This is a genomic window from Bartonella sp. TT29SHDZB (assembly GCF_042193395.1).
Classification (GTDB): domain Bacteria; phylum Pseudomonadota; class Alphaproteobacteria; order Rhizobiales; family Rhizobiaceae; genus Bartonella.
Genome location: NZ_JBHILQ010000002.1, coordinates 173,015 through 277,540, shown reverse-complemented (window position 1 = coordinate 277,540; position 104,526 = coordinate 173,015). Strand labels below are relative to the sequence as shown.

The window sequence follows — 104,526 nt, the reverse complement described above, 5'->3', positions numbered from 1 at the left end:
TCTTCCCATGATCAACGTGACCAATCGTACCAATATTAACATGCGGTTTTGTTCGTTCAAACTTGCTCTTCGCCATTGCTATTAATCTCTTGTTTTATTCCCTATTTTTGTTAGCATCTAGGGACAGTTCTGCAAAAATAAGTCTGACCAGACTGTATATAGCCCAATCACCACAACTCTTAGACGGAAAATCCCACCCAATCTATAAATGGAATATTTTCCATCATACCTATTTGCCCAATCATCAACAACCATTTGGAGCGGGTAGCGGGAATCGAACCCGCATATTCAGCTTGGAAGGCTGCTGCTCTACCATTGAGCTATACCCGCATGACCCATGTACTAACTCTCCTTCGATGAATGGTGGAGGGGGTTGGATTCGAACCAACGTAGCATACGCAACGGATTTACAGTCCGCCCCCTTTAACCACTCGGGCACCCCTCCATTACACCGATAAAGTCGCGCAATGAGACATCACGACAACCATCTTGAACACCCATTCAATTCAATCTGATTGCGAAGTGGTTATGACGATTACTATTGTATCTGTCAACAGAATAAATACAATTCTGTACAAATTTCCTGCTCATAATTTTAAATTATAGATTTTTTCTCTCTATTTTTCTTATTAACACGCTATAAAGAAGCTATGAAAGAAAAAATATCACAAAATTCTCATTATGCTCGTTTACGTCGCCGATATCGCGACACAAAAGGCTCTCCTTCTCGATCTTTTACACACCCAAAGAAGAAAACTGCTTCTTTACAGCAAGGAATCATCCATCTTTATGGCATTCATTCTGTTCAGGCTGCTTTAGAAAACCCAAAAAGAATTTTAAAATGTCTTTATGTTACACAAAATGCCTTAAAACGATTAAATATATCCGAATCAGATTATCCTTGCTCTGTTACATTATGCACCCCCAAATATCTTGATTCGCTTGTTGGAAGTGAGGCTGTTCATCAAGGTATTGTTTTGGAAACTCTCCCCCTCAAACCATGCAAACTGTCGGAACTGACCAATACTGATCTGGTCATTGTCATGGATCAAATTACCGATCCACATAATGTTGGCGCTATTATGCGCTCTGCAGTTGCATTGAAAGCTAAAGCACTTATTACAACTTGCCGTCACTCTCCCCACGAAAGCGGTGTTCTTGCAAAAGCTGCATCAGGAGCTCTGGAGATGATTCATTATATTACCGTACGAAACCTCGCTGAAGCTCTTCAAGAACTTCATCAAACAGGTTTTACGAGCTTTGGTCTCGATTCAGAAGGTGACCAACCTCTAGAAACAGCATTAACAGGAAATAAAATTGCTCTTGTTTTAGGAGCAGAAGGTAAAGGCTTGCGTAAAAAAACACGTGAAACCGTTTGCGCTCTAGCACGCCTTGATATGCCAGGAAATATTAAATCATTAAATGTTTCAAACGCAGCAACAATAGCACTTTATGTAGCGCATAAATATCTTAGATTCTAATTTTTAATTTTTTTTGTGAAACATCAAAAAAACCAACCAACAAAAAACCCGCAAAAAAACCGCCAATATGAGCTTCCCATGCTATTGAGATACCGTTTTCTTCAAACAGAATGGAAGAAATACCTATGATAAAGTCAGCTATCAGCCACATACTCATATAAACAAGCACCCCCTTGGAACGTAGAGCTTTTTTGATGGACAATAAATGCCCCCCAAATTCTTTAACACCTAAATAGCGGCTGGGCAAACCGTAACGTACAATAGCACCCATCATTCCAGATACTGCACCTGATGCCCCAACAAGTGATATGGTACTTTCTTGATGAAATGTAAAATAAGTCAAAACAGAAATAACTGCCGTTAACACCCAAAAAATTAAAAAACGTAAAACACCAAAATGCCTTGCTAAAGGAGAGCCGAAAACCAAAAGCCAAACCATATTAAGAGCAACATGTTTAAAACTACTATGCATAAATGAATAACTCACCATGGTATAACAAAATGCTACAGGATCCCTCTTAAACAATGCTGGTATAAATGAAAAAAACTCAAGGCTTTCAACATAAACCTGATGAGAAAAAAAATACTGAGAAATGCAATAAAGACAAAAACAAAATGCTATTAACACAACTATAATAAATGGAACATTCAATAAAGGTTCTTTAGGTTGTTTCGGCAATCGGGAAACATCATTATGCTGGTGACTAGAAACTTTCATTGTATAAAATCTCGTATTTTTCAGAAAATGGGTTATTCTTTATACAAAATAAATACACCACTCCCAGTGATGCAGAATCCTTTTAACGCCTCTTCGAAGCCCCTTTTTAAATTTTCAATAGCTCTATATGAAAACACCTGTATTTTATACAAAAGATTAAAAAAAGCATGGATATCAAGAATATGATTTACAAACTTAGTGGTATCCTGCTTACTTAAATGCGAAGTTATTATACAATATACAATAACTTACGAATAGATAAACTCACTTATGAGTGTGGTATATAATAAAAATACATAAACATTGTTTTCTTACTAGAAATATATTGATCATTGCATTTTTTAATCAAGCTATACTTCGACTGATAAACTTTAAATAATCTTAAATCTCAATTTTTCCATTAATATGGCTTGCATTGCTTCTACTCTTTGAATGAAAAACAACATCTCTATGAGAAAAAAACGACCAACACAGCGTTCTCTAAATATACTAATTGATGTTTCATAATGAATTACTTACTTAATAGTCTGTTTTCCTCATAAATGCAAAAGCGTCAGTTCATCTCTTTAACAAATATAAACAAGCCTTTCATTTCAACCTTTAACAGATATAATGCAAGAACTGTCTCCTATGAAACACTGAAAAAATATGTTTATTCTAATGATGCATCTTTGAATTTAAACAATTCATGACAGAAATTTTTATTCCTTTCTTAGACGGTCTTATCTACGCATCCGCCACTTATAACGCGCAAGAGAATAGTTCGGATTAATTCAATATAAAAAAAATTTAAATGAGGCAATCATAGGAATTTTAACCTCCTATTAAGTTGCAAAATAACAAAAACCATTATAAATCAATGTATTATAAATAGATAACACACTAATCATTGAAGAGGAAGATCTTGAGAATTCTGCTTGCAATCCTTTAACCACACATCATAAATAGGATGCTCAACAGCATTCAACCCAGGACTATCTGCAAACATCCATCCTGTAAAAATACGTCGTATTTTTTTATCTAATGTCACTTCATTGACTTCGACAAAACCAGTTGTACGCGTTGGCTCATCTTTAGAGCTCGTATAACACGCACGTGGAGTTACCTGTAATGCGCCGTACTGATAAATTTTACCAAGAGTAACTTCAAAACGTGTGGTCCGTCCCGTGATTTTGTCAAGACCTGCAAAAACAGCAATTCCATTGCTAATACGCTCAGCCCGCACCCCATTATTTAAGGATAAAAACACTAAAATTCCCATAAAAAAAATATATATAAAATGCCTCACCCCTAACAATAAAAAAAATCTCATCATATCAAAATCAATCGCACCTTAAAAAATAATTCTTTTCATAACATAGAGTCAAATAAGACAAAAATACACACGTACATTAAAATATTTTATTTTTTAGGTGACCACGCATCATAATCTTCATGCACACAAGAACGCTCTCCACTGGAGGTGATAGCCCCCTTTGGTCGATAGCCCTCACTTGTTCCTGTCATATTTGCAACATGAGGCTTTTCCCATTCATAAGGATGATAATCCTCCTGTGTTGGTGGACACTCACAGCGATGATGAATCCAACCGTGCCAACCTGGTGGAATAGTAGAGGCCTCAGAATAGTCTTTATAGATAACCCAACGGTGCGGATAACCATCCTTATGAAGTCCTCCTTCATAATATATATTTCCAAATTGATCTTCCCCTATCCGCTTACCTTTGCGCCATGTAAAAAAACGCGTACCAATGGTATTGCCATTCCACCATGTGAAGATTTGCTTTAAAAAACGAGCCATCTGCTATTCCATTCATTTAGTGCGCTCATGAAATTAATCGTTGGAATAAAATTATTAACGATTGAAATTATCGAAAAAGTTACTCGTAAATTCAACTACAATTCCAATTGATAGGTTAACGTGCTATCCTTTAATTTCGAGAAGATATCATATGTATGGCTTCTGCTCCACCCCATAAAATTTAATCTATGCCAAGTTTAATCTTAACCAATTCATTAACAGCTTGGGGATTTGCCTTACCACCTGTTGCTTTCATTACCTGTCCAACAAACCAACCAGCTAAAGCAGGTTTGTGCTTTGCTTGCGCAACTTTATCAGAATTATTGGCAACGATCTCATCAACAGCTCTTTCAATAGCCTTTGTATCCGTCACCTGCTTCATATTTCGCTCTTCTACAATTTGGCGTGCATCTCCCCCTTCATTCCAAATAATCTCAAAAAGATCTTTGGCAATTTTTCCAGAAATAACTCCTTCTTTTATGAGATCAATAATGCTTCCCAATTGATTTGGCGATACTGGTGACTCTTCAATCTCACGATTATCTTTATTTAAAGCCCCTAAAAGGTCATTAATCACCCAATTGGCAACTATTTTTCCATCACGCCCACGTGCTACTTCTTCAAAATAATCAGCAATAGCCTTTTCTGTCACAAGAATGGAAGCATCATACACTGTCAATCCCATTTCCTTAACAAAACGTGCTTTTATAGCGTCAGGCAATTCTGGTAAGTCTGCTGCCAAAGCATCCACAAATGCTTGATCAAATTCTAATGGTAAAAGATCAGGATCAGGAAAATAACGATAGTCATGCGCTTCTTCCTTTGAGCGCATAGAGCGCGTTTCACCTTTAGCGGCATCAAAAAGTCGAGTCTCTTGATCTATAACGCCTCCATCTTCTAAAATTGCAATCTGACGACGCGCTTCATATTCAATTGCTTGACCAATAAAGCGAATAGAATTAACGTTTTTAATTTCACAGCGCGTTCCAAAATCTTCACCAGGACGACGAACAGATACATTGACATCTGCACGCATAGAACCTTCATCCATATTGCCATCGCAAGTGCCCAAATAACGAACAATCGTACGCAATTTTGTCATATAGGCTTTGGCTTCATCTGATGAGCGCATATCAGGTTTGGAAACAATTTCCATAAGAGCAACACCAGAACGATTAAGATCTACAAAAGACATCGTTGGATGTTGATCGTGCATCGATTTTCCAGCATCCTGTTCAAGATGCAACCTCTCAATTCCCACTTCAATATCCTCAAATTGGCCATTCGAATCTGGACCAACAGATATGATAATCTTTCCCTCTCCCACAATGGGATAGCGAAATTGAGAAATCTGATACCCTTGCGGTAAATCTGGATAAAAATAATTTTTGCGATCAAAAACAGATTTTAAATTAATATGCGCCTTTAATCCTAACCCCGTTCGAACCGCTTGACGAACACATTCTTGATTAAGAACAGGCAACATACCTGGCATGGCTGCATCAATAAGCGATACATGATTGTTCGGCTCTGCACCAAATTTGGTTGATGCTCCTGAAAAAAGTTTCGAATTTGATATGATTTGCGCATGAACTTCCATGCCAATGATGACTTCCCAATCACCTGTAACTCCAGAAATAAAACGCTTAGAATCAGGAGTACGCGTATCAATGATGCTCATTGCCAATCCACTACCAATATTTAAAATATACTCATGTATTTAAAATATACTCATGGCTTATTTAAAACCATTCTCTCTGGGCAACCCCAGGATATAAATCTTACAACAAGTCCGATTCTATCGGACTTGTTTTACTTGCGTGAATATTAAGCTTTTTTAGGAGCTTTTTTCTTAGCTGATGTTTTCTCTGCGGACTTTTCCTTCACTGCAGATTTTTTCTTTGCCGGCTTTTCTTCAATGTCCTCTGATTCGTCATATTCTTTCATCAATTCCTCAACTGTCACTTCTTTATCTGTCACTTTTATCTGTGCTAACAAATAATCAATGACCTTTTCTTCAAAAATCGGAGCACGCAGATTTTCAACAGCTTCTGGCGTCTTACGAAAAAAATCCATAATCTCTTTCTCTTGTCCAGGATACTGGCGAACCTGATCAAAAACAGCTGCCTTTAGCTCATCCTCACTAACTTTAACACCAACCTTTACTCCAATTTCAGAAAGCACTAAACCAAGACGAACACGACGTTGTGCAAGAACACGATATTCCTCCCGTGCCTTTTCTTCTGTAACACCTTCATCTTCAAAACTGCGCCCAGCCTTTTTCAAATCATCATTAACCTGAGCCCATATATTGTTAAACTCAACTTCTAAAAGTTCTTCAGGAATCTCAAAATTATAATCAGCATCTAAAGCATCAAGAATTTGACGCTTAACTTTTTGACGCGTCACTGAACCATATTGGTTTTCAATCTGACCACGAACGACCTCACGTAAGCGATCTATAGACTCTAAACCAACTTTTTGTGCCGCTTCATCATCAATTTTTAATTCATCTGGTTTAAAGACAGCTTTGACAGTAATGTCAAACTCTGCTTCCCGTCCCGCCAAATGTGCCGCACTGTAATTATCAGGAAATTTAACAAAAATCGTTTTTACATCCCCAGCTTTCACACCAACCAATTGCTCTTCAAAACCAGGAATAAATTGTTTTGACCCAAGAATCAGTTGTGCATCACTATCTTCCCCACCTTCAAATGGAACGCCTTCAAGCTTACCTTGATAATCTATGGTAATACGATCACCTTCTTCAGAACTCCCCTCTTTTAGGGAATAATTACGCGTAGAAGAAAGGACGCGATTGACTTGATCATCAATATCCTGTTCAGGGACAGTTGCAATTTCACGGATAACTTCAATATGTTCAAAATCCTTAATTTCAATTTTCGGTAAAACTTCATACTTTAAACTAAAAGTAAAATCGGCTTTGCCATCTAGAATTTTTTCATCTTCATCTATGTCAATTTTTGGCTGCATCGCTGCACGTTCATTGCGGTCCGCTAAAATAGAACGTGGCGCATCACTGAGTATCTCATTGAGAATCTCCGCCATAAAAGATTTACCATACATTTTTCGTAAATGCCCACTAGGCACTTTACCAGGACGAAAACCATTAAGCTTAATCTTACCCTTGGTATCATCTAACCGTTCATTCAACTTTTCTTCTAAATCTTTTGCTGGAACCACGATCTTAATTTCGCGCTTCAGTCCTTCATTAAGCGTCTCGGTAACCTGCATTAAACACCTTCATTTTTCTAAGGAGAGGGACGTGCCCACTCTAATAATCATTACATTCTAACACGTTGAGTGTTACATCACCATGAAGCGGAATTCCAGACACGTAGAAATCCGTAGCACTTAAAGGATTGCTTTGGTGCGGATGGAGGGACTCGAACCCCCACGGTCTCCCGCCAGAACCTAAATCTGGTGCGTCTACCAATTTCGCCACATCCGCCAAACTGACAAGCTAATAACCTTATACAAACGGCGCTTCTATACCATTAATTAGAGAAAAAAAGCAAACAAATATATTAAAAAAACGAATATACATTATTCTCATAAATAACAAAAACAAAATCTATGCTTTTCATATACGGCTGCTTACGCTAAAAATCGAGTATGCTAAAGACATTTGATACTCCAATCCATATCATCGGTGGCGGTCTTGCAGGATGTGAAGCAAGCTGGCAAATCGCTCAGTCAGGAATTCCTGTTATTTTGCATGAAATGCGACCCCAGAAAAAATCAGATGCCCATAAAACGGATAAATTGGCAGAACTGGTTTGTTCAAATTCATTTCGTTGCGATGATTCATCAACAAATGCCGTAGGACTTCTCCATGCTGAAATGCGATTAGCAAAATCGTTGATTATGAAAGCTGCTGATGCCAATAAAGTCCCCGCAGGGAGTGCCCTTGCTGTTGACCGTGATGGATTTTCAAAAACCGTTACAGCAGCACTCGAAAACCACCTTCTTATAACGATTAAACGTGAAGAAGTTCAAAAAATTCCTAAAGCTTGGAAACATGTTATCATCGCAACGGGTCCCCTTACCTCATCTGCACTTGCTCGAGAATTGCAAGCAATAACTGGAACAGAATCACTCTCTTTTTTTGATGCTATTGCACCTATTATCCATACCGATAGTATTGATACGAATATTTGTTGGTATCAGTCGCGCTATGATAAGATTGGCCCAGAGGGAACAGGAAAAGATTACCTTAATTGTCCCTTAAATAAAGAACAGTATGAAACATTCGTTCAAGCGTTAAAAAATGCAGATAAAACAGAGTTTCGTGACTTTGAAAAAACGCCCTATTTTGATGGATGCCTACCAATTGAAATTATGGCTGAGCGCGGACTTGAAACGTTAAGACATGGTCCTATGAAACCTATGGGCTTAACTAATGCCCATAATCCTACAGTTAAACCCTATGCTGTCGTTCAATTACGCCAAGACAATAAACTTGGAACGCTTTATAATATGGTCGGCTTTCAGACAAAACTGAAATATGGTGAACAAATTCGCATTTTTAGAATGATTCCCGGTCTTGAAAAAGCAGAGTTTGCGCGTCTTGGTGGTCTTCACCGCAATACCTACCTCAACTCGCCAATCATTCTTGATCAAACCCTTCGTTTAAAACAAACAAAACAACTACGCTTTGCAGGGCAAATTACCGGATGTGAAGGTTATGTAGAATCAGCGGCAATAGGGCTTCTTGCTGGACGTTTTGCTGCTGCCGAATATCATCATATTTCTCCTTGCCTACCCCCACAAACTACAGCATTCGGAGCCCTTTTGAATCATATTACGGGGGGACACATCATAGATGAAAAAGCAGAAACACAGTCTTTTCAGCCAATGAATATCAATTTCGGACTTTTTCCCCCTATTGCTTCTATTAAACATTCAGGGAAACGTTTACCAAGTAAAGAAAAAAAATTAGTAAAAAAACAAGCCATAACAGCGAGAGCCCTCAATGATTGTACTCAGTGGTTAGCAGATAAAGAATCAAAGAGCTCCTGTTTATAAAAAACATACGATTCGCCTCTCACCTACTGAATAGATCTTTATGACTCTCGTGAAAAAATCATCCTAAAGCCTTTTAAAGACAGCCTCCCCCAATCAATAAATACTACCCTACGTTTCATCATTTATTCAATTGTGTAGGTGCTGCGAAAATAACTATTCGCTATAAAAAAACTTTTACTGCTATCAACAATTTAATATGATTTAATGACTAAAAACAAAATAAGCATATAAATATATTATGAATAATCAAAAAAATAGATGAAAAATACACACATAATACTGTACTATCTTTATTAATAGTTTTTATATTACGTAATGTATATTATTTTATAAGAGTAATTTTTCTGTTTTTTAACTTCCTCCCTCAAAATTTGTGATATTCTCTTATTTTAACTCTTGTGTGATGAAGAAAAAACGCTCTCCTGCATATCACAAGTAAAATAAAGATATGGTACAAATATTTGCAGATAGAGCTGGAGCTATCTCTCCCCTCTCAAATGCCAAGAAAAATCACAATATTGAAAGCGAAATCTGAATATCATAAGATTCTTTCATTTCAGACTCTCTAATAAATCAATAAAAATTATCCTCTTGGTGCGTCACAAGAAAGGTTGGCGTATAAGTAAAAGAATAAAACTATCGCTTACGCACGCGTCTCAGATATCGGAGAGCTAGTCACAATATTATAGGAACTGAGAAAAATAGATAATATGGTGGCACCAACATGCGCTTTTGTTAAGCGTAAATGGTAGTATATAATAACTTTTATAAACTTTACAGAGTTTTTTGCCTCATACTATTTACGGATCTTGTTTTGAAATAAATACCGTAACATTTCAGCGTAATAAAAGTTAATATTACATTTTATAAGCCATACCCGCGCTCAATTAATATAGTGCAATATTTTATGAAAAGACTAAAAACAATATATTTCCAGCAATACATGAAAATAAAAAGTATCGCAAAGATCTCAAAGTGTTATGTGAAAACGAGCATAACACATGTGTTAAAAAAACCCGATTTATTTATAAGCGGGTTTTTTTAATGTAGCTTAAATTATTTTTTATTAACTGCTTCTTTAAGGCTTTTTCCTGCAGAAAATTTTGGTACAGAACGTGCTGGAATATCGATTTCAGCACCAGTTGAAGGATTACGCCCCTTTGTTGCAGCACGATGAGAAACTTCAAAAGAGCCAAAACCTGGAAGACGAACATCTCCCCCTGAAGCCAAAGCTTCAGTTATAGAAGCCATAAAAGCATCAACAACAGCACCAGCTTGCGCTTTTGAAACACCTGCCTTTTCAGCAACGGAGCTAACCAATTCACTTTTATTCATAAAATATTTCCTTTCCCTATATTACCTGACAACATGACTTAATCATGTTATTGGTCAGTTTATTGAAAAGTACAGCAAACAGAAGTCTTATTTTTATCCAAAACATTGTTTTTTTAGCAATAATCACAGTTATTCACGGAATTTTTCACTTTTCCCAACAAAAAACAGAATAATAACCTCAAAAACGCCTTCTGCCACCTAAAAAATGCCGTTATAAAGCCGTTATAAATGAGATAAGTGAATCAGTGTGCAATCTGTATTCCTTCACTATCACTGCTCTCTGACCGGATTGGAACAGCCCCTGTAGAGGGTTCTTCCCATTCAATAGTATCTGGAAAACGAACCAAAGCGTGTTTCAAAACTTCACTCACATGATTTACCGGAATAATTTCCATATTATTTTTGACATCATCAGGAATATCAACCAAATCTTTTGCGTTTTCTTCAGGAATAAGTACTTTTTTTATCCCTCCTCGAAGAGCTGCTAAGAGTTTTTCTTTTAATCCACCAATGGGTAAAACGCGTCCACGTAAAGTAATTTCACCAGTCATTGCAATATCTTTATGCACAGCTACTCCTGTAAGGACCGAAACAATTGCTGTCACCATTGCAATCCCAGCAGAGGGGCCATCTTTTGGTGTCGCCCCTTCTGGAACATGAACATGGATATCGCGTTTTTCAAAAAGTGGAGGTTCAATACCAAAATCAACAGCACGAGAACGTACATAAGATGCTGCCGCTGAAATGGACTCTTTCATAATATCACGTAAATTTCCAGTTACAGTCATCTTACCTTTGCCGGGCATCATAACTCCTTCAATGGTCAATAACTCTCCGCCAACTTCTGTCCACGCAAGGCCTGTTACAACACCAATTTGATTTTCGCCTTCAATCTGATTGTAATGATAACGTTTAACACCCAAGAAATCATGAATATTACTTTCTGTAACTTTTACAGATTTTTGATGCGTTTTGAGAATTTTTGTAACGGATTTGCGGGAAATTTTCATGAGTTCACGTTCAAGGTTACGAACGCCTGCCTCACGTGTGTAAAACTGAATAATTGACCTTAGTGCTCCATCAGAAATACTGAGTTCTTTTTTAGACAAACAGTGATCTTTTAGTGCTTTTGGTAAAAGATGCTGTTTAACAATTTCCATTTTCTCACATTCCGTATAACCAGCAATACGAATAATTTCCATACGATCCATTAACGGACCTGGAATATTAAGCGTATTGGCAGTTGTGATAAACATCACATCAGAAAGATCATATTCAACTTCCAAATAGTGATCAATGAATGTACTATTTTGTTCAGGATCAAGAACTTCTAATAAAGCGGATGAAGGATCGCCACGGAAATCTTGTCCCATTTTATCAATTTCATCAAGCAAGAAAAGCGGATTAGATTTTTTTGCTTTTTTCATAGACTGGATAATTTTTCCAGGCATCGAGCCAATATATGTTCGGCGATGTCCACGAATTTCTGCTTCATCTCGGACACCTCCCAATGAGATACGAACATACTCACGCCCCGTTGCCTTTGCAATAGAGCGCGCTAATGATGTTTTCCCTACACCAGGAGGACCTAACAAACAAATAATGGGACCTTTTATCTTTGACGCGCGACTTTGTACGGCCAAATATTCAATAATTCGCTCCTTAACTTTTTCAAGACCAAAATGTTCATTATTCATGACCTTTTCAGCAAAATCTAAGTTGTTTTTAATCTTAGATTTTTTACCCCAAGGCATTGCTAATAACCAATCAAGATAGTTACGTACAACTGTCGCTTCTGCAGACATAGGAGACATATTCCGCAATTTCCTCAATTCTGCTCCAGCTTTTTCCTGTGCTTCCTTGGATAGTTTTGTATTCTTGATACGTTCCTCTAATTCAGAGAGTTCATCTCGGCTATCATCACTTGCTCCTAACTCTTTTTGAATAGCCTTCATCTGCTCATTGAGATAATATTCTCGTTGGTTTTTTTCCATTTGCCGTTTAACATGCGAACGAATACGTTTTTCAACCTGCAAAACAGAAATTTCTCCTTCCATGAAGGACAGAACACGTTCAAGACGGGCCCGTACAGGTAAGAGCTCTAATATTTCCTGTTTTTCAGCAAGTTTAATCATCAAATGAGAAGCAATCGTATCGGCAAGCTTAGAAGGATTATCAAGCTGGCCAATCGCATTCACAACTTCAGGAGAGATTTTTTTATTAAGCTTTACATAGTTTTCAAAATAAGCAATCACTGACCTTGAAAGAGCTTCAATCTCAACATCACTCTCTCTAGGTTCTTCTGTAACAGTTGCAAAAGCCTGATGATAACCTTCACTTAAAGCAAATTGACTAATTTTTGCACGTGCAGTTCCTTCAACCAAAACCTTTACAGTACCATCAGGAAGCTTTAAAAGTTGAAGAATATTAGCAAATGTACCAATATGATAAATATCCTCTGATTTTGGATCATCATCAGAAGCATTTTTTTGTGTCACCAATAGTATTTGCTTGTCAACCGCCATCGTTTCTTCAAGAGCACGAATTGATTTTTCGCGGCCCACAAAAAGTGGAACAATCATATGGGGGAAGACAACAATATCACGAAGAGGTAAAACAGCATAAACCCCATCTCTTACTTCATCTGTCTTTTCATCAATATATTGCATAATTCTCCTTTCTGGAGCCTATGAGCTATCTACAACAACCAGCCCACCTTTAGAAAACCTCAGCTCTTCACTGTACATGAAGTGGTCATTACTCATACATAAATCAAGCATTATAATGATATTATTAGAAATACCCATCAAATACCCTTCATTACCACCTTTTACATTGTGCATCGCACAATGTCATGCTGATACATTTTCTTTATCTTCTGCACGTTCTGAGTAAATATAAAGAGGACGCGCTTTCCCATCAACGACATCACTCGAAATAACCACTTTTTGAACGCCTTCAAGAGCCGGTAATTCAAACATCGTCTCAAGAAGGATCTTCTCCATAATAGAACGTAAACCGCGTGCGCCAGTTTTACGTTCAATTGCTTTCTTCGCAATAACACGCAAAGCATCTTCATGAAATGCTAACTCAACATTTTCCATTTCAAAAAGACGCTGATATTGCTTTACTAACGCATTTTTAGGTTGTGATAAAATTTGCACGAGAGCGTTAACGTCTAAATCCTCTAAGGTAGCCACTATAGGAAGACGCCCAATAAATTCTGGTATTAAACCAAATTTTATAAGATCTTCAGGCTCTAAATCACGAAAAATTTCACCAACACAACGCTCATCAGGAGCCTTAACGGTCGCAGAAAAACCAATAGAAGTTTTTTCACCACGCCCTGAAATAATCCGTTCTAAACCTGCAAAAGCCCCCCCACAAATGAATAAGATGTTTGTGGTGTCAACCTGAAGAAACTCTTGTTGCGGGTGCTTACGTCCACCTTGAGGAGGAACAGAAGCAATCGTTCCTTCCATAATTTTTAATAACGCTTGCTGAACTCCTTCCCCAGAAACATCTCTTGTAATAGAAGGATTATCTGCTTTACGAGAAATCTTATCAACCTCATCAATATAAACAATACCACGCTGCGCACGTTCAACATTATAATCCGCGGCTTGAAGAAGCTTTAAAATAATGTTTTCAACATCTTCTCCCACATAGCCTGCTTCAGTCAAAGTGGTTGCATCCGCCATCGTAAAAGGTACATCAATAATACGTGCTAATGTTTGTGCAAGATATGTTTTACCACATCCCGTTGGACCAACAAGAAGAATATTTGATTTCGCCAACTCAACATCATTGCTTTTAGACTGATGCGCCAACCGTTTATAATGATTATGAACAGCAACAGAAAGAACACGTTTTGCATGCTGCTGACCAATAACATAATCATCAAGAACTGTTATAATTTCCTGTGGCGTAGGAACACCATCACGCACCTTGACCCCTGAAGACTTATTTTCTTCCCGAATAATATCCGTGCAAAGCTCTACACATTCATCACAGATAAATACAGTAGGCCCCGCAATGAGCTTACGCACCTCATGCTGACTCTTGCCGCAGAACGAGCAATAGAGAGTATTTTTCGATTCGTTCCCGCTATTGCTAATTTTGCTCATTTTTCTTTCCTTTCACCACGATATATGAATACTTTGCCTTTTCAAAGGAAGCTTTTCATCATGAAAATCAAAAGACATATAGAAAACCATGCATGTCTCAATATTTTTAGGTGTTTCTTTTATTTTGCAATATTTTTATAAAACTCTTTGATTTAAAGTAGCTGTTTTTTCTATAAAAATTCTTAATCTTTTTCTTCTTTTTCAGTTTCTGCACGATATTGTATAACATCATCAACTAAGCCAAACGCTCTGGCTTCTTCTGCTGTCATAAAATGATCGCGATCGAGAGTTCTCTCTATAACCTCATAATCCTGACCCGTATGTTGGACATAAATTTCATTTAAACGCCGTTTCATCTTTATAATATCTTGCGCATGTCGCTCAATATCTGAAGCTTGACCTTGAAAACCTCCAGATGGTTGATGCACCATAATACGTGCGTTTGGCAATGTAAAACGATGACCTTTTGCTCCAGCTGTTAACAATAAAGACCCCATAGATGCCGCTTGCCCCATGCAAAGCGTAGAAACAGGAGGACGAATAAACTGCATAGTATCATAAATAGCCATACCAGATGTTACAACACCACCTGGAGAATTAATATAAAGACTAATTTCTTTTTTAGGATTTTCCGCTTCCAAGAAAAGCAATTGTGCACAAACAAGCATTGCCATACCATCTTCAACAGGACCATTAATAAAAATAATCCGCTCTTTTAAAAGACGGGAAAAAATATCATAGGCCCGTTCACCACGATTGGTTTGTTCAATAACCATAGGAACAAGACTTAATGCTGTTTTCATTGGATCACTCATATTTTTACTTTCCGTTCATATAACAACCGCTCTTTACACATTCAATGTTTTTATCCATATGTTAACATTACTCTCTTGTGCAAGCTACAATCAAGAGCTGTTTAAGATAGATTAAAATCCTAATCATTAAAATAGCAATAATAACTCTACCTAAACAAATGATGAACATCCGGAATGCGAGATACCGCCCAATGGTAAAAACTTCCTTCCTGAGGTTTTTGCGTGGTCTTTGTCTTTCTGTGAATATAAAAGCCTATCAAGCGTGAATCTGTAAGCGGCTTGACGCCAAAAGCTGGTTCAAAAATACGTTCAGTCTTTCGCCCAGTCCAATAATAAAAAGTTTTCTTTTCCTTTGCTTCATGAAAAAAACCATATTGTTTTGCTAATCGTGAAATACCATCATTGCCAAATATTGTAACGCCAAGATTTCCCGGTAAAATCGGCATTTTTTCCTCTTTAACCAGAACGGTCTCCAAACACGACGCTTAAACCCAAGCCAATGAGGAATAATTTCTGTGCCTGCCCAATAATCCTCAAATATTTTTATAATAGGGTTATTGGGTGGAAAATAAAGTGCCGAAACGCCTACTCTGGTATTATTTTCTCTTGCCAACCAAACCTTATCCGCATCTGGATAAAATTGTTTAACAAGGTAAACATCTGTATCTAACCAAACACCTTGTTGATATTTCATCAGCATAACACGAAAAAAATCCGAGAACTGAATAATTGTACATCCTAGTTTATTGTCAGAAAAATCGGGATCAAGGCGATAAATTGCTGAGCGTGGTAAAATTGATTCGGCTTCATGCAACTCAACACCAACAGGGAGATTATCTATTTTTTTATCATAACTAAAAAGCTTAACGCGCTGTCCAGTTTTAACCATTGAGGACAAACAAAGCCTATCCACAATCTTAATTGCCCACTATACCAAAAAGTACAAATATCCATATATATAATATATCAAAAATATTCTAAACTTACGCGAAAAAGTTGTTCAACATCACGAACACACTCAGCAAGAGAAAAAATCACTATTCTATCACCAGACAAAATACGCGTATCTGCCGAAAGCTGTATTATTGTCTTATTGCGATAAATTGCACCAATTCTCAAACCATCTGATAAATTGAGCTCTGATAATGACTTACCAACTAATGAAGATGTTTGCATCACTTCAGCTTCAATAATTTCTGCTCGTCCATTAAAAACTGAATGAACAGAACGAATACGCCCACGGCGCATTTGTTGCAAAATTCTCGATATTGTAACGCTATGGGGATTAAGATATGCATCCACACCAACAGCACGACTAAATTCTTGATAGGCAACATTATTAATCAATACCATATTGGCTTTGCAGCCCAATCTTTTAGCAATAATAGCGCTTAAGAGATTAACCTGATCTTGATTGGTCAATGTAATCATTAAATCAGACTGATCAATTCCCGCATCTTGAAGAATCACTGGATCTAACACGTTACCGTATAAAACTGTCGTTTTTTCAAGCTGATCAGCAATTGTGAGAGCTCTTTCTCTATGCGATTCTATAATCTTCAATTTTAATTTATGGAAACGCTTTTCAATAGCCTGTGCAACATAAAGGCCAATATGACCACCCCCTGCAATAATCATGCGGTGTGCATCTTGTTCTTTATGACCAAAAAGCCCAACAGCACGACGCATCTGTTCACGAGCAACAACAAGATAGGTTATATCACCAACGCGTAATTGCGTTTCTGAATGTGCAACCAATAATTCCGCGCCACGTTTAATAGCGGTAACCGTCGTATGAAGATCTGGAAAAAGCTCTGTTAATTGACGCAAAGGTGTATTAATAACTGGACAATCTTCCATGCATTCCAAGGCTAGTGCAACAATATCATCATTACAAAAATAAAGAACATCTATTGCACCAGGTAAAGCAATACGGCGCAAAACCATTTCCCCAACTTCAACTTCTGGCGAAATAACCACATCAATGGGAATATTCTCTCTGGAAAAAAGCGTCTTATAACGTGGTTCTAAATAAGATTGTGAGCGAATACGAGCAATTTTTGTGGGCACATTAAATAATGAATGTGCCACTTGGCAAGCTACCATATTGACTTCATCAAACAAAGTGACAGCAATCAACATATCTGCTTTGTCTGCATCTGCTGCCAAAAGAACTTCTGGCCGTGAGCCGTGACCAACAAAACCTCTCACATCCAATGTATCGCGAATCTTTTCAATTAATCTCGTTTCAATATCAATAACAGTAACATCGTGATTTTCAGCAGAAAGACGCTCTGCTATCCCATAACCAACCTGTCCTGCTCCACAAATAATAACACGCATCGCTTAAGAAACTCCAAGCGCTTTAAGTTTACGGTGCAAAGCTGAACGCTCCATGCCTATAAATTCAGCAGTACGTGATATATTTCCACCAAAACGCCCAATCTGCGCCACTAAATATCTCTTTTCAAACAATTCTCGAGCTTCACGTAACGGCAAATCCATAATACTTTCATCTGAATCCATTTGAAGGCGTGGCAAAGAATCACTTACTTCACTGGGAAGAAAGTCTGCTGTTATAGGACCATCACCATCCCGCACAAGAATAAGAAGACGCTCAATATTATTACGTAATTGCCGTACATTACCCGGCCAAGCGTGTGTTTGCAAAATAGCAATCACATCATCACTGATTGCACGTGGTTTAATCCCAACCTGCTGTGATATTGTTTTTACAAAATGATGGACAAGTTCTGGAATATCTTCACGACGTGCTGAAAGCGGCGGAACAACAATAGGAACAACGGAAAGACGGTGAAAAAGATCCTCCCTAAAGCGCCCATCAGAAATGAGGTTTTCAAGATTTTGCGCTGTCGAAGAAATGATACGGACATCCACCTTAACACGTTTTGTGCCGCCAATTCTCTCAAATGTTTGCCCCGTTAAAACCCGAAGAATCTTTCCTTGAGTCTCACGTGGCATATCAGCAACTTCATCAAGATATAAGATACCGCCATGAGCTTCCTCTAAGGCACCGATTTTACGCTCTCTTCCCTCCATTTCGCTGCCAAACAGCTCTATTTCCATTCTTTCGGGAGTAATCGTTGCTGCATTTATTGTAACAAATGGCCCATTTGAACGCGTTGAGAGCGCATGAATAGTTCGTGCAACAGTCTCTTTTCCTGCCCCTGAAGGACCTGTTATCATAATGCGACTATTGGTTGGTGCTACTTTTTCTATAATTTGACGCAAATTTTTTATAACTGTCGATTTTCCGAGCAACTCTAATGGCTCGTTCGAACGCTTGCGCAATTCTAAAAGCTCACGTTTTAAACTTGAATTTTCAAGTGTTCTTTCTGCAACCAATACAAGCCGATCAGCTTTAAAAGGTTTTTCAATGAAATCATATGCCCCTCGCTTTATAGCGGAAACAGCCGTCTCAATATTACCATGACCAGAGATCATAACGACCGGAAGAGCCGGATATTGTGTTTTAATTTCATCAAGCAGTGCTAAACCATCGAGACGACTACCCTGTAGCCAAATATCCAAAAAAATGAGCTTTGGAATACGCTCACTAATTTGAGCCAATGCTTCATCAGAGTTACAAGCAACACGCGTTTCATAACCTTCATCATCTAAAATACCAGCAACAAGCTCACGAATATCTGCTTCATCATCAACAATCAAGATATCTGATACCATACTATTCCCCTATCTTATGATTTATGGCTTGTATAATATTACCTTGCTTACCCCCATCCGCCGGAAATATCAAACGGATCATCGCACCACGACCTTCATAAAAACTCTCCGGTGCATCATGAAGCTCCATGAAACCACCGTGATCTTCAATAACTTTGCGCACAATGGCTAACCCAAGCCCTGTTCCTTTTTCCCGCGTTGTTATATAGGGTTCTAATAACTTTTGTCTTTGCTCTTTAGGAAGTCCTTTCCCGTTATCAACAACATCCACAACTACCCATTCTTCCTGACGATAAGAACGGACAAGAATATGACCGTGAATATTTTCCTCTCGCATAACTGAATCTATGGATTCGCTCGCGTTTTTGATAACATTGCAAAAAGCCTGTACAATGAGACGGTTATCAAATGCCCCCATAAGTGGTAGAGTTCCTAAATCTTGCTCAAAATGAATATCATGTCGCGTCACTTCTATCAAGAAACATGCTTCTCGCAACAATTCTCGTATATCTAAAATATGCATTTTCGGTTTGGGCATACGTGCAAAAGAAGAAAACTCATCAACCATACGTCCAATATCTCCAACCTGCCGAATAATTGTGTCAATACACCGCTCAAAAACCTCTCTATCTTGTGTAATAGCTTTGTTATAACGTTTACGAATGCGTTCAGCGGATAACTGAATAGGTGTAAGAGGATTTTTAATTTCGTGCGCAATACGCCGCGCAATATCCGCCCACGCCGCTGTACGTTGCGCGGCAACAAGGTCTGTAATATCATCAATTGTTAGAACCCAAGATTGCCCCTGTCCATCATCCTCCTCCATCGTAACTTGGACATTACAGACACGCTCTTTTCCTGCAACGTTTAAAGTGACCTGTTCACGATGATTTTTACGATCTAATGAACGCACAAACTGAAAAACCTGCCAAATTTCAGCGCTTAAAGATAAAAGACTTTGTCCAACAACGTGCTCAGAGCGAATATCAAACATCGCTTCAATAGACCGATTGATAATGGTGATATCACCATTATCATCTATCCCCGCTACTCCCGCTGTTACACCCGATAACACTGCTTCAGAAAAACGCCGTCTTTCATCAATTTGATCACGCACTGCAATCAACTCATTACGCCGACTTTTCAATTCATTGACCATATAATTAAAAGTTTTGGATAATTGCCCAATATCTCCATCTTTTGCTCGTACTGGCACGAAAATTTCCATATTTCCAGAAGCAACATCATCGGCAGCACTAATAAGAAGACGAATAGGACGAACTAAGCGATCAGCAACAGCAATAGCAGCCCAAATAGCTGATAAGAATAAACTAAAAAAAAGACACAAATAAAGCATACCAAATGCAATCTGTGTCAGCAGGCGATTTTCATTTAAATCACGATAACGATCTGTATTAACTTCTGTCAAACGCAAAGCAGATAAAACACCTTTATCAACGTCACGCACCAAATATAAAAATGTGTTTGGAATGTTGGTAAATTTTAAAATAATACCAAAATAATCATGAACGCCTGGTTGAAAAGAAAAAGGTCTCGCACTGGTTGCACGTTCAATAAGATGAGAAGGAGGAATTGGCAGTTTATCTTCATCACCAAGAGCACTCGAGACAAAAATAGCGCCGCTAGAACTTAACAAAAATGCACCACGCAAATTGCGTCCTATAGCATGACGTGTCAATTGCATCTTATATTCAGCTGGATTACGTTCTAAGAGTTTTTTGTTATCAAGTGCAAGTGCCATCGCGTAGGATAAATTTTTTAAATTTTGCAGCATTTCATCTGCATAAGCATTTGCTAAATCAATAGAAGAGCCCACAATTTGGCGCGTTGTTGTATCAAACCATCGATCAAGTCCCAAATTTAGTGCTGGACCCGATACAAGAGCTACAGCAACAGCTGGCATTGTCGCAACAAGTGCAAACAATGAAATAAGGCGCACATGAAGACGCGATCCTGCACGCCTTGAACGCCAAGCACGAATGATCGGAATCATCTCATAAAAAACGATGACAATAAGCCCTAAAACCCAAAAACTATTAATCCCTATAAGAATAAGGGTTACTGTTCTACTGGGAACAACAGGAGTTAATCCAATAAGAATAATAAACGAAACAGAGGCCGTAAGTAAAGCCAATACAATAATTGTAATCCCTAAAAAAATATATACCTTACTTAAACGATACAACTCATCGTTATAAGTATTTTTATCTATGTCTTGAAGATTCGTCACAGATGTTATATTCGTCATGAGCTTACATACCCTTATCCCATTATTCTCATATAACCTTTTGTAGCAAAAATTGACAATACTAATACTACATTTAAAATAGGGCAAATACAGTCAATGAGAAAGAACTTCTACATTTTGCAAAATATCTTTAAAATAAACTGCGTTCGACGATACTTTACGAAGGAAATGAGATGCGATTAACAAAACAAACAAATTATGCTCTTCGAATGCTCATGTATTGTGCAGATAATCAGGGAACTCTCTGTCGTGTTCCAGAAATTGCTAAAGCATATGCCGTTTCAGAACTTTTTTTATTTAAAATACTTCAGCTGCTTGTTCAAGCAGGTTTCATACAAACAGTGCGTGGACGCAATGGTGGAGTTAAATTGGCTAAACCTGCAGCAGAGATTTCAGTCGCTGATGTTGTAAAAGTAACAGAGGATAACTTTTCCCTAGCAGAATGTTTCGATACAGCAGAACCGACTTGCCCATTGATAGATTTTTGTGGTTTAAATACCGCACTTCAAAAAGCATTAAATGCTTTTTTTGAGGTGTTATCAGTGATATCTTTGGCTGATCTACAACGCCCCCCCTTTCAAAATCATTTTAAAATTAATGATAAAAGAGTAAACTAGGATTATAATATAAGGAGATTAAGTATTTCTATTGCAGCAATAATATTAGCCGCTGGACGCGGAGAAAGAGCAGAATCTCCACAAAAAATTCCAAAACAATATCGGCTTCTAGGACAAAAGCCGATCATTTATCATACCGTGCATTGTTTTTTGCAGCATCCAGCCATCACAACGATCATCCTCGTTATTCATCCAGAAGATCGTCAAATCTGTGAACAAGCTATTGGCGATTTTAAAGAGCGCCTTATTATCGTTGAAGGAGGTAATACTCGTCAAATTTCTACTTTACATGGACTTCAAGCCCTCAGAAAATTTCATCCAAAATATGTGCATATTCATGATGGTGCACGCCCCTTTATCGATAACAAACTCTTGGATAACATTCATACTACCGTTACTCCTCAAGAAGGTGTTCTTCCTGTTCTGCCCATCTCTGATACCCTTAAACGTATAAATAATCAGCATGTTTTAGAAACAATTCCCCGTACCCATCTTTATAGTGCACAAACTCCACAGTGTTTTCCCTTTGAACATATCTTAGCGGCCCATCAACAAGCAAAGAAATCTTGCAAACAAGAATTCACTGACGATTCTGCAATTGCCGAATGGTTTGGAATTCCTATGCTTACTGTTCTAGGTGACCCTCATAATATAAAAATTACATGGCATGAAGATTTTAATACTGCACATTTATATCTCCAAAAGAAAATGCAAATATTTCCTGATATTCGCACCGGCAATGGTTATGATGTTCATTCTTTTGAGGATGGAGATTTTCTTATATTATGTGGTATAAAAATCCCTTTTCATAAAAAATTAAATGGACACTCCGATGCGGATGTTGCTCTTCATGCATTAACAGATGCCCTTCTTGCAACTCAAGGTGCTGGAGATATCGGTACACATTTTCCTCCTTCTGATCCTCGATGGAAAAATGTATCATCAGAAATTTTTCTTCGTCATGCTCTTGGTATTCTAAAAAAAGCAGGTGGTCGTATCGCCAATGTTGATATCACAATTATCGCTGAAAATCCTAAAATTGGTCCCTATCGTCATGCCATGACAGAAAATCTTATGACAATACTTGCAATGACACCTGATCGAATCTCTATTAAAGCAACAACAAATGAAAAGCTCGGATTTATTGGTCGTGGTGAAGGAATTGCTGCTCTTGCAACAGTAAGCGTTCTTTATCCAGGAGAAATTCCCCAATGACATATTTTTGTGAAAAACAAGCACATGAAGTCCTTAATACCTTTCGTCAAAAAGGTTTGCTGTTAACAACTGTAGAGTCTTGTACAGGAGGGCTCATTGCTGCAAGCCTCACAAATATTGCGGGATCGTCAGATGTTCTTGATTGTGGATTTGTTGTTTATTCAAATGAATCTAAAACACGCTTGGTGGGCGTGTGTGCTGAACTTATAAAAACCTATGGTGCCGTTTCAAAAGAAGTTGCTCTTGCAATGGCTGAAGGTGGATTAAAACATTCACAAGCTGACATTGCAGTTTCTGTAACAGGAATTGCTGGTCCAGGAGGCGCAAGTCTCAATAAACCTATAGGACTTGTGCATTGCGCGGTTGCTTACAAAAATCACTCTCCCCAGCACAAAGAAATGCACTTTGCTCATCTTGAGCGCAATGCTATCCGCTATGCAACTGTTGAAAATGCTTTTAAAATGATTCTGGAAGTGCTTCACTGAATTCCCTACACCAATTTCAAAACTCTCTATTCCAAATTGAGTCTATAATCGTCAATCTTTTGAAAAAAATATCTTATTGTATCATAACTTGGATATATTGAATTAATCAAATTTATTCACTTGCACGCCACAAGAGAAAAAAACTGTATAAATAAAATAATTAAAGAAAGGGACACTCGTACCTCTCTCAAGTGCTACGAGCTGGCGCAATATCTTGAGAGATGGCAAATAAATGGTGCAGGCTGACTTCTTCATAAGTGTACAGATGTGGATTTTATATACTTTTACGAAGGATCTATACTATTTATTATGAGCACTATTATGAAATGGGTATGACGCAAGCATGTTCTATTTGGGCGTTTTGTTTAACGAATGTGCATCCATTAAAAAAGAGAGAAACAAAAGCGTGAAGCTGTGCATCATCTTCATCATTAAAAATGATATTCCTTCAATACGATTTTGAAAGCTGAATTAAAAACAAATAGTAAAGATGGAAACCAGTTTTCACCTTCACGCTGTTATAAGCAATACGTATTGTTAAAAAACAACAGAATAGATTATGTTGCTTCCGAGCCGTAAATCTGATGCGCACGCTTCTCAAAAGCCTCGGTAAATTTACGAAACGCAATATCAAACATTGAGCCCATCACTAATCCAAGCGTTTTACTTTTAAATTCATAATCAATAAAAAACTCTACATTACATGCATTGGTATTTTCAATATCATGAAAGGCCCAACGATTTTCAAGATATTTGAATGGACCATCAATATATTTAACTTCTATCAGACTTTTTTCCCGCTGAAGAAATACTTGAGTCGTAAAAGTTTCACGAATAATCTTATAGCCAACGGTCATATCCGCAAGAAGCAATATTTTTTTCCCATATTCTTTTCGAGAACGTATTATTAAAGCCTCACACATTGGTAAAAATTCAGGATAACGCTCAATATCTGAAACCAGATCAAACATTTCACTGGCACTATGGGTGATCTGCCGATGTATTGTAAAAATCGGCATAATTATCTCTGTAAGGAAAATTTTTCATCACGCGCTTTTTGCAAAATGGCAAAATCATCTCCTGCATGATGAGATGAACGCGTCAGAGGATTGGAAGCCATATGTAAAAATCCTTTTACTTTACCAATCTTGGCAAAAGACTCAAATTCTTCAGGAGGCACAAAACGAACAACTGGATGATGTTTTCGTGTAGGCTGCAAATATTGTCCAATTGTCATAAAGTCAACATCAGCAGCGCGCAAATCATCCATCAATTGCAAAACTTCATTTCGCTCCTCCCCAAGGCCAACCATAATTCCCGATTTTGTAAAAATTGTTGGATCAAGTTCTTTAACACGTTGTAATAAACGAATTGAATGAAAATAACGTGCCCCTGGACGGACCTTCAAATATTTAGAAGGAACAGTTTCTAAGTTATGATTAAAAACATCAGGCTTAGCAGCAACAACAACTTCTAAAGCGCCATCCTTATGACGAAAATCAGGTGTAAGAACTTCAATTGTTGTTTTAGGAGTTTTTTGACGAATCGCATAAATAACTTTTGCAAAATGCTCAGCACCACCATCAACAAGATCATCACGATCAACAGATGTAATGACAACATGTTTTAATTCCATCCGTGCAACAGCATCAGCTACACGTTCTGGCTCATTATCATCAACAGCAAGCGGAATACCTGTTGCAACGTTACAAAAAGCACAAGCACGCGTACATATTTCACCTAAAATCATAAAGCTAGCATGCCTCTGGCTCCAACATTCGCCAATATTAGGACAACCAGCTTCTTCACATACAGTCACTAACTTATGCGTACGTACAATACCATGTGTTTCCTTATAAATTGGTGATGTTGGCGCTTTTACACGAATCCAATCTGGCTTTTTTTGAACGCTTGTATCAGGACGATGTGCCTTTTCAGGATGACGCAAACGTCTATTTGTAACTCTATCAACAACCGTAACCATTTAAGCCTTTGCCTTATAAATACGAAGTAACAATCAAAAATATAAAATTTTTCATACAATCCAATCATCAAGCGTTTAAAACTTGACCATAAGCATCCAATACACTTTCTTTCATCATTTCCGATAAGGTCGGATGTGGAAAGACAGTATGCATTAATTCTTCTTCTGTTGTTTCAAGATTCATAGCAATAACAAAACCCTGTATCAATTCTGTTACCTCAGCCCCTACCATATGGGCCCCGAGAAGCTGTCCTGTTTTTTTATCAAAAATCGTTTTTACTAACCCCTGATCTTCACCCAAAGCAATCGCCTTACCATTCGCAGCAAAAGAATAACGACCAATACGTATATCATAACCTGCTTCTTTTGCAGCCGCTTCTGAAAGCCCTACAGAGGCAACCTGTGGTGTACAATATGTACACCCTGGAATTTTTCTTTTATCAAGCGGATGAGCACTCTTCAAACCTGCAAGATGCTCAATACATATCACACCTTCTTCTTCTGCTTTATGGGCCAACATAGGAGGACCTGCTACATCACCGATAGCATAAATACCCGCAACACCTGTCCAACTCCACTCATCGGTTACAATACACCCACGATCGGTCTTTATTCCCAAAGATTCTAACCCAAGATTCTCAATATTACCCTGCACCCCAACAGCGGAAATCAACCGCTCAACAGTCATTGTCTCTATTTTACCTTGGACATCAATATGTACACTTACAGAATCGGAAGATTTTTCAACCTTTGTTACTTTTGCTTGGCGAAGAATACGTAAACCTTTTTTCTCTAATTGTTTACAAGCAAATGTTGAAATTTCAATATCTTCAGCAGGCATGATATGGGGCATCATCTCAACAACAGTTACTGTCGCCCCCATATCATGATAAAAAGAAGCAAATTCAATGCCTATAGCCCCTGATCCTATGACCAAAAGCGATTTTGGCATTGCGGGCGGTATCATAGCTTCAAAATAAGTCCAAATAAGTTTTCCATCTGGCTCAATACCAGGAAGGACACGAGGACGTGCACCCGTTGCAATAATAATATGCTTTGCTTGATAAGTTCCCTCCCCTAATGTCCCCTTAGGGATTGGATTTTGCGGTTGCATAGCCGGTTTGGAGGATGAAGAAACCATAATTTCTGCCGGCTGGCTTCCTTTCGCTTCTTTAGTAAGCTTTGCTTCACCCCAGATAATATCAATTTTATTTTTTTTCATTAAAAAACCAACACCAGCATTTAAACGTGCTGAAACGCCACGTGAACGTGCCACAACATCTTTGATATTTGCCTCAATTGAACCATTAATTTTTAATCCATAATCTTTTGCATGTTCAGCAAAATGTTTCATTTCCGCTGAACGTAAAAGAGCCTTTGTTGGAATACATCCCCAATTTAAACAAATCCCTCCCAAATGTTCACGTTCAACAATCGCAGTCTTAAAGCCACATTGTGCTGCACGAATTGCGGTCACATATCCTCCTGGACCTGATCCAATCACAATTACATCATAAAGATTTGCCACAGTAATTCCTCCATGGATATATATAAAATGGATATGCATTTTTTGAACTTAAGACTGCAAAACAACATGACAGAATTATCTTATGTCTTTTGCCTAAAGCTTCAGGTAAATGCTTTACCCAAACCAGAAATAGCAATAACATTGCTCTCCGAACTCTTTGAATTTGTTTTTACTCTCTTAACACACTCTCTCACAATTTACGTGAAGAACTGTATAAACAGTTCAAACCAACATTGCTAATGGATTTTCAATCATCTTCTTAAAAGTCTGTGCAAGCTCTGCTGCTAAAGCACCATCGACAGCACGATGATCAGCAGAAAGTGTAACTGACATAACTGTCGCAACCGCCAATGCACCATTTTTAACAACGGCGCGCTGCTCTCCTGCACCAATCGCAAAAATCGTCGCATGCGGTGGATTAAGGATAGCAGAAAAACTTTTCACACCATACATCCCCATATTGGATACAGCTGTTGTTCCGCCCTGATATTCTTCCATTTTTAACTTGCCCTCACGCGCACGCGTTGCAAAATCCTTCATTTCTTTGGAAATAAGCGATAACGGCTTTTCCTCTGCATGGCGAATAATCGGCGTAATCAATCCATTGGGAATAGAAACAGCAACCCCAACATCACAATGTTTATGATGAAGCATTCCGCCTTCAAGCCAAGAGACATTCGCTTCAGGAACCGCTTTCAAAGCAAGTGCGACAGCTTTGATCACCATATCATTAACAGAAAGCTTATAAGTAGGCTGAGTTTCTTCCTGACTTTTAACCATTGGTGCAGCAGTATTCAGTTGTGTACGCAGTGCTAATAGCGCATCAAGTTCACAATCTACCGTTACATAGAAATGTGGGACTTTCTGTTTTGATTCCACCAAACGTGTCGCGATTGTTTTACGCATATTATTATGGGGAGCGAAGCTATATTCATCCTCTTTGAAGAGTTTCAATATCTGTTTGTCCGAAGCACCTGTAGCTGTTAGCTCCCCTATCTGTAATGAATAAGACACTTTAGAAATATCGCTGCTCACAGCTTTTTCTACATCGCGCTTAATAATACGCCCATGCGGACCACTTCCAGAAATAAGGGATAAATCAAGACCTGCCTGAGATGCTAATCGCCGCGCTAAGGGAGAAGCAAAAAGACGAGCTTTCTTTTTATCTTGCTGTATTAATTGCCCAGTTGATGATTCATGAGACATTTTTATTCCCTTTGAGTCCGTCTGTTGCAAAGAATCTGTCTGTTTGATGCTCTCTGGTTCTTGTCTTGTAGAAGAAGAGATTTCTTCTGTAACTTTTGCAGCTTCAGCTAAATCTTCACCTTCTTCTGCTAAAACAACAATTAAAGCATTTACTTTAACGCCTTGCGTTCCAGCAGGAACAACAATTTTAGCAACCCTACCTTCATCAACAGCTTCGACTTCCATTGTCGCTTTATCCGTCTCAATTTCAGCAATAACATCACCAGAGGAAACCTTATCTCCCTCCTTAATATTCCATTTTGTTAAATTTCCCTCTTCCATCGTAGGGGAAAGCGCTGGCATTGTAATTTTAATGGGCATTATGCTTTCCTCCGTTATGCTCTGTATGTCACAGCCTTAACGGCCTCAATAATTTCAGCAGTATTAGGCAAAGCCAACTTTTCAAGATTAGCGGCATAAGGCATCGGAACATCTTTACCAGAAATCGTAGCAATTGGCGCATCAAGATAGTCAAAAGCCTGCTGCATAACACGCGTTGCTATTTCAGTTCCTACGGATGACTGAGGAAATCCCTCTTCAATTGTGACCAAACGACCTGTTTTTTTAACTGAAGAAAGAATTGTTGGAAGATCCATCGGGCGAATGGTTCGTAAATCAATCAATTCAACATCAATACCAAGTTTTTCAATTTCTGGTAACGCTTGAACAGCATAATGCATCCCAATTCCACATGCAACAATTGTCACATCTTGTCCAGACTTATGAATACGTGCCTTACCAATAGGCAAAAGAAAATCATCCAGTTGAGGAACATCAAATTGATGCCCGTACAAAATCTCATTTTCAAGAAAAATAACAGGATTATCATCACGAATAGCCGCTTTCAGCAAACCTTTTGCATCTGCAGCGCTATAAGGCATAACAACTTTCAGACCTGGTATATGACTATACCATGCAGCATAACATTGAGAATGTTGAGCACCAACACGGGCAGCCGCGCCATTGGGACCACGGAAAACCATAGGAGCGGTCATTTGTCCACCAGACATATAACGTGTTTTGGCTGCAGAGTTAATAATTTGATCCATCGCCTGCATCGCAAAATTAAATGTCATAAACTCAACAATGGGACGTAACCCACCAAAAGCAGCCCCGACAGCCAACCCAGCAAAGCCGTGCTCTGTAATGGGGGTATCAATAACTCGGCGTTCTCCGAATTCTTCCAACAAACCTTGACTAACCTTATAGGCGCCTTGATATTGCGCGACTTCTTCCCCCATAAGAAAAACTGTTTCATCACGTCGCATTTCTTCAGCCAAAGCCTGATTAAGCGCTTCACGAACTGTCATTGTAACCATTTGTGTTCCAGCTGGAATATCAAAATCAGGAGGCGTATCAAAAGATGGAGACTGCGGAACTGACGAAGGAAGAGAAAAAGGAGTTTCTTTAGTTTTTTGTGCTGTATCAATAGGTTGCGAAATATCCTCAGCACGCTCACCTTCTTCTAACAAAGTCGCAATAACAGTGTTAACCTTTACGCCTTCTGAACCTTCAGGAATAAAAATTTTACCAAGAGTACCTTCATCAACGGCCTCTACTTCCATTGTCGCCTTATCCGTTTCAATTTCAGCAATAACATCGCCAGAGCTAACCTTATCACCTTCTCTCTTAAGCCATTTAGACAGTTTACCTTCTTCCATGGTTGGCGAAAGCGCCGGCATCAAAATATCAATAGACATACTTGCTTCCCTCGCATCAAACTAAAATATCAGTATAGAGCTCAGAAGCATCTGGCTCTTGATCACTTTGTGCAAAATCTACCGCATCAGCAACAATTGCACGGACCTCTTTCTCAACAGATTTTAAATCGTCTTCGCTCGCCCAATTTTTTTTAAGAATCCGACTTTTTACTTGATCAATCGGATCGTGCTCCTCTTTTATTTTTTGGACTTCTTCCTTGGAACGATATTTTGCTGGATCAGACATGGAATGACCACGATAGCGATAGGTCTGCATATCAAGAATGATCGGTCCTTTACCTGAGCGTGCCCAAGAAATTGCTTCATCAGCAGCTCCTTTTACTGATCGAACATCCATACCGTCAACAACAATACCTGGAATTTCAAAAGAAAGACCACGTCGGGAAAAATCAGTTTCTGCAGATGCACGTGAAACTGATGTTCCCATAGCATACTGATTGTTTTCAATAATATAAACAACGGGAAGCTTCCAAAGTGAAGCCATATTAAAACTCTCGTAAACCTGCCCCTGATTTGCAGCACCATCACCAAAATAAACCAATGTCACATTATCTTTACCAAGATATTGATTCGAAAATGCCAAACCTGAACCAATGGGAACCTGCGCACCAACAATACCATGTCCTCCATAAAAGTTCTTTTCTTTAGAGAACATATGCATCGAGCCACCTTTCCCTTTGGAAAAGCCACCTTGGCGCCCCGTTAATTCTGCCATGACACCACGCGGACTCATCCCAACCGCTAACATATGTCCATGATCACGGTAAGACGTAATAACCTGATCACCTTCTTTTGCCGCTTTCAATGTTCCTATAACAACGGCTTCCTGACCAATATAAAGGTGACAAAATCCCCCAATAAGCCCCATACCATAAAGTTGTCCTGCTTTTTCTTCAAAACGGCGAATTAAAAGCATTTCACGATAAGCATCAATTTCTTCTTCTTTTGTAAAATCTGCTATTGGTGCTTTCTTTGTGGTGCTTGATAATGCAGTGCGCGCCGCCGACGCAGAATTTTTTTTAAGTCGTTCTGCCATATTAAACTCCCTTTTATGATTATTTAGGAATAACCTTTACGAACAAAAGTTACAAGCCTTATCAATCGGCTTAAACAATATCATTGCTGATTGTTGTTTAAATTAAGCGATTTGTCATTTACCTTTGGTATCATTTCAAGGTATTAAGATTGTCAATTCATTTGGCTTAGAAAAGTTCAAATTCTTTCGGACATACTCATCCAACATATCTTTTTCTATATGCCCATTGCGTAAAAGAGAAATACGCTTTTCCATGAATATCCGCTCAGCTTCTATTTTATGAAGCTCCTTTTCTAATTCGCTAATATGCTGATTAACTTCACTGCGTGAATACAATCCATACTCACCATGATAAATGTGGTAACTGAAATAGCTTAAGACTCCCACCGTCATAAGAGGTAGTACAAAGCGTACTTTGATTGATCGACGTTTCTGCTTTGTCCACATAAAATAGCACAGTCTTTACAGCACAAATTTCTTAATAATCAGCCCAACTATGCACGATTTTGATTAATACCTCATTACCAAATCTACACTAAATAATCTTATTATGTTCAATTCCCCCCTTAAGACAATCAAAGTAAGCTGTATGCCCCCTTTTTGTATTACAAATATTGGATATCCACTAATTTGTAGATTTTTTCCCAAAATTTCCTGTTAAAATAAAGATAAAATCAATCAATGCCCAAGGTATGGTTATAAAAAAGCCGAGTCCAAAAAATATCAACCCTATAAAAAATAACATTGCTATTAAACTTATAAAAAGCATTACGATACCCGTTCCAACTTTACCAACCATAAAGCGATGAATTCCAAATGCACCTAAACATAAGCAAACAATTGCTAGCAGCACTTTCGATTTTTGTGACCGACCTTTAGTCAAGATAGGAAAAACAGATTTAATGGCATCTCCTTCACAGACAAAATCAACCATATCACCAACCTTCGGCGGCTTTTTTCCTGACCAGCTCCTATTCGCAAATTGATAGCGCTTACCATCAGCACCTGAAACAAAATAATTTCCCTGATCCTGACTAATAATCTTACCTTTCATCTTCACCACCTCTAAAATTGTTATTCATAAGAAAGTTTTTCTTCTAATATGATAATATGTTAAATAAATCTCACTGCATGAATACGATCTGTACTCACCGTGATATATGACAATTTAAAAAGCTAAAAATCCCCCAACAATTTAAAATTCCCGCAATTATTAAATGACAATATAAAGCACGCTGTTCGATTTGTACTTTTGCTTTTTATAAGAAATATTATCTTAATTTTCAATATTTTTATTAAAATATTTATAATTTTATTTAATATTTAAAATATATACTAACTAATTTACATTGTTAAATTAATATATTTATTGATATTATACTTTTATATGATTGCTACCACTTTGTAATTTTATTGCCATTTGCATCCCTAAAATGCCCAGATAAAATAACGATAAAATCAATCAATGCCCAAGGTACAGTTATAAGCCCCCCTAACCCCAGAGACATTATAGTTATAAGAAACATAGCAAGAGCCGTTCCCAGTTTATTCGCCATAAAGCGGTGAATCCCAAAAGCCCCGAAAAAAAAGCTTAAGATTGCCAAAGCCAACCTTGATTGTTCTAATATTTTTCGATGAAAAATAGGGATAACAGACTTAATGCTATCTCCTTCACATACAAAATCAATCGCATCATCTATATTAGGCGCTTTTTTTCCTAACCAATCCTCACGCAAAAATTGGTAACGCTTGCCATCATCTCCCGAAACGAGATAAGCCTCTCGATCACGACCAATAATCTTACCTTTCATCCTTGCCCACCTATAAAGCTGCTCCTTATGTGTTATTCATAAAGAGATTATTTCTAATTCAATAATATGCGGATTAACCTCACGGTATAAATAAAACGCATAAAAACTATGATAAACGTGTAATTGAAATAAGTTTGAAGCCCCCCCAATAATCTAATATTTCCCGCTGCTATAAGCTGCAACCTAAAGTACGCTGTAATTGATTTGCGCCTTTGTATTACCCATATAAAATAGCACTGTCCTTTTCAATATTTTTATTCAACTGTGCATAGTTTTTTAATCTCTCCTTAAAAAAGTATAGAGACATAGTTCGGCATTAATCAACTTAATATATTGATCGAAATAAAAAGTAAACTTTATTATTTTCTTTTTATTGTAAAATTTTCACAAATCTGTAATCTGATTCCCATCTTTATCCGTAAATTTTCCAGCAATAATGAGTATAAAATCAACAATCGCCCAAATACCGGTAATCATCAATCCAAACAATGATAAAGATAAAACGAGCATTAAAGTACCCGTCCGAACTCTCCCAACCATAAAGCGATGAACACCAAAGATACCTGCAACCCAACAAAGAAGTGCAAACATTATCTTTGAGTTCTCTGTACCTGATCTCAACAATGGAAAAACAGAACTGACAACACCCCCTTCATAGACAAAATCAACAGTATCACCAATCCTTGGTGGTTTCTTTCCCAACCAATCCCAAGTCGCAAACTGATAACGCTTACCGTCATCACCCGAAACGAGATACATTCCTTGATCTTGAGTAATAATTATACCTCTCATCTTAATCCCTATAAACTTAAATACCTATAAAATTACTGAGTACATGTCTTTGATAAGAAATCTCAATTTCATAATCTAAATAATATCATACTCTCACACTTTGTGCTCACAACTATCAACGATATACATCACCAGCATAACGCGCTTGGGCTCCCAGTATTTCTTCAATACGAATAAGTTGATTGTATTTGGCTAATCTATCCGAACGTGCAAGAGAACCTGTTTTAATTTGTCCACAATTCGTTGCAACTGCAAGATCTGCAATGAAAGAATCCTCTGTTTCGCCTGAACGATGAGATATAATGGCACGATAACCTGCTTTATGTGCTACTTCTACAGCATCAAGTGTTTCACTCAATGTACCAATTTGATTAACTTTTATGAGAATAGAATTGCCTACCCCCATTTTGATACCATCACGCAAACGTGCTGAATTCGTTACAAACAAATCATCGCCAACAAGCTGACATTTTTCTCCAATTGTGTCAGTAAGTAGCTTCCAACCTTCCCAATCATCCTCTGCCATTCCATCTTCAATTGTAATAATAGGATAATTTTTCACAAGCTGCGCTAAATAATCTACCTGCTCTTGGGTGTCACGGCATTTCCCCTCACCTTTATAAAAATACGAACCATTTTTATAAAATTCTGTTGAAGCACAGTCTAAACCAATGGCAATTTGTTCACCTGGTTTATAGCCACATGCCATGATAGATTCCATAATAAAATCAATTGCTTGATCAGCACTTTTAAATTGAGGTGCAAAACCACCTTCATCACCAACATTGGTATTATAACCCGCATCTTTTAAAAGCTTTTTCAATGTATGGAAAACCTCAGCGCCATAACGGATAGCTTCTTTTACAGTAGGAGCTCCTATAGGAATAATCATAAACTCTTGAAAATCAATCAAGTTATCAGCATGAACGCCACCATTAATAACATTCATCATAGGTGTTGGAAGAATATGTGCTTGTGTACCACCAATATAACGATACAAAGGTAAATTTAATGAATCCGCCGCTGCTTTTGCAACCGCTAATGAAACACCAAGAAGTGCATTGGCACCAAGACGGGCTTTATTTGGCGTTCCATCCAAAGCAATCATTGCTTGATCAATAGCGATTTGATTTGTTGCATCTCGCCCACCAAGTTCTTCAAGAATTTCGCCATTGACTGCAGAAACCGCTTTTTCAACACCTTTCCCTTGATAACGCAAACCACCATCACGAAGTTCTATAGCCTCATGGGCTCCCGTTGAGGCTCCCGATGGAACCAGAGCACGACCAAAAGCCCCATTTTCCAAATGAACATCAACTTCTACCGTTGGATTACCACGGCTATCAAGAACTTCACGCCCAATGATATCGACAATTATAGTCATATATGTTTCCTTATCCAACAAAAGTCGCGATTCATTTATAATGCCCTATTAATGAAATATTTTTTCTCTTCTCAACTCAACTTTTTTGACAGATAATCAAATTCCATTAAAGTCTCAAGCAATCTTTGTAAATCATCAATTTTAATCATATTGGGTCCATCAGAAGGTGCATTATCTGGATCTTGATGTGTTTCTAAAAAAATACCTGCGACCCCAACAGAAACAGCCGCACGCGCTAAAATTTCAACAAATTGACGCTGTCCACCAGATGAAGCCCCCTGCCCCCCAGGTTCTTGAACAGAATGTGTTGCGTCAAAAATAACAGGAGCTCCAAATGAACGTAAAATAGGCAACGAACGCATATCAGAAACAAGCCGGTTATAACCAAATGACGTGCCTCGCTCACAAAGCATAACATTCGGATTACCACTGAAAACAACCTTTTTTAAAACATTCTCCATGTCCCACGGCGCTAAAAACTGACCTTTTTTAATGTTAATAACACACCCTGTTTTAGCAGCTGCTACCAAAAGATCTGTTTGACGACATAAAAAAGCCGGTATTTGTAAAATATCGACCGTAGAAGAAACAATTGCACATTGATCTTCTGTATGCACATCCGTTAATATGGGACAATCAAACTCTTTTTTTAAATCAGAAAAAATAGCCATTGCTTTTTCAAGACCAATACCACGTGCTGCACTCAAAGAGGTTCTGTTGGCTTTATCGTAACTTGATTTATAAACAAACCCCATACCAACCTGATCGGTAATGGTTTTAATACGACCAGCCATTTCAAAAGCATGATCACGACTTTCCATCTGACACGGCCCTGCAATTAATGAAAGAGGCATTTCATTTGAAAAAATCATATTTCCAACTTTCACACGGGCATTTGGTTTAGTCATTTTATCCCTCAAAAGCAAAGTAATCCAATTTATGCATTAAACCAATCGACTTTGTTCTACAGCGGCTTCAATAAAAGAAGAAAAAAGCGGATGTGGATCAAAAGGACGAGATTTTAATTCTGGATGATATTGAACACCAATAAACCATGGATGATCTACATATTCTATCGTTTCTGGTAAAATACCATCAGGAGACATCCCAGAAAAAATCAAACCACACTGTTCTAACTTATCCTTATAATCAATATTGACCTCATAACGATGACGATGTCGCTCGACAATCTTGGTCATCCCATAAATTTGAGCAATATGACTCTCTTCTTTTAATTCAGCAGCAAAAGCACCAAGGCGCATTGAACCGCCGAGATCACCATTTCTTGTACGTTTTTCAAGAACGTCCCCTTTAAGCCATTCTGTCATTAAACCTACAATTGGATTGTCTGTTTCGCAAAACTCGCTTGATGAAGCATTCTCAATCTGTGCAATATTGCGCGCAGCTTCTATACAAGCTAATTGCATCCCAAAACAAATCCCTAAAAATGGAACTTTACGCTCTCGCGCAAATTGAATTGCTCGAATCTTCCCTTCTGCCCCTCGTGCCCCAAAAGCACCTGGAACCAAAATTCCATGGGCTTTTTGTAAAGATGAAACAGAATCTTCTTTTTCAAAAAGCTCCGAATCAATCCACTCAATATTAACCTTCACTCTATTCGCTAAACCACCATGCGCAATCGCTTCAATCAGAGATTTATAAGCATCCTTTAAGCCCGTATATTTTCCCACAACAGCAATCGTAACTTCTCCTTCAGGATGGTGAATACGATGCGTAATATCTTCCCAACGACCCATCTTGGGGGAAGGTGCCGAATCGATTCCAAAAGCGCAAAGAACTTCAGAGTCCAAACCTTCCTTATGGTATGCCATAGGAACATCATAAATTGTTGGCATATCTAATGCCTGAATGACTGCATTGGAGCGAACATTGCAAAAAAGTGATAATTTGCACCGTTCTGTTTCTGGAATAGATCGATCTGCACGTACAAGCAAAATATCAGGAGAAATACCAACTGCTTGCAATTCTTTGACAGAATGTTGTGTTGGTTTCGTTTTTAATTCACCTGCCGAAGGAATATAAGGCATTAATGTGAGATGGACATAAACGACATTTTGTCTCGGTAGCTCATTGCGAAGCTGACGAATCGCTTCTAGAAAAGGCATTGCTTCAATATCACCAACCGTTCCACCTATCTCACACAAAACAAAATCAAATTCTTCATTTCCCATCGTAATGAATCTCTTAATTTCATCCGTAACATGAGGAATAACTTGGACTGTTGCCCCCAAATAATCACCACGCCGCTCTCGTTCAATGATATTGCGATAAATACGCCCTGTTGTAATACTATCTTGGCTATTTGCAGAACGCCCAGTAAAACGCTCATAATGACCAAGATCAAGATCTGTTTCTGCACCATCATCGGTCACAAATACTTCACCATGTTGATAAGGTGACATCGTACCTGGATCAACATTTAAATAAGGATCAAGTTTGCGAAGACGTACGCGATAGCCACGAGCCTGTAATAACGCCGCTAACGCCGCCGCTGCGATGCCTTTTCCAAGGGAAGAAACCACACCACCAGTAATAAAAACATAACGTGCCATGGGCTTATGGTGATAAGCAATTTATAATGATTTTTCCAGCAAAAAATGCAAAAAGAAACAATTTTTCTTCTAAAATAAAAAAGGCGAAAAAAATCACCTTTTTTAAAAAGTCTATGTTTTCTTAAAAAACTATTTTGTACTGTTATCTGGAACTGTATTTTCAAGAACCTGAGGAACTGGACTTTCTGCTTCAGGATTTGTGGACTGTTTCTGTTCCTGCGGGGAATGCGAAGTGCCTCCTAGCTGTTCAAGAATAGAAGGGGAAGACTCACCATCTGATGATGGGACTGATCCTGAGCCTTTATTGGTAGAATTCTGCTCTGAATTAACCGGTATACGCTTTAAAATATCAGAACTAGAATTTGATATATTACTCACCACGGTAAGTCCAATAGACACAACAAAAAAACAACAGGCTAAAATAGCAGTTAAACGTGTTAAAGGGTTTCGAGATCCACGAGTTTTCATCAACCCTGAGCTATTACTCACACCTAACCCACCACCTTCTGAAGGTTGAATTAATATAACACCAACCAAAGTAATCACAATCAAAAAATGAATAACTATAAGTACTGTTTGCATAAACCCTGCTCTTCAAATAACTCTTTAATAGCTATTTACACATAAATAACGCACAATCCAAGGGGAAACTCAAATTTCTCTGCTATAGTTTACGACAAACATCGCAAATAGTTAAAAAATCAATCGCTTTTAAGCTTGCTCCACCTATCAAAGCACCATTAACATGAGCAATGCTTAAAAGCTCAAATGCATTGGATGGCTTTACGGATCCACCATAAAGCAAACGTATCTTATTGCCTTCATTACCAAAACGAGAGCGCACCTTATCTCGAATGAAATGATGTACTTTTGCAATATCTTCTGGAGTCGCTGTATTGCCGGTGCCTATCGCCCAAACTGGTTCATAAGCGATAATGGTATTCTCTGCTGTTGCATCATCTGGTAAAGATTTTTCGAGCTGCTGCGTGAGAATATCCAGCACTTTATTATTATTACGCTCCTCCAATGTTTCACCAATACATACAAGAGCCACAAGACCTGCTCGCCACGCAGCTTGCACTTTGGCACAGACAATCGCATCATTTTCTTGATACACTGTACGACGTTCTGAATGCCCAATAATAACATGACTTGCTCCCGCTTCTTTAAGCATAAAAGCTGAAATATCTCCAGTATAAGGACCATGATCATCAAAATGACAATTTTGTCCTCCCAAAAGGAGATTTTCACCATTCAGCGTATTAGAAGCACGCGATAAAAGCGTTGCTGGAACACAAATTAGGGCTTCAAATAGATGACCTAGATCAGAGCTAACGCCTGTAGCAATAGCACGCAACTCTCCAAGCGATTCACTCGTTCCATTCATTTTCCAATTTCCAGCAAGAAAAGGCCGAATATTTTGAGACATATTTTTACCTCAAGAGCTCTTACAATACATTGTTTATCTGTAGTTACCAAATTATAAAATGAAAGCAAGTCTTTAAAGCTTGCATCTTTCATCTCTTTATTGCAAATTCCATTCCAGCTTTGATAATAACTCATATTAAAAATGGACTTGAACAATGCTTGACATCATAAGAAATGCTACAAATTCTTGGATTTTTAGAATTTTCCTTGCTATTTTACTCTTATGCTTCATTCTTTTATGGGGGGTACCGCAGTTACACAAAAAAAGTGAAAGAGATCTTATTACTTCTGGAAAGTCCACAGTAACTGTCGATGATTATCGTCTTGCACTCGCCGATCAAAGCGCACGTTTAGCATATGCTGCTCATCTTGGACGAATGTTTACAGCAAATGAAATGCAGCAATACCAAATTCCTGCTTTTGTATTTAATCAATTACAACAAAATGTACTGCTTGATGAACAAGCACGTAAAATGAAAATAAGTCTTTCAAAAGATACAATAGCTCATGCGATTGGTTCTGATAAGATGTTCCAAGTAAATGGCACTTTTGATAAAAACTTGTTTTATAACTATCTTCAGCATTTACACATTAGTGAAAGCGCTTTTCTTAATTATTACACCAAACAAGAAAAGCGTAATCAGCTTATTGCTGCTTTACTTTCTGATATGAAGGCACCAAATCTCTTTTATAAAGCACTTGCTCTTTATCAAGAAGAAATGCGTATTGCTGATTATCTCGTTATTGATCTAAAAGAAAAGGAAACAATTGCTGATCCTGATTACGAAACATTACAAAAATGGTTTGAAACACATCAAAGTCAATTTCGTGCTCCCGAATACCGCACTGTCTCTTTGCTATCTATGGAACTTAATGATTTTGTAAAACCTAAAGATATCTCAACAGATGAGGCGAAAGCCTATTATACACAAAATGCTTCACGTTTTGTAATACCTGAAAAGCGTACATTCGAAGAACTGCGATTCCCCTCACGCGAAGAAGCCGATAATGCTGCAAAAAAAATAGCTGATGGATTGAGTTTTGATGAACTGGTAAAAGCTGAAAAAAAGACTCTTAATGACATAAAAAAAGGGCCTCTCGCAGAAAATGAACTTCCTAATCATCTGACATCTGAAATTTTTGAACTCCAACAAGGACAAGTCAGTCCTGTAATAAATGACTTACAGGGACCTGTTATCATTCGCGTTACGCATATTGAACCTTCAAGCTCTCTTCCTTTTGAAAGTGTAGAAGAAAATATTCGCCAAACACTTGCCAAAAATCGTGCTACTGATGATATCCGTAACAATTATGTAGCCATTGAAAATGCTCGTTTTGAGGGTGCTTCTCTCAAAGAGTTAGCTGACCAATACAAGTTATCTTTGCGCACAATTACCATTGATAAAACGGGAAAAACGCTTGAAGGTACAATACTCACGGATTTACCTCAAAAAGATATTTTACTGAATGCCATCTATCAATCAAACGAAGGAGTCGATCTTGATCCTCTCTCTTTTCAAAATGGTGGATATCTCTGGTACAAGGTCGATAAAATTATTCCTGCCCGTGATAAGACACTTGAAGAGGCTAAGCTAGATGTTCTTGCTCAATGGAAAAATGAGGAAATCCAACGTCTTCTTGATGAAAAAGCCCAAAATGCTCTCAAACAGCTCACGGAAGGAAAAAGTCTTGTTGCTCTTGCTCATACCCTTGGTGTTACAAAACAAACAACACCAACCCTCCGGCGTCAAGACTCATCTGAAACCCTTGGCGTTGAAGGGATTAAAGCATTATTTTCCGGTCCCAAAGGTCATTATGGCATCATAAAAGGTCCGGTTGCAACAAACCGTATCATTTATCAAATAAAGACTGTAACCATGCCTAAAGATATCACGTCTCATACTCTTTCAACTGAGGCCCGCGCCAATATAGATATGATGATAAGAGAAGATCTCAAGTTAGAAATGCTACAAGTTGCCAATAAAGAACATCCTTTGGAAATTAATAGCACAAATTATAATCAGATCTTTAACGCTCTCCAATAAAAAGATTTTATATAATTTAAAGAACTTATTTGATAAATTTTCCATCAGCTCTTCGTCTATAGTTGAAGAGGTAAGATAGATCTCTTGTTTGCATATCTTAGGATCAAACATTTTTATAATGCTTCATTCTCTCGCAAATCAGTGCATGTATGGATTTGCGAGAAAATAGTCAATGGAATATAGAATCGTTTTTGCAACGCATTAAAAAACATTATCCATCCAAGGTTGTAAAGGTTGTCGCCTATTAAGCTATAAATGTCATCCCTATCGTCATTCATTCATAGCTCAGCATATTTCTACTCTTAATATTCATTCATAGGAAGCGTATTGCTTCTTCCTTAAATGATTTCATTTACACACCCAACTTATAACAGAGAAAAAACTATTTTTAAAATTCATTATAAAAATGGAGAAATCTTTTTCTATTCAAGACTCTCATTCAATATGAGAAAAAACGAATTATCATTATAAATCAATATATTCATAAATCATAACAGTCATCAATTATGATGTTATAATTTCTCAAAAATAAGAGTTTTTTATAGACTTATAGACTGCTAAGATAACTTCTCTCATAAAATAGAAATTTTATTTCATGTTTTTCTTTCTCTGCATCTCACCCATCCAATATACTGAATAAAACATACTACTGATGAAGAAATATACCGTATTTTCAAGATCACAAAATTTCTTATTCTTTTGCGTTCATAACAACCAAAACATCAACATTTTTTATAACAAAAAAATGGTTTGGAATCACAATAGCTCCTTTATCTTCCTATGAAAAAATCAGTCTACATGTTACGCATTCTAACGTAGTAATATTCTTTTACAATATCTTTGGAAAATTGCCGCTTATTGCTGCCCTTGTTATCAACCAATAGCGATACATCAATGGCAAAGTTGCACTCTCTTGAAAAATTGCTGCCCCCAGCTGTATAGCTTTTTGAAGAGAAGCCGGTACAATGACCAATGGAAGAAAAGCTGGCTTAAGAACTCTCGGTAAAATACAAGAATACTCGTAAAATTGGGTATAATGATCGCGCGATAATGCTACCATAGCTTCAACAATACGACCCTTTTGTTGATCACTGAGACGATGGGATTCCAAATCTTCCCTATTCACTCCTACAGCCTTTAATATATCAGTAGGTAAATAATATTGATATCGTGATTGCATGAATGATAAAAGACGTAATACACCGCTTAATCCTTGAGAAATCCCTCCATGCTCATAGATATCTGTAAACTCTTGTGCAGTATCAGGATCTAATATCTGACAAGAAAGCTGTAAAATTATGCCTGCTGTCTCACCACAATAATGCTCTAGATCATGAAGTGTTTCTATTGGATTGTGATAAAGATCTAAAATTTGTGCATCACAATAACGTAAAAAAGCTGTCTTAGGTAAATTAAAAAGAGTGATTGCTTTTAATAAATCATTCAAAATCGGATTGTTTCCACTCGTTTGCATTTCACCATGAGCAATAGCATCATACCACCAACGTAACCGTATTTCTCCTATGAATGGATCATGTACACTTTCGCGAATACGAGAAACTTCAGCATTAAATACATAAAGAGCAGCCAATGCTTGGCGCTTTTTTTTAGGCGCAAATAAAACCGATATATAGCGATCACGATCTATGGTACGTAAAATATCAAGACAATAAGGAAGAGAGCCTATCATTCTATGAACCTATTAACGTCCCTTTTTTAGCAATTAAATTAATATCCTCTTTTTATTCATATTAAAAAATGAAGGATAAGCAAATACAGTTCAGAAAATAAGATTTTTAAATGTGTCTCTTAACTGTATTGTGAATTAAAGTTTCTTTTCTAGTCACTTTTCGTTTTAGAAAGAAAAAATTAAATAAATAATTTTTCTGATAAAACTTATCTTATAGGACTTCAAGTTTTCATTTGCAGTAAAAAAGCTAAAAAACAATCGTAACATGCATAGTAAAACTTGAACAACAAACAACGAAAAACACTTTTTCAGTGGATAGATGACAATGTTATTTTATAAAAAATACACTGATCACAAAAACTTCATCAAATCATTGACCTCCTCCCCATCCTAAAAGACAAAGGTTCTTACCAACACCAATTTGTAAAAAATCCAATTGCTCTCGGTGATTTTCTGTTACTATCAATACATTGATTTATAATCATAATCTGTTATTTTGTATGTTAAATTAGAATTCCAAATATCGTAGATATGCTTTCATTTTAAACCAATTCCATGTTACATCAATAAAAACTATTCCCTTGCACGTCCCAAGCGTAACTGGCTTGTAGGTAACAACTGTATGAGAAAGAACTAAAAATGTCTCTTCTGAACTGTCTCAAGTGCCAAGAGTTGATCACTCATGTGATTCATTAGGAACGACGAGCAAGCTTTGTTCTGAATACTTGCTGCTGTATTTAAAAAACTTAATGTGTTATGTTATGTATATTCTACACCCTTATATCACCGCCTTAAACGACAGTATTTTACAGAGCAGAAAATAATTACACAAGTCTTTCATGCTAGACCAGAGCCTTTGTTTTATGAAACAATACTCTATTCTACCGCAAATAATAACGCCGCAACAGCGCGATCTTCAGCCAATAAAACATTAAATGTACGCACCGCCGCTCCCGTACTCATTGTATCTGATGAAATACGTTTTTCCCATAAAAGCACCCGTAACTCTTCAGGTAATCGTAATAATTCAATTCCAGTACCTATTAATAAAACCTCGATTTCAGAAGCTTCTTCTAAAATACGAGATATATCCCCTTGAGTAGGAATAGGCCCTGCCATGTCAATGCCATAAATACCTGATGGGACACAAATAATAGAACCTCTATGAGACATATCAGCAAAACGAAACCCACCATTTCCATAAGCATCAATAGGTGCGCGACTTGGAAAATGTGCTTCACGAATTTGAATTGCATCGAACATGAATATGCACCTTTTATTTTTGAATAATCCAATTGTCTTTGCTACTTCTCACCATAAAAATTAAAGTAAGGCTGATATAAACATTGATATGTTAAACATAGATAGCCTAGTATTGAAGTGAACGTTTTTATATAATGCCCTAATCTTCTCATACAACAAATATATGAAAATTTGGTCATAAACCGCAGTAAAATGCTATACCTACTTAAATAAATCTATTTTTTGAAAAGTTTCTTCAGCTTATTTACTCACAAATTTCTTTTTATAAAAACAATGATCTTCTTTAAAAAACAGAAAAAAATTGCGTAATATTCTATAAATAAAGCAACTATTTTAATAATCTAAAGAAAACAAAAACTCCATTTTCTGTAGCCACTATAAAAGCCCCTTTTCCAATGAAATTGTCTTGATCTTGCCAAGCTTTTTATAAAAATGCTTAAAAAATGTAATAAACTGCCATTACACCTTAAGATGCATTTTCCTTTGATACAGCTTTTTTCTCTTCAGAGATACTCATATCTTCTTTCGTTGTCGTTTTAGATTTAGACTTTTGTGGTGTTTTTGCTTTAGCATTAAGTTTTGACTTTTTTTCTGCAATCGGCTCACCTTTAACGCGCACATCAGCTAATGTTGAGCGAATAACACGAATATTTATACTCTCACCAATTTCAACCTCTAATTCACCACTCTCGTCGTGAACCTTCGTAACCTTGCCGATAATACCACCACCCGTTATAACTGTATCACCACGACGTACTGCATTAAGCATTTCTTGGCGTTTTTTCATTTGGGCACGCTGTGGACGAATCATAAAAAAATACATAATTGCAAAAATTAAAATGAATGGGACAGCGTTAGCAAATGAAATTCCACCGGAAACATCGCCTGCAACTTGAGCATAAGCGTTCGTAATAAACATTTTTATCTCCTATAGTTAAACCTCAGGTATTTCCCACTCTATTAAAATGAAATTCCGATACAGAAAAAATTCCTAAAGAATTTATCATAAAAAGCAATAACTACATAATCTAATCACAGCTTTACAAAAATACAATAAATCCTTAAGAGGCAGAATACCAAAATACAATGAGAAAAATCTTAAAAAATAGATTCACTTTCCCCTATTGTATATCCTACAATATAAATCTTTCCACTAACTCAATAAATTATACAAGATAATTTTTCTAATGAACAAACTTTAATTTATATAGATAATTTATCGTTTTTGATATCGAACGACAGATCTAAATACAATAAAATGCTCTCATTTCAAATCTTCTGAATTAATCAAAACGATTTTCTTGACGTCACACATATGAGTCACACATATGAAATGAGCCTGTCGATAAAAACTTTTTAAGAAAGGCGTGAAATATCTTTTTTCATGCTTCTCTCAAATGCAAGAGCAATTGGAATACTCAAAGCTGACAAACAGTATGATACTATTGTCTTACACTTTCATAAATACAAAGATGGTAATATCTAACGCCCCCCACGAACTACTCTCCTGAAACCAATGATTTTTTGCTGCTATGTTATTGATTTAAGAAAATCAATTGTTTTTCATGAATTTTCTATAAACTGTAAGACTATTCAAATGTCAAAGTTATCAATAAATTAGTTTTCTAAATATTTAAGGGGATCAACAGGTAATGAATTCTTACGCATCTCAAAATAGACACGTGGCGTTTTAACATTTCCTGAAACACCAGATTTAGCAATCTCATCACCGCGCCTTATCCTTTGTCCTTTGTTAACAACAAGCTTACTATTACATCCATAAATAGTGATAATATCATTTTCATGTCGAATCATCACAACATTACCAAGCTCTTTTAGTCCATCTCCCGCATAAATAACCACACCATTTTCTGCCGCCTTTACCGAAGACCCTTCAGGCACTGCAATATCTATTCCTCGATTCATTACTGTTCCCTTTTTTTGACCGAACTGGCTTAATAAACGCCCTCGTACTGGCCAACGCATCTTAGAAATTCCTGTGGCTTGCGGAGTCGTCATATTATCTGTATTCGTAACAGTACTTGACAAACCAGTCTCATGTTTCAATTGCGTCATCTGTTTAGAAAAATTTTTCTCAGAACTTGATTTGTTCATCTTTGCAGAGGGTGGCGTTGTTACAGGAGCTTTATATATAGGAGAGGACTTCTTGTTTTTTATAGAGGACATCACAGATTGGGATGCAGATTCTGTTGTTGACACTGCCCAATCGTTATTATTGTGTGCATTTGAAGCTGCTAATGTACGCCTGCTTGGAACAACAAGGACCTGACCGATATAAATGGAATTGCTGTTTATACCATTTGCTAATTTTAATGCCTCAACACTAACCCCTACTTGTCGTGCAATACTGAGCAGTGTATCTCCACTCTGGACAATATAAGAATTCCGCCGAAAAATAGGAGATTTATCCATTTGTGAACGAGAAAGTGTTCCAAGGTTACGTGGAGGGGCGCCCATAACGCGACCATCAGAAGAAGTTATCCTACCTTGATGTGGAAAATTATAGGGGGAATTATCATCTCCCCATGAATCATCGCTTGATTCCACAGGTGGCAATTCAGTGCTTTGTATCATACCACTACCGTATGATAGCATTCGCGGGTCTGTATACATAGTGCTTGATATATTTGATTGAGATGATACCGTACGATGAGAGAACGTATTGGAAAAACGCTGTGTACCAGAACTACAACCAGCAACAATAGTTACCACCGCTAACAAAGTTATTCTCTGAAAATTATGCTGGAAAATATTATCCAAAGCTTTTAGACACATCGTTTTGCTCACTCATCAATAATCAACTCATTCCATTAAAGCTTTTTTAAATTACCGAAGAGTTAAAATGAGATGTTTTATTCATAAATATCTTTATATAAGATCAAAATGAATTTAACGTAGACAATTTGCAGAAACGTCTTAGCTTTTAAAAATTAAAGTATCTCTGCAATGCCTTTAATAAAAGGTTGGTAACGCACTTGGAACAGTTCTAAACACTCAAATCGACTACCAATTTTTGTATAGCGCGTCACCGTTTGTACCCCTTCGTCAGGTCCTATCGCCTGAATGAGAATTCCATTTTCAGCTAAAAGTTCTAAAAATTCCTTTGGTTCATCAAAACGTGATGGCCAAATAAGAATGCGATCAAATGATCCTAAGCCTGTCACATTATGACTTCCATCAATCTGCCGTATAACAATATTTTCAATTCCTAAAGTTTGAAATTTTTGGCGTGCTAAATCAACAAGCGTTTTATAACGATCAATCGTTGTCACACGGTCACTCAGACATGCCATAAGAGCAGTACAAAAACCAGATCCTGTACCAATTTCTAAGACACGATGCCTTTTTTTCAACGATAATGCCGAAAGAATTAAGAGTTGTTCTTCCAAACGTTCCATATATTCACCACACTCAAGGGGAATAACTTTATTATCATAAGCACTATTGAACCAAGGAGCAGCAACAAACTGTTGACGCGGAATTTTCTCTAATGCCGAAAAAAATCGCACGTCATCAATGCCTTTGCTACGCATTTTCAGTACAAGAGCGGCTAACTCCTCACGAAATTGTAAAATACCCTTTTGCCCCATAGTATCATTCAATCTCCAATGGAGGTGCACTTTTATCATACTGACAAACTGCTTCTTTTAAAAAGGCAAAAACTTGCGTCTGTGTATCATCACCTCTTGGCAATAAACGCATATTGTCTCTCCTTTCGTAAAATTAAGCAGTAATACAGCGCATGCCTCCCATATAAGGTTGTAAAACATCTGGAATAATAATTGATCCATCAGCCTGTTGATAATTTTCAAGTACGGCAATAAGACAACGTCCAACAGCCGTACCAGAACCATTAAGGCTATGAACAAAATGCAATTTTTTATCGCCGTCTTTACGATAGCGCGCATTCATACGACGACCTTGAAAATCTCCACAAACTGAACAGCTAGAAATTTCACGATAACATTCTTGACCAGGAAGCCAAACCTCGATGTCATAGGTTTTACGCGCTGCAAACCCCATATCTCCCGTAGAAAGAACCACTGTGCGAAAAGGCAAACCAAGCCGTTTTAATATATCTTCTGCACATTCCGTCATACGTTCCAATTCAATTAAAGACTGCTCTTCACTGGTAATCGAGACCATTTCAACTTTCCAAAATTGATGCTGACGCAACATACCGCGCGTATCACGACCGGCTGCTCCCGCCTCTGAACGAAAACAGGGAGATAAAGAAGAAAATCGCAGTGGTAAATCTGATATTTCAAGAATTTCATCGTTGACCAAATTGGTTAATGGCACTTCTGCTGTGGAAATAAGCCATCGACCATCTGTTGTACGAAAAAGGTCTTCAGCAAATTTCGGTAATTGTGCTGCTCCGTAAACAATCTCATCACGAACAAGAAGAGGTACTGAGACTTCTGTGTAACCATTCTCATTGACATGCACATCAAGCATAAACTGGCCTAATGCTCGTTCTAGCCGTGCTAATGCCCCTGAAAGTACTGTAAAACGTGTTCCAGACAAACGACTAGCTCGTTCAAAATTCATCTGTTTGAGATCTTGACCAAGATCAAAATGTTCCTTTGGTGTAAAATTAAATGTTGGAGGTGTACCAAAATGTCGAATGACGACATTATCACTTTCATCTTTACCTTCTGGAACATCATCTAATGGAATATTTGGAAGTGCTGAAAGAATTTTCTCAAGACTCTCCGTCAGCTGTTTTTCTTCCACTGTTGCAGAGGAAAGAAAAGCTTTAATCTCTTCAACTTCAGCTCTAAGACGTTCAGCCATTTGCTGATCCGATACCGCTAAAGCCTGTCCTATTTCCTTTGAAACAGCATTGCGACGTTCCTGCGCCAATTGCACCTTAGCAATATGCGACCGACGTGCAAGATCAAGTTGTATTAACTTTTCAGCTTGTGGCTCAAGACCTCTACTTACGAGTGCTTTATCTAATTTCTCAGGATTGTCACGAATCCACTTAATATCAAGCATAAAAATTCCTCATTTATATTGTTTTTATTCATTCCTTATCGCATAAGATTATACACTTTTCTTAAGCGGATTTTCTTCTCTTTTCTATACTGTAAGCAATTAAAATTGAAATCTCGTAAAGTGCTATCGTTGGTAAAGCCACTGCAAACATCGTAAAAAAATCCGACGGCGTTATGATTGCCGCAATAATAAAAGAGAGCAAAATAGCCCATTTTCGTTTAGACGCCAAATCATGAGACGTTACAAATCCAATTTTTGTTAAAAGACTGATGACAAGAGGTAATTGAAAAATCAAACCAAAAATTAGGATAAACGATGTCATAAAGCCCAAATAATCAGAAATACGCACTATAAACTCTATTTTTAAATGAACATCTGGAAGAAATTGTTGAGAAAGGCTAAACCATAGTATTATTGGCGCTAATAGACCATAAACAAACGCTCCCCCAATACAAAATAAAATAGGCCCCCCAATGAGAAATGGTAAAAAAGCCATACGCTCTTTTTTATAAAGCCCTGGTGCAATAAAACTATAAAACTGAAAAGCCGTATAGGGAAAAGATAAAATAATTCCCCCAAAAACAGAAAGCTTCATCTTCGTTAAAAAAGTTTCCCATACTTGCGTTGATTGCAAACGAATCCCCTCAGGATTACCCTCTGCTATTTTCATTGCCCACTGATATGGCCATAGTAAAAAATTTAAAATATAATCTTTAACAAGAAAACACATCATAAAAGCGATCATAAATGCAACCAAGACAGAAATAATTCGCTGACGAAGTTCAATTAAATGTTCTAAAAGTGGCGCCATATTAGCATCAACTTCATCTTTTTTTACATTCATGACACATCTTCTTTTTCTTTATCTTTAGGAGAAACAAAAATGTTTTCAGAATGATGAGCAGCTATAGAAACTGTCATATCTTTCTTGATTACCTTTTGATCACATTCCAAAATTTCTTTATCTTTTTTTGATTTATGGTGTGTTTCCTTAACATCCCAATTATCGTGGATATCCTCTAATATATTTTGAGTGGGATCAAAAGTTTCTGCCAACTTCTTGCTTGAATCGTTAATATCCGAACATATTTTTTGCAAATCATCGCGCTCAATTTGTTTTATTACATCATCAAACTGGTGACGAAATTCATTTGCTGTTGAATACACATACGCTCTTATCTTTGCTATTGTCTTTAATATTTTAGGTAAATCTTTTGGTCCAACGACAATGATGAGAACAAGTAAGATTACGATAAACTCTGGTCCGTCAATCCCAAACATCTCTTAATTCGACTTTCTCATCAAAAAATATTGCACAATGATGATTGCGTTTTTGTTACTGTTTTTTAGCAACAGATGTTTTGCTTTTTTTAGAAGCAGAAGAAACCTTTCTGCGCACTGTTGCATGTTTTACCGATAACGGCTGAGATTGTTGAGATTCTACATCAATCATTTGGGAAGTAGGAGCCATTTCAACTTTATCCTCAATGCTATCATCTTCTTCTTTCATATTTTTTTTGAAGGCTTTAATTCCTTTAGCAACATCGCCCATTAATTCAGAAATTTTACCGCGACCGAAAAGCACAAAGATAATCAATAAAATTATGATTAAATGCGTTGGTGAAAAAATATTACCCATTACTCTCTCTAACTTTATGCTTTTAAATTTGATTTCATTTATTCATGCTTCCTCTGAAGAATGTATCAAATATAATATCTTACTTATATATTTTCTTCTTAACTTAAAAGCAATTACACGCTTTTATTGCAAAAAGAACTTTTTATCCTCTCATCCTTTTTTAGCGTATTATAACACAAACCATTCAAAAATGATAAACCACTTCATACAAAGTTCAAAACACTTAAAAACTTTTCTAAAATAACTTCATCTGATCTCTTAGGTTACTCATCTTCCTGTAAATACTATAGCCAATGTCTTTCCTTTTACACAATGTTTTACGTATCATTACAAACATTTCCGTCAAATTATCCTTTACTGATAAAGATCATAACATGTTGTAAAACACTTTACGTATTCAATTAAAAAATTCAGAAAGAAAAATCTCTAAAAAACTTTCTTAACACATCATCAGTCTCTTCAAAAACGATCATCTTACGCACAACATTTATTCTTTGCGTTGGGGTAGGAATTTTATCATTCATTATTCTATGTACAATACGAAATATGATCCATCATCGCATTCAATTAAATATCTGGCGTGTAAATAAAAACTATTAGCGGAAAGAGTAAAAATGCACTTTATGAACCAGCTCAAGTGCCAAGAGATATGGCAATACTGCTAAAAAATAAAAATGGTACCAGCTTGCGCCTTATTCAGTAAAATACCTCCATATAACCGTCTCTCTGAGCCGCTGAATGCCATAACTATTACAAGTCTCCGGATTCTGGGCATGCGTTCTCATAATATCATGTGCTTAACCTATCCCAGTATTGAAAACAAAATGAGCATGAATAGAAAATTACATTCAATCAAAAGCATGGCATCGAAGCATAATCCATGTAAAAAGAATTTCTTATCCTAGCCTTTTTTATAAGATTACCTTATAAAGCCGCTCAATAATACAGTGTTAGAGATAAATAAACCTATTTACTTTAGTTTTAAAAACTCATTTTATTGAGATAGCTTACAGAGCACATATCAATTTTCAAAAGTTTTATTTTAGCATCATACACAATAACTAGGCCTTTTAGCGTGTATAATGTAAAGCTTTGGCTCCGCTTAAAGCAATGAGATTCATTCACACTTTTACAAAAATATACCACTATAATACCAGTACTTTATTGCTCTATTCATAATTTTACGCTCGTAAAAAAACTGATCAATGTAACAATGTTTTTATCAAGAATTTGAAATTCTTTAATCTTTAAACAAGCAAATTTATGAATGAATTTGAAAGATACCATTCAATTTTTCAACAAACTTTACTAATATTCTCGTTAATTGATTGTTTTTTATAGTTTTCCTGAAAGAGTCCGCGATCATAAAAAACTTCTCTTACAACATAAATATAAAAATAGCCCTGTGAATAAATGCTCCGATGACATTAATATTTTTTCTGTAGTGTATAATTTGCTAGTGAGGGTATTGTTTGATTTCTACAAGAGTATTTTTATGGATATCAATTCTATTATTCTATGCTAATAATCCGGTACAGTTATACATATGATAGAGTTTACTCCATGAATTATCGGCATATTTATCATGCTGGCAATTTTGCTGATGTTTTTAAACACATTATTGTCACTCGCATTGTAGAATATCTCAAACGCAAAGAAAAAGCTTTTCGCGTTATAGATACGCATGCTGGAATCGGTATTTATGACCTTTCTTCTTTAGAAGCACATAAAACAGGAGAGTGGCGCGAAGGTGTCCAACGACTTTTTTCTACTCCTATCCCAGAAGATTTAAGAACACTCCTTTGTCCATGGTGTGACATCATTGATGCCCTCAATAAAGGAGAAAAAGAAATTATGTTTTATCCTGGATCTCCTGTTCTTATTCGTCAATTATTACGGAAACAAGATCGCCTCACCGCAATAGAATTGCACAATGAAGATTATCATATTTTAGCAAAAAACTTTGCAGGAGATTATCAGACAAAAGTTCTGCATTTAGATGGTTGGCTTTCCTTAAATGCTCATGTACCACCAAAAGAAAAACGTGGCTTTATCCTTGTTGACCCTCCCTTTGAAAAAGCTGGAGAGTTTTCCCGCCTTATTGAGGGATTAACAAAAGCCTATCGTCGCTTTTCTGGAGGAATCTACGCTTTATGGTATCCTGTTAAATATGACAAAGAAATTGAAAGTTTTCTTCACGCGCTTTATCAAACCGGAATTCCTAAGATTCTACAACTTGAAATGCGTATCCGAAAAAGTTCAAGTCCACCGACAATGAATGGAAGTGGTATGATTATTATTAACCCTCCCTACCTTTTGGAAGAAGAAATGAAAAAACTCAGCCCCTTTCTTATCAACCGTCTGGGACAAGATGAAAATGCCCAAATAACGCATAAGTGGCTTCAAAAAGAACATCTATTATGTTAAACTTTTCTCTATATTTTTTCTAAATCAAATATCATGTTGTAAGATATAAAGACTTTGAGTGGTAAAATTCTTTGCTTCTATGGATAATACCAACATATTATAATGGTAAGCTAATAACGATCAGCGTGAATTAATTTTTTTCTTTTTAGAAAGTCTATCCTCTTAATTATCATGGATTTCCTATTCCAATCATTTTAATGGATAAATTAGGCAAATTCATAAAGCTGCTTTAGAATAACAACTCTCATATTTTTTATGAAAGATCGGCTCTCTAAAATCATACTCTTATGCTATAAGATGTTATTTATAGAAAAAAATTATAAAGACATAAATAATCATTATTTAATAAAAAAGAATATTTCATATATTAAACAAACAACATATTCGTAATAAACGGAATGGTCCTGAAAAATAATACAAATTGTCCGAAAAATGAACGGGAAAAGCTTTCTTTTCTCTCTAATATTACATGGCATAATGCTAATCAAAGCAATGAGAAAAATCAATTCCAAGGCATCAAATTCATACAAGAGTTTGTTAGACACCTTCCGCATAAACCAGGGGTTTACCGGATGATTGGTGAAAATGGTGATATTCTCTATGTTGGCAAAGCCCGTAATCTCAAAAAACGTGTTTCAAACTATACACGTGAACAAGGACACAATAATCGTATTACCCGTATGATTCGTGCAACATATCATATGGAATTTATCGTCACCCATACAGAAACAGAAGCACTCCTTTTAGAAGCCAATCTCATCAAAAGATTGCATCCGCATTTTAATGTACTCCTGCGTGATGATAAAAGTTTCCCTTATATTATGATTACAGATGATCATCGAGTGCCTGCACTTTACAAACATCGTGGTGCTCGAATACGAAAAGCTCACTATTTTGGTCCTTTTGCTTCTGCTGGTGCAGTGACACAAACAGTTCATGTTTTACAACGCGCCTTTTTATTACGAACCTGTACTGATTCAGTTTTTGAAAACCGTACACGCCCCTGTTTGCTTTATCAAATTAAGCGATGTTCTGCACCTTGTACTCATGAAATTAGTGACAGTGATTATAAAGAACTGGTGAAAGGAGCAAAAGCGTTCCTTTCGGGAAAAGATCAATCTATTAAAAGCGATATGGTTCAAGCTATGCATAAAGCCGCAGAAAATCTTGATTTTGAACAAGCAGCTTCCTATCGTGACCGCTTATCAGCCCTTTCTCACATACAAAGCCATCAAGGTATTAATCCTCAAACGATAAAAGAAGCGGATGTATTTGCAATTGCGCAAAAAGAAGGAATGACCTGTATTCAAGTGTTCTTTTTTCGCATGGGGCAAAATTGGGGAAACCGTGCCTATTTTCCTAAAGCAGATCCCTCTTTTTCCCGCACTGAAATTTTAGCGAGTTTTCTTGCCCAATTTTACGATGATAAACCGCTTCCCAAAAGTATCCTTTTATCTGAAGAAATTGAAGAAAAGACACTTCTTACAGAAGCATTTAGCCTCAAAGCAAACCACAAAGTATCCCTCTCTTTACCCAAACAAGGTGAACGGAAAACTCTTGTTAATCATGCCTATCTCAATGCTCATGAAGCACTTGAACATAAGCTTTCTGAAACAGCCACCCATACAAAATTGCTTCAAGGTCTTGCTAAAACATTCCAACTACCTTTTCCTCCACGCCGGATAGAAGTCTATGACAATTCTCATATCATGGGAACAAATGCTGTAGGGGCTATGATTGTTGCTGGTCAAATGGGATTTATTAAAAATCAATATCGAAAATTCAACATTCGCTCAACAGATATCACGCCTGGCGATGATTTTGGCATGATGAAAGAAGTGATTAAACGAAGATTTTCACGCCTTATCAAAGAGTATGATCTGCCAAGTAGAAGTCATAACATAAAAGATGATGATCTTTTTCCCATTTGGCCTGACCTTATCTTAATCGATGGTGGTGAAGGACAAATCAACAGCGTACATGCAATACTTGCTGAGTTACAATTAAATGATCTCTTCACAGTTGTTGGAATCGCCAAAGGTGTTGACCGTCATGCAGGACGTGAAAGATTTTTTATAAAAGATATTCCCCCCTTTACACTTCCTCCACGTGATCCTATCCTCTATTTTTTGCAACGTCTGCGTGATGAAGCACACCGTTTTGCGATTGGAACTCATAGGATAAAACGAAAAAAAGCAACATTCAAAAACCCACTTGATGAAATCGAAAATATCGGTCCGACAAGAAAGCGTGCATTGCTTCATCATTTTGGAAGTGCCAAAGCTGTTGCTAGTGCCTCATTTGAAGATTTAAAAAAAGTTACGGGAATCTCTATGACAATTGCACAAAAAATTCATAACCATTTTCATGAAAAATAGGCTTGTTTCATAACCTTCACCTTGTTACGTTTAGGAAATATATTCTCTTTCACAAGAATTAAAAATGGCTCCATGAAAAATCATACTTTTTCTTTTCCAAATATTTTAACTTATGCACGAATTGTTGCAGTCCCAATGGTTGTTGCATGCTTTTTTTTAGAAGGGCGACTACAATCAAGTGATATCACTCGCTGGATTGCTGTTTCCATTTTTATCGTTGCATCCATTACTGACTTTCTTGACGGTTACCTTGCTCGTATTTGGGAACAAACATCCAATATTGGTCGCATGTTAGATCCAATTGCCGATAAACTTCTCGTCTCTGCTTGTTTGCTCTTGCTTGCCGCAGACAGTACTATCGCTGGGTGGACACTATGGGCAGCTATTATCATTCTTTGCCGAGAAATTCTTGTATCAGGATTACGTGAATATTTGGCTGAATTAAAAGTGAGCGTTCCAGTTTCTCGTCTTGCAAAATGGAAAACTTTTGTACAGATGATCGCTATTATCTTTCTTTTAGCTGGACCAGCCGGTAATAAAATTTTCCCTTACACAGTAGAGTTTGGCATTACTATGCTGTGGATTTCTGCCCTCCTTACATTGTGGACTGGTTGGGATTATTTTCGTGCAGGTTTAAAGCATGTTATTTTGTGAAAGAATATGTAAGATTTATAAAGATAATTTACCTTTTTGCCCTTAAACGAAAGAAGAAAACACGTGAAGCTCACTTATTTTTAATCTATTCACGATCAATCAATCAAAACACTTCTTTTGCACTTCACAAACGAAGCTGGCGTATAGATAAAAGCTCTTTATGAAAAGATTCAACATGCTTTTTATGTCTCCTCGCAAAAGCAGTTACAGCATTAAAAGCTGAAAAAAACGATGAATACTCCATATCCTTTCAAAAAAAATCTATAATCTTATAAGCAAAAAACCGAAACATAATATTTCGGATTTTTGCTTCTTATATACGCTTTATTAACCAACAATTTCTACCTCAGAAAACCAAAAGGCGATTTCTGTTTTTGCCGTTTCAGCACTATCTGATCCATGGACAGAATTTTCGCCAATCGATAAAGCATGAACCTTACGAATTGTCCCTTCTTCTGCATCACTAGGATTCGTAGCTCCCATTACTTCACGGTTTTTAGCTATTGCATTTTCGCCTTCCAAAACTTGTACAACGGTTGGACCAGAAGACATGAATTCAACCAATTCACTAAAAAAAGGGCGTTCTTTATGAACAGCATAAAATTTTTCAGCCTCACGTTTGCTCATCCAAACACGTTTAGACGCAATAACACGTAGCTCCGCATCCTCAAGCATTTTAGTAATTGCGCCAGTCAAATTACGACGGGTTGCGTCTGGTTTAATCATCGAAAAAGTACGCTCTAAAGCCATTTACTCACCTTTATTTCATTTATAATATTCTCTGACTGTTTCTATAGCGAGCAAGGAGCCCTTTGCCAAGTGACTCTGCAAAAATCTATACAAATTCTCAAAAATATAGAATGAATTATAAAGAAGACTTCAATAGAAATAAAAATACCTATAATTGCTCCTCCCATCATAAAAATGCGCTACCGACCCTCAGCAAATGCTGAACTTCTTTTATATTCCTCAACGCTTTCCATCAAAATTATCATTGAGATCAATCAAAAAATAACCATATACTTAGAAACTATAGCGTACACCTATAATTCCATGAAGGGACTGTTTTGTTTTACGCCCTTTAATATAATGGGCCTCACCATATAACTTCAACTTCTCACTCACTAAACTGCTTAAACCTATTCCTAACTTACCTGCATTCCCTGATAAGTCCGTGGTAAATGAATGCCGTTGATTAATTAACGTTTGATTGTCATCTTTATTCTCACGCAACCATGCTGCTGTAATATACGCAAATGATGAAGAATCCATGCGAGAACCAAATTCATATCCTAAAGATAAGCCAACCTCACTGCGTAATGAAGTAAATGGACGCATGTCACCTGTCATGTCATTCGATAACTTGATTTCTTTACCCTCAACTTGCAACCATGTAAATTGTCCATAAGGCTGCAACCAACTGTTCTTTGACGTCTGAAGTCGATAACCTGCTTCAAAGGAGGCGCCCACCGCCCATTGTGTATAACTTCCTTCAATCCCTAAACCATTCGTTGAAACGGCTTTTAGAGTATTTTGATAATGATTGTATTTTAAAATACCATCGAGATACCATCCACTATGATCCAAATAAGTGACATAAGCGCCAATACCATAAGTATTGATACCACTGGTACCACCCCGTGCATGCGCAACACGGGCACGATCATAACTGCCAAAACCACCTATATAAAACTCTCCATTTTCCCATTCGCTTAAACCACTGATCCCTAAAACAATACCTGTCTGATCTAACTTAAAATCTATATGCTCTGCAGCAATACTCTCTTTAGATTTAATCGCATAGGTCCATAAAGCTGCATTCTTTTTACTTTTATCTAGAATCCCTCTTCCCGCACGCACTGTTTGCATTTCGTTGTGAAACACCATCGCTGGAGCTACAGACATAGACAATACCGCATCTGTAGAGGGAGTAGTCAAAAAGTGAGAAACTGAAAGCGTCTCACTCAATTGTGGAGAAGGTTGTTCTTTATGAACTAGACGCAAAATCATCTGATCGGCTAAAGAGTGAGAAGATTCTGAAACAGCAGTTTGTTGCTCTTCAGCAGAAAGAGGATGAGGACTGGCTAGAGGAAACACCAGACGATTCTGATTTTCTTGAGAGGGAGATACAGAAACACTAGAGACATTCTGTGCTTCTCTTAAATGACGTGGAGGCCGTTGCTTGGGTTGCTCTTTTTTAGTAGGTTTACGATAACCGGTATTTTTTCCTCTAGAAGAAGCACCTTGCTCAGATAATGCAAGAGGAATCTTCGTTTTCTTGTTTACACACTGTGTTTCAGTACTCGAACGTGTCGTACCTTCAGAGGCAGAACTTAAATACCAAATTGTAGAATAACCACTAGAATCAGCACATCTTTCTCTCTTTCGTAAAACATACTGATAGGCTCCACCATCAACAGCTGTAATGTCCTTACCCGAAAGATCTTCCAGAGTAAAATTAGCGCCTCCAAATTTATTAGTAACTAAATTAATCTCTGTGGCCCAACCATTTTTCTGAGAGATAGGACCTGTAATTTCACGACCAGAATCTGCAACGCTTATTTTGTGATTACCTGAACCTTCATCAATCGACAAGTAATCACTTGCATCCCCCGTAGCACTAATATTAAATCGAAAATGCAAACTTCCTGAAAGTTTCTCAACATGAAGTGAAATATGTCGTGGATCATACGGTATAGAAGTAAAAATAACAGTCCCATTCTGCCCCCCTAAATCTTCAATTTCAATCTGAGGTTTTTCTCCCATATTCCGTTCACCAACCTCAAATATTGTTTCTTCAGATCTGTCCTGTATAGGAATTTTTTTCTTAGTCGTATGATTTGTCCTATCACCAGCGAATAAATAAAGTTCTCCGTGATCATTGATCCTTACTTCTCCAACGACATCTTTTATACCAACATGGAACCACGACTTAGCAAAGTTGTTAACAGTCAGACCATCCACAAACCCTTCAGGATATACAACTTGAATAGCATGATCTTTCAAATTAGTAGCAAAAGATTCTCCTAACGCTAAGACGTGCTGTCTCCCATTTCCAGAGACCTCAGCATACATTGATTTTCCCCCCTCTTTTCTTTCTCCTGCATAAAGGTTTTGTTCTCCGTTATCTCCCACTTTCGTATTCCAAACCCACGCTTCATCATATACATTCTGCTGTCCCACGGCTCCACTATCCCCCGAAACTGTGGAATTATATGCACTACTTTTTCTCTCCTCGCTTGTAAGATCAAGACCTTTTTCTTCATGAATAAACTGCTTACCACCAAGGATTTTAGCATCTATCGCAGTTCCTCCGCGTGTAACTATTTGCATCCCTCCTTTTTTAATAGAGGCACCTATAGAAGTTGCTCCATTTTCAACAATCTCAACACTGCCATCTCCAATTTTACTATTACTACTGGGAACATTATTTGTAATCAGTACTGAACCTTTTGGTATCTCCGCTCCATTTCCTCCATATTCTACTATTGTTAACTCTTCATTCCTGTTTTCAACTGCACTTGCAACTTGTACAAGACAACTACTGATCATCAATACTGAAAAACTCAACTTATGTTTATACTGCATTATCGACACTCCACTCTCAATTATTTAGAAAAATATCCCACGGCTACGTAGGTAACTCGCCTTAGATTGTATCGTAATGTGTTTTATTTATGTTTAAAAACACTTTTTAAGTGTATTTTTTAATATAAACAACTTTAAGTTGTTTATCTATGAGCTACTAGAAAGTTCTAACTTACGGCTGAAAATCTTAATAAAATTCAAATTGTTCACTTTAGTTCAAGGAACAATTTTCAATATTTGAAGTTAGATGAACAAAATGCTCGTGCCTAACGAGGTCACGTCCTTCACGGAACACAAAACGCCTTTGGATTGTACATTCACGCGCTTGTTTTAAAGAGACATCTCTCAACGCACCCGAACCCATTTCGCGACGTCATCCATGAATGGTATACCGGTAAAACCATTGCGTCCCCAATCTTTACGCTTATGAAGAAGCGAGCCGATATCATCATACACTTTGCCATCCTAATGTTGTGACAGCCCTTGACACTAGAGAAGATTCATAAGAGACATTTTTACTCTTTTCTTGTATAGTTTTTATCCACACGTTCATCCCACTTGTGATGTGCCAAGCGAATAATTTTGATTGATTCAACATAAACAGATTGGGAATGAGAGAATCCTATGATACTCGGGACTCTCATTCAACATGCATAGAAATGAATTATTATTATAAATTCAGTATGTTGCCTTTAAAAAAGAGAGTATAAAGACATTCCTACTATTTGAGAAAGTCCCTATACTCTCGAAAAGACATAGCCGAGCGTTATCTGTTTAAGCTTGCAAAACAATTACATTTGTAAAGTCAATCAGCCGTGTACACACATATTTAGAAACTATAGCGTAATCCTAAAATACCTTGAAGAGCATTCTTAATCTTATGTCCTTTTAGATAATGTGCTTCCGCATAAAGTGTTAGTTTATCATTGACCGAACCGTTTAAACCAATTCCCAATTTACCCGCACTGCCTGATAAATCTGTAATAAATTTATACTGGTTATTAATTGTCGTATAATTATTATTTATATTCTCACGCAACCAAGCTGCCATAATGTAAGCTGTTAATGAAGTTTCTGAATTCACAAAAAATTCATGTCCTGCAGTCAATCCAACTTCACTGCGGAATGAAGTTAATGGGCTTAGATCACCTATCATTTCATTGGAAAGTTTTATTCTTTTACCTTCAACCTGCAAACCTGTTAGCTTGATATAAGGCTGCATCCAAGTATTCTGTGCCGGTTCAAAATAACAGCCAATCTCAAATGATCCACCTATCGCCCACTGATTGTAATGACTTTGAATAGCTAATCTATTCGTTGAGATGGCTTTCAAATTATCTCGGTAATAATTATATTTCAAAACACCATCCATATACCATCCACGATGATCAAAATAAGTTGCGTAAGTTCCAATGCTATAAGAGCTCAGATCACTATCACCACCTCGTGCATGAGAAACACGTGCTTGATCATAACTCCCAAACCCACCAACATACAACTCTCCATGCCTTAATTCACTCAACTGATCAGCACCAAAGACTAAACCTGTCTGCCCAAGCTTAAAGTGTGTATGGCCTGTCGCAACACGTTCTCTGCTCTTAATCCCATAAGTCCATAGTTCGATATCTTTCTTATTTCTGTCCCAAATTTTTCTACCATTCCGTACAACTTGCAACTCATTATTAAAAATAAGTCCAGGGACTACGGACAACGTTAACACTGCATCTGTAGAGGGGGTTGTTGATGTTTCACCAGGAAAAAAAGGATCTGTCGGATCTGGAATAGAGGTTTCTGGCCCACTGAGGCGGTCTGCCGATAAAAACCACACTTTTCCATTTTCATCCTTTCTTTCTTTCAATCCATACATATAAGTTCCACCATCAATGGCGTTAATTTTTTCACCCTTAAGATCTGTCAGCGTAAAATGCGCTCCACCACTTTTATCCGTAATTAAATCAAGTTTATTTGAAAAAGGATCCGTGATTTCAACTCCAGAATCAGCGACACTTATTGTATGTTTCCCAAAGCCTTTCTCAACCAAGAGATAATCACCACGGTTATGGGCAATCGTAGTATTGAATGCGAAATGTAAATTTCCTGAAAGATTATTCACATGAAGCTGAGAATAATATGGATCAGAACCTGTAAATGAAAAAATAACACTCCCTTCACCACTTAATTTTTGTATCAAAGAACTTTTTCCATCAAACCCATCAGTAACAGAGTACAGTTTTGTATCTTTTCCATTTAAAATAATATCTTCTACTGTGGTGCGTTGTTGATCATTCCCAGCATAAAGATGGATCTGCCCAGAATGGTTTACCTGTGTCTTGCCTTCTAATGTTGCTCCAGCATGCACCCATGATTTTGTTTGATCATTCATTGTGAGATTTTTTACAGATCCATCAGTATCTATTTCCTGAATAGCACTCTCATTTAAAGTGACTCCAATAGCCTGACCGCCTTTTAAGATACGTTGTTTACCACCACCAAAAACTTCTGTGTCAAATGCAAAACCACCATTTTTTGCACTTTGAGACTTTTTTCCAACCTCTTGGACACCCCCTCGCATAACTTTCGTATTCCAAACTTTTCCGCCATCATATACTTTTTGTTGGCCTAGTGTTTCATCTTGACCATAAATGACAGTATGAGAAGCACTACTGCCTTTAATCTCTCCTCCAATATCCCCCTCACCGAAAACAAGCTGCTCACCACCATAAATTTTAGTCCCTTCTACTTTTCCTCCATTTCCAACACTTTGGTGTCCGCCTTCTTCAACAACAGCATTTTTCGAAAAACCTTGTTTTCCCTTCAAAGCCTGAACATTTTCAATTCCACCATGTTCAATTTTACTATTCTCACTGAGTCCTCCTGCATACACATAAAGCTCTGCACCATTCCTTACAGTGTTATTAATGGATCGCCCTGGACTATCAATCTCGCCATCATTTGAAATGTATGCTTTACCTTCATTATCAAGGATATAATTTTCTAGCAATGCCCCATTTTTAATGGAGATAAGCTCAGGTTTTTTAAGAAACGCAGTATTTTGTTTTTGTGTATTATATCCAATATTGTCACGATGACTGCTGTCAAACTCCTGTTGTCTCATAAACACTCTAGCACCCTTATCCATAATAAAATCGCTAGGCTTTTTTAAAAAGCCTAATTCATTGCGCGTTCTTACCATGACATCATTAGAGGCTCCAAGTATGCATCTTGCTGATTTCATATCCTCATTGTATTGATCGTGAAATACTTTATCATTTTCATAACTTGAAGATTGACAAAAAAGCGATGCCCCCCCCTCATTTGCAGCAGCAGCTTGCACAAAACAGCTGCTCAACATAAGTATCCAAAAATTTCGTTTCCATTTATATTGTAGAGCCATATCCTCCCCCCTTCACGCCTGCATAGACACTAAACGTAATTAGCTCTACAAAACATATTTTCAACCGTAGATTGCAATAATCCTTCTTAAAAATCCCCCTTATCTCATAAAAAACCGTTCTTTATAGTTTTTAAATATTTTTTTGATCAAGAATATAAGAGCGCTTTTATAGTGCTTCTTTAGCATTTTCTCGGAGTTTTCTTATCAAAGATAAAAAGTAATGGATAATCAAGTATATAAGGGTATACAGTTTATCATGAACAACGAAGCTGCGTGCTCTGAAAAATTGTTCTCTGAACCTTTAATTAAAGACCTTTAAAACAATCATATATGTAAAGATAACTAAAAAATAACCATAGACTTAGAAACTATAGCGTACACCTATAATTCCCTGAAGGGACTGTTTTGTTTTACGCCCTTTAATATAATAGGCCTCACCATATAACTTTAACTTCTCACTCACTAAACTGCTTAAACCTATTCCTAACTTACCTGCATTCCCTGATAAGTCCGTGGTAAATGAATGCCGTTGATTAATTAACGTTTGATTGTCATCTTTATTCTCACGCAACCATGCTGCTGTAATATACGCAAATGATGAAGAATCCATGCGAGAACCAAATTCATATCCTAAAGATAAGCCAACCTCACTGCGTAATGAAGTAAATGGACGCATGTCACCTGTCATGTCATTCGATAACTTGATTTCTTTACCCTCAACTTGCAACCATGTAAATTGTCCATAAGGCTGCAACCAACTGTTCTTTGACGTCTGAAGTCGATAACCTGCTTCAAAGGAGGCGCCCACCGCCCATTGTGTATAACTTCCTTCAATCCCTAAACCATTCGTTGAAACGGCTTTTAGAGTATTTTGATAATGATTGTATTTTAAAATACCATCGAGATACCATCCACTATGATCCAAATAAGTGACATAAGCGCCAATACCATAAGTATTGATACCACTGGTACCACCCCGTGCATGCGCAACACGGGCACGATCATAACTGCCAAAACCACCTATATAAAACTCTCCATTTTCCCATTCGCTTAAACCACTGATCCCTAAAACAATACCTGTCTGATCTAACTTAAAATCTATATGCTCTGCAGCAATACTCTCTTTAGATTTAATCGCATAGGTCCATAAAGCTGCATTCTTTTTACTTTTATCTAGAATCCCTCTTCCCGCACGCACTGTTTGCATTTCGTTGTGAAACACCATCGCTGGAGCTACAGACATAGACAATACCGCATCTGTAGAGGGAGTAGTCAAAAAGTGAGAAACTGAAAGCGTCTCACTCAATTGTGGAGAAGGTTGTTCTTTATGAACTAGACGCAAAATCATCTGATCGGCTAAAGAGTGAGAAGATTCTGAAACAGCAGTTTGTTGCTCTTCAGCAGAAAGAGGATGAGAACTCGCTGGACCTGAGACTTCAATAACGTGACTTCCAAGAGAGGAAACAGTTGGAGATACAAAAGCTGGAGATCTTTGACTCAAGTTTTGGCGGTTTTTTCTTCGACGTAGCAATTTAATAACATGCGCTTGTGGTGCTGCAATCGTTGAAAGAGAAGAAACTGATTGATTTTGATTTAAATGCCGCACAGATCTGCTTCTACTACGTGGTAAACTGTTGAGAAATGAAACATTATCAATAAATACTGCAGATAAATACCAAACTTTTTCACCCCCATCCTCATCAATTCTCTGTTTTAAACCATACGTATAGGTTCCGCCATCAATAGTTTTAACATTTGCACCAGAAAAGCTTCTCAGGGTAAAATGTGCGCCACCACTTTGATCAAAAATTAAATCAAGTTCTGTTGAAGAAGGATCAACAATTTCAATACCGGAATCTAAAATACTTATTGTGTGAGAACCACGGCCATTTTTGATAAAGAGATAATCACCTTTTTCTTCTGCAAGGCTGACATTAAAGTTAAAATGTAGACTCCCTGCTAGATTATCAATGTAAAGCTGAGAGTAATATAAATCATCTTCAAAAGAGGTAAAAATGACTTTTCCTACACCGCTTAACTGCTGAATGCGTGTACTTTTGTCGTCAAACCCACGAGCAACGGAGTATAATTGAGCGTCTTCTCCGTTTAATTCAATGTTTTCTACTATAGTTTGTTGACCATCGTCTCCAGCATCAAGATAGAGCCCACCAAAATCCTGAACTTTTATTTCTCCTCCTAATATTGCACCAAGAGAAATCCATGAATTAGCATTACCTTCAATCGTTAGATTCTTTACAATTCCACCTGCATAGACTTCTTGAACACCACCAGTGCGTAAAATGACTGTATTTGCTTCACCTCCTGCTAAAACACGCTGCACACCCTCTGAAAAGATTTCAGCATTTACAGCTAAACCGCCGGCTTTTTCCGCAAAGTTATCATCATTAGGAAACCATTTAGCAAGAGTTTGTATTCCTCCACTCATCACTTTTGTTCTGACAGCCATCCCATCATCATATACATTCTGCTGTCCCAGTGTGTCACCTTGACCATAAATTGTCGTATCATAAGCACTGCTCCCCACAATTCCACCGTCCACATACCCATCTCCAAAAACAAGCTGCTCCCCACCATAAATTTCAGCTCTCAATGCAGAGCCTCCCCCCTCCACTCTTTGTTTTCCACCCTCGTAAATAATCGTAGATTCTGAAATCCCCTGTTCCCCTACAATCTCAGTACCACCATTTTCAATGGTTGTATTTTTACTGAAACCACCAGCTTCAACATAAAGTCTTCCTGATCCCTGAATTGTATTATTAATAGACTTCTTAAGAACACCTTGCTCTCCATCATCAGAGACATAAACTACGTTATCATCACCGAGCAAAGATCTTTGTAGAATTCCTCCTCCTTCCCCAATGCTGTAATGAATTACATCAGAGATACTAAAATCTTTTGACGATGTCATATTTTCTTCTTTTTCAGGAAGCTTATCTATAGGCGACTCCACATGAGGTGAAGGAATTACAGGAGCAGAAGTTATTTGTGATGTAGCCAAAGACCAAGTCTTTCCCCCATTATCATCTTTTGTCTTTAAGCCATACATGTAGGCTCCACCATCAATCGTACTCGTCTCTTCACCAGAAAAATCTGTCAGAGTAAAATGCGCATTTCCGCTTTGAACATGAATTAAATCAAGCTCCAAAATTAAGTTCTGATTTTGTAGAAGAGAATTGGTCATTTCAACACCAGAATCGATAACGCTGATGGTGTGATGACCTGCTCCTTGTTTTATCAGAAGATAATCACCGCGCTGTTCTGCAAAATTAGTATGCAACCTAAAATGTAAACTCCCTGAAAGATCATTGATCTCAAGTTTGGAGTAATGTGGATTAAACACGGTAGAAGTAAAAATAACGCTTCCATTCCCACTCAGATTCTCAATCAAAGAACTTTCACCATCTATATTAGAGGCAATCGCGTACAATTTTGTATCTCTGCCATTTAAGACAATTTTTTCTACTTCAGTACGAGACTGCTCTGCACCAGCATAAAGATAAATCCGTCCAGAATCATGAATCATAGTGCTTCCTTCTAATGTTGCACCAAAATGTAACCACGATTGTGCTTGATCTCTAATTATTAAATCCTTTACATAGCCTCCTAAATCTATTGCTTGGAAAGCATTCCCTTGTAAAAGAACGCCAATCGCGATTCCCCCCGCTAAAATGTGTTGCTCTCCACCAGAAAAGACCTTCGTATCAAATGCAAAACTGCTATAATCGTTTAGATCCTCTTCTACATAAAGATTTTGTATCCCTCCTTCCATGATCTTTGTGTTAAAAACCTCTCCATCATCGTACACATTCTGGTATCCTAGCACTCCATTCTCACCAGAAACGATAGTGTCATAAGCGCTGCTTCTTACCATCTCACCTTTGATATCAGACTTTCCTGAAACAAACTGCTCACCACCGTAAATTTTAGCCCCTTCAGCTTTTCCCCCCTCTTTAACCTTTTGTTGCCCACCTTTATGAACAATAGTATCCTGTGAAAGACCCTGTGTTTTAATAAGCTCAGAGCCACCTCTTTGAATTGTCGTATACAAGCTAAAACCACCGCTATAAACGGAAAGCTTTCCACCATCTTTAACTGTATTACTAATTGAAGTTTCTCCATTGCTATCAACTTCCTTGCTACTCGTGTCAAAGCTAGGATCTGCAATAGAAACAGTTGTTCCTTGATCAATTGTGAGTTCTGTAAGTAAATCACTTGATGAACCAGTATATGGTTTCAATACACTATCAAAAACTTGAGAAGTTGTCTCATCAATGGTGTGGTTTGCATCTAAGTACCAAATTTTACCAGTACCCTTATTGTTTCTATGTTTCAAACTGTACCGATAGGTTCCGGCATCAATAGCTCTGATTTTTTCACCAAAAGTGCTTGTTAGAGTAAAATGAGCGTTTCCACTATGATCAGAAATTAATTTAAGCTTTTTGTAAGAAGAATTTGTAATTTCACGCCCAGAATCAGCCACACTTATTGTGTGAGAACCAGAGCCCCTTTTTTTAATCACAAGATAATCACTAAGATGCTTGGCAAAGTTGACATTAAAATCAAAATGTAAAGAACCTGAAAGATCATCTATATTAAGTTGAGAATAATGCTTATCAGCCCCAGAAGATGTAAAAATAACTCTACCACTTCCCGTTAAATTCTGGACATTAACCTGAGATTTTTTACCATTATCTTCAACAGCAATAATGTATAGTTTGGTATCTTCTCCATTTAAATTAAGATTTTCTACTTCCGTAACAGCTTCACCATTTCCAGCATAGAGATAGAGGTTGCCAAAATCATTAACATTTGTATCCTTATCTAATATTGCACCAGCAAAAACCCATGACCTTGCTTGATGATTAATTGTTAGATTATCCGCATATCCAGAATCATATATATTCTGAATAGCTCTATCGTATAAAGTAACTTCGCTCGCATTACCTCCTGCAAAGATATTCTGCGCACCATTTTTAAAAAGTTCTGTACTAAGTGCAAAAGCTCCTTCATTTATTGTAAAATCTTCATCTTCTGTATCGGCTGTATCAGCATCTTCTGAGAAGCCGTTATGAAAATTCTCTTTACCATCAAGATTCTGGACACCGCCTCTCATAATCTTTGTGTCAACAGCCATCCCCCCACTATAGACACTTTGTAGTCCTAGCATTCCATTTTCAGCATAAATTTCGGTGTTATAAGCACTACTTGCCTTATCTTTACGCAACAAACCAGATCCAAGACTTCCCTTACCAAAAATAATCTGCTCGCCACCATAAATTTTAGCACCTTCTGCATTTGCACCACTCTCAACAATTTGTTTCCCCCCTTTTTTAACAGTAGCATATTCTGAAATGCTCAAGTTTTGGACAAACTCAATCCCACCATGCTCAATTGTCGTATCCCTGCTAACACTTGCTGCATCAATGTAAAGTTTTCCACCCTCCTGAACCGTATTATTGATAGAATATCCAGCGTCTTCATAATTAAAGCTATTTACTTTTTTACCAGAGCCCTCAGAATCACGGTCAGTAATATAAACGGCAATATCATCATAAATTATTGAATTTGTGAGTACTTCAAAGAATAGGTTTTCTAATCTCTTCCTTTCCTCTTCTGAAGGATTACTTCCTTCTGCTCTCTGTTTATTCTCTATCCTTTTTGATCCCCCCTTTTTTTCTTTTAATCCTCTCACTTCCAATAACAACTTTCTTGTCTCTTCTAGATGTTCACTGATACTTACTGGTGTTAATAACTTTTCTCTTGGTGTAGCTACTTCATCTGCACTCGCAATCTTAACAAAAAAACCACTGGTCATTAATGCATAAAAACTTAATTTCATTTTGCGGTGCATTATTCACACTCCATAATTTCAAATTTAAATTCCCCCCATTTAGAAAAAAAGTGCATAGACCAAAACAACACAACGTAATTGCTCAACCTCATGTCTTTTAAGATAGCAAATCATTCGATGGATTAAGCTCTGATAGACGAAATATACACCTTGTGTTTTAAAATGTATGCACAACTAAAAGATTTAATTTTCTTTAGATACGCTTTAAAAGTGTTATAATTACATGCATGAAAAATTTTTTAATATTTTGAAACACTAAACACTGATCTACGAATAAGATTGATCCCTTAATAGATAAAAATGGCATTAAACTTTAAAGGAAACAGCAATGTGAATGAGAGCTGCGTTTATAGCCACCTATTGCCATCTTCTACAGCATTTAAAGCAGCATCTTTATTTTATTCATTTTAGATAATATATAGAACACTTATTCATACTCATCAGTCCATAATCATTGTTCTAATATATAACGAAGTGTCATAATATTGACTCGACACTGATTTGAAATTTCTATAGTTATAGTCAGTTAACTCGTTATTTGATTTGTCATATACTGAAAGGGACATTCTATTCATGTCTATAAACTCAGAAATGAAAGCTACAAGCAACAGAAACTCCCCTCGTCGAATTTTATTTGCAAGCCTTATTGGACCAACAATTGAATTCTTCGATTTCTATGTCTTTGGCACTGCCGCAGCTCTTATATTTCCTCATGTGTTTTTTCCAACACAAAATGATCAGACTGCCATTTTACAATCTTTCCTAATATTTGGAGCAGCCTTTTTTGCCCGCCCTTTTGGATCAGTTGTTTTTGGACATTTTGGGGATAAAATTGGAAGAAAAGCAACACTTATTGCTTCTCTTCTCACAATGGGTCTTTCAACAGTCATTATTGGTTTTCTTCCTACTTATGAAATAGCAGGGTGGTTTGCCCCTTTCCTCTTAACCTTGTGCCGTATTGGACAGGGAATGGGATTAGGAGGAGAATGGGGAGGCGCTGTTTTGCTCGCAACAGAAAATGCCCCTCCAGAAAAGCGCGGCTGGTATGCGATGTTCCCCCAATTAGGCGTTTCAATAGGTTTGTTTTTATCTATTGCTGTTTATTTAGCTCTGTTGCATTTCCTTGATCGTGCGGAACTTTTAGCTTGGGGATGGCGTATTCCTTTTATTGCTTCAGTTGTTTTTATGATTATAGGGTTATGGGTCCGTCTTTCAATTAATGAAACTGTTCAATTCAAAAAAACTCTTGAAAGTAAAGAACATGTCAAAGTTCCTATCATAGATGTCTTTTTAAAATGTCCACGAATCCTATTTCTTGGAATATTCTCTGGTATGGCAACTTTTGTTTTGTTTTACTTGGTTACTACATATTTGTTAAGCTATTCAACAAACCATCTGCAATTGCCATTTCATCAAGCTCTTCAAATCGAAATTGTCGGTGCTATTTTTTGTGGGATTTTTACTGTCATCACTGGAAAACTCGCTGACCGTATTAGACGTAGAACTTTGATGATTTGGATTACGATCATCACCGGTATTTATTCTTTCGCAATTCCTTATTTCTTAAATTCTGGAGTTATAGGAGTTCTTGCAATGTCTGTCATCGGTTTGTCTCTCATGGGAATGATATACAGTCCTCTTGGTGCTGTTTTGGCTTCACCATACCCAACAGCAATTCGATATACCGGTTCTTCTATCACTTTCAATTTATCTGCTATCATAGGAGCTTCTCTCGCGCCTTATATTGCAGAATATCTGGTGCAACATTTCGATACATCTTATATCGGTTATTATTTGCTTCTTGCTTCTTTTATTTCACTGATTTGCTTCGTCGGATTTACAGATGATGAAATATCCAACTAAAATATAATAACGAAGAATAAAATAAGGACTGGCGGCAAGAATGCTGCCAGTTTTGTTTTTAAAGATAGGGGTTGAGGTATTTTCCACCACAATATTCCCGCAAACAATGCACTCAAAAAGAAAAATAAAAAATCTGCAATATTACTGATATAAGCAACAGCAAACATTTTTGATAAGATATGCGTTGTCCCCAACCACGAAACGCAAAAGAAGGCCAACATCACAGCCCATAAAACAAGCAAAATTCGATCAATAATCATCATCATGGCGTTTCATTTTTTTAATTATAGTCCATATCTTTAGCATGCCTAAAAGAAAAATCACAATAAAAACCCAACGCCCTCCCCCTGATCCTTCCGCAATAAAAAGTGCTGGATTTACTATTCCCACCAATCCTATAAAAATCAGAATAACAGATACGAGACGCATTAAACCTGTTTTTCCCAGCGACGATCTTCAGTCTGTTGCCAATACGTTAAATTATGATTTTCCATTTTATATTTCTTCCACTGTGCACGAACGAGATTCAACTGCTCTTCACTTCTACCATCAAATATCACGACAAGCCGTTGATAAGCATCAATGTCCGAACAAACCGCTCCCTCTATGAGAAAACGAATCTTTGAATTATTTGGATTTTCTTGTCCTGTCGTAAGAAATACAGGCTGAAAGTTTGAATATTGATCACACTCAGTTCCATGTCCAATAAATGATTCATCAGCATAAACCCATAAATGTATATCTATAGAATCGCGTTGCTCTTTACTCACACATTGTATTGTTACTTTACCAAAATGAGCCACTGCACGCTCCACAAGCGTCGGCAAAATATCTTTCAGCGTTGACTGCGTCAAATGATAGAATAAAATATCCAACCTCTTAAGCCCTCATCACTTTTTATAAAAAAGCTAACATCTTTTTTTAAAAACCTTCTATATCCCTAATACAAAGGAAACGGTTCAAGATATAAATCTCTTTTGGTTAAGCTGCATTCTTTTTTCGCACATGTCTTTAAAAGACAAAAATTTTTATTTTCAACGTTAATAAAAAAGTTTTTTAAGTTATTTTCTAAATTCTTCTAGATTCTTTGTAGACTATAGTTGAAAATAAAATATAATGTACGGAAAATTTAAAGAGGACCTCATAGAAAATTTTATATTATTTATTTGGTAAAAATATCCAATTCATGAAAGGATATTTTTTCGAACTTTATTACATTTTAACCGAAAGCAGTAAATATTTGCTATCGAATTAAAGACTGAGGATTTTTCCCAATTTATGCGTATTATTGAGTTCTACATCCTGAAACGTGTCCTTGTTTTGTTTAGTTCTGTCATGATTGCAGCAGTGGGCGTTAGTTGGACTATACAAATTCTTGCACGGATAAACTTTCTCACAACAAGTAAACAAACACTCCTCACAGTCTTACAATTTTCACTCTCATTGGTCCCTTCTGTTATTTTTCTTGTCATTCCATTTGCATTAGTGATCGCAGTTACAACTATCCTCTCAGCAATGCATCAAGACTCAGAACTTGCTGTCATCAATGCCTCTGGTTTTCCTAAAAGTACTGTTTGGAAACCTATCCTTCTTCTTGCTATTGTTGCATCCTGTATCTCCTTTTCTATAGCTAATTTTGTTGTTCCTCAAGCGCGTCTTCATATGCGACAAATGCTAGCAAGTGCTCATTTTGATCTTATTAATCTATTCATTAGTGAAGGGAGCTTTCAAAAACTTGCCAATAACCTTTACATAGAAATTGGAGAACGAAATCCAAATGGAACACTTGAACGCCTTTTCATTGCCGACCAACGTGATCCTACGACTGATCTTTTTTATTATGCAACAGACGCATCCATTGTGAGCAATAAAAATGGCAGTTTTCTGGTTCTCAATAACGGTGAAATAGAAAGAGTCAACCATCAAAATAACAGCGTTTCAATCGTTCAATTTAGCTCATACACCTTTAGCCTAGGGGAGTTTATCCCCAGTGATAAAACACCTACTCTTTATCCAAAAGATCGGTCTCTTTCTTATTTACAAAACCCTGATCCACAAGATCCCTACTATCAACGAAAACCACTCCAATATAAAGCTGAATTTCACCGCAGATTAACACAATGGCTCTACCCTATTGTTTTTTCACTTATTGCATTAGCAGCGGCAGGGGATGTACGCTCCCATCGACAAGCTCGTCATTCCGCAAATGTCTCGGCAATTGCCCTTTCTTTTCTAGTGTATTGGATAGGATATTTTTTCGCAGAAAAAGCAAAAAGCGATCTTGCATATGTTCCTCTCCTTTATATTATACCCATAGGAACAAGTGCATTTGTCTTTTTTATGCTTTTAACGAATCATAAAATTGGGCTTCCCACAAAAGTTAATGAGATACTTCAAATCGCTTTTCAAAAAATAATAAACAAATTTGAACATCGAAAATCTCAAGATTCCTCGGATAAAATATCATGATTGGGTGGACACTTGGACGATATTTTTTTACACGTTATCTTAAAATAACTTGTTATTTCTGGGGAAGCATTTTTATTCTTGCTCTTTTAATCGATTTCACAGAGAATTCCGGTAGGCTATCTTCCCTTCCGCATTATACAGCAAAAGATGCATTTTTCCTCTCTGTTTTACGCATCCCTTTTATCATGCAACAACTTATCCCTTTCATTGCACTCTTTTCTGCAATGGCTACACTTATCTCGCTCAACAAAAAACTTGAACTTGTGGTGACGCGTTCAATCGGTGTTTCTGCATGGCAATTTCTTATGCCAGCTTGTTTTGGAGCTTTTCTTTTGGGATTATTTTCAATTCTTCTCATTAATCCACTTGCTGCATGGGGATTTTCTCAAGCAGAAAAAAAGATGACTGAATGGCGCAATCACAATGTACTAACACCTCTTCACAATACAAGTATCCACTGGTTAACACAACGTACAAATTTAGGCAGAACAACCATTGGTGCCAAATCTATCACCGATCAAGGACTTTCTCTTCTCGATGCAACCTTTGTACAATACAATGACAATGCAACCGTCAAAAATTGGATTAACGCCCCAAAAGCAACCTTGACTAATGGATTTTGGCTATTAACAAATGGAACAATCTATAAAATAGGGCATCCTCCTGAAAAATTTACCGTGTTGCAAATAAAAACCAATCTAAAACCTGAATTTTTAACGGAACGTTTAGTGAATCCCGCAACTATTCCATTTTACCAATTGCCAAAAAAAATTATGATTGCACGTTCATTTGGCTATTCTGCTCATAATTTTGATATGTATTTCCAATCTTTGATTGCATTACCGGCATTGCTTGTGGCAATGACCCTCATTGCAGCAACTGTATCTTTAAATTTTACACGTTTTGGGCAATCTAGAATGTTGATTCTTGGTGGCGTAATAGCTGGGTTTATGCTTTATGTTATTTCCGTACTTGTTCAAGCTTTTGGTAATGCTGGATATATTCCACCAATTATTGCAGCTTGGACACCCGTTGTTATTGCGTTATTCTTAGGAATCTCTTTTTTACTTCATAAAGAGGATGGCTAAGTGAAAGCATTAACACTTAAAAAAACTATTTTAACAAAATTAAGTGCTCTCGCTTTTAAAAGTGTTATGGGGGTTATGTTAGGAGGTGCTTTGTCTTATTGTGCGCACGCTCAAAGCCTTCTATCTCCTTCTCAAAGTCGCATTCAAAATCCGGAACCTCCTCTTTTGCTCTCTGCGGATGAACTCATCTACAACCGTGATGAAAACACTGTTTCTGCACACGGTAATGTTCAAATCGAATATGATGGCAATAAAGTTATCGCTCAAAAAATTATTTACAATCAAAAAACAGGACGGCTTATAGCACAAGGGAACGTTGAAATTACTCAAAAGGATGGTAATAAAATTTATTCCAACCAAATTGATATGACCAAAGATCTTGGCGAGGGTTTTGTAAACGCCTTACGTATTGATACAGCCAACAATGTTCACTTTTCAGCCAAAAATGCTACACGCAAACACAACCACATAACAGTCTTTGAAAATGCAACCTATACAGCCTGTGAACCTTGCTCTTATAAACCAGATCGAGACGTCCTATGGAAAATTAAAGCAAGAAAGATCATATGGAATAATAGCATCAAAAAAATTCGGTTTGAAAATAGCAGTTTTGAAGTTTTTGGTGTACCGATTATAAAATTTCCAAATTTTGAGATCTATGATCCAACTGTCAAGCGTGCTAGCGGTCTGCTTACTCCTCATTTTTTTTATACTGATTATCTCGGTATGGGGATAAAGAATTCTTATTTCTGGAATCTCGCCCCCCATTATGATTTTACCCTTTCTTCTACGGTTTATACCCAACAAGGGCTTTTAACCGAAGGGGAATGGCGTCAGCGTTTAAAAACGGGACGTTATAACATTCGCTTTGCTCATATATATCAAATGAAACCACATAGATTTGATAATGATACGATTGATGCCCAACATAAAAACCGTTATATGCTGGCGACAAAGGGGGATTTTCGTATTAATTCACACTGGACTTATGGATGGGATATTCTTGCACAATCAGATCGGCATTTTAGTCGTGCCTATAAAATTGAAAACTATAACAATCCTACACAACTTTCTCAGATCTATCTGAATGGTCTTGCAGGAAAAAATTATTTTGATATGCGTTTTTATCATTTTAAAGTTCAAGATTCAATATTGAATGATCCTCATTATGAACGTCACTCTCGGCAAGCGTGGGTCTTACCACACATCGATTATTTTTTTACACCAGATGAACCCATTTATAATGGAGAGCTCACCTTCCATAGTAATATGCAATCAGTTTATCGTCGCCATGCTGACTTCAGTTCACCCGACCAGAACGGAAACCCTCTCAACATAGTAAGACTTTCTGGTATGGCTGGAAATAGTTTGCGTTTAACAAACGAGCTTCAGTGGAAAAAGCGCTTCAACACGCACAACGGACTCATCTTAACCCCTCTTCTCTCTCTACGAGCCGATATCATTACAACTAATGCAAGCGAAAATCACACAGATTCTATAGAAAACAATGTATTATCAGAAGTTCGTGGTTCAGCAATTCGTGGCATGGCAACAGCAGGGCTGGAACTACGCTATCCCTTTCTCATTACAGCTGATCATTCTACACATATCATAGAACCAACCGCACAAATTTTCATACGCAATAATGAACAATATATCGGACAAACTCCTAATGAAGATGCTCAAAGCTTTGTATTTGATGCAACCACTCTCTTTCAACGGGATAAATTTTCTGGTTATGATCGTGTAGAAGGCGGCACAAGAGCCAATATAGGTTTAAGATATTCTGGAAGCTTTAATGACAATTGGTCTCTTTATGGTCTCATTGGACAATCCTTTCATCTGGCAGGAAAAAATTCTTTTGCAGAAAAAGACTTTGTTAATGTAGGTATCCATTCTGGCTTAGAGGAAAAACGTTCAGACTATGTTGCACTGTTTGGTGCAACCCATAAAAGTGGTTTTTCCTTAGAAACGCGTGGACGCTTTGACAAAAAAACAGGAAAAATCCGCCGTAGTGAAATCGAAGCATCACAAAAATGGCAAAATTTTTGGGCGGCTCTACAATATGCCTATATCGCAAAGCAACCAGATTATGAATATTCTCAAGAGCGCCAAGAAATTTCTTTTCAAACAGGACTTAAATTAGCAGATTATTGGTCTATTAATAGCAACGCCGGTTATGATTTAGTATCTGGTACATTTATAAAGCGAGGAATTAGCTTGAATTATACAGATGAATGTTTCGGGCTAACATTCGGTTATCAACAGGTAACGAATCCAGGGAGAAAAGCACCCTTGCAAAACTTTAATTTTTCTCTTTCATTGCGTACAATTGCAGATATAGGAAAAAAGATAGATTAATTTATAAAGGGAATGTATCAGTCATTTAACTTATCATTGTTTTTATGAAAGAAAGCGTGTATTTTAAGTTGTTGATGAGAATTAATAAACAATGCGAAAGCCTATTTACATGAATAAATTAAAAAAGCGTTTTCTTGCTTTATTTTATATTGCGTCTTTGAGCGTAAGCAGCCTGCTCATAAATGGATTTTTGATTCCGGCAGTCTTTGCGCAGACTTCTATTGTTGTTACAGTTAATGGAAACCCCATCACAAATTATGATATACAAAGACGCCTTGCTTTTCTCAGGCTACAACAAAAGCAAGGCAATTTGGTGGCACAGGCTAAAAAAGAGCTGATTGACGAAAAGCTAAAAAATATTGAAATAAAACGTCTTAATATTGAAGTAAGCAATGATGAAGTTGATAGAGCTTTTGAGAATTTTGCGACACAAAATAATATGACGATTGATCAGCTCAACCAGATTCTGATCCAAACTGAGATCACTGTGCAACACTTCAAAGATTACATCCGTGGACAAATAGGATGGGGGCGTCTTGTTAGCGCACGCTATCAAGCTGAAACAGGTATGATTAGCGAACAAGAAGCTGTACGCAGAATATTAAAAAATGGTGGTGTCAAACCTTCAACAAACGAATATACATTACAGCGAATTGTTTTTGTCATTCCTGCACATCGTCGTTCAGAGATCTTCGAAAAACGTCAAAGAGAAGCAAGTAATTTTCGCGCACATTTCCGTGGATGTGCCAATGCTCACAATCAAGCAAGAGGTATTTTAGACGTTACTATCCGCCACTTAGGAAAGTTTCTGGAGCCACAACTTCCTAATGCATGGGAACAAGCTATTCTTGAAACGCCTGCTGGAAAAATGACAAAATTACAAGAAACATCTGATGGAATCGAAGCAATTGCTGTCTGCAAAATAAAAAGAGTTTCTGATGATTATGTCGCTCGACTGATATTTTCTCTTCAAGATAGTAAAAAAAGAAGCCCGCAAAAACTTGAAGAATTAAGCGACAAATATTTAGGAGAACTGCGGCGAGGGGCACGCATTCAAAATTCATAATGGCTGCTCTTATTGTTAGCGGTGGTGATCCTGCCGGAATTGGTCCTGAAATAGTACTAAAAACGTGGAATTTGCGTGTTACGCGCCAAATTCCACCTTTTGTACTTCTTGCTGATCCAGATGTTATTCGTTCGCGCGCTCGTTTTTTACAGATTGATGTTGAGGTGCAATCTGTTTTAATCAATAATCCTGCAAAAAATTTTCAAAATGCTCTTCCTATCATCCCGTTAAAAAACAAACAAAGTGATCAATTAGGTATACCTTCATCGAATAATGCTGCTGGAATTATTGAAGCAATTAAACGCTGTGTTCAATTGATTCAAAGGGGCCATGCATGTGCACTTATCACTTGTCCTATTGCAAAAAAGAATCTTTATGATGCCGGTTTTCAATTTCCAGGTCATACAGAATTTTTAGCCGATTTAGCCCATAAAGCTTTTCATAAATGTTATCATCCCGTTATGATGTTAGCAGGACCCCGATTAAAAACAGTACCAATAACTGTTCATATTCCATTTAAAAATGTTCCTTCGCAGCTTACCCGTGATTTAATTATTCAAACGGTACTTATTACTGAATGTGACTTAAAAACACGTTTTAAAATAACGTCACCCCGACTAGCTGTTGCTGGTCTTAATCCTCATGCTGGAGAAGGAGGTGCAATGGGAAAAGAAGATATTGAAGTTATCACTCCTGCTATTGAATATCTTAAAAAGAAAGGACTCAATATTACAGGCCCGCTGCCTGCCGACACAATGTTCCATGAATGCGCAAGAAAGGCATATGACGCTGCCATTTGTATGTATCATGATCAAGCCCTTATCCCTGTTAAGACATTAGACTTTGATAGCACTGTTAATGTCACATTAGGTCTACCTTTTATTCGCACATCTCCAGATCACGGAACTGCTTTTGACATTGCTGATAAAGGGATAGCCTCTCCTGAAAGCTTTATTGCTGCTCTTAAACTTGCAAATCAACTTGCAAAAAATAGTTTAAACCCATGCCAATAGATAATCTCCCCCCTCTGCGTGAGGTCATTGATATATATGGATTACAAGCGCATAAATCCTTGGGGCAGAATTTTCTTTTTGATCTTAATTTAACATCTAAAATTGCTCATCAAGCAGGCAATATAGAAGGAAAACCTGTTCTTGAAATTGGTCCTGGTCCTGGAGGTCTCACACGTGCCTTGCTAGCAAAGGGTGCCATTGTAACAGCAATAGAACGCGATGAGCGCTGCATACCGGCTCTTTTAGAAATAGAAAAACACTATCCTCAAAAATTAAAAATTATTTGTAATGATGCACTGAAGCAAGACTTCTCAAAACTCTTTGAAACAAGCCCAGAAAAGCCTCGCATTATTGCAAATCTTCCTTATAATATTGGGACACAACTCTTACTAAATTGGCTTTTGACTGAACCATGGCCTCCTTTTTATGAATCAATGACATTGATGTTTCAACGTGAAGTTGCCAAACGGATTACAGCTAAACCTCAATCTGCTCACTATGGACGTCTTAGTGTCTTAACTGGCTGGCGTACCGCTGCTAAAATTGCTTTTGATGTGCCCCCTCAAGCCTTCATACCAATACCTAAAGTAACGTCTTCCGTTGTTCATATTATTCCGCGAACACAACCTCTTTCCTGCTCTGCACAAAAACTAAGTCTCGTCACAAAAACCGCCTTTGGGCAAAGACGAAAAATGCTTCGTCAAAATCTCAAAACACTTGGAGGTGAAGTGCTGTTAGAAAAAGCTGGAATTGATGGAACGCGCCGTGCTGAAACACTCTCGGTTTCCGAATTTGTAACTTTAGCGCATCTAGTGCTCTAAAAAATGCATTTTTTGTTATGCAACCTTTTTTAATCAAAACATGTATTGATTTTTTCAGCAATAAGCCCATCAACAAAAGAGCTAAGATAAGAACAGCGCTCGCGTTTTGCGGTTTCAGCTAAATAAATTGATTTAATAAAAGATAAAGACTGATCTAAATCTTCGTTAATCACAACATAATCATAAGAACGCCAATGCTTTAACTCCGTTCGTGCATTTTCCAATCGTAAATTGATGATATCTTGACTATCTTCTGCTCGACGATGTAAACGCGAAATAAGCTCTTTCATTGATGGTGGAAGGATAAACACAGATACAGTGTCTCCTAGCATCTTTTTTTGCAACTGCTCGGTACCTTGATAATCAATATCAAATAGCATATCACGGCCGGTATTCAATGCCTTTTCAACAGTTTCACGTAAAGTGCCATAATAATTCCCGTGAACTTCTGCCCATTCAATAAATTCATCTCTATCACGCTTATATTCAAACTCTTCCTTTGAAATAAAGTGATAATGCAGCCCATCTACTTCACTAGGACGCCTTTTCCTTGTGGTCATACTTACAGAAAGCTCTAATTGTCCATCTTTTAGAAGTAATCGAGAAATTGTTGATTTACCAGCACCTGAAGGTGAAGAGAGAATAAATAAAAAACCGCGGCGTTGATTTATTTTTATAGCACTCAATTTACTTTCAAAGACTGTCATTACATCACTCTACTTTATTCATAAATGTTTCTTCAAAATTTGAATTATACATTATCTCAACCTCTCCCCTAATCAATGTGTTTTCTTAGCAATTCTCAATGTTATTCTGCTCCTTTTTGAGATAAGGTATTAGAAGTATATTCACTTCTTTCTTAAATATTTTTATCCATACGCTAATCCCACTTGTGACAGACAAGAAAATGATTTTTTATCATTCTCATAAAAAGTTTAAATAGAAAAATTTTACTATATTTTGGATTCTCATTTACAATGAAAAAGATGCATTATCATTATAAATTCAATGTCTTGCCTTTAATTCTCGCCACTTGCGAACATTCATATTATGTTCTTCTAAAGTTCGAGAAAAAACATGTCCTCCTGAACCATCAGCAACAAAATAAAGTGCATCACTGCTTGGTGGATGTGCCACCGCTTTCAAAGAATCTCGCCCTGGATTTGCGATAGCCGTTGGGGGCAAACCATTAATTTTATAAGTATTATAGGGTGTTTCCTTCTCAAGATCTGAACGATAAATTGCACGACCGGATGGTTTTCCTTTTCCTCCGAAGAGACCATAAATTACTGTTGGATCCGATTGAAGACGCATATGCTTTGTAAGGCGGTTATAAAATACCGCAGCAACCATTGGTCTTTCTGCTGCAATTCCCGTTTCTTTCTCAACAATTGAGGCTAATATAACAAATTCATCAATTGATTTAATAGGTAAATTGGGTGAACGCGTAGCCCATATAGCATGAATTAATTTTGTCTGTCCTTCACGCAATCTGTTTACAATCTCTTTACGCGTTGTCCCCCGAATAAAACGAACAGTATCCGTCATTAAACAGCCTTCTGGAGGCAAAATTTTTGGAAGGTCTCCAATCAAAATTTCATTCGCAGCTAATCGATCGAAAACTTGCTGAACCGTTAAACCTTCAGGTACTGTAAATGTATACTCTATAGATTTTCCTTTCACAAGAATATCCATAATATCCTGCATCGAAGCATGAGCTGGAATTAAATATTCACCAGCCTTCAGATGCGTTGTTTTTTGGTGATAACCAACCCCATAAACAAAAATATCTGATGATCGAATGAAACCACGTTTTTCTAGCAATGAAGCAATTTCACGAATTCCGGTACCAGGATGGATAAGAACAATTTGTTCTTCCTCAATCTTTCCCTTTTCTTCAAAAATACTTTTTCCAATATAAAGAGGAATACTTATGGCAAAAAGAATAATCACAATCAGCATAAGAAAAAAATGACCGAGAATGACCAACGGATTACGGACGATAGATGATTTCTTTCGTTTTTTATGTATTAACATGTCATAACTATCTGCTAAATGATTCGAAGAGGAATCACTTACGTCCTTTAATGGTTTTCCATTCTTCACATCGGACATAACCCCTCAATAGCGATTAAGGATAATATTATAATTTCTCATTCACCTTAATAATAAAGTAGAAAACTCAAAAGCAGAAATTAAATAAAAATACTTATTATCCTCTAAAACGTCGCATCACCAACGATGCATTTGTTCCACCAAACCCAAAAGAATTAGAAAGAATCGTATCAATCTTTCGTTCACGCGGTTTGTGTGGTACAAGATCGATTTTCGTTTCAATCGATGGATTGTCAAGATTAAGTGTCGCTGGGGCTATATTATCCCGTATAGCTAAAATAGAAAAAATAGCCTCAGCAGCACCGGCTGCCCCAAGTAAATGCCCAATAGATGATTTCGTTGATGACATAGAAACTTGTGGTGCATAACTCCCTAAAACACGCTCAACAGCTGCTAGCTCTATGGAATCAGCCATCGTAGATGTACCATGAGCATTAATATAATCAAGTTCACTCACATTCACTTGTGCACGCTTAAGAGCAGCTATCATACTACGCTGAGCCCCTTCACCACTTTCTGAAGGCGCTGTAATGTGGTAAGCATCACCAGATAAACCATAGCCAATAACCTCAGCATAAATACGCGCTCCTCGTTTTTTGGCATGTTCCAGCTCTTCTAAAACAACAACGGCCGCTCCTTCCCCCATCACAAAACCATCACGATCAGTATCATAAGGACGGGACGCCCGTTCAGGATCATCATTGCGACAAGTAGAAAGAGCTCTACAAGCTGCAAAACCTGCAAGAGATATCCGATTTATTGGAGATTCCGTCCCCCCTGCCACCATGACATCTGCATCACCAAACATAATCAAACGTGCCGCATCACCAATCGCATGTGCCCCTGTTGAACAAGCCGTTACAACAGAATGATTAGGCCCCCGTAAACCATATTGAATAGACACATAACCAGAAGCAAGATTAATCAAACGACCTGGAATAAAAAAAGGAGAAACACGACGTGGCCCCTTATCACGAAGCGTATAACCAGCTTCAACAATGCCCTCAACTCCCCCAATTCCCGAACCAATTAACACACCTGTACAAATCTGATCTTCATCACTCTTAGGAAACCATTCGGCATCTGCAAGCGCTTGGTTAGCAGCAGCCATTGCATAAACAATAAATGCATCAACTTTACGTTGCTCTTTAGGTTCCATATACAAATCAGCATTATAAGTCCCCTCTGTTCCATCCCCTAAGGGGATACGCGCAGCAATCTGGCATGGCAAATCTGACACATCAAACTCTGTGATACGTCGGACACCACTTCTCCCTTCAAGAAGTCGTTTCCAACTATATTCAGTATTACCAGCTAATGGAGATACCAACCCTAAACCAGTAACAACAACACGTCTCATAACTTCTAACCTTGAACTAAACTTCACCTCTCAAAGCTCTTTTTTCAAAAGAGCTCCGAAGAATATAGGCAAAAGCAATTCATGCCTTTGCCCTTTAGTAATCACGCAGAAGCTTTATCAATGAACTTGACTGCATCGCCAACTGTGAAAATCGTTTCAGCAGCTTCATCTGGAATTTCTACCCCAAACTCTTCTTCAAAAGCCATAACGAGTTCAACCGTATCAAGGCTATCAGCCCCTAGATCATCGATAAAGCTTGCATTTTCTACAACTTTATCAGCATTAACCCCAAGATGTTCCACGATAATTTTCTTAACGCGCTCTACTGTATCACTCATGTTGAAATCCTCGAATTTATATTTTCCTATAATTTGGTTTACTATATCGGTTCATCTAATCAAGCAATAGATGCATTACTTTAAAAGATTTTAGTAATGATTTAAAACATCCTGTGGATATCCCCTACAAAGCGTATCAAAAAATGAACCAATCTGACATTCCGACATCAATTGATCAACGACCATGTTAAAGAAATAGATGCATCTATCCATTTCAATCGTTACTATCTAAAATAATACAACTCATAAATCAATGTGGAATAAAATAAATACTCATATCATTGCCATTCCACCATTGATATGAAGTGTTTGACCTGTCATATAGGCGGCTTCATCGCTTGCTAAATAAACAGCAGCAGCGGCTATTTCTTGCCCACTTCCCATACGCTTCATTGGAATCGCAGCCATAATGGCTTCTTTTTGCTTTTCATTAAGCTTGTCTGTCATTGCAGATTTAATAAATCCTGGAGCAATACAATTGACCGTGATATTTCGCGAAGCAATTTCTTGTGCCAATGCTTTAGAAAAACCTATCAATCCTGCTTTTGCAGCACAATAATTCGTTTGTCCAGGATTTCCCACAACACCAACAACAGATGTAATGTTAATAATCCTTCCATAACGGCGGCGCATCATAGAATGTATTAATTCACGCGTCAAAAGAGAAGCAGCTGTTAGGTTAACTTCTAAAACATCATCCCAATCTTTATCTTGCATACGCACAAAAAGACCATCCTTAGTGATTCCAGCATTGTTAACCAAAATATCGACGCCATCCATTTCTCTTTCTGAAACTTCAACCAATTGTCTAATCGATTGGCGTTCAGAAAGATTAGCGGGAAATACAAAAACATTCTGCCCTAATTCTGCTGCCACTTCTCTAAGCTTTTCTTCACGTGTTCCATGAAGTCCAACAATGGCTCCTTGTGCATGAAAGCAGCGTGCAATTGCCTCACCAATTCCTCCTGATGCCCCCGTTATAAGAGCTTTACGCCCTGTTAATTTAAACATTTTTAAACTCCTTATAGATTAAACGCCAAGCATACCTAGCGCTGATTCTATTTCATCAACTGTTCCAATAGTTACCCCTTTTATATCCTTGTTAATACGACGCGTTAAACCTGTTAATACTTTTCCAGAACCAACTTCAAAAAGCGTATCAACCCCATTAGCCCCGATCCATTCTATTGTTTCACGCCACCTCACCCTCCCCGTCACTTGTTGGACAAGAAGAGTAGCAATACGTTCTGGATCCTTTTCTGGTGTAACAGAAACATTGGCAATTAAAGGAACAATAGGTTCCATTTTATTAACAGTCAAAAGCGCTTTCTTCATGGCATCAGCAGCAGGCTGCATTAAAGACGAATGAAAAGGTGCAGAAACTGGAAGAAGAAGTGCACGTTTTGCACCTTTTGTTGATGCAATCTCTACCGCTGTCTCAACTGCTTTTGCTTTACCTGAAATAACAATTTGCCCACCACCATTATCATTAGCAATCTGACATAGTCCTTCTCCAGAAACAGTTTTGCAAATTTCTTCCACAATGTGCTCTTCTAAACCAATTAATGCAGCCATAGAACCTTCTCCAACCGCGACAGCAGCCTGCATAGCATTGCCACGAGTACGCAAAAGCCTTGCCGTATCTGTGAGAGTAAATGTATCAGCAGCACAAAGAGCCGAATATTCGCCTAAAGAATGACCAGCAACAAATCTTACCTTGTCTTCTATACGAAGCCCTAATTGTTTCATCACACGAATGACAGCCATAGATACAGCCATTAATGCCGGCTGTGCATTTGCTGTTAACGTTAAAACATCTGCTGGTCCTTCAAAAATAATCTTTGATAATTTCTCACCCAAAGCATCATCAACTTCCTCGAAAACCATCCGTGCGGCAATAAATTGCTCTGTAAGCGCCTTTCCCATACCAACAAGTTGACTCCCCTGCCCTGGAAAAATAAAAGCTGCACCCATTTATCAACTCCTAAAACTGTACAATTAAATTATTTTCTTTTGACCTTATTCATCCGCACAAATCAAGATAAAGCCCTTTATTTAAAACGAATACCACACTTAAAATTATATTTTAAAGGCGGAATTTGATATAAAAACTTAGGAAAATAAGGTGCTATAAACTGAATAACACCCAAACTTATGAGACTTCCTAAAATTGCCCCTGCTAAAATATCAAAGGGATAATGTACACCCACAAAGATGCGCGCCCAACAGATTAAGCATAAAAATACTACGGCAAATCTAAAAGCAACTTTGTATCGGTAAAAATAAAAATTAGCTGCATAAGATGCAATGGTCAAGGCATGATTACTAGGAAAAGAAGCTGTTGCACGATGTTGAATAAGCGGTGTCGTCAACCCTACCACAAATGGGCGAGGATGGAAATAAAAAAGAGAAATGAGATAACCTATGAAAAGAGATGCACAAATGCTCATGCAAATGCTTAGCACGACACATCGCTCCCTCTCCCCACCACAAAACCACAACGCACAAAGATGGAGAGGAATAATATAAATTAAAAACTTTGCACAAAAAATACTAAACAAAACTAAAATCGACCAAGATTGATGATTGCCGACAAACATTTCAAAGAGTGTAACATCAATCTGGTTTAAAAAGCCCATTTTTCTCTCCTTATTCTTATAGTGTACAGCACCATCTCTTTGTAGAAGAGAGAATATATTGAAAATATATCAAGATTTAATAAATCAATTTTTTTATGTACGTAAACTTGCTATTTTAAAAGATAACTTGTAGATATGAAGTGTTCGTTGCCGGCACTTTAGCCGGAGGTTGAACGGAGGGCTGTAAAATCAGTAGGAAATACAATGTTTCCGGCCTCCCGTGTCTCCGCTCTGAGATGTCTCGAATTGTAAACGCGTCCTTTCTTCTTTGGATTTCCAAAAAAGACAAGTCGCAGAGGCTTTGCGCTAAAACCGGTGAAATTTAATTGAAGAAAGGCAAAACAATGGCTCTTTATGAACATATGTTCCTTGCCCGACAAGACATTGCACCGCAGCAAGTTGATGAACTTTTGAGTCTCTACAAAGGTGTCATTGAAGCACATGGTGGAAAAGTTGGGCGTATAGAAAATTGGGGACTTCGTCCTCTTGCTTATCGTATTCGTAAAAATCGTAAAGCTTATTATGTCTTGGTCAATATTGATGCACCAGCTTCAGCAATTGCTGAAGTGGAGCGTCAAATGCGCATCAATGAGGATATTTTGCGTTATATGACCATTCGCGTAGAAAAACACGAAAAAGAAAAATCTGCTATGCTCTCACACCTTGATCGCAGTAGTCACATTGGACACGATGAAGAGCGTCCTCGTTTTCCACGTCGTCAACGTGAAAATGCTATAGAAGAGGTAGAATGATGACTGACACTAATCAAAACTCTGCACGTCGCCCCTTTCATCGTCGTCGTAAAACATGTCCTTTTTCAGGGACCAATGCTCCCAAAATTGATTATAAAGACATCAAGTTGTTACAACGCTATATTTCCGAACGTGGGAAAATTGTTCCTTCACGGATTACTGCTGTTAGTCAGAAAAAACAGCGTGAATTAGCTAATGCTATCAAACGTGCTCGCTTTTTAGGCTTACTGCCGTACGTTATAAAGTAAACAATCTAATACGCTCTAGCAACTGGAGAGTTTCTCCAGTTGCTTTTCTTATATGGTTTAAAAATAGCTTGTTGTATCCTATGTTAAGCTATTAAATATCAAAGTTGGGGTATTGACACGCCTCTAACTGCAGAAAGCAGGACAGCAATAAATGAAAAAAGATCGTACTTATGAGATATTAACTGGTATTTTGGCAGGATTATTTGCTGTTGTTATAGGAATGGCAATTATCAATGTTGCAAATATCGCGCCCTTTTTTTCTCTTCTTCTTGGCTGCTTTCTTTCATTGCCAATTTTTATTGTTGCGTTCGGTCAAGGAACATTAGCCAGTCTCATCGCCCTCATAAGTGCCACTGTTGTTCTTATCATAACCACTAATACCTATATTGCTCTTGGCTTTATGTTCTTTTTTTTCCTTCCTGCTGTCTATGCTTCTTGGCTTCTTGGGCTTGCACGACCAGCGCAAAAAGAAAACGAACTGATATGGTACCCATTATCATCGGTTATTTTTCATTTAACTAATTTTATCGCTCTTATAGCAACTTTCATTGGACTCTATGTTCAAACCCGTCCTTCCACACCCATCATTGCAAAAAAAATCAGCGAAAACATAGCACAAACTCTGCAACAATCACAGTCAATAAAAGAAGCCGATATACGCGCTTTTAGTGAGCTTTTAATGACGCATACAGCAACTTTCACTGCTATTTCTTTGACTATTTATAGTTTGGTTTTTCTCATTGGTAACCTTTACTTTTCCATGATAGCAGCACAACATATGAAATGGCTGAAAAGACCCCGTGATGATTGGAGCCAAACTCTCCGCCTTCCAATTTCTGGAATTATTATTTTTATTATTGTTTGCATAGCATCGATGGTTGAGCTGAGCGCTTCTCTTAACTTGAGTACCCGTGTCTTTAGTACTGCATACACTGTCATCATATTAATTAGTGGTCTAGCATATCTTCACAATATTACAAAAGGGATAAACGGGCGGATTATTATACTTTCTCTTGTTTATATTGCTATTTTAACAATCGTTTTTACTCCACCTATTGTTTTTATGATGCTTTTGATGGGAATTTGGGCTGCTATTCAATATAACTTTCAATCACACAAAAAACTTCACTAAATTTATTTGTTCGAAAGGAAAAACTATGGATATTATTCTGCTTGAGCGCATTCCTCGTCTTGGTCAGATGGGTGATATTGTCTCAGTTAAAAATGGTTATGCACGTAATTTTCTCTTGCCTCAAGGTAAAGCTTTACGTGCAAATGAAGCTAATAAAAAACATTTTGAGATACAACGTGCACAACTTGAAGCACGTAATCTTGAACGCAAAAGCGAAGCACAAAAAATTGCTGAAAAACTTGATGGTCAATCATTCATTGTTGTTCGTTCTGCTGGTGAAACGGGACAACTTTATGGTTCTGTGTCAACACGTGATATTGCTGAAATCATAACAGATGAAGGCTTTTCTATTGGGAGAAATCAAATCGAACTTAACCATCCAATAAAAATGATCGGTCTTCACACTATCACTCTTAGCTTACATCCAGAGGTTCAAATTTCTGTGATTATTAACGTTGCGCGTTCTAGCAGTGAAGCACAACGCCAAGCAGAAGGTGAAACTTTTACTTCCGCTAGAGAAATATATAATATTCAAGAAGAATTATTAGAAGAAAGTCAGGAAGAATTATTGGCAGAAGAAATTAATGACAACGATATAAACAGTTCTCATCAAGAAGCTTAATTGCTATTTTTCTTTCTGTTTTATATTTTTTATTCTATTTTAAATATTGCTCATAAAATACTCACACTTTAAAAGTGAGTATTTTATGGCTATCGTACATAAAGAACCTAATTTTTATGAAAGAATTAGAAATATATTATTTAAAGGCATTACATGCCGATAATGATAATATCACTAAGAAGAAATATCTTTTGTTTTCCAGCATATAAAGCAAAAATAATTTAAAGTTCTACCCTTAAGGTTAAGATTTGTATGAGCAATAAGTTGATTATATCCTCACATGATCTGAAATAATTCTACTTACACAGATATTGGAATTTTAAGGTTAAGTAACTTCAAAATACTTAAATTTAGAGTGTTAAAACCGTTACTTAAAGGATCATATATTATAAATTAAAACATAAGAAATAGATATCACTCATGCACTCATGATAAATGAGATACTCAAAGGGTGTTTTAAAAATTATATGATTTTAACTTAAAATGAAGATTTGTAGCTCTATTCTTTTTAATATACGGCTTTCAATTTATCGCCTAAAATAGCTAGACTTGAAATTTTAGTGGAAAAATATTATGGAAGAAACTAACATTGTTAATGTCAGCTCCTCAAAAAAAGAAGATTCTCCTTCTTTTCGGCAACTTCCGTATAATATTGAAGCTGAACAAGCATTGCTTGGTGCCATCTTTATCAATAATGATTCTCTTGATCGCGTTTCAGATTTTCTAAAACCAGAACATTTTTTTGAACCATTGCATCAAAAAATTTATCATGTTTTATCTCACCTCATTAAAACAGGAAAACGTGTAGATCCTGTTACAATCAAGCCCCATATCCAAATGGAAGAAAAAATTGGAGATATTACTGTATACCAATATGTTGTTCGCTTAGCCACAGAGGCAGTCACTATTATTAACGCTGAAGATTATGGACGCGTCATTTATGATCTTTTTATCCGCAGGTCTTTGATTAACCTTGGGACTCAAGTTGTCAATACAGCCTTTGATGCTCCTGTAGAGCTTACGCCTGCCCAACAAATTGAAACTGTTGAAAATCAGTTATTTGAGCTAGCAGAAAAAGGAAAATATGGAGGTGGATTTGAAAATTTTAATGAGGCTATCAAAAAAGCTATCGATATGGCAAGTGCTGCGAAAAAACGCTCTTCACAATTATCAGGGATAGCCACCCATATTAAAACACTTGATGAAAAAATGGGAGGATTACAAGCATCTGACTTAATTATCCTTGCGGGCCGCCCTGGTATGGGCAAAACCTCACTGGCTACCAATATTGCCTTTAATATTGCTAATGCTTATAATCATAATGCCAATATCCAAGAAAATGAAGGTGGCGTTGTGGGATTCTTCTCACTTGAGATGTCATCCGAACAGCTTGCAACCCGTATTATTTCTGAACAAACAGAAGTCTCTTCTTCTGATATTCGGCGTGGTAATATTTCAGATGAACAATTTTCAAAAATTATTCGTGCGGTGAACCAACTACAAAAGGCACCACTTTATATTGATCAAACTGGGGGAATATCAATTACGCAATTAGCTGCTCGTGCGCGGCGTCTCAAGCGGCAACATGGTTTAGATATCTTGTTTATTGACTATATCCAACTCATGACAAGCAGTTCAAAGCGTTCATCAGAAAATCGTGTTCAAGAGATCACAGAAATTACCACAGGATTAAAAGCATTAGCAAAAGAATTGAATATTCCTATTATCGCTCTCTCTCAACTTTCTCGTCAAGTAGAAAATAGAACAGATAAACGTCCACAACTCTCTGATTTACGTGAATCTGGTTCAATTGAGCAAGATGCAGACATCGTTCTGTTTGTCTATCGCGAAGAATATTATCTCAAAAATGAAGAACCAAAACTAGGCACTTTGGAACATCAAAAATGGCAAGATGAAATGGATAAAATTATGGGAAAAGCTGATGTTATTGTTGCGAAACAACGTCATGGACCAACAGGAATCGTATCTCTTGCCTTTCAATCTGACTTCACACGCTTTAGTGATTTGGCTGATAGCAATTATCTTCCAGAGCAAATTGGCTAAACCACCATGGCACGCAACCGTATCCAATTTATCTGTCAAAATTGCGGAACCATCCATTCTCGTTGGGCAGGGAAATGTAGCGCCTGTGAAGAATGGAATTCTCTTGTTGAAGAAAATATAAATGGCGGCATAGGAAGTGGTCCTAAACAGAACGCTCGTAAAGGACGCATTGTCACACTCACATCTCTTTCTGGAAATATCGAAGATGCTCCACGTATTCATTCTGGTATTGCTGAACTTGATCGTGTTACCGGTGGGGGCTTTGTCCGTGGATCGGCACTCCTTGTTGGTGGTGATCCGGGTATTGGTAAATCAACATTGCTGACACAAACAGCCGCTGCTTTATCACGTAAAGGATATAATGTCATCTATGTTTCAGGTGAAGAGGCTATTGCGCAAATTTGTCTGCGCGCGCAAAGGCTTGAAGCTAATAATACAGAGGTAAAACTTGCTGCTGAAACCAATGTTGAAGATATTCTGGCAACCTTAAGCGAACATAAAAACCTTGATATGGTGATTATCGATTCGATTCAAACCCTATGGTCAGATACAGCAGATTCAGCACCTGGCACTGTCACACAAGTACGTATCGGTGCTCAAGCAATGATCCGCTTTGCCAAGAAAACAGGAGCCGCCGTTGTTCTTGTTGGGCATGTTACAAAAGATGGACAAATTGCTGGTCCTCGGGTCGTTGAACATATGGTTGATGGCGTTCTCTATTTTGAGGGTGAAGGAGGACATCATTATCGCATTCTTAGAACTGTAAAAAATCGCTTCGGACCAACAGATGAAATTGGTGTCTTTGAAATGTCTGATAAAGGATTACGCGAAGTGATAAATCCATCCGAATTATTTTTAGGGGAACGTAATGAAAAAGCACCAGGCGCTGCTGTTTTTGCAGGAATGGAAGGAACACGCCCAATACTCGTAGAAATTCAAGCGCTTGTTGCTCCTTCTTCCCTTGGAACACCACGACGTGCTGTTGTTGGATGGGATGGAAATCGTCTTTCAATGATTCTTGCCGTTTTAGAAGCTCATTGTGGTATTCGTTTTGGGCAGCATGATGTCTATCTAAATGTGGCTGGTGGATATCGTATATCAGAACCCGCTGCTGATTTAGCTGTAGCCGCTGCTTTGGTATCCTCTCTTGCCAATATCCCTTTGCCAACGGATTATGTCTATTTTGGTGAAGTCAGTCTTTCAGGAGCTACCCGCGCTGTTGCACATTCAGCACAGCGCATCAATGAAGCAAAAAAACTCGGCTTTCAAGGAGCCTTTCACCCCACAACAACAACCGAAATGATGAAGTCGCTCAACTTTCAACAAAAAACTTTCTCCGACCTTCCCGAACTCGTTGCTACTCTTACCGTAAGTAAAAAATGATCTTCATCATAGATTATGATAATATAGAAAAAACTCTATAAAATACAAAAGATCCTTGCTATAAGAATAAAAAATGGCAAACAAAAATATATTTGATACAGACTTAAAAGAGCACAACTTTATTTATAAGGAACAAACAAATGATCATAACAATCCTTGATGGAATTGTCGTAATAATCATCCTGTTGTCCGCTTTTCTTGCTATGCTTCGAGGATTTTCACGTGAAGTGTTATCGTTGATTTCTTGGGCAGTTGCAGCTGTTACGACATTGTTTTTATTCAAACCTGTCTTACCTTTCTTTGAACAATATCTCTCTAATAAAATGATTGCATTGATCACAACATTGGTCACAATTTTTATTATTGTTCTCATTATTACTTCAATTATTACAATGAAGATCTCTGATTTTATTATTGATAGTCGAATTGGTATCCTTGACCGTGCTATTGGTTTTATTTTTGGAGCACTTCGTGGTTTACTTATCATGGTCATCGGTATGCTGCTGATTAATGCACTGATTAAACCCGAGCTTCAAGCGAATTGGTTAAAAAATGCAAAAACAAGGCCTATTTTAGATTCATTGGGACAAAAAGTTTGGGAAATACTCCCAAAAGATATTGGATCTGTTCTCGAAAAGGCGGAAAATTTGTTTAAAGACAGCAATAAACATACGTATGAGCAACACTCTCATGAAAAGATAATTTTAAAAAATAGAGAATAGTTTTTCATGAGGAAAGAGAACTAAATGATGTAAAATGTGATATTAATGATTCCTCCATATCACAACTGAAAGAATATGATGATAAAAAGCGATGTTTTCTGTCAAGAATTTTCATTAGATGATGATACCCTTCATGAAGAATGTGGAGTTTTTGGTATTCTTGGGCATGAAGATGCCGCAACATTAACAGCTCTTGGACTCCACGCACTTCAGCATCGTGGGCAAGAAGCAGCTGGGATTGTTTCTTACCATAATAAAGTATTTCATCAAGAAAAGCATTTAGGTCTTGTTGGCGATCACTATACAAACCCTGCAACACTTGCACGCTTACCAGGAAATCGTGCTATCGGACATACCCGTTATTCAACAACTGGAGAAGTGGCATTACGCAATGTTCAACCCCTTTTTGCTGAATTGAAAGTTGGAGGTATTGCTATTGCGCATAATGGTAATCTTACCAATGGTCTCACATTACGCCGTGAACTCATCGCTTCTGGAGCTATCTGTCAATCAACATCAGATTCAGAAGTTTTTCTTCATCTTATTGCCCGCTCACGTTATGAAGCGTCCTCTGATCGTTTTGTTGATGCAATTCGGCAAGTAGAAGGTGGGTATGCTATGTTAGCGCTCACACGTACAAAGCTTATTGCGGCACGCGATCCAACAGGAATTAGACCTCTCGTGATGGGGGAACTTGATGGTAAGCCTATTTTTTGTTCTGAAACTTGTGCTCTTGATATTATTGGAGCAAAATATGTCCGTGATGTTAAAAATGGAGAGATCATCATATGTGAAATACAAAAAAATGGGGAAATTACTAAAAAAATTATAAAACCAAAAAATGAAAAACCAGAAAAACTTTGCTTGTTTGAATATGTTTATTTTGCCCGTCCGGACTCAATCGTTGGAGGGCGTAGTGTCTATGCAACACGTAAAAATATGGGAATCCGTTTAGCACAGGAAGCCCCTTGTGAGGGTGATGTTGTGGTTCCGGTTCCTGATGGAGGAACACCTGCCGCAATTGGCTATGCACAAGAAATTGGAATTCCCTTCGAGCTTGGTATTATTCGTAATCACTATGTTGGCCGCACTTTTATCGAACCAACACAACAAATTCGCGCTTTTGGCGTCAAGTTAAAACATTCGGCAAACCGTCCTGTGATTGAAGGAAAACGTGTTATTCTGGTTGATGACTCTATTGTACGTGGAACAACATCCCTTAAAATTGTACGAATGCTTCGCGATGCAGGAGCAAAAGAAGTTCATATGCGCATTGCTAGCCCTATGATTTTTTATCCTGACTTTTATGGTATTGATACACCTAAAATTGAAAGCCTTTTAGCAAATCAATATCCAGATTTAAAATCTATGTGTGATTTTATTGGAGCGGATTCATTAGAATTTCTTTCAACGGATGGATTATATCTTGCTGTAGCAGGGGAAAAACGGAATAACGCCGACCCACAATTTACTGACCATTATTTTACTGGATATTATCCTACGCATCTAGTTGATCAAGAAAATCTCTCCAAAATTTATCAATCATCTGTTCTTAAAACAAGAGATTAATAATGGGAAAACACGACTTTAGTCTCCATGGGCGTGTTGCACTTGTTACAGGTGCATCAAGAGGGATTGGCTACTATTTAGCACTCGAGCTCGCGGCACATGGTGCTGATATTATTGCCCTTGCACGAACAGTCAGTGGACTTACTGAATTGGACAATCAAATCCGAGAAAAAGGGGCTCATGCAACCCTTGTTCCACTTGACTTGCATCATATGGAAAACATCGATACCCTTGCTATCTCAATTGCTAAACGCTGGAAAAAACTTGATATTATCGTTGCAAACGCAGGAATCCTTGGAACACTTTCACCAATAGCACATATAGAAAACACGGTATTTGAAGATGTTTTTCAAATAAATCTTTTCAGCCAATGGCGCTTAATGAAAGCCGTTGAGCCTTTATTACGTGAATCTGATGCTGGACGAGCCATCCTATTATCCTCAAGCGTTGCACACGTTGCACGTCCTTTCTGGGGAGCTTATGCCGCCTCTAAAGCGGCTTTAGAGATGATTGCCCGCTGTTGGGCAGAAGAACTCAAACAAACCCCTATTAAGATTAATTGTGTCAACCCTGGTGCTACACGCACTGCCATGCGCGCTGAAGCTATGCCCGGTGAAGATCCACAAACTCTGCCTTCACCACAAGAGGTTGCAAAAAAAATAGTCCATTTGTTATCACCTGATTTACAGGAAACTGGAAAACTCTTTAATGTCCATAAAAATCGGTTTGTAGATTATCATGTACCTGATTAATCATCATCTGAGAAGTAAATCATTTGACTCTCTTTTTTCTGTGCTTTTCGACAGAATAATGAAGCACTTTATAATTCTTGGATAGCTTTGGCATCTGTCTTTTTCTCTTCTAGAGCAGCACGTTTATTATAAGCGATAAAACTACAAGGGAGAAAAATCATATAGCTAACAGCTGTAATCAATAAAGTTTTCCATGTATAAGTTGCAAGAAAACCGACATAAATAACAATGATCAACATGCACGGTATAACGATATCGCGCCTTAAATTTTGATCAATTGTTTTTGCATTCCATACTGGTAAGCGACTGATCAAAAGAAAAGCAATAATTACAGTATAAAGACTAAAAAATAATGCCCACCCCCAACTGGGGACCAAACCAAGAGCGCCTAAATAGGTCGGCAATAAAAGTAATAATGCTCCTGCTGGTGCTGGAACACCAACAAAATAACTTTTCTGCCACTTAGGTATATTGGGGTTATCCAACATCACATTAAAACGTGCTAATCGCAAACAACAAGCAACACAATAAACAAGGGAAGCAACCCAACCAATATGATTCGCTTGATTCAAAATAAAGGAATAAACAATGAGCGCAGGGGTAACACCAAAATTTACAACATCAGCAAGAGAATCCATCTGTGCCCCAAAAGATGAACTACCATCTATTAAACGGGCAATGCGACCATCAGCACCATCTAAAACTGCGGCCAAAAGCACCATTAAAATAGCAGCTTCATAGCGATGTTCAAAAGCCAAACGAATACTGCTCATCCCTGCACAAATTGCTAAAATAGTAATGATATTGGGAATGACATACCGCATTGATGTAGGTGAACGTCGCCGATTTGCACCTTCATCATGCTGCCCCTCAGGATTGAATGAAGAAAATGGCGAAAAATTTTTCATTGTGAGTCCTAATCGTATCTGAAGTCCGTTGTGGCACTCTTATCATCAAAAGAACCCAAAACTGTTTCTCCAGCAATTGCTGTCTGTCCAACTGCAACACGCAATTTCATTTCAGTTGGTATATAAATATCAAGGCGAGAACCAAAACGAATCAATCCAAATCGCTCACCAGTCATAACGGCATCATTTTCTTTTGACCAGCAAACAATCCGGCGTGCAACCATTCCCGCTATTTGTACGATACCGATTTTACCATGTTTGCTATCAATTACCACCCCATTACGCTCATTAAACTGACTAGCTTTATCAAAGTCAGCATTAGTAAATCGACCTGGATGATAAATGATAGACTCTACTGTACCACTGATAGGAATACGATTAATATGGCATGAAAAAACATCCATAAAAATGGAAATACGGATCATTTCATCTTTCCCTAATCCTAATTCTTCAGGTGGAACACATGATTCCACAAAGGAAATACGCCCATCTGCAGGCGACATAACCCAATTTGAATTCAAAGGGATCACACGATCTGGATCACGGAAAAAGTATACACACCACACCGTGAGAACGAGACCAAACCAAAACAACGGACTCCATATCCAACCAAGAATGAGCGAAATAACAAAAAACGCTACAATAAAAGGATAGCCTTCTTTATGAACCGATACAAAGCTATTATGGAAAGATTGCAGAATACTCATATAATTTCCTATTCATCGTAAACTTAAACAAGCAACAAATCTTTTTGTTCCTCTTGTGTCTTTTTATGTATTTAATCAATCACTCCATATAAAGATATAGATTACATTTTGCTCTATTTATTTTTTACGATTAACAACACTCATCTCATCTTCTTCACGCATTTTACGTAACTTTTCTTCAGCTTTCGTTGCTTCAAGCTGCTTATTCCACATTGAAGCATATAAACCTTTCTTGCGTAAAAGCTCTGTATGCGTCCCATTTTCAATAATACGACCACTTTTAAGAACTAAAATTTCATCAGCATTGATAACAGTAGAAAGACGGTGAGCAATAATCAATGTTGTCCGTCCACGGCTTACAATATCCAATGCTTGTTGAATTTCCTGTTCCGTCGCCGTATCAAGAGCCGCCGTTGCTTCATCTAGAATAAGAAGTGGGGGAGCTTTTAAAAGTGTCCGTGCAATAGCCACGCGTTGTTTTTCACCACCTGATAATTTGAGACCTCGCTCTCCTACCATAGACTGAAAACCTTCCGGTAAAATTTCAATAAATTTTGATATTTGTGCCATTTCAGCAGCTTTGCGCATCTCTTCATCTGTAGCACTTGGACGCCCATAGCAAATATTATAGGCAATTGTATCATTAAATAACACCGTATCTTGTGGGACCATGCCAATCGCTTCACGCAAACTCTTTTGTGTTACGTCACGAATATCCTGCCCGTCAATTGTGATAGAGCCCGCATCAACATCATAAAACCGAAAAAGCAACCGAGAAATAGTGGATTTACCGGCACCCGATGGACCGACAATGGCAACTGTTTTTCCTCCAGGAACTTCAAAATCAATATCTTTGAGAATCTGACGTCTCGAATCGTAGGAAAACTTTACCTGATGAAAACAAATGGTCCCATCGCTTATCTCTAACGGTTTAGCATCCGATTTATCAACGATCTCCTTCTGAACATCTAAAAGATCAAACATTGCTTCAATATCCGTTAAACCTTGTCGAATATCACGATACATTGAACCAATAAAATTTAGTGGAATGGAAAGTTGCATTAAAAGCGCATTAATAAAAACAAAATCTCCTAAAGTTTGTGTCTTATAAAAAACTTCATAAGCTGACATCAGCATCATGATCGTCATTCCAATACCAAAGATAAGAGTCTGACCAAAATTAAGCCAGCTTAACGATGTCCAAATCTTCGTTGCGGCTTTTTCATAACCTACCATAGAAGCATCAAATCGATCGGCTTCTAGAGTTTCATTACCAAAATATTTGACCGTTTCAAAATTCAAAAGAGAATCAACAGCGCGAGTATTCGCCTCAGTATCCGCTGTATTCATTTTTTGTCGAATGCGAATACGCCAATCACTCGCCTTAATGGTAAATAAGATATATAATCCAACCGTTGCAACAACGATGAGAAGATAATGCCACCCATAACTTATGTAAAATACCAGTGCCGTTAATATAAATTCTAAAACTGTCGGTACTGTACTAAGAATTGAAAATCTTACAATCGCTTCAATTCCTTTTGTTCCACGCTCAATCACACGAGAAAGCCCACCTGTTCGGCGTTCCAAATGAAATCGCAAGGATAACTCATGCATATGTACAAAGGTTTTATAGGCTAATTGACGAACAGCGTATTGACCAACAGTGGCAAACAGGGAGTCGCGTAATTGATTTAATCCAGCCTGCATAATACGCGCGACATTGTATGCCAAAACGAGCATGATGGGAATAATCCAACTGGATGGGAACCATTCAGGTAGCTGAAAGCTTGAATCAAGCACATTCGTAGAATATTTAAATAAATACGGTACAGATATGAGAACGAGCTTAGCCAAAACAAGATAAAATATTGCCCATAGCACACGCATTTTTAGATCACGCCGACCTACCGGCCACATATAGGGCCATAAATTGTAAAGTGTGTGCAGAGTCTTCCCTGTATCTGATGATACAGTTTTTGTCATTTCATTGCGTTTCATAAAGTCCTTACTTCTCTATCATCCGCACAAACAGGCAAAATACCCTCTGTGGTTATTTATAGATTTATCTCTTTATTATACTTCCAATAAGCTATACCTACCCGTTTTTTGAAGTTAGACTGTTTTTGAAAAAGGAACAAGAAATAATCCACTATACAATTTATTATTTTGATCTGTATTTTCATACCATTCTGCTGCGAATAAACTTTCAACTTTTACATGTTTTTTTTTCAATTCGGCCTGAAGCCACTTTTTTGTTTTACCAATCTCTTTAAGTCCATCATCAATAACTTCACCATTTTCTATTAAAATCGTCGATTTCTTTCCCTCTTCCTTTTTAATGACAGTGCAATCACCATTGGTTTCCAAACGAACAAAAGCTGCTTCATGTAAGTGACACCCTTTAAGACGTAACATCGTAATGAGATCATTAATATTGATCCCTAAGTTCTTAATCTTATCCATTTGGAAAACCCCATCTAAAACTAATGTGACATTCCGCCCTGCAATAAGACGACGAAAAAAAACTGAATAACGTGCAATAAAATTAAAAGATGTAATCAAGGTTTGCCAGATGAGTAAAACAAGCAATAATTGAATGCTACTAATATTCTGATTATAAATAACGCCTCCAATAATACCTCCCATGACAAAATTACTGACCAAATCAACTGGTGTCATTTGACTAAGACTCCCCCGCCCCGTCGTTCTTAAAATAAATAAGAAGGCAACAAGACCTACAGCCAGCTTAAGCGCGATATATCCATAATGATATAAAAATTCCATCATATTCTCCTTTTTTATGGAGCTGCTGGAATAGAGACATTAATGTCGCTTTATTTCCCACATGGTTATGCGCTCACCACTCTGCGGATCCTTACTATCTTTTAAAAGAACCCCCTCAGCTGCAAGCTCATCACGAATTATATCCGCAGCTTCCCACTCTTTATTATGGATAAGCCGTAGCCTTTCGGCAATACGCTGATCAATAAATTTTGTATCAAGGAAAGTTTTTCTCATAAATAGCGGGCAGTCTATTTCTTTAATCCATTCTTGTCGTAACAGTCCTAATAAATTCATCCCATTCACAAGAGCCAAAGCATTTCCTTCTTTATAAAATTTTCGCAAAAGAGTCAGTGCTCTTGGAGTATTAAGATCATCACTAAGTGCATCTATTAAAGTATCATCAATTGCTTCATTGTTTTTCATCTCACTCTTTTTGCTGCGAAGCCATTCATACCAACGATATAGTTCGCTGCTCGATTGTATTAAACGCTGTGCTGTCCAATTTAATGGTTCACGATAATGCGTTTGCAACATCGAAAAACGCGCAGACAAACCAGCCCAATTTTGCTTCATTTCATCGGTTAAAATACCATTAAATTCCAAAAAATTATTCTCTAAAACAGAACGAATGGTTATGAAATTGCCAAAGCTTTTCGACATCTTTTTGCCTTCAACTTGTAAAAAACCATTATGCATCCAAAAATTAGCCATTCGCTCTGTCCCCAAAGCTGAACAACTTTGTGCAATCTCATTTTCATGATGAGGAAAAATTAAATCAATTCCACCACCATGGATATCAAAAACATTGGCGGTCGGATCATCACAGGTTAAACCACCGCCATAGGGCGCTAATAACTTTGCCATTGACATTGCAGAACATTCAATATGCCAACCTGGACGACCTAAAACAGGAATTCCGGCAGGCGATTCCCAACCTGGTTCTCCTTCCACAGAAGGCTTCCATAAAACAAAATCCATCTCTTCCCTTTTATAAGCAGCAACATCGATACGCGCCCCCGCCCTCATTTCATCTAAAGAACGATTTGCAAATGCCCCATAATGGGGAGGATTTTTTATGCTACTTACAGAAAATAATATATGATTTTCGGCTTTATAAGCGTGCCCCTTTTCAAGCAATCTTTCAATTAAAGAGCGCATTTCCTCTAAATGCTCGGTTGCGCGCGGCTGGCTGGTTGGCAAAAGACAACCAAGTGCTATTGTATCTTGCTGAAACTGAGAATATGTACGTTCTGTTAATTGACGAATAGCATCATTCAATGACAAGTTTGGATATTCGCAAGCTGCTCGTGCATTAATTTTATCATCAACATCTGTAATATTACGTGCATATAGAACATGCTCATTACCATAAACATGACGCAATAAACGAAATAAAATATCAAAAACAATGACAGGGCGTGCATTTCCTATATGCGCATAATCATAAACTGTCGGACCACAAACATAAAGACGTACTCTTGTCGCATCTATTGGTGTAAAATTTTCTTTTTTACGTGTCAGCGTATTATAAAATCGCAACTCTTTCATTTATTGACTCCATGGACGATATTATGCACCGATCCTTTTAGATGTATCTTATCTCAAATTATTGTATTACGCTGTTTAGCGCTAAAAACTTTTATCTTATAGTAAATTCTTCTTACCATTTTCCCATTGTATTCACGGCTGTATCCATCATTTATCATAAAAATAATCTATTTTATTTGATTGGACAAAAGCGTTCTATCACTAGAAATGCTTTCCCTCCTTAAAGAAAACGAGCTTAGAAAAAATTCTATAGGTAATACAATATAAATCTATGTGAAAAATAGATAGTTTACAGAAAGAAAATCTTAAATTTTAAACTACACAAAGCTTCGTCAGTATTTTCAATATTCTACAATGGGTTCCTTACTGCCTCTTACGCCCTATATTTTATAATCAATAATTGAGAATAATGTAGCAATTAACTCTATTTTTACAGCGTTCTCATGACAAAATTATTTTATCTTTACAGAGTTTTATTCAAAGAAAGCAATAAAAATAATGCAATATAGATTGATGAACATCATTATTTTAATATTTATTGTCATTTCAATGCCAACCTTTGCACAACAATCTCCACCTTATGAAAAAAAATTACTCCGACTAGCAGAAATTTTGGGATCATTGCATTCTCTCCAAAATCTTTGCGAGCCTCCAACAAACCAATGGTATGACTATATGAAAGCACTGATTGAAGCAGAACACCCCATTCCACAAAGACGTGCTTATTTTTATGAAGCGTTTAATGAAGCGTATCGTGCTTTCTCAGAAAATTATCATCATTGTACACAAGCAGCCATTGAAGCCAATCAAAGATACATTGAGGAAGGAAGAATTTTATCTGAAAACCTCCTCATACATTATAAATAATTAATCTATACAAAAAGTATCTCTCTCAATTTTAGCGGTATCAATGATACTCCTTTCACAAATGCGGGGAGCAATAAACCAGCTCTGAAAATAGAGAGACGTTTAAAGAATAATGTCTCGATACGCTTTTATTCTTATAGCGTCTTTTCCTCATACAAAATCGTTCTTTGGCTTTTCCCCCTCCGCAAAGCTGATTTGCAAATCGTTTGGGTTCTTGTTGAACGGATTCTTCTTGGCTCCTCACTCATTTGATCTACTTAACTAAAGGCTCGACGGACAAGCTTGAAAATATTCACCACGCACTTAAAAAAACAATTATGTACCAAGGAAGCTAACATGCCCTATATCCCCACTCTAAAAAACGATGTTTTATGGCATAAGAGAATAAAACCTATAAAGCTTAATCTGTTTACACCAAAGTTTCTATAAATTTAACAGGCTCTCCTTGTGAAGGGGTGACAATTTCACCTTCCCACATCACGCGCATACCACGGATAATCGTTCCAACAGGCCAACCTTTAACTTTTTGACCATCATAAGGTGTCCAACCGGCACGCGAACCAATTAAGCCATTCGTAATAATTTCTTCCCGTTTAAGATCAACAATGGTTAAATCAGCATCGTATCCAACAGCAAGGCGTCCTTTACAGCTTATACCAAAAATACGGCTAGGTCCATGTGACGTGAGATCAACAAAACGCTCAAGGGATATTTTTCCTGCATTCACATGTGTCAACATAATTGCTGCTGTCGTTTGCACACCTGTCATTCCTGAAGGTGAAGAGGGATACGGTTGAAGCTTTTCTTCCAAAGTATGAGGCGCATGATCTGAGCCTAAAACATCAATAACTCCCTGCTGCACACCGTACCAAAGAGCTTCACGGTGGCGCAATTCACGAATAGGCGGATTCATCTGAATTAATGTACCAAACTTCTTATAATCATCAGCTGTGAGCGTCAAATGATGGTGTGTCACTTCAATTGTTGCGACATCTTTATGTTTTTTTAGAAAATCAATTTCTTCTTCTGTCGAAAGATGTAAAACATGAATCCGTGCCTTCGTCTCATGCGCAATTTTTACCAAACGCTGCGTACATTTTAATGCCGCAACTTCATCACGCCAAATCGGATGTGATGATGCATCCCCTTCAATACGCAGTATTTTACGCTCTTTGAGCCTTGCCTCATCTTCAGAATGAAAAGCTGCACGACGGCGTGTATTTTCCAAAATAAGACGTACACTTTCATCATCATCGACCAAAAGATCACCGGTAGAGGACCCCATAAAGACTTTAATTCCAGCCGCACCAGGAAGTCTTTCTAGCTCAGATAATTCATGAGCATTTTCACGTGTTCCTCCAACCCAAAATGCAAAATCACAATGCATTCGATGAAATGCGCGTTTAACCTTATCGCTTAATGTAGCTTCTGATGTTGTCAATGGATTGGTATTAGGCATTTCAAAAACTGCTGTAACCCCCCCTAACACAGCAGAATACGAGCCACTTTCCAAATCCTCCTTATATGCATTGCCTGGCTCGCGAAAATGCACTTGACTATCAATAATTCCCGGCAAAATATGAAGCCCGGTACAATCAATCACCTCACTAGCCGATGCGCATGTAAGGTCGCCTATTTCAGCAATACGTCCATTTGTAACACCAATATCACGTTTGCTTTTTCCATCATGATTCACAAGTGTTGCACCTTTAAAAATTGTATCAAATGTTTTAAACATAGCCACGCTCCTTACATATTCCTCACTTATCGATTATGTAACTTTGAGCAGAAAGGCAAGAACCATGATTGAAAAACAAAATGCCATTTGCTTAAAAAACCGCGGAATTATTCAAATTACAGGCGAAGAAGCAACAGATTTTCTGCAATCCCTGATAACGACAGATGTAAAAAAAATCAGCCCACAAGAAATTTTCCCTGGAGCCCTCTTATCGCCACAAGGAAAAGTTCTTGCTGATTTTCTTATCGGCAAAAAAGAAGATGGTTATCTGATTGATATTATGATGCCTTTAGCTGATATGCTCCACAAGCGCCTGTTGCTCTATAAGCTGCGTAAAAAAATAGAAATTACACAACCATTACAAGAGCTTGTTACAGTTTCTTGGAAGAATGAATCAGATACTTTAAATTTTGATTCAAGTTTTGTTGATAAACGCTTCCCAGAAAAAGAAAAAATAATACGAATCTATGGTAAAATGTCTTTTTTGGCTTCAGAATATCATAA

The 104,526-nt window shown here is 37.4% G+C and carries 83 protein-coding genes, 3 tRNA genes and 3 pseudogenes (1 of these 89 running past the window's edge); 27 read left to right on the top strand and 62 right to left on the bottom strand.

Annotation, left to right across the window (positions count from 1 at the left end; all coding sequences use genetic code 11):
- From ACFIJJ_RS02355 to ACFIJJ_RS02345, 3 genes and pseudogenes are all read right to left on the bottom strand, one after another.
- Nucleotides 1-76, bottom strand: a pseudogene (locus ACFIJJ_RS02355) (elongation factor Tu); the annotation flags it as partial.
- A gap of 180 nt (nucleotides 77-256) precedes the next feature.
- Nucleotides 257-330 (bottom strand) — tRNA-Gly (locus ACFIJJ_RS02350).
- A 31-nt stretch (nucleotides 331-361) separates the two neighbouring features.
- A tRNA-Tyr gene (locus ACFIJJ_RS02345) sits at nucleotides 362-445 on the bottom strand.
- 205 nt (nucleotides 446-650) lie between these two features.
- Here ACFIJJ_RS02345 and ACFIJJ_RS02340 point away from each other — a divergent pair.
- Nucleotides 651-1,481, top strand: coding sequence for a TrmH family RNA methyltransferase (locus tag ACFIJJ_RS02340; RefSeq protein ID WP_375622141.1), 831 nt, complete (start codon nucleotides 651-653; stop codon nucleotides 1,479-1,481).
- Here the strand turns inward: ACFIJJ_RS02340 and ACFIJJ_RS02335 are convergent.
- From ACFIJJ_RS02335 to ACFIJJ_RS02310, 6 genes are all read right to left on the bottom strand, one after another.
- Nucleotides 1,471-2,199: a rhomboid family intramembrane serine protease gene (locus ACFIJJ_RS02335; RefSeq protein ID WP_375645799.1), complete on the bottom strand. Its 729-nt coding sequence runs from the start codon at nucleotides 2,197-2,199 to the stop codon at nucleotides 1,471-1,473. The two genes, ACFIJJ_RS02340 and ACFIJJ_RS02335, sit on opposite strands and share 11 nt — an antisense overlap.
- Nucleotides 2,200-3,085: 886 nt before the next feature.
- Entirely contained in the window at nucleotides 3,086-3,511 is a 426-nt protein-coding gene (locus tag ACFIJJ_RS02330; protein ID WP_375622327.1) for a DUF2155 domain-containing protein, read from the bottom strand.
- An 89-nt stretch (nucleotides 3,512-3,600) separates the two neighbouring features.
- Nucleotides 3,601-3,999 (bottom strand): NADH:ubiquinone oxidoreductase subunit NDUFA12, encoded by a 399-nt coding sequence (locus ACFIJJ_RS02325; protein ID WP_375622143.1) that lies wholly within the window; start codon nucleotides 3,997-3,999, stop codon nucleotides 3,601-3,603.
- Nucleotides 4,000-4,180: 181 nt separating this feature from the next.
- Nucleotides 4,181-5,680: an Asp-tRNA(Asn)/Glu-tRNA(Gln) amidotransferase subunit GatB gene (gene gatB, locus ACFIJJ_RS02320; protein ID WP_375622144.1), complete on the bottom strand. Its 1,500-nt coding sequence runs from the start codon at nucleotides 5,678-5,680 to the stop codon at nucleotides 4,181-4,183.
- 146 nt (nucleotides 5,681-5,826) lie between these two features.
- Nucleotides 5,827-7,254: a trigger factor gene (gene tig / locus ACFIJJ_RS02315; RefSeq protein ID WP_375622145.1), complete on the bottom strand. Its 1,428-nt coding sequence runs from the start codon at nucleotides 7,252-7,254 to the stop codon at nucleotides 5,827-5,829.
- 134 nt (nucleotides 7,255-7,388) lie between these two features.
- Nucleotides 7,389-7,471 (bottom strand) — tRNA-Leu (locus ACFIJJ_RS02310).
- Between the two features lie 164 nt (nucleotides 7,472-7,635).
- Between ACFIJJ_RS02310 and trmFO the strand changes: the two genes are divergently transcribed.
- Nucleotides 7,636-9,048, top strand: a complete 1,413-nt coding sequence (trmFO, locus tag ACFIJJ_RS02305; RefSeq protein ID WP_375622146.1) for a methylenetetrahydrofolate--tRNA-(uracil(54)-C(5))-methyltransferase (FADH(2)-oxidizing) TrmFO — start codon at nucleotides 7,636-7,638, stop codon at nucleotides 9,046-9,048.
- A gap of 1,056 nt (nucleotides 9,049-10,104) precedes the next feature.
- Here trmFO and ACFIJJ_RS02300 read toward each other — a convergent pair.
- The 8 genes and pseudogenes from ACFIJJ_RS02300 to ACFIJJ_RS02265 all read right to left on the bottom strand — a co-directional run bounded on the left by ACFIJJ_RS02300 (nucleotide 10,105) and on the right by ACFIJJ_RS02265 (nucleotide 21,299).
- Entirely contained in the window at nucleotides 10,105-10,383 is a 279-nt protein-coding gene (locus ACFIJJ_RS02300; protein ID WP_120122030.1) for an HU family DNA-binding protein, read from the bottom strand.
- Nucleotides 10,384-10,625: 242 nt separating this feature from the next.
- Nucleotides 10,626-13,052, bottom strand: coding sequence for an endopeptidase La (gene lon, locus ACFIJJ_RS02295; RefSeq protein WP_375622147.1), 2,427 nt, complete (start codon nucleotides 13,050-13,052; stop codon nucleotides 10,626-10,628).
- A gap of 183 nt (nucleotides 13,053-13,235) precedes the next feature.
- Nucleotides 13,236-14,510, bottom strand: coding sequence for an ATP-dependent Clp protease ATP-binding subunit ClpX (gene clpX, locus ACFIJJ_RS02290; protein WP_375622148.1), 1,275 nt, complete (start codon nucleotides 14,508-14,510; stop codon nucleotides 13,236-13,238).
- A 182-nt stretch (nucleotides 14,511-14,692) separates the two neighbouring features.
- Nucleotides 14,693-15,325: an ATP-dependent Clp endopeptidase proteolytic subunit ClpP gene (clpP, locus tag ACFIJJ_RS02285; RefSeq protein WP_375622149.1), complete on the bottom strand. Its 633-nt coding sequence runs from the start codon at nucleotides 15,323-15,325 to the stop codon at nucleotides 14,693-14,695.
- Between the two features lie 146 nt (nucleotides 15,326-15,471).
- Nucleotides 15,472-16,279: pseudogene (locus ACFIJJ_RS02280) on the bottom strand (hypothetical protein).
- A 12-nt stretch (nucleotides 16,280-16,291) separates the two neighbouring features.
- Nucleotides 16,292-17,668: a Trk system potassium transporter TrkA gene (trkA, locus tag ACFIJJ_RS02275; RefSeq protein WP_375645798.1), complete on the bottom strand. Its 1,377-nt coding sequence runs from the start codon at nucleotides 17,666-17,668 to the stop codon at nucleotides 16,292-16,294.
- Nucleotides 17,669-17,671: 3 nt separating this feature from the next.
- Nucleotides 17,672-19,030, bottom strand: coding sequence for a sigma-54-dependent transcriptional regulator (locus tag ACFIJJ_RS02270; protein WP_375622152.1), 1,359 nt, complete (start codon nucleotides 19,028-19,030; stop codon nucleotides 17,672-17,674).
- 1 nt (nucleotide 19,031) lies between these two features.
- Nucleotides 19,032-21,299 (bottom strand): ATP-binding protein, encoded by a 2,268-nt coding sequence (locus ACFIJJ_RS02265; protein WP_375622153.1) that lies wholly within the window; start codon nucleotides 21,297-21,299, stop codon nucleotides 19,032-19,034.
- 173 nt (nucleotides 21,300-21,472) lie between these two features.
- Between ACFIJJ_RS02265 and rirA the strand changes: the two genes are divergently transcribed.
- From rirA to ACFIJJ_RS02250, 3 genes are read left to right on the top strand one after another with little or no spacing between them, the layout of a single operon-like run.
- Nucleotides 21,473-21,916 carry an iron-responsive transcriptional regulator RirA gene (rirA, locus tag ACFIJJ_RS02260; protein ID WP_375622154.1) on the top strand — a complete coding sequence of 148 codons (444 nt, stop codon included), beginning with the start codon at nucleotides 21,473-21,475 and terminating at the stop codon, nucleotides 21,914-21,916.
- Between the two features lie 24 nt (nucleotides 21,917-21,940).
- Nucleotides 21,941-23,131, top strand: coding sequence for a bifunctional 2-C-methyl-D-erythritol 4-phosphate cytidylyltransferase/2-C-methyl-D-erythritol 2,4-cyclodiphosphate synthase (locus ACFIJJ_RS02255; RefSeq protein WP_375622328.1), 1,191 nt, complete (start codon nucleotides 21,941-21,943; stop codon nucleotides 23,129-23,131).
- Nucleotides 23,128-23,616, top strand: coding sequence for a CinA family protein (locus ACFIJJ_RS02250; protein WP_375622155.1), 489 nt, complete (start codon nucleotides 23,128-23,130; stop codon nucleotides 23,614-23,616). Before ACFIJJ_RS02255 ends, ACFIJJ_RS02250 begins: the two co-directional genes overlap by 4 nt.
- Nucleotides 23,617-24,173: 557 nt before the next feature.
- On the opposite strand, the gene ACFIJJ_RS02245 is transcribed toward ACFIJJ_RS02250, so the two are convergent.
- From ACFIJJ_RS02245 to tpiA, 15 genes are all read right to left on the bottom strand, one after another.
- A complete protein-coding gene (locus ACFIJJ_RS02245; RefSeq protein ID WP_375645796.1) occupies nucleotides 24,174-24,635 on the bottom strand; it encodes a type II toxin-antitoxin system RatA family toxin in 462 nt (153 codons plus the stop codon).
- Between the two features lie 2 nt (nucleotides 24,636-24,637).
- A complete protein-coding gene (lipA, locus tag ACFIJJ_RS02240; protein ID WP_375645795.1) occupies nucleotides 24,638-25,600 on the bottom strand; it encodes a lipoyl synthase in 963 nt (320 codons plus the stop codon).
- Nucleotides 25,601-25,667: 67 nt separating this feature from the next.
- Complete coding sequence (lpdA, locus tag ACFIJJ_RS02235; RefSeq protein WP_375645794.1) at nucleotides 25,668-27,128, bottom strand: dihydrolipoyl dehydrogenase; 1,461 nt, start codon at nucleotides 27,126-27,128, stop codon at nucleotides 25,668-25,670.
- 222 nt (nucleotides 27,129-27,350) lie between these two features.
- The gene (locus tag ACFIJJ_RS02230) at nucleotides 27,351-28,694 is read right to left on the bottom strand and encodes a pyruvate dehydrogenase complex dihydrolipoamide acetyltransferase (RefSeq protein ID WP_375645793.1); all 1,344 of its coding nucleotides are present in this window, start codon (nucleotides 28,692-28,694) and stop codon (nucleotides 27,351-27,353) included.
- Nucleotides 28,695-28,708: 14 nt separating this feature from the next.
- A complete protein-coding gene (locus ACFIJJ_RS02225; RefSeq protein ID WP_375622160.1) occupies nucleotides 28,709-30,073 on the bottom strand; it encodes a pyruvate dehydrogenase complex E1 component subunit beta in 1,365 nt (454 codons plus the stop codon).
- A 16-nt stretch (nucleotides 30,074-30,089) separates the two neighbouring features.
- The gene (pdhA, locus tag ACFIJJ_RS02220) at nucleotides 30,090-31,130 is read right to left on the bottom strand and encodes a pyruvate dehydrogenase (acetyl-transferring) E1 component subunit alpha (RefSeq protein ID WP_375611269.1); all 1,041 of its coding nucleotides are present in this window, start codon (nucleotides 31,128-31,130) and stop codon (nucleotides 30,090-30,092) included.
- Between the two features lie 135 nt (nucleotides 31,131-31,265).
- Nucleotides 31,266-31,577, bottom strand: coding sequence for a septum formation initiator family protein (locus ACFIJJ_RS02215; protein ID WP_012754998.1), 312 nt, complete (start codon nucleotides 31,575-31,577; stop codon nucleotides 31,266-31,268).
- Nucleotides 31,578-31,755: 178 nt separating this feature from the next.
- Complete coding sequence (locus ACFIJJ_RS02210) at nucleotides 31,756-32,184, bottom strand: NINE protein (protein WP_375645791.1); 429 nt, start codon at nucleotides 32,182-32,184, stop codon at nucleotides 31,756-31,758.
- 340 nt (nucleotides 32,185-32,524) lie between these two features.
- Complete coding sequence (locus ACFIJJ_RS02205) at nucleotides 32,525-32,941, bottom strand: TM2 domain-containing protein (RefSeq protein ID WP_375645790.1); 417 nt, start codon at nucleotides 32,939-32,941, stop codon at nucleotides 32,525-32,527.
- Nucleotides 32,942-33,325: 384 nt separating this feature from the next.
- A complete protein-coding gene (locus ACFIJJ_RS02200; protein ID WP_375611266.1) occupies nucleotides 33,326-33,733 on the bottom strand; it encodes an NINE protein in 408 nt (135 codons plus the stop codon).
- A gap of 115 nt (nucleotides 33,734-33,848) precedes the next feature.
- Complete coding sequence (gene eno / locus ACFIJJ_RS02195; RefSeq protein WP_375645789.1) at nucleotides 33,849-35,117, bottom strand: phosphopyruvate hydratase; 1,269 nt, start codon at nucleotides 35,115-35,117, stop codon at nucleotides 33,849-33,851.
- A gap of 71 nt (nucleotides 35,118-35,188) precedes the next feature.
- Entirely contained in the window at nucleotides 35,189-36,025 is an 837-nt protein-coding gene (kdsA, locus tag ACFIJJ_RS02190) for a 3-deoxy-8-phosphooctulonate synthase (protein WP_375622163.1), read from the bottom strand.
- Nucleotides 36,026-36,061: 36 nt separating this feature from the next.
- Entirely contained in the window at nucleotides 36,062-37,690 is a 1,629-nt protein-coding gene (locus ACFIJJ_RS02185; protein WP_375645787.1) for a CTP synthase, read from the bottom strand.
- Nucleotides 37,691-37,819: 129 nt separating this feature from the next.
- Entirely contained in the window at nucleotides 37,820-38,272 is a 453-nt protein-coding gene (gene secG, locus ACFIJJ_RS02180; protein ID WP_375622165.1) for a preprotein translocase subunit SecG, read from the bottom strand.
- Nucleotides 38,273-38,354: 82 nt separating this feature from the next.
- Nucleotides 38,355-39,119: a triose-phosphate isomerase gene (gene tpiA / locus ACFIJJ_RS02175; protein ID WP_375645786.1), complete on the bottom strand. Its 765-nt coding sequence runs from the start codon at nucleotides 39,117-39,119 to the stop codon at nucleotides 38,355-38,357.
- Between the two features lie 154 nt (nucleotides 39,120-39,273).
- On the opposite strand from tpiA, the gene ACFIJJ_RS02170 reads away from it, so the two are divergent.
- Complete coding sequence (locus ACFIJJ_RS02170; protein ID WP_375645785.1) at nucleotides 39,274-41,163, top strand: peptidyl-prolyl cis-trans isomerase; 1,890 nt, start codon at nucleotides 39,274-39,276, stop codon at nucleotides 41,161-41,163.
- An 829-nt stretch (nucleotides 41,164-41,992) separates the two neighbouring features.
- On the opposite strand, the gene ACFIJJ_RS02165 is transcribed toward ACFIJJ_RS02170, so the two are convergent.
- The 9 genes from ACFIJJ_RS02165 to tatA form a co-directional block, all read right to left on the bottom strand.
- Complete coding sequence (locus ACFIJJ_RS02165) at nucleotides 41,993-42,853, bottom strand: phytoene/squalene synthase family protein (RefSeq protein ID WP_375622168.1); 861 nt, start codon at nucleotides 42,851-42,853, stop codon at nucleotides 41,993-41,995.
- An 876-nt stretch (nucleotides 42,854-43,729) separates the two neighbouring features.
- A complete protein-coding gene (locus ACFIJJ_RS02160; RefSeq protein ID WP_375622169.1) occupies nucleotides 43,730-44,116 on the bottom strand; it encodes an Mth938-like domain-containing protein in 387 nt (128 codons plus the stop codon).
- Nucleotides 44,117-44,582: 466 nt separating this feature from the next.
- The gene (gene yajC, locus ACFIJJ_RS02155) at nucleotides 44,583-45,035 is read right to left on the bottom strand and encodes a preprotein translocase subunit YajC (RefSeq protein WP_375638109.1); all 453 of its coding nucleotides are present in this window, start codon (nucleotides 45,033-45,035) and stop codon (nucleotides 44,583-44,585) included.
- A 698-nt stretch (nucleotides 45,036-45,733) separates the two neighbouring features.
- Complete coding sequence (locus tag ACFIJJ_RS02150; RefSeq protein ID WP_375622171.1) at nucleotides 45,734-46,912, bottom strand: peptidoglycan DD-metalloendopeptidase family protein; 1,179 nt, start codon at nucleotides 46,910-46,912, stop codon at nucleotides 45,734-45,736.
- Between the two features lie 155 nt (nucleotides 46,913-47,067).
- Entirely contained in the window at nucleotides 47,068-47,727 is a 660-nt protein-coding gene (locus tag ACFIJJ_RS02145; RefSeq protein WP_375622329.1) for a protein-L-isoaspartate(D-aspartate) O-methyltransferase, read from the bottom strand.
- Between the two features lie 133 nt (nucleotides 47,728-47,860).
- Nucleotides 47,861-49,138, bottom strand: coding sequence for a serine--tRNA ligase (gene serS, locus ACFIJJ_RS02140; protein ID WP_375622172.1), 1,278 nt, complete (start codon nucleotides 49,136-49,138; stop codon nucleotides 47,861-47,863).
- Nucleotides 49,139-49,199: 61 nt separating this feature from the next.
- Nucleotides 49,200-49,982, bottom strand: a complete 783-nt coding sequence (gene tatC, locus ACFIJJ_RS02135) for a twin-arginine translocase subunit TatC (protein WP_375622173.1) — start codon at nucleotides 49,980-49,982, stop codon at nucleotides 49,200-49,202.
- Nucleotides 49,979-50,419 carry a twin-arginine translocase subunit TatB gene (locus ACFIJJ_RS02130; protein WP_375622174.1) on the bottom strand — a complete coding sequence of 147 codons (441 nt, stop codon included), beginning with the start codon at nucleotides 50,417-50,419 and terminating at the stop codon, nucleotides 49,979-49,981. Before ACFIJJ_RS02130 ends, tatC begins: the two co-directional genes overlap by 4 nt.
- A 55-nt stretch (nucleotides 50,420-50,474) precedes the next feature.
- On the bottom strand, nucleotides 50,475-50,777 hold the full coding sequence (gene tatA / locus ACFIJJ_RS02125) for a twin-arginine translocase TatA/TatE family subunit (RefSeq protein WP_375645783.1): 303 nt from the start codon (nucleotides 50,775-50,777) through the stop codon (nucleotides 50,475-50,477).
- Between the two features lie 1,563 nt (nucleotides 50,778-52,340).
- On the opposite strand from tatA, the gene ACFIJJ_RS02120 reads away from it, so the two are divergent.
- From ACFIJJ_RS02120 to pgsA, 3 genes are all read left to right on the top strand, one after another.
- Nucleotides 52,341-53,204 carry a 23S rRNA (adenine(2030)-N(6))-methyltransferase RlmJ gene (locus ACFIJJ_RS02120; RefSeq protein ID WP_375645782.1) on the top strand — a complete coding sequence of 288 codons (864 nt, stop codon included), beginning with the start codon at nucleotides 52,341-52,343 and terminating at the stop codon, nucleotides 53,202-53,204.
- A 398-nt stretch (nucleotides 53,205-53,602) separates the two neighbouring features.
- Nucleotides 53,603-55,582 (top strand): excinuclease ABC subunit UvrC, encoded by a 1,980-nt coding sequence (uvrC, locus tag ACFIJJ_RS02115; protein ID WP_375622176.1) that lies wholly within the window; start codon nucleotides 53,603-53,605, stop codon nucleotides 55,580-55,582.
- Between the two features lie 72 nt (nucleotides 55,583-55,654).
- Complete coding sequence (pgsA, locus tag ACFIJJ_RS02110; RefSeq protein ID WP_375622177.1) at nucleotides 55,655-56,236, top strand: CDP-diacylglycerol--glycerol-3-phosphate 3-phosphatidyltransferase; 582 nt, start codon at nucleotides 55,655-55,657, stop codon at nucleotides 56,234-56,236.
- A gap of 327 nt (nucleotides 56,237-56,563) precedes the next feature.
- Here the strand turns inward: pgsA and ndk are convergent, their stop codons facing one another.
- The 5 genes and pseudogenes from ndk to bafA (ACFIJJ_RS02085) all read right to left on the bottom strand — a co-directional run bounded on the left by ndk (nucleotide 56,564) and on the right by bafA (ACFIJJ_RS02085) (nucleotide 69,090).
- A complete protein-coding gene (gene ndk, locus ACFIJJ_RS02105; protein WP_375622178.1) occupies nucleotides 56,564-56,986 on the bottom strand; it encodes a nucleoside-diphosphate kinase in 423 nt (140 codons plus the stop codon).
- Between the two features lie 273 nt (nucleotides 56,987-57,259).
- Entirely contained in the window at nucleotides 57,260-59,824 is a 2,565-nt protein-coding gene (bafA, locus tag ACFIJJ_RS02100) for a BafA family autotransporter (RefSeq protein ID WP_375645781.1), read from the bottom strand.
- Between the two features lie 256 nt (nucleotides 59,825-60,080).
- Nucleotides 60,081-60,377: pseudogene (locus tag ACFIJJ_RS02095) on the bottom strand (Arm DNA-binding domain-containing protein); the annotation flags it as partial.
- Between the two features lie 276 nt (nucleotides 60,378-60,653).
- On the bottom strand, nucleotides 60,654-63,218 hold the full coding sequence (gene bafA / locus ACFIJJ_RS02090; RefSeq protein ID WP_375645779.1) for a BafA family autotransporter: 2,565 nt from the start codon (nucleotides 63,216-63,218) through the stop codon (nucleotides 60,654-60,656).
- 361 nt (nucleotides 63,219-63,579) lie between these two features.
- The gene (gene bafA / locus ACFIJJ_RS02085; RefSeq protein WP_375645778.1) at nucleotides 63,580-69,090 is read right to left on the bottom strand and encodes a BafA family autotransporter; all 5,511 of its coding nucleotides are present in this window, start codon (nucleotides 69,088-69,090) and stop codon (nucleotides 63,580-63,582) included.
- 573 nt (nucleotides 69,091-69,663) lie between these two features.
- Here bafA (ACFIJJ_RS02085) and ACFIJJ_RS02080 point away from each other — a divergent pair.
- Nucleotides 69,664-70,953 (top strand): MFS transporter, encoded by a 1,290-nt coding sequence (locus tag ACFIJJ_RS02080; RefSeq protein WP_375622182.1) that lies wholly within the window; start codon nucleotides 69,664-69,666, stop codon nucleotides 70,951-70,953.
- Here ACFIJJ_RS02080 and ACFIJJ_RS02075 read toward each other — a convergent pair.
- From ACFIJJ_RS02075 to ACFIJJ_RS02065, 3 genes are read right to left on the bottom strand one after another with little or no spacing between them, the layout of a single operon-like run.
- Complete coding sequence (locus ACFIJJ_RS02075; protein ID WP_375622330.1) at nucleotides 70,950-71,213, bottom strand: hypothetical protein; 264 nt, start codon at nucleotides 71,211-71,213, stop codon at nucleotides 70,950-70,952. The genes ACFIJJ_RS02080 and ACFIJJ_RS02075 overlap by 4 nt on opposite strands.
- Nucleotides 71,203-71,382: a hypothetical protein gene (locus ACFIJJ_RS02070; RefSeq protein ID WP_375622183.1), complete on the bottom strand. Its 180-nt coding sequence runs from the start codon at nucleotides 71,380-71,382 to the stop codon at nucleotides 71,203-71,205. Before ACFIJJ_RS02070 ends, ACFIJJ_RS02075 begins: the two co-directional genes overlap by 11 nt.
- Entirely contained in the window at nucleotides 71,382-71,828 is a 447-nt protein-coding gene (locus ACFIJJ_RS02065; RefSeq protein ID WP_375622184.1) for a DNA polymerase III subunit chi, read from the bottom strand. Before ACFIJJ_RS02065 ends, ACFIJJ_RS02070 begins: the two co-directional genes overlap by 1 nt.
- Before the next feature lie 403 nt (nucleotides 71,829-72,231).
- Between ACFIJJ_RS02065 and lptF the strand changes: the two genes are divergently transcribed.
- From lptF to rsmA, 6 genes are all read left to right on the top strand, one after another.
- On the top strand, nucleotides 72,232-73,422 hold the full coding sequence (gene lptF / locus ACFIJJ_RS02060; RefSeq protein ID WP_375622185.1) for an LPS export ABC transporter permease LptF: 1,191 nt from the start codon (nucleotides 72,232-72,234) through the stop codon (nucleotides 73,420-73,422).
- Nucleotides 73,419-74,510, top strand: a complete 1,092-nt coding sequence (gene lptG, locus ACFIJJ_RS02055) for an LPS export ABC transporter permease LptG (protein WP_375622186.1) — start codon at nucleotides 73,419-73,421, stop codon at nucleotides 74,508-74,510. Before lptF ends, lptG begins: the two co-directional genes overlap by 4 nt.
- Nucleotides 74,511-76,871, top strand: a complete 2,361-nt coding sequence (locus ACFIJJ_RS02050) for an LPS-assembly protein LptD (protein ID WP_375645777.1) — start codon at nucleotides 74,511-74,513, stop codon at nucleotides 76,869-76,871.
- 109 nt (nucleotides 76,872-76,980) lie between these two features.
- Nucleotides 76,981-77,937 (top strand): SurA N-terminal domain-containing protein, encoded by a 957-nt coding sequence (locus tag ACFIJJ_RS02045; RefSeq protein ID WP_375622188.1) that lies wholly within the window; start codon nucleotides 76,981-76,983, stop codon nucleotides 77,935-77,937.
- Nucleotides 77,937-78,950, top strand: coding sequence for a 4-hydroxythreonine-4-phosphate dehydrogenase PdxA (pdxA, locus tag ACFIJJ_RS02040; protein WP_375645776.1), 1,014 nt, complete (start codon nucleotides 77,937-77,939; stop codon nucleotides 78,948-78,950). The genes ACFIJJ_RS02045 and pdxA overlap by 1 nt, the downstream gene beginning before the upstream one ends.
- The gene (gene rsmA, locus ACFIJJ_RS02035) at nucleotides 78,941-79,771 is read left to right on the top strand and encodes a 16S rRNA (adenine(1518)-N(6)/adenine(1519)-N(6))-dimethyltransferase RsmA (RefSeq protein WP_375622190.1); all 831 of its coding nucleotides are present in this window, start codon (nucleotides 78,941-78,943) and stop codon (nucleotides 79,769-79,771) included. Before pdxA ends, rsmA begins: the two co-directional genes overlap by 10 nt.
- A gap of 29 nt (nucleotides 79,772-79,800) precedes the next feature.
- Here rsmA and gmk read toward each other — a convergent pair whose 3' ends face one another.
- The 7 genes from gmk to ACFIJJ_RS02000 form a co-directional block, all read right to left on the bottom strand.
- Nucleotides 79,801-80,478, bottom strand: coding sequence for a guanylate kinase (gene gmk / locus ACFIJJ_RS02030; protein ID WP_375622191.1), 678 nt, complete (start codon nucleotides 80,476-80,478; stop codon nucleotides 79,801-79,803).
- A 298-nt stretch (nucleotides 80,479-80,776) separates the two neighbouring features.
- Nucleotides 80,777-81,886, bottom strand: coding sequence for an endolytic transglycosylase MltG (mltG, locus tag ACFIJJ_RS02025; protein WP_375622192.1), 1,110 nt, complete (start codon nucleotides 81,884-81,886; stop codon nucleotides 80,777-80,779).
- A gap of 97 nt (nucleotides 81,887-81,983) precedes the next feature.
- Entirely contained in the window at nucleotides 81,984-83,246 is a 1,263-nt protein-coding gene (fabF, locus tag ACFIJJ_RS02020) for a beta-ketoacyl-ACP synthase II (RefSeq protein ID WP_375622331.1), read from the bottom strand.
- Nucleotides 83,247-83,347: 101 nt separating this feature from the next.
- Complete coding sequence (locus ACFIJJ_RS02015; protein ID WP_004860281.1) at nucleotides 83,348-83,584, bottom strand: acyl carrier protein; 237 nt, start codon at nucleotides 83,582-83,584, stop codon at nucleotides 83,348-83,350.
- A gap of 273 nt (nucleotides 83,585-83,857) precedes the next feature.
- Nucleotides 83,858-84,595 carry a 3-oxoacyl-[acyl-carrier-protein] reductase gene (gene fabG / locus ACFIJJ_RS02010; RefSeq protein ID WP_375622193.1) on the bottom strand — a complete coding sequence of 246 codons (738 nt, stop codon included), beginning with the start codon at nucleotides 84,593-84,595 and terminating at the stop codon, nucleotides 83,858-83,860.
- Nucleotides 84,596-84,613: 18 nt separating this feature from the next.
- Complete coding sequence (gene fabD, locus ACFIJJ_RS02005) at nucleotides 84,614-85,558, bottom strand: ACP S-malonyltransferase (protein WP_375645775.1); 945 nt, start codon at nucleotides 85,556-85,558, stop codon at nucleotides 84,614-84,616.
- Between the two features lie 77 nt (nucleotides 85,559-85,635).
- Nucleotides 85,636-86,223: an undecaprenyl-diphosphatase gene (locus ACFIJJ_RS02000; RefSeq protein ID WP_375622195.1), complete on the bottom strand. Its 588-nt coding sequence runs from the start codon at nucleotides 86,221-86,223 to the stop codon at nucleotides 85,636-85,638.
- Nucleotides 86,224-86,567: 344 nt separating this feature from the next.
- Here ACFIJJ_RS02000 and rpsF point away from each other — a divergent pair, with 344 nt between their 5' ends.
- The 9 genes from rpsF to ACFIJJ_RS01955 all read left to right on the top strand — a co-directional run bounded on the left by rpsF (nucleotide 86,568) and on the right by ACFIJJ_RS01955 (nucleotide 95,467).
- Entirely contained in the window at nucleotides 86,568-86,975 is a 408-nt protein-coding gene (rpsF, locus tag ACFIJJ_RS01995) for a 30S ribosomal protein S6 (RefSeq protein ID WP_375645773.1), read from the top strand.
- Nucleotides 86,975-87,223, top strand: a complete 249-nt coding sequence (gene rpsR, locus ACFIJJ_RS01990; protein ID WP_012754957.1) for a 30S ribosomal protein S18 — start codon at nucleotides 86,975-86,977, stop codon at nucleotides 87,221-87,223. The genes rpsF and rpsR overlap by 1 nt, the downstream gene beginning before the upstream one ends.
- Before the next feature lie 151 nt (nucleotides 87,224-87,374).
- Nucleotides 87,375-88,355, top strand: a complete 981-nt coding sequence (locus ACFIJJ_RS01985; protein ID WP_375622196.1) for a hypothetical protein — start codon at nucleotides 87,375-87,377, stop codon at nucleotides 88,353-88,355.
- Between the two features lie 25 nt (nucleotides 88,356-88,380).
- On the top strand, nucleotides 88,381-88,977 hold the full coding sequence (gene rplI, locus ACFIJJ_RS01980; protein WP_375622197.1) for a 50S ribosomal protein L9: 597 nt from the start codon (nucleotides 88,381-88,383) through the stop codon (nucleotides 88,975-88,977).
- 573 nt (nucleotides 88,978-89,550) lie between these two features.
- Complete coding sequence (locus ACFIJJ_RS01975) at nucleotides 89,551-91,041, top strand: replicative DNA helicase (RefSeq protein ID WP_375622198.1); 1,491 nt, start codon at nucleotides 89,551-89,553, stop codon at nucleotides 91,039-91,041.
- Between the two features lie 6 nt (nucleotides 91,042-91,047).
- Nucleotides 91,048-92,424 carry a DNA repair protein RadA gene (gene radA / locus ACFIJJ_RS01970; RefSeq protein ID WP_375622199.1) on the top strand — a complete coding sequence of 459 codons (1,377 nt, stop codon included), beginning with the start codon at nucleotides 91,048-91,050 and terminating at the stop codon, nucleotides 92,422-92,424.
- Nucleotides 92,425-92,564: 140 nt separating this feature from the next.
- Nucleotides 92,565-93,146 (top strand): CvpA family protein, encoded by a 582-nt coding sequence (locus tag ACFIJJ_RS01965; protein WP_375622200.1) that lies wholly within the window; start codon nucleotides 92,565-92,567, stop codon nucleotides 93,144-93,146.
- Between the two features lie 75 nt (nucleotides 93,147-93,221).
- Nucleotides 93,222-94,715: an amidophosphoribosyltransferase gene (gene purF, locus ACFIJJ_RS01960; protein ID WP_375622201.1), complete on the top strand. Its 1,494-nt coding sequence runs from the start codon at nucleotides 93,222-93,224 to the stop codon at nucleotides 94,713-94,715.
- Nucleotides 94,716-94,717: 2 nt separating this feature from the next.
- On the top strand, nucleotides 94,718-95,467 hold the full coding sequence (locus ACFIJJ_RS01955; RefSeq protein ID WP_375622202.1) for an SDR family NAD(P)-dependent oxidoreductase: 750 nt from the start codon (nucleotides 94,718-94,720) through the stop codon (nucleotides 95,465-95,467).
- Between the two features lie 68 nt (nucleotides 95,468-95,535).
- On the opposite strand, the gene pssA is transcribed toward ACFIJJ_RS01955, so the two are convergent.
- From pssA to cysS, 5 genes are all read right to left on the bottom strand, one after another.
- Nucleotides 95,536-96,375, bottom strand: a complete 840-nt coding sequence (pssA, locus tag ACFIJJ_RS01950; protein ID WP_375622203.1) for a CDP-diacylglycerol--serine O-phosphatidyltransferase — start codon at nucleotides 96,373-96,375, stop codon at nucleotides 95,536-95,538.
- An 8-nt stretch (nucleotides 96,376-96,383) separates the two neighbouring features.
- Nucleotides 96,384-97,082: a phosphatidylserine decarboxylase gene (locus tag ACFIJJ_RS01945; RefSeq protein ID WP_375622204.1), complete on the bottom strand. Its 699-nt coding sequence runs from the start codon at nucleotides 97,080-97,082 to the stop codon at nucleotides 96,384-96,386.
- Between the two features lie 117 nt (nucleotides 97,083-97,199).
- Nucleotides 97,200-99,083 carry an ABCB family ABC transporter ATP-binding protein/permease gene (locus ACFIJJ_RS01940; protein ID WP_375622205.1) on the bottom strand — a complete coding sequence of 628 codons (1,884 nt, stop codon included), beginning with the start codon at nucleotides 99,081-99,083 and terminating at the stop codon, nucleotides 97,200-97,202.
- A gap of 114 nt (nucleotides 99,084-99,197) precedes the next feature.
- On the bottom strand, nucleotides 99,198-99,869 hold the full coding sequence (locus ACFIJJ_RS01935; protein WP_375613046.1) for a DUF421 domain-containing protein: 672 nt from the start codon (nucleotides 99,867-99,869) through the stop codon (nucleotides 99,198-99,200).
- A gap of 39 nt (nucleotides 99,870-99,908) precedes the next feature.
- Complete coding sequence (gene cysS, locus ACFIJJ_RS01930; protein ID WP_375645772.1) at nucleotides 99,909-101,417, bottom strand: cysteine--tRNA ligase; 1,509 nt, start codon at nucleotides 101,415-101,417, stop codon at nucleotides 99,909-99,911.
- A 498-nt stretch (nucleotides 101,418-101,915) separates the two neighbouring features.
- Here cysS and ACFIJJ_RS01925 point away from each other — a divergent pair, with 498 nt between their 5' ends.
- Nucleotides 101,916-102,284 carry a TIGR02301 family protein gene (locus ACFIJJ_RS01925; RefSeq protein WP_375645771.1) on the top strand — a complete coding sequence of 123 codons (369 nt, stop codon included), beginning with the start codon at nucleotides 101,916-101,918 and terminating at the stop codon, nucleotides 102,282-102,284.
- A gap of 409 nt (nucleotides 102,285-102,693) precedes the next feature.
- Here ACFIJJ_RS01925 and ACFIJJ_RS01920 read toward each other — a convergent pair whose 3' ends face one another.
- Nucleotides 102,694-104,022 (bottom strand): dihydroorotase, encoded by a 1,329-nt coding sequence (locus ACFIJJ_RS01920; protein WP_375645770.1) that lies wholly within the window; start codon nucleotides 104,020-104,022, stop codon nucleotides 102,694-102,696.
- A 64-nt stretch (nucleotides 104,023-104,086) separates the two neighbouring features.
- Between ACFIJJ_RS01920 and ACFIJJ_RS01915 the strand changes: the two genes are divergently transcribed.
- Nucleotides 104,087-104,526: the 5' portion of a YgfZ/GcvT domain-containing protein gene (locus ACFIJJ_RS01915; RefSeq protein ID WP_375622209.1), read on the top strand. It continues 433 nt past the right edge of the window; the window shows 440 of its 873 coding nt (coding positions 1-440); its start codon is at nucleotides 104,087-104,089; the stop codon falls past the right edge of the window.

Coding starts and splice junctions, on each gene's coding strand:
- ACFIJJ_RS02340 (WP_375622141.1), top strand. CDS start 651: ATGAAAGAAAAAATATCACAAAATTCTCATTATGCTCGTTTACGTCGC.
- ACFIJJ_RS02335 (WP_375645799.1), bottom strand. CDS start 2,199: ATGAAAGTTTCTAGTCACCAGCATAATGATGTTTCCCGATTGCCGAAA.
- ACFIJJ_RS02330 (WP_375622327.1), bottom strand. CDS start 3,511: ATGAGATTTTTTTTATTGTTAGGGGTGAGGCATTTTATATATATTTTT.
- ACFIJJ_RS02325 (WP_375622143.1), bottom strand. CDS start 3,999: ATGGCTCGTTTTTTAAAGCAAATCTTCACATGGTGGAATGGCAATACC.
- gatB (WP_375622144.1), bottom strand. CDS start 5,680: ATGAGCATCATTGATACGCGTACTCCTGATTCTAAGCGTTTTATTTCT.
- tig (WP_375622145.1), bottom strand. CDS start 7,254: ATGCAGGTTACCGAGACGCTTAATGAAGGACTGAAGCGCGAAATTAAG.
- trmFO (WP_375622146.1), top strand. CDS start 7,636: ATGCTAAAGACATTTGATACTCCAATCCATATCATCGGTGGCGGTCTT.
- ACFIJJ_RS02300 (WP_120122030.1), bottom strand. CDS start 10,383: ATGAATAAAAGTGAATTGGTTAGCTCCGTTGCTGAAAAGGCAGGTGTT.
- lon (WP_375622147.1), bottom strand. CDS start 13,052: ATGCAATATATTGATGAAAAGACAGATGAAGTAAGAGATGGGGTTTAT.
- clpX (WP_375622148.1), bottom strand. CDS start 14,510: ATGAGCAAAATTAGCAATAGCGGGAACGAATCGAAAAATACTCTCTAT.
- clpP (WP_375622149.1), bottom strand. CDS start 15,325: ATGAGTGATCCAATGAAAACAGCATTAAGTCTTGTTCCTATGGTTATT.
- trkA (WP_375645798.1), bottom strand. CDS start 17,668: ATGCGTGTTATTATTTGTGGAGCAGGACAGGTTGGTTATGGGATAGCA.
- ACFIJJ_RS02270 (WP_375622152.1), bottom strand. CDS start 19,030: ATGGTATCAGATATCTTGATTGTTGATGATGAAGCAGATATTCGTGAG.
- ACFIJJ_RS02265 (WP_375622153.1), bottom strand. CDS start 21,299: ATGACGAATATAACATCTGTGACGAATCTTCAAGACATAGATAAAAAT.
- rirA (WP_375622154.1), top strand. CDS start 21,473: ATGCGATTAACAAAACAAACAAATTATGCTCTTCGAATGCTCATGTAT.
- ACFIJJ_RS02250 (WP_375622155.1), top strand. CDS start 23,128: ATGACATATTTTTGTGAAAAACAAGCACATGAAGTCCTTAATACCTTT.
- ACFIJJ_RS02245 (WP_375645796.1), bottom strand. CDS start 24,635: ATGCCGATTTTTACAATACATCGGCAGATCACCCATAGTGCCAGTGAA.
- lipA (WP_375645795.1), bottom strand. CDS start 25,600: ATGGTTACGGTTGTTGATAGAGTTACAAATAGACGTTTGCGTCATCCT.
- ACFIJJ_RS02230 (WP_375645793.1), bottom strand. CDS start 28,694: ATGCCCATTAAAATTACAATGCCAGCGCTTTCCCCTACGATGGAAGAG.
- ACFIJJ_RS02225 (WP_375622160.1), bottom strand. CDS start 30,073: ATGTCTATTGATATTTTGATGCCGGCGCTTTCGCCAACCATGGAAGAA.
- pdhA (WP_375611269.1), bottom strand. CDS start 31,130: ATGGCAGAACGACTTAAAAAAAATTCTGCGTCGGCGGCGCGCACTGCA.
- ACFIJJ_RS02215 (WP_012754998.1), bottom strand. CDS start 31,577: ATGTGGACAAAGCAGAAACGTCGATCAATCAAAGTACGCTTTGTACTA.
- ACFIJJ_RS02210 (WP_375645791.1), bottom strand. CDS start 32,184: ATGAAAGGTAAGATTATTAGTCAGGATCAGGGAAATTATTTTGTTTCA.
- ACFIJJ_RS02205 (WP_375645790.1), bottom strand. CDS start 32,941: ATGAAAGGTAAGATTATTGGTCGTGATCGAGAGGCTTATCTCGTTTCG.
- ACFIJJ_RS02200 (WP_375611266.1), bottom strand. CDS start 33,733: ATGAGAGGTATAATTATTACTCAAGATCAAGGAATGTATCTCGTTTCG.
- eno (WP_375645789.1), bottom strand. CDS start 35,117: ATGACTATAATTGTCGATATCATTGGGCGTGAAGTTCTTGATAGCCGT.
- kdsA (WP_375622163.1), bottom strand. CDS start 36,025: ATGACTAAACCAAATGCCCGTGTGAAAGTTGGAAATATGATTTTTTCA.
- ACFIJJ_RS02185 (WP_375645787.1), bottom strand. CDS start 37,690: ATGGCACGTTATGTTTTTATTACTGGTGGTGTGGTTTCTTCCCTTGGA.
- secG (WP_375622165.1), bottom strand. CDS start 38,272: ATGCAAACAGTACTTATAGTTATTCATTTTTTGATTGTGATTACTTTG.
- tpiA (WP_375645786.1), bottom strand. CDS start 39,119: ATGTCTCAAAATATTCGGCCTTTTCTTGCTGGAAATTGGAAAATGAAT.
- ACFIJJ_RS02170 (WP_375645785.1), top strand. CDS start 39,274: ATGCTTGACATCATAAGAAATGCTACAAATTCTTGGATTTTTAGAATT.
- ACFIJJ_RS02165 (WP_375622168.1), bottom strand. CDS start 42,853: ATGATAGGCTCTCTTCCTTATTGTCTTGATATTTTACGTACCATAGAT.
- ACFIJJ_RS02160 (WP_375622169.1), bottom strand. CDS start 44,116: ATGTTCGATGCAATTCAAATTCGTGAAGCACATTTTCCAAGTCGCGCA.
- yajC (WP_375638109.1), bottom strand. CDS start 45,035: ATGTTTATTACGAACGCTTATGCTCAAGTTGCAGGCGATGTTTCCGGT.
- ACFIJJ_RS02150 (WP_375622171.1), bottom strand. CDS start 46,912: ATGTGTCTAAAAGCTTTGGATAATATTTTCCAGCATAATTTTCAGAGA.
- ACFIJJ_RS02145 (WP_375622329.1), bottom strand. CDS start 47,727: ATGGGGCAAAAGGGTATTTTACAATTTCGTGAGGAGTTAGCCGCTCTT.
- serS (WP_375622172.1), bottom strand. CDS start 49,138: ATGCTTGATATTAAGTGGATTCGTGACAATCCTGAGAAATTAGATAAA.
- tatC (WP_375622173.1), bottom strand. CDS start 49,982: ATGAATGTAAAAAAAGATGAAGTTGATGCTAATATGGCGCCACTTTTA.
- ACFIJJ_RS02130 (WP_375622174.1), bottom strand. CDS start 50,419: ATGTTTGGGATTGACGGACCAGAGTTTATCGTAATCTTACTTGTTCTC.
- tatA (WP_375645783.1), bottom strand. CDS start 50,777: ATGGGTAATATTTTTTCACCAACGCATTTAATCATAATTTTATTGATT.
- ACFIJJ_RS02120 (WP_375645782.1), top strand. CDS start 52,341: ATGAATTATCGGCATATTTATCATGCTGGCAATTTTGCTGATGTTTTT.
- uvrC (WP_375622176.1), top strand. CDS start 53,603: ATGGTCCTGAAAAATAATACAAATTGTCCGAAAAATGAACGGGAAAAG.
- pgsA (WP_375622177.1), top strand. CDS start 55,655: ATGAAAAATCATACTTTTTCTTTTCCAAATATTTTAACTTATGCACGA.
- ndk (WP_375622178.1), bottom strand. CDS start 56,986: ATGGCTTTAGAGCGTACTTTTTCGATGATTAAACCAGACGCAACCCGT.
- bafA (WP_375645781.1), bottom strand. CDS start 59,824: ATGCAGTATAAACATAAGTTGAGTTTTTCAGTATTGATGATCAGTAGT.
- bafA (WP_375645779.1), bottom strand. CDS start 63,218: ATGGCTCTACAATATAAATGGAAACGAAATTTTTGGATACTTATGTTG.
- bafA (WP_375645778.1), bottom strand. CDS start 69,090: ATGCACCGCAAAATGAAATTAAGTTTTTATGCATTAATGACCAGTGGT.
- ACFIJJ_RS02080 (WP_375622182.1), top strand. CDS start 69,664: ATGTCTATAAACTCAGAAATGAAAGCTACAAGCAACAGAAACTCCCCT.
- ACFIJJ_RS02075 (WP_375622330.1), bottom strand. CDS start 71,213: ATGATTATTGATCGAATTTTGCTTGTTTTATGGGCTGTGATGTTGGCC.
- ACFIJJ_RS02070 (WP_375622183.1), bottom strand. CDS start 71,382: ATGCGTCTCGTATCTGTTATTCTGATTTTTATAGGATTGGTGGGAATA.
- lptF (WP_375622185.1), top strand. CDS start 72,232: ATGCGTATTATTGAGTTCTACATCCTGAAACGTGTCCTTGTTTTGTTT.
- lptG (WP_375622186.1), top strand. CDS start 73,419: ATGATTGGGTGGACACTTGGACGATATTTTTTTACACGTTATCTTAAA.
- ACFIJJ_RS02045 (WP_375622188.1), top strand. CDS start 76,981: ATGAATAAATTAAAAAAGCGTTTTCTTGCTTTATTTTATATTGCGTCT.
- pdxA (WP_375645776.1), top strand. CDS start 77,937: ATGGCTGCTCTTATTGTTAGCGGTGGTGATCCTGCCGGAATTGGTCCT.
- rsmA (WP_375622190.1), top strand. CDS start 78,941: ATGCCAATAGATAATCTCCCCCCTCTGCGTGAGGTCATTGATATATAT.
- gmk (WP_375622191.1), bottom strand. CDS start 80,478: ATGACAGTCTTTGAAAGTAAATTGAGTGCTATAAAAATAAATCAACGC.
- mltG (WP_375622192.1), bottom strand. CDS start 81,886: ATGTCCGATGTGAAGAATGGAAAACCATTAAAGGACGTAAGTGATTCC.
- fabF (WP_375622331.1), bottom strand. CDS start 83,246: ATGAGACGTGTTGTTGTTACTGGTTTAGGGTTGGTATCTCCATTAGCT.
- ACFIJJ_RS02015 (WP_004860281.1), bottom strand. CDS start 83,584: ATGAGTGATACAGTAGAGCGCGTTAAGAAAATTATCGTGGAACATCTT.
- fabG (WP_375622193.1), bottom strand. CDS start 84,595: ATGTTTAAATTAACAGGGCGTAAAGCTCTTATAACGGGGGCATCAGGA.
- fabD (WP_375645775.1), bottom strand. CDS start 85,558: ATGGGTGCAGCTTTTATTTTTCCAGGGCAGGGGAGTCAACTTGTTGGT.
- ACFIJJ_RS02000 (WP_375622195.1), bottom strand. CDS start 86,223: ATGGGCTTTTTAAACCAGATTGATGTTACACTCTTTGAAATGTTTGTC.
- rpsF (WP_375645773.1), top strand. CDS start 86,568: ATGGCTCTTTATGAACATATGTTCCTTGCCCGACAAGACATTGCACCG.
- rpsR (WP_012754957.1), top strand. CDS start 86,975: ATGACTGACACTAATCAAAACTCTGCACGTCGCCCCTTTCATCGTCGT.
- ACFIJJ_RS01985 (WP_375622196.1), top strand. CDS start 87,375: ATGAAAAAAGATCGTACTTATGAGATATTAACTGGTATTTTGGCAGGA.
- rplI (WP_375622197.1), top strand. CDS start 88,381: ATGGATATTATTCTGCTTGAGCGCATTCCTCGTCTTGGTCAGATGGGT.
- ACFIJJ_RS01975 (WP_375622198.1), top strand. CDS start 89,551: ATGGAAGAAACTAACATTGTTAATGTCAGCTCCTCAAAAAAAGAAGAT.
- radA (WP_375622199.1), top strand. CDS start 91,048: ATGGCACGCAACCGTATCCAATTTATCTGTCAAAATTGCGGAACCATC.
- ACFIJJ_RS01965 (WP_375622200.1), top strand. CDS start 92,565: ATGATCATAACAATCCTTGATGGAATTGTCGTAATAATCATCCTGTTG.
- purF (WP_375622201.1), top strand. CDS start 93,222: ATGATGATAAAAAGCGATGTTTTCTGTCAAGAATTTTCATTAGATGAT.
- ACFIJJ_RS01955 (WP_375622202.1), top strand. CDS start 94,718: ATGGGAAAACACGACTTTAGTCTCCATGGGCGTGTTGCACTTGTTACA.
- pssA (WP_375622203.1), bottom strand. CDS start 96,375: ATGAAAAATTTTTCGCCATTTTCTTCATTCAATCCTGAGGGGCAGCAT.
- ACFIJJ_RS01945 (WP_375622204.1), bottom strand. CDS start 97,082: ATGAGTATTCTGCAATCTTTCCATAATAGCTTTGTATCGGTTCATAAA.
- ACFIJJ_RS01940 (WP_375622205.1), bottom strand. CDS start 99,083: ATGAAACGCAATGAAATGACAAAAACTGTATCATCAGATACAGGGAAG.
- ACFIJJ_RS01935 (WP_375613046.1), bottom strand. CDS start 99,869: ATGGAATTTTTATATCATTATGGATATATCGCGCTTAAGCTGGCTGTA.
- cysS (WP_375645772.1), bottom strand. CDS start 101,417: ATGAAAGAGTTGCGATTTTATAATACGCTGACACGTAAAAAAGAAAAT.
- ACFIJJ_RS01925 (WP_375645771.1), top strand. CDS start 101,916: ATGCAATATAGATTGATGAACATCATTATTTTAATATTTATTGTCATT.
- ACFIJJ_RS01920 (WP_375645770.1), bottom strand. CDS start 104,022: ATGTTTAAAACATTTGATACAATTTTTAAAGGTGCAACACTTGTGAAT.